This window comes from Flexivirga endophytica (genome assembly GCF_014640635.1).
GTDB classification, from domain to species: domain Bacteria; phylum Actinomycetota; class Actinomycetes; order Actinomycetales; family Dermatophilaceae; genus Flexivirga; species Flexivirga endophytica.
In genome coordinates this window covers 513,294-625,236 of sequence record NZ_BMHI01000003.1, presented here as the reverse complement: position 1 = coordinate 625,236, position 111,943 = coordinate 513,294, and the positions used below count along the sequence as shown (strand labels likewise).

General features: G+C 67.2%; 109 protein-coding genes and 3 pseudogenes (2 of these 112 only partly in view). 59 read left to right on the top strand and 53 right to left on the bottom strand.

Going from position 1 to position 111,943, the window contains the following annotated elements; translation table 11 throughout:
* Both IEX71_RS11600 and IEX71_RS11595 read right to left on the bottom strand, forming a co-directional pair.
* Positions 1–107, bottom strand: the 5' end (the start) of a protein-coding gene (locus IEX71_RS11600) for a rhodanese-like domain-containing protein (RefSeq protein ID WP_229749659.1). Its footprint begins 313 nt before the window's first position; only the first 107 of its 420 coding nucleotides appear in the window; the start codon lies at positions 105–107; its stop codon lies beyond the left edge, outside the window.
* Between the two features lie 19 nt (positions 108–126).
* Entirely contained in the window at positions 127–1,350 is a 1,224-nt protein-coding gene (locus tag IEX71_RS11595) for an MFS transporter (RefSeq protein ID WP_188837156.1), read from the bottom strand.
* An 85-nt stretch (positions 1,351–1,435) separates the two neighbouring features.
* Here IEX71_RS11595 and IEX71_RS11590 point away from each other — a divergent pair, with 85 nt between their 5' ends.
* The 3 genes from IEX71_RS11590 to IEX71_RS11580 are packed head-to-tail and all read left to right on the top strand — an operon-like array spanning position 1,436 to position 4,059.
* Positions 1,436–2,323, top strand: a complete 888-nt coding sequence (locus IEX71_RS11590; RefSeq protein WP_188837155.1) for a LysR family transcriptional regulator — start codon at positions 1,436–1,438, stop codon at positions 2,321–2,323.
* A 9-nt stretch (positions 2,324–2,332) separates the two neighbouring features.
* Positions 2,333–3,337, top strand: coding sequence for an SDR family NAD(P)-dependent oxidoreductase (locus tag IEX71_RS11585; RefSeq protein WP_188837154.1), 1,005 nt, complete (start codon positions 2,333–2,335; stop codon positions 3,335–3,337).
* A complete protein-coding gene (locus IEX71_RS11580; protein WP_188837153.1) occupies positions 3,325–4,059 on the top strand; it encodes a CPBP family intramembrane glutamic endopeptidase in 735 nt (244 codons plus the stop codon). The genes IEX71_RS11585 and IEX71_RS11580 overlap by 13 nt, the downstream gene beginning before the upstream one ends.
* Here IEX71_RS11580 and ppk2 read toward each other — a convergent pair.
* Positions 3,980–4,844 (bottom strand): annotated as a pseudogene (gene ppk2 / locus IEX71_RS11575) (polyphosphate kinase 2). The gene IEX71_RS11580 and the pseudogene ppk2 overlap by 80 nt on opposite strands.
* 233 nt (positions 4,845–5,077) lie before the next feature.
* Between ppk2 and IEX71_RS11570 the strand changes: the two are divergent.
* The 5 genes and pseudogenes from IEX71_RS11570 to IEX71_RS11550 all read left to right on the top strand — a co-directional run.
* On the top strand, positions 5,078–6,100 hold the full coding sequence (locus IEX71_RS11570; RefSeq protein WP_188837152.1) for a zinc-dependent alcohol dehydrogenase family protein: 1,023 nt from the start codon (positions 5,078–5,080) through the stop codon (positions 6,098–6,100).
* Between the two features lie 47 nt (positions 6,101–6,147).
* Positions 6,148–6,687, top strand: coding sequence for a HutD/Ves family protein (locus IEX71_RS11565; protein WP_188837151.1), 540 nt, complete (start codon positions 6,148–6,150; stop codon positions 6,685–6,687).
* Positions 6,688–6,793: 106 nt separating this feature from the next.
* Positions 6,794–7,174: a VC0807 family protein gene (locus tag IEX71_RS11560; RefSeq protein ID WP_188837150.1), complete on the top strand. Its 381-nt coding sequence runs from the start codon at positions 6,794–6,796 to the stop codon at positions 7,172–7,174.
* A gap of 43 nt (positions 7,175–7,217) precedes the next feature.
* Positions 7,218–8,423, top strand: coding sequence for an ATP-binding protein (locus tag IEX71_RS11555; protein WP_188837149.1), 1,206 nt, complete (start codon positions 7,218–7,220; stop codon positions 8,421–8,423).
* A 63-nt stretch (positions 8,424–8,486) separates the two neighbouring features.
* Positions 8,487–8,675: pseudogene (locus tag IEX71_RS11550) on the top strand (dihydrofolate reductase family protein); the annotation flags it as partial.
* 18 nt (positions 8,676–8,693) lie between these two features.
* On the opposite strand, the gene IEX71_RS11545 reads toward IEX71_RS11550, so the two are convergent.
* Complete coding sequence (locus IEX71_RS11545; protein ID WP_188837148.1) at positions 8,694–9,632, bottom strand: NADP-dependent oxidoreductase; 939 nt, start codon at positions 9,630–9,632, stop codon at positions 8,694–8,696.
* A gap of 115 nt (positions 9,633–9,747) precedes the next feature.
* Between IEX71_RS11545 and IEX71_RS11540 the strand changes: the two genes are divergently transcribed.
* A complete protein-coding gene (locus IEX71_RS11540; protein WP_188837147.1) occupies positions 9,748–10,275 on the top strand; it encodes a MarR family winged helix-turn-helix transcriptional regulator in 528 nt (175 codons plus the stop codon).
* 52 nt (positions 10,276–10,327) lie between these two features.
* On the opposite strand, the gene IEX71_RS11535 is transcribed toward IEX71_RS11540, so the two are convergent.
* A complete protein-coding gene (locus IEX71_RS11535; RefSeq protein WP_188837146.1) occupies positions 10,328–10,522 on the bottom strand; it encodes a hypothetical protein in 195 nt (64 codons plus the stop codon).
* Between the two features lie 59 nt (positions 10,523–10,581).
* Between IEX71_RS11535 and IEX71_RS11530 the strand changes: the two genes are divergently transcribed.
* Complete coding sequence (locus IEX71_RS11530; RefSeq protein ID WP_188837145.1) at positions 10,582–10,947, top strand: alpha/beta hydrolase fold domain-containing protein; 366 nt, start codon at positions 10,582–10,584, stop codon at positions 10,945–10,947.
* An 82-nt stretch (positions 10,948–11,029) separates the two neighbouring features.
* Here IEX71_RS11530 and IEX71_RS11525 read toward each other — a convergent pair whose 3' ends face one another.
* Together IEX71_RS11525 and IEX71_RS11520 are read right to left on the bottom strand one after the other, a co-directional pair.
* On the bottom strand, positions 11,030–11,488 hold the full coding sequence (locus tag IEX71_RS11525; protein WP_229749657.1) for a GNAT family N-acetyltransferase: 459 nt from the start codon (positions 11,486–11,488) through the stop codon (positions 11,030–11,032).
* Between the two features lie 7 nt (positions 11,489–11,495).
* The gene (locus IEX71_RS11520) at positions 11,496–11,864 is read right to left on the bottom strand and encodes an aldo/keto reductase (RefSeq protein ID WP_188837144.1); all 369 of its coding nucleotides are present in this window, start codon (positions 11,862–11,864) and stop codon (positions 11,496–11,498) included.
* Between the two features lie 159 nt (positions 11,865–12,023).
* Here IEX71_RS11520 and IEX71_RS11515 point away from each other — a divergent pair, with 159 nt between their 5' ends.
* Complete coding sequence (locus IEX71_RS11515) at positions 12,024–12,734, top strand: TetR/AcrR family transcriptional regulator (protein WP_188837143.1); 711 nt, start codon at positions 12,024–12,026, stop codon at positions 12,732–12,734.
* The gene (locus IEX71_RS11510) at positions 12,731–13,642 is read left to right on the top strand and encodes a cyclase family protein (protein WP_188837142.1); all 912 of its coding nucleotides are present in this window, start codon (positions 12,731–12,733) and stop codon (positions 13,640–13,642) included. The genes IEX71_RS11515 and IEX71_RS11510 overlap by 4 nt, the downstream gene beginning before the upstream one ends.
* Positions 13,643–13,693: 51 nt before the next feature.
* Here the strand turns inward: IEX71_RS11510 and IEX71_RS11505 are convergent, their stop codons facing one another.
* Positions 13,694–15,187, bottom strand: coding sequence for an MFS transporter (locus IEX71_RS11505; protein ID WP_188837141.1), 1,494 nt, complete (start codon positions 15,185–15,187; stop codon positions 13,694–13,696).
* A gap of 170 nt (positions 15,188–15,357) precedes the next feature.
* On the opposite strand from IEX71_RS11505, the gene IEX71_RS11500 reads away from it, so the two are divergent.
* From IEX71_RS11500 to IEX71_RS11480, 5 genes are all read left to right on the top strand, one after another.
* Entirely contained in the window at positions 15,358–15,738 is a 381-nt protein-coding gene (locus IEX71_RS11500) for a VOC family protein (protein WP_188837140.1), read from the top strand.
* 26 nt (positions 15,739–15,764) lie between these two features.
* Positions 15,765–16,760, top strand: coding sequence for a sigma-70 family RNA polymerase sigma factor (locus tag IEX71_RS11495; RefSeq protein WP_229749656.1), 996 nt, complete (start codon positions 15,765–15,767; stop codon positions 16,758–16,760).
* Positions 16,757–17,350, top strand: coding sequence for a TIGR03086 family metal-binding protein (locus tag IEX71_RS11490; RefSeq protein WP_188837138.1), 594 nt, complete (start codon positions 16,757–16,759; stop codon positions 17,348–17,350). The genes IEX71_RS11495 and IEX71_RS11490 overlap by 4 nt, the downstream gene beginning before the upstream one ends.
* A 45-nt stretch (positions 17,351–17,395) precedes the next feature.
* On the top strand, positions 17,396–18,118 hold the full coding sequence (locus IEX71_RS11485) for a dienelactone hydrolase family protein (protein ID WP_229749655.1): 723 nt from the start codon (positions 17,396–17,398) through the stop codon (positions 18,116–18,118).
* A 61-nt stretch (positions 18,119–18,179) separates the two neighbouring features.
* Complete coding sequence (locus IEX71_RS11480; protein ID WP_188837137.1) at positions 18,180–18,968, top strand: maleylpyruvate isomerase N-terminal domain-containing protein; 789 nt, start codon at positions 18,180–18,182, stop codon at positions 18,966–18,968.
* 15 nt (positions 18,969–18,983) lie between these two features.
* On the opposite strand, the gene IEX71_RS11475 is transcribed toward IEX71_RS11480, so the two are convergent.
* Positions 18,984–19,901 (bottom strand): aminoglycoside phosphotransferase family protein, encoded by a 918-nt coding sequence (locus IEX71_RS11475; RefSeq protein ID WP_229749654.1) that lies wholly within the window; start codon positions 19,899–19,901, stop codon positions 18,984–18,986.
* Between the two features lie 131 nt (positions 19,902–20,032).
* On the opposite strand from IEX71_RS11475, the gene IEX71_RS11470 reads away from it, so the two are divergent.
* Positions 20,033–20,950 (top strand): NAD-dependent epimerase/dehydratase family protein, encoded by a 918-nt coding sequence (locus tag IEX71_RS11470; RefSeq protein ID WP_188837135.1) that lies wholly within the window; start codon positions 20,033–20,035, stop codon positions 20,948–20,950.
* Between the two features lie 336 nt (positions 20,951–21,286).
* Here IEX71_RS11470 and IEX71_RS11465 read toward each other — a convergent pair whose 3' ends face one another.
* Positions 21,287–22,357, bottom strand: coding sequence for an alkene reductase (locus IEX71_RS11465; RefSeq protein ID WP_188837134.1), 1,071 nt, complete (start codon positions 22,355–22,357; stop codon positions 21,287–21,289).
* A 591-nt stretch (positions 22,358–22,948) separates the two neighbouring features.
* A complete protein-coding gene (locus tag IEX71_RS11460; RefSeq protein ID WP_188837133.1) occupies positions 22,949–23,260 on the bottom strand; it encodes a hypothetical protein in 312 nt (103 codons plus the stop codon).
* Between the two features lie 662 nt (positions 23,261–23,922).
* Here IEX71_RS11460 and IEX71_RS11455 point away from each other — a divergent pair.
* A complete protein-coding gene (locus tag IEX71_RS11455) occupies positions 23,923–24,327 on the top strand; it encodes a nitroreductase family deazaflavin-dependent oxidoreductase (protein WP_188837132.1) in 405 nt (134 codons plus the stop codon).
* A 71-nt stretch (positions 24,328–24,398) separates the two neighbouring features.
* On the opposite strand, the gene IEX71_RS11450 is transcribed toward IEX71_RS11455, so the two are convergent.
* Both IEX71_RS11450 and IEX71_RS11445 read right to left on the bottom strand, forming a co-directional pair.
* A complete protein-coding gene (locus IEX71_RS11450; RefSeq protein WP_229749653.1) occupies positions 24,399–24,875 on the bottom strand; it encodes a DUF1801 domain-containing protein in 477 nt (158 codons plus the stop codon).
* A gap of 151 nt (positions 24,876–25,026) precedes the next feature.
* Positions 25,027–26,838, bottom strand: a complete 1,812-nt coding sequence (locus IEX71_RS11445; RefSeq protein ID WP_188837131.1) for a hypothetical protein — start codon at positions 26,836–26,838, stop codon at positions 25,027–25,029.
* Positions 26,839–27,053: 215 nt separating this feature from the next.
* Between IEX71_RS11445 and IEX71_RS11440 the strand changes: the two genes are divergently transcribed.
* The gene (locus IEX71_RS11440; RefSeq protein WP_188837130.1) at positions 27,054–27,545 is read left to right on the top strand and encodes a DUF4365 domain-containing protein; all 492 of its coding nucleotides are present in this window, start codon (positions 27,054–27,056) and stop codon (positions 27,543–27,545) included.
* Positions 27,542–28,666: a hypothetical protein gene (locus IEX71_RS11435; protein WP_188837129.1), complete on the top strand. Its 1,125-nt coding sequence runs from the start codon at positions 27,542–27,544 to the stop codon at positions 28,664–28,666. Before IEX71_RS11440 ends, IEX71_RS11435 begins: the two co-directional genes overlap by 4 nt.
* 308 nt (positions 28,667–28,974) lie before the next feature.
* Here IEX71_RS11435 and IEX71_RS11430 read toward each other — a convergent pair whose 3' ends face one another.
* The gene (locus IEX71_RS11430; RefSeq protein WP_188837128.1) at positions 28,975–29,967 is read right to left on the bottom strand and encodes a hypothetical protein; all 993 of its coding nucleotides are present in this window, start codon (positions 29,965–29,967) and stop codon (positions 28,975–28,977) included.
* 336 nt (positions 29,968–30,303) lie between these two features.
* Here IEX71_RS11430 and IEX71_RS11425 point away from each other — a divergent pair, with 336 nt between their 5' ends.
* The 6 genes from IEX71_RS11425 to IEX71_RS11400 all read left to right on the top strand — a co-directional run bounded on the left by IEX71_RS11425 (position 30,304) and on the right by IEX71_RS11400 (position 37,423).
* Complete coding sequence (locus tag IEX71_RS11425; RefSeq protein WP_188837127.1) at positions 30,304–31,908, top strand: ATP-dependent nuclease; 1,605 nt, start codon at positions 30,304–30,306, stop codon at positions 31,906–31,908.
* Positions 31,905–32,999: a UvrD-helicase domain-containing protein gene (locus IEX71_RS11420; protein ID WP_188837126.1), complete on the top strand. Its 1,095-nt coding sequence runs from the start codon at positions 31,905–31,907 to the stop codon at positions 32,997–32,999. The genes IEX71_RS11425 and IEX71_RS11420 overlap by 4 nt, the downstream gene beginning before the upstream one ends.
* Before the next feature lie 258 nt (positions 33,000–33,257).
* Entirely contained in the window at positions 33,258–34,718 is a 1,461-nt protein-coding gene (locus tag IEX71_RS11415) for an SNIPE associated domain-containing protein (RefSeq protein WP_229749651.1), read from the top strand.
* Positions 34,719–34,907: 189 nt separating this feature from the next.
* Positions 34,908–36,131, top strand: coding sequence for a Tm-1-like ATP-binding domain-containing protein (locus IEX71_RS11410; protein WP_188837125.1), 1,224 nt, complete (start codon positions 34,908–34,910; stop codon positions 36,129–36,131).
* A gap of 31 nt (positions 36,132–36,162) precedes the next feature.
* On the top strand, positions 36,163–36,993 hold the full coding sequence (locus IEX71_RS11405; RefSeq protein WP_188837124.1) for a phosphoenolpyruvate hydrolase family protein: 831 nt from the start codon (positions 36,163–36,165) through the stop codon (positions 36,991–36,993).
* Between the two features lie 10 nt (positions 36,994–37,003).
* Positions 37,004–37,423, top strand: a complete 420-nt coding sequence (locus IEX71_RS11400; RefSeq protein ID WP_188837123.1) for a cupin domain-containing protein — start codon at positions 37,004–37,006, stop codon at positions 37,421–37,423.
* A gap of 30 nt (positions 37,424–37,453) precedes the next feature.
* On the opposite strand, the gene IEX71_RS11395 is transcribed toward IEX71_RS11400, so the two are convergent.
* The 4 genes from IEX71_RS11395 to IEX71_RS11380 form a co-directional block, all read right to left on the bottom strand.
* Positions 37,454–37,831, bottom strand: a complete 378-nt coding sequence (locus IEX71_RS11395) for a VOC family protein (RefSeq protein WP_188837122.1) — start codon at positions 37,829–37,831, stop codon at positions 37,454–37,456.
* Positions 37,832–37,858: 27 nt separating this feature from the next.
* The gene (locus IEX71_RS11390) at positions 37,859–38,653 is read right to left on the bottom strand and encodes a matrixin family metalloprotease (RefSeq protein WP_188837121.1); all 795 of its coding nucleotides are present in this window, start codon (positions 38,651–38,653) and stop codon (positions 37,859–37,861) included.
* Positions 38,654–38,935: 282 nt separating this feature from the next.
* On the bottom strand, positions 38,936–39,292 hold the full coding sequence (locus IEX71_RS11385) for a CGNR zinc finger domain-containing protein (protein ID WP_229749650.1): 357 nt from the start codon (positions 39,290–39,292) through the stop codon (positions 38,936–38,938).
* Positions 39,293–39,333: 41 nt separating this feature from the next.
* Positions 39,334–39,906, bottom strand: a complete 573-nt coding sequence (locus IEX71_RS11380; protein WP_188837120.1) for a TetR/AcrR family transcriptional regulator — start codon at positions 39,904–39,906, stop codon at positions 39,334–39,336.
* 106 nt (positions 39,907–40,012) lie between these two features.
* Here IEX71_RS11380 and IEX71_RS11375 point away from each other — a divergent pair, with 106 nt between their 5' ends.
* Positions 40,013–40,753, top strand: coding sequence for an SDR family oxidoreductase (locus IEX71_RS11375; RefSeq protein ID WP_188837119.1), 741 nt, complete (start codon positions 40,013–40,015; stop codon positions 40,751–40,753).
* 75 nt (positions 40,754–40,828) lie between these two features.
* On the opposite strand, the gene IEX71_RS11370 is transcribed toward IEX71_RS11375, so the two are convergent.
* Together IEX71_RS11370 and IEX71_RS11365 are read right to left on the bottom strand one after the other, a co-directional pair.
* The gene (locus IEX71_RS11370; RefSeq protein WP_188837118.1) at positions 40,829–41,455 is read right to left on the bottom strand and encodes a class I SAM-dependent methyltransferase; all 627 of its coding nucleotides are present in this window, start codon (positions 41,453–41,455) and stop codon (positions 40,829–40,831) included.
* 80 nt (positions 41,456–41,535) lie between these two features.
* Positions 41,536–43,536 carry a phosphocholine-specific phospholipase C gene (locus tag IEX71_RS11365; RefSeq protein WP_188837117.1) on the bottom strand — a complete coding sequence of 667 codons (2,001 nt, stop codon included), beginning with the start codon at positions 43,534–43,536 and terminating at the stop codon, positions 41,536–41,538.
* A 175-nt stretch (positions 43,537–43,711) separates the two neighbouring features.
* Between IEX71_RS11365 and IEX71_RS11360 the strand changes: the two genes are divergently transcribed.
* Positions 43,712–45,019 carry an exo-beta-N-acetylmuramidase NamZ family protein gene (locus tag IEX71_RS11360; protein WP_188837116.1) on the top strand — a complete coding sequence of 436 codons (1,308 nt, stop codon included), beginning with the start codon at positions 43,712–43,714 and terminating at the stop codon, positions 45,017–45,019.
* Here IEX71_RS11360 and IEX71_RS11355 read toward each other — a convergent pair.
* From IEX71_RS11355 to IEX71_RS11335, 5 genes are all read right to left on the bottom strand, one after another.
* Positions 45,007–45,294, bottom strand: a complete 288-nt coding sequence (locus tag IEX71_RS11355; protein ID WP_188837115.1) for a hypothetical protein — start codon at positions 45,292–45,294, stop codon at positions 45,007–45,009. The two genes, IEX71_RS11360 and IEX71_RS11355, sit on opposite strands and share 13 nt — an antisense overlap.
* Positions 45,295–45,417: 123 nt before the next feature.
* Positions 45,418–45,996 carry a TetR/AcrR family transcriptional regulator gene (locus IEX71_RS11350; RefSeq protein WP_188837114.1) on the bottom strand — a complete coding sequence of 193 codons (579 nt, stop codon included), beginning with the start codon at positions 45,994–45,996 and terminating at the stop codon, positions 45,418–45,420.
* Between the two features lie 47 nt (positions 45,997–46,043).
* Positions 46,044–47,111, bottom strand: a complete 1,068-nt coding sequence (locus tag IEX71_RS11345; RefSeq protein ID WP_188837113.1) for an FAD-binding oxidoreductase — start codon at positions 47,109–47,111, stop codon at positions 46,044–46,046.
* Positions 47,108–48,379, bottom strand: a complete 1,272-nt coding sequence (locus IEX71_RS11340) for an aromatic ring-hydroxylating oxygenase subunit alpha (RefSeq protein WP_188837112.1) — start codon at positions 48,377–48,379, stop codon at positions 47,108–47,110. Before IEX71_RS11340 ends, IEX71_RS11345 begins: the two co-directional genes overlap by 4 nt.
* Before the next feature lie 33 nt (positions 48,380–48,412).
* Positions 48,413–50,452: an oxidoreductase gene (locus IEX71_RS11335; protein WP_229749649.1), complete on the bottom strand. Its 2,040-nt coding sequence runs from the start codon at positions 50,450–50,452 to the stop codon at positions 48,413–48,415.
* A 72-nt stretch (positions 50,453–50,524) separates the two neighbouring features.
* Here IEX71_RS11335 and IEX71_RS11330 point away from each other — a divergent pair, with 72 nt between their 5' ends.
* Positions 50,525–51,463 (top strand): LysR family transcriptional regulator, encoded by a 939-nt coding sequence (locus tag IEX71_RS11330; RefSeq protein ID WP_188837110.1) that lies wholly within the window; start codon positions 50,525–50,527, stop codon positions 51,461–51,463.
* A 46-nt stretch (positions 51,464–51,509) separates the two neighbouring features.
* Here the strand turns inward: IEX71_RS11330 and IEX71_RS11325 are convergent, their stop codons facing one another.
* The 4 genes from IEX71_RS11325 to IEX71_RS11310 all read right to left on the bottom strand — a co-directional run bounded on the left by IEX71_RS11325 (position 51,510) and on the right by IEX71_RS11310 (position 54,200).
* Positions 51,510–51,989: a hypothetical protein gene (locus IEX71_RS11325; RefSeq protein ID WP_188837109.1), complete on the bottom strand. Its 480-nt coding sequence runs from the start codon at positions 51,987–51,989 to the stop codon at positions 51,510–51,512.
* An 8-nt stretch (positions 51,990–51,997) separates the two neighbouring features.
* On the bottom strand, positions 51,998–52,243 hold the full coding sequence (locus tag IEX71_RS22825) for a cupredoxin domain-containing protein (RefSeq protein WP_188837108.1): 246 nt from the start codon (positions 52,241–52,243) through the stop codon (positions 51,998–52,000).
* A 328-nt stretch (positions 52,244–52,571) separates the two neighbouring features.
* Positions 52,572–53,309 carry a class F sortase gene (locus IEX71_RS11315; protein ID WP_188837107.1) on the bottom strand — a complete coding sequence of 246 codons (738 nt, stop codon included), beginning with the start codon at positions 53,307–53,309 and terminating at the stop codon, positions 52,572–52,574.
* 21 nt (positions 53,310–53,330) lie between these two features.
* A complete protein-coding gene (locus tag IEX71_RS11310) occupies positions 53,331–54,200 on the bottom strand; it encodes a GVDTG sorting domain-containing protein (RefSeq protein WP_188837106.1) in 870 nt (289 codons plus the stop codon).
* Between the two features lie 277 nt (positions 54,201–54,477).
* Here IEX71_RS11310 and IEX71_RS11305 point away from each other — a divergent pair, with 277 nt between their 5' ends.
* Genes IEX71_RS11305 through IEX71_RS11295 form a run of 3 tightly spaced genes read left to right on the top strand, consistent with a single transcriptional unit; the run spans position 54,478 to position 56,977 of the window.
* Complete coding sequence (locus IEX71_RS11305; protein WP_188837105.1) at positions 54,478–55,677, top strand: CopD family protein; 1,200 nt, start codon at positions 54,478–54,480, stop codon at positions 55,675–55,677.
* Positions 55,678–55,688: 11 nt separating this feature from the next.
* The gene (locus IEX71_RS11300) at positions 55,689–56,420 is read left to right on the top strand and encodes a YcnI family copper-binding membrane protein (protein WP_188837104.1); all 732 of its coding nucleotides are present in this window, start codon (positions 55,689–55,691) and stop codon (positions 56,418–56,420) included.
* A complete protein-coding gene (locus tag IEX71_RS11295; RefSeq protein WP_188837103.1) occupies positions 56,417–56,977 on the top strand; it encodes a copper resistance CopC family protein in 561 nt (186 codons plus the stop codon). The genes IEX71_RS11300 and IEX71_RS11295 overlap by 4 nt, the downstream gene beginning before the upstream one ends.
* Before the next feature lie 23 nt (positions 56,978–57,000).
* On the opposite strand, the gene IEX71_RS11290 is transcribed toward IEX71_RS11295, so the two are convergent.
* The 6 genes from IEX71_RS11290 to IEX71_RS11265 form a co-directional block, all read right to left on the bottom strand.
* Entirely contained in the window at positions 57,001–57,471 is a 471-nt protein-coding gene (locus IEX71_RS11290; protein ID WP_188837102.1) for a hypothetical protein, read from the bottom strand.
* Between the two features lie 349 nt (positions 57,472–57,820).
* Entirely contained in the window at positions 57,821–58,441 is a 621-nt protein-coding gene (locus tag IEX71_RS11285; RefSeq protein ID WP_188837101.1) for a hypothetical protein, read from the bottom strand.
* A 136-nt stretch (positions 58,442–58,577) separates the two neighbouring features.
* The gene (locus tag IEX71_RS11280; RefSeq protein ID WP_229749648.1) at positions 58,578–61,847 is read right to left on the bottom strand and encodes a TIM-barrel domain-containing protein; all 3,270 of its coding nucleotides are present in this window, start codon (positions 61,845–61,847) and stop codon (positions 58,578–58,580) included.
* A 61-nt stretch (positions 61,848–61,908) separates the two neighbouring features.
* Positions 61,909–63,003, bottom strand: coding sequence for an ROK family protein (locus IEX71_RS11275; protein WP_188837100.1), 1,095 nt, complete (start codon positions 63,001–63,003; stop codon positions 61,909–61,911).
* Positions 63,004–63,285: 282 nt separating this feature from the next.
* Positions 63,286–64,497, bottom strand: a complete 1,212-nt coding sequence (gene fdhA, locus IEX71_RS11270; RefSeq protein WP_188837099.1) for a formaldehyde dehydrogenase, glutathione-independent — start codon at positions 64,495–64,497, stop codon at positions 63,286–63,288.
* Between the two features lie 197 nt (positions 64,498–64,694).
* Entirely contained in the window at positions 64,695–65,417 is a 723-nt protein-coding gene (locus IEX71_RS11265; protein WP_229749647.1) for a MerR family transcriptional regulator, read from the bottom strand.
* Positions 65,418–65,519: 102 nt separating this feature from the next.
* Between IEX71_RS11265 and IEX71_RS11260 the strand changes: the two genes are divergently transcribed.
* From IEX71_RS11260 to IEX71_RS22820, 5 genes and pseudogenes are all read left to right on the top strand, one after another.
* On the top strand, positions 65,520–66,740 hold the full coding sequence (locus IEX71_RS11260) for an acetyl-CoA C-acetyltransferase (protein ID WP_188837097.1): 1,221 nt from the start codon (positions 65,520–65,522) through the stop codon (positions 66,738–66,740).
* Between the two features lie 36 nt (positions 66,741–66,776).
* Complete coding sequence (locus IEX71_RS11255; RefSeq protein WP_188837096.1) at positions 66,777–68,972, top strand: 3-hydroxyacyl-CoA dehydrogenase NAD-binding domain-containing protein; 2,196 nt, start codon at positions 66,777–66,779, stop codon at positions 68,970–68,972.
* A 1-nt stretch (position 68,973) separates the two neighbouring features.
* Complete coding sequence (locus tag IEX71_RS11250) at positions 68,974–69,840, top strand: CoA transferase (RefSeq protein WP_188837095.1); 867 nt, start codon at positions 68,974–68,976, stop codon at positions 69,838–69,840.
* Between the two features lie 2 nt (positions 69,841–69,842).
* Positions 69,843–70,997, top strand: coding sequence for an acyl-CoA dehydrogenase family protein (locus IEX71_RS11245; RefSeq protein WP_188837094.1), 1,155 nt, complete (start codon positions 69,843–69,845; stop codon positions 70,995–70,997).
* Between the two features lie 27 nt (positions 70,998–71,024).
* A pseudogene (locus tag IEX71_RS22820) lies at positions 71,025–71,126 on the top strand (hypothetical protein); the annotation flags it as partial.
* A 120-nt stretch (positions 71,127–71,246) separates the two neighbouring features.
* Here IEX71_RS22820 and IEX71_RS11235 read toward each other — a convergent pair.
* Positions 71,247–72,143 carry a hypothetical protein gene (locus IEX71_RS11235; protein ID WP_188837092.1) on the bottom strand — a complete coding sequence of 299 codons (897 nt, stop codon included), beginning with the start codon at positions 72,141–72,143 and terminating at the stop codon, positions 71,247–71,249.
* Between the two features lie 147 nt (positions 72,144–72,290).
* On the opposite strand from IEX71_RS11235, the gene IEX71_RS11230 reads away from it, so the two are divergent.
* Positions 72,291–72,620: a nucleoside triphosphate pyrophosphohydrolase family protein gene (locus IEX71_RS11230; protein WP_188837091.1), complete on the top strand. Its 330-nt coding sequence runs from the start codon at positions 72,291–72,293 to the stop codon at positions 72,618–72,620.
* Between the two features lie 3 nt (positions 72,621–72,623).
* Here IEX71_RS11230 and IEX71_RS11225 read toward each other — a convergent pair whose 3' ends face one another.
* Both IEX71_RS11225 and IEX71_RS11220 read right to left on the bottom strand, forming a co-directional pair.
* A complete protein-coding gene (locus tag IEX71_RS11225; protein WP_188837090.1) occupies positions 72,624–73,409 on the bottom strand; it encodes a polyprenol monophosphomannose synthase in 786 nt (261 codons plus the stop codon).
* A gap of 50 nt (positions 73,410–73,459) precedes the next feature.
* On the bottom strand, positions 73,460–74,134 hold the full coding sequence (locus IEX71_RS11220; RefSeq protein ID WP_188837089.1) for a response regulator transcription factor: 675 nt from the start codon (positions 74,132–74,134) through the stop codon (positions 73,460–73,462).
* 115 nt (positions 74,135–74,249) lie between these two features.
* On the opposite strand from IEX71_RS11220, the gene IEX71_RS11215 reads away from it, so the two are divergent.
* The 3 genes from IEX71_RS11215 to IEX71_RS11205 are packed head-to-tail and all read left to right on the top strand — an operon-like array spanning position 74,250 to position 77,195.
* On the top strand, positions 74,250–75,800 hold the full coding sequence (locus IEX71_RS11215; protein WP_188837088.1) for a glycosyltransferase 87 family protein: 1,551 nt from the start codon (positions 74,250–74,252) through the stop codon (positions 75,798–75,800).
* A 52-nt stretch (positions 75,801–75,852) separates the two neighbouring features.
* A complete protein-coding gene (locus tag IEX71_RS11210; RefSeq protein WP_188837087.1) occupies positions 75,853–76,527 on the top strand; it encodes a phosphatase PAP2 family protein in 675 nt (224 codons plus the stop codon).
* Positions 76,524–77,195: a response regulator transcription factor gene (locus tag IEX71_RS11205; RefSeq protein WP_188837086.1), complete on the top strand. Its 672-nt coding sequence runs from the start codon at positions 76,524–76,526 to the stop codon at positions 77,193–77,195. Before IEX71_RS11210 ends, IEX71_RS11205 begins: the two co-directional genes overlap by 4 nt.
* Here IEX71_RS11205 and IEX71_RS11200 read toward each other — a convergent pair.
* The gene (locus IEX71_RS11200; RefSeq protein ID WP_188837085.1) at positions 77,174–78,556 is read right to left on the bottom strand and encodes a sensor histidine kinase; all 1,383 of its coding nucleotides are present in this window, start codon (positions 78,554–78,556) and stop codon (positions 77,174–77,176) included. The genes IEX71_RS11205 and IEX71_RS11200 overlap by 22 nt on opposite strands.
* Positions 78,557–78,636: 80 nt before the next feature.
* On the opposite strand from IEX71_RS11200, the gene IEX71_RS11195 reads away from it, so the two are divergent.
* Positions 78,637–79,401, top strand: coding sequence for a COG4705 family protein (locus IEX71_RS11195; RefSeq protein ID WP_188837084.1), 765 nt, complete (start codon positions 78,637–78,639; stop codon positions 79,399–79,401).
* Here IEX71_RS11195 and IEX71_RS11190 read toward each other — a convergent pair.
* From IEX71_RS11190 to IEX71_RS11180, 3 genes are read right to left on the bottom strand one after another with little or no spacing between them, the layout of a single operon-like run.
* Positions 79,390–80,448 (bottom strand): hypothetical protein, encoded by a 1,059-nt coding sequence (locus tag IEX71_RS11190; protein ID WP_188837083.1) that lies wholly within the window; start codon positions 80,446–80,448, stop codon positions 79,390–79,392. The two genes, IEX71_RS11195 and IEX71_RS11190, sit on opposite strands and share 12 nt — an antisense overlap.
* Positions 80,449–80,498: 50 nt before the next feature.
* Positions 80,499–81,770, bottom strand: coding sequence for an amidohydrolase (locus IEX71_RS11185; protein ID WP_188837082.1), 1,272 nt, complete (start codon positions 81,768–81,770; stop codon positions 80,499–80,501).
* On the bottom strand, positions 81,767–82,534 hold the full coding sequence (locus IEX71_RS11180; protein WP_188837081.1) for a trimeric intracellular cation channel family protein: 768 nt from the start codon (positions 82,532–82,534) through the stop codon (positions 81,767–81,769). The genes IEX71_RS11185 and IEX71_RS11180 overlap by 4 nt, the downstream gene beginning before the upstream one ends.
* A gap of 198 nt (positions 82,535–82,732) precedes the next feature.
* Here IEX71_RS11180 and IEX71_RS11175 point away from each other — a divergent pair, with 198 nt between their 5' ends.
* Complete coding sequence (locus IEX71_RS11175) at positions 82,733–84,451, top strand: hypothetical protein (protein ID WP_188837080.1); 1,719 nt, start codon at positions 82,733–82,735, stop codon at positions 84,449–84,451.
* Positions 84,452–84,562: 111 nt separating this feature from the next.
* Positions 84,563–85,033 carry a hypothetical protein gene (locus IEX71_RS11170; protein ID WP_188837079.1) on the top strand — a complete coding sequence of 157 codons (471 nt, stop codon included), beginning with the start codon at positions 84,563–84,565 and terminating at the stop codon, positions 85,031–85,033.
* 1 nt (position 85,034) lies between these two features.
* Here the strand turns inward: IEX71_RS11170 and IEX71_RS11165 are convergent, their stop codons facing one another.
* The 7 genes from IEX71_RS11165 to IEX71_RS11135 are packed head-to-tail and all read right to left on the bottom strand — an operon-like array spanning position 85,035 to position 93,140.
* Positions 85,035–86,135: an S-(hydroxymethyl)mycothiol dehydrogenase gene (locus IEX71_RS11165; protein ID WP_188837078.1), complete on the bottom strand. Its 1,101-nt coding sequence runs from the start codon at positions 86,133–86,135 to the stop codon at positions 85,035–85,037.
* 52 nt (positions 86,136–86,187) lie between these two features.
* Positions 86,188–87,048, bottom strand: coding sequence for a PaaX family transcriptional regulator (locus IEX71_RS11160; protein ID WP_188837077.1), 861 nt, complete (start codon positions 87,046–87,048; stop codon positions 86,188–86,190).
* Between the two features lie 6 nt (positions 87,049–87,054).
* Positions 87,055–89,436 (bottom strand): bifunctional salicylyl-CoA 5-hydroxylase/oxidoreductase, encoded by a 2,382-nt coding sequence (locus IEX71_RS11155; protein WP_188837076.1) that lies wholly within the window; start codon positions 89,434–89,436, stop codon positions 87,055–87,057.
* A complete protein-coding gene (locus IEX71_RS11150; protein ID WP_188837075.1) occupies positions 89,433–91,076 on the bottom strand; it encodes an AMP-binding protein in 1,644 nt (547 codons plus the stop codon). Before IEX71_RS11150 ends, IEX71_RS11155 begins: the two co-directional genes overlap by 4 nt.
* Positions 91,073–91,993 (bottom strand): acyl-CoA thioesterase, encoded by a 921-nt coding sequence (locus IEX71_RS11145; protein WP_188837074.1) that lies wholly within the window; start codon positions 91,991–91,993, stop codon positions 91,073–91,075. The genes IEX71_RS11150 and IEX71_RS11145 overlap by 4 nt, the downstream gene beginning before the upstream one ends.
* On the bottom strand, positions 91,990–92,478 hold the full coding sequence (locus IEX71_RS11140; RefSeq protein ID WP_188837073.1) for a cupin domain-containing protein: 489 nt from the start codon (positions 92,476–92,478) through the stop codon (positions 91,990–91,992). Before IEX71_RS11140 ends, IEX71_RS11145 begins: the two co-directional genes overlap by 4 nt.
* 11 nt (positions 92,479–92,489) lie before the next feature.
* Positions 92,490–93,140: a fumarylacetoacetate hydrolase family protein gene (locus IEX71_RS11135; RefSeq protein ID WP_308420973.1), complete on the bottom strand. Its 651-nt coding sequence runs from the start codon at positions 93,138–93,140 to the stop codon at positions 92,490–92,492.
* Between the two features lie 112 nt (positions 93,141–93,252).
* On the opposite strand from IEX71_RS11135, the gene IEX71_RS11130 reads away from it, so the two are divergent.
* From IEX71_RS11130 to IEX71_RS11095, 8 genes are all read left to right on the top strand, one after another.
* Complete coding sequence (locus IEX71_RS11130; protein ID WP_188837071.1) at positions 93,253–93,678, top strand: RidA family protein; 426 nt, start codon at positions 93,253–93,255, stop codon at positions 93,676–93,678.
* A 103-nt stretch (positions 93,679–93,781) separates the two neighbouring features.
* The gene (locus tag IEX71_RS11125) at positions 93,782–94,384 is read left to right on the top strand and encodes a helix-turn-helix domain-containing protein (protein WP_229749646.1); all 603 of its coding nucleotides are present in this window, start codon (positions 93,782–93,784) and stop codon (positions 94,382–94,384) included.
* A 24-nt stretch (positions 94,385–94,408) separates the two neighbouring features.
* Positions 94,409–95,551 (top strand): aminotransferase class V-fold PLP-dependent enzyme, encoded by a 1,143-nt coding sequence (locus IEX71_RS11120; RefSeq protein WP_188837070.1) that lies wholly within the window; start codon positions 94,409–94,411, stop codon positions 95,549–95,551.
* 10 nt (positions 95,552–95,561) lie between these two features.
* On the top strand, positions 95,562–97,040 hold the full coding sequence (locus IEX71_RS11115; protein ID WP_188837069.1) for an amino acid permease: 1,479 nt from the start codon (positions 95,562–95,564) through the stop codon (positions 97,038–97,040).
* Positions 97,037–97,471: an OsmC family peroxiredoxin gene (locus IEX71_RS11110; protein ID WP_188837068.1), complete on the top strand. Its 435-nt coding sequence runs from the start codon at positions 97,037–97,039 to the stop codon at positions 97,469–97,471. Before IEX71_RS11115 ends, IEX71_RS11110 begins: the two co-directional genes overlap by 4 nt.
* The gene (locus IEX71_RS11105) at positions 97,471–98,175 is read left to right on the top strand and encodes a cupin domain-containing protein (RefSeq protein WP_188837067.1); all 705 of its coding nucleotides are present in this window, start codon (positions 97,471–97,473) and stop codon (positions 98,173–98,175) included. The genes IEX71_RS11110 and IEX71_RS11105 overlap by 1 nt, the downstream gene beginning before the upstream one ends.
* Before the next feature lie 29 nt (positions 98,176–98,204).
* On the top strand, positions 98,205–98,981 hold the full coding sequence (locus IEX71_RS11100; RefSeq protein ID WP_188837066.1) for a cyclase family protein: 777 nt from the start codon (positions 98,205–98,207) through the stop codon (positions 98,979–98,981).
* 7 nt (positions 98,982–98,988) lie between these two features.
* Positions 98,989–100,620 (top strand): thiamine pyrophosphate-binding protein, encoded by a 1,632-nt coding sequence (locus tag IEX71_RS11095; protein WP_188837065.1) that lies wholly within the window; start codon positions 98,989–98,991, stop codon positions 100,618–100,620.
* Between the two features lie 17 nt (positions 100,621–100,637).
* Here IEX71_RS11095 and kynU read toward each other — a convergent pair whose 3' ends face one another.
* Together kynU and IEX71_RS11085 are read right to left on the bottom strand one after the other, a co-directional pair.
* Entirely contained in the window at positions 100,638–101,882 is a 1,245-nt protein-coding gene (gene kynU / locus IEX71_RS11090) for a kynureninase (RefSeq protein WP_188837064.1), read from the bottom strand.
* Between the two features lies 1 nt (position 101,883).
* A complete protein-coding gene (locus IEX71_RS11085) occupies positions 101,884–102,735 on the bottom strand; it encodes a tryptophan 2,3-dioxygenase (protein ID WP_188837063.1) in 852 nt (283 codons plus the stop codon).
* Between the two features lie 269 nt (positions 102,736–103,004).
* Between IEX71_RS11085 and IEX71_RS11080 the strand changes: the two genes are divergently transcribed.
* Entirely contained in the window at positions 103,005–103,862 is an 858-nt protein-coding gene (locus IEX71_RS11080) for a GNAT family N-acetyltransferase (protein WP_188837062.1), read from the top strand.
* On the opposite strand, the gene IEX71_RS11075 is transcribed toward IEX71_RS11080, so the two are convergent.
* Entirely contained in the window at positions 103,863–106,034 is a 2,172-nt protein-coding gene (locus tag IEX71_RS11075; protein ID WP_188837061.1) for an MMPL family transporter, read from the bottom strand. It lies immediately after the preceding gene.
* Positions 106,035–106,173: 139 nt separating this feature from the next.
* Between IEX71_RS11075 and IEX71_RS11070 the strand changes: the two genes are divergently transcribed.
* Together IEX71_RS11070 and IEX71_RS11065 are read left to right on the top strand one after the other, a co-directional pair.
* Positions 106,174–107,355 (top strand): sensor histidine kinase, encoded by a 1,182-nt coding sequence (locus IEX71_RS11070; RefSeq protein WP_188837060.1) that lies wholly within the window; start codon positions 106,174–106,176, stop codon positions 107,353–107,355.
* Positions 107,337–108,026 (top strand): response regulator, encoded by a 690-nt coding sequence (locus IEX71_RS11065; protein WP_188837059.1) that lies wholly within the window; start codon positions 107,337–107,339, stop codon positions 108,024–108,026. The genes IEX71_RS11070 and IEX71_RS11065 overlap by 19 nt, the downstream gene beginning before the upstream one ends.
* Positions 108,027–108,046: 20 nt before the next feature.
* Here IEX71_RS11065 and IEX71_RS11060 read toward each other — a convergent pair whose 3' ends face one another.
* Positions 108,047–109,174 carry a P1 family peptidase gene (locus IEX71_RS11060; RefSeq protein ID WP_188837058.1) on the bottom strand — a complete coding sequence of 376 codons (1,128 nt, stop codon included), beginning with the start codon at positions 109,172–109,174 and terminating at the stop codon, positions 108,047–108,049.
* 41 nt (positions 109,175–109,215) lie between these two features.
* Between IEX71_RS11060 and uppS the strand changes: the two genes are divergently transcribed.
* The 3 genes from uppS to IEX71_RS11045 form a co-directional block, all read left to right on the top strand.
* Positions 109,216–109,923, top strand: coding sequence for a polyprenyl diphosphate synthase (gene uppS, locus IEX71_RS11055; protein WP_188837057.1), 708 nt, complete (start codon positions 109,216–109,218; stop codon positions 109,921–109,923).
* A 118-nt stretch (positions 109,924–110,041) separates the two neighbouring features.
* Positions 110,042–111,388: a cytochrome P450 gene (locus IEX71_RS11050; RefSeq protein ID WP_188837056.1), complete on the top strand. Its 1,347-nt coding sequence runs from the start codon at positions 110,042–110,044 to the stop codon at positions 111,386–111,388.
* 22 nt (positions 111,389–111,410) lie between these two features.
* Positions 111,411–111,943, top strand: partial view of an aldo/keto reductase family protein gene (locus tag IEX71_RS11045; RefSeq protein ID WP_188837055.1) — the 5' portion only. The gene runs 472 nt beyond the window's last position; 533 of the gene's 1,005 nt are visible here — the first part of the coding sequence; the start codon lies at positions 111,411–111,413; the stop codon falls past the right edge of the window.

The following is a 111,943-nucleotide window of genomic DNA, read 5'->3' as shown; positions in this document are numbered from 1 at the left end:
CTGCGACGGATGTCCTCGAGCTGATCACCGGTCACCCGTCGCAATGCCGCCCTCGCCTCGGCGACGAAGTCGGCCACGGTCTGACGTTGGTCATCGTCCACACTCACCCGGACAGGCTAGGCCGACTCAGGGGGTGAACTTCAACATCCGCCACGTCGATGTCACGGCGACGACGATGATCAGCGCGGCGAAGCAAACCACGAGCGTGACCGTCGGCACCCAGCTCAGCAGCACCCCGCACGCGATGACCGGCACGGTGATCCCGGCGTATGCCGCCAGGAACATTCCGGCCACCGTCTCGCCTCGCCGCGCCGGATCCGCCATCCGATTGGCGGCGGCGATGCTGGAGGCGAAGATCAAGCCGATGCCGGCGCCGGCGACGATTCCGCCGGTCGACAAGACGGCCAGCGTCTTGATCAGCGTGCCGGCCGCGACCAGCACCAGGCCGGCCACGATGAGCCCTATGCCGGCCTGCAGCTTGAGCCGGGGCCGCAGCCCGTACAGGAGAACCTGCGACACCGAGGATGCGCCCATGGTCCCGAAGACAACCAGCCCGATCACCAGCCGCGAGTGCTGATGCATCACCTCACCCAGCACGCTGCCGGTCAATGAGGTGAAGAAGCCGAGCACCGCGAACGAGCCGGCCGCGGCCAATCCGGTCGCGATGAACTCGCCTCGTACTTCTGGGGATACGCTCACGCGCTGCGGCTGGTACGGCGGGCGCTGATCCGGTATGTCAACCGTTTCCGGAGCAGTCACCGCTACGACTGCCACCACGAGCAGCGCGACGAGGAAGACGACGTACGGCAGAGTGAGCGGGTGGGGCCACCACTCGGTGAGGAGACCGCCGATGATGGGCCCGAGGGCCAGGCCGCCGGTGTTGACGGCGCTCGCGACCAGACTGGCTCGCCTACCGTCCTCCGCGGGTGCGCCGACCGAGCGCAACTCACTGAGATGGGCGGTCGCGGTCGAGGTCAGTGCGCCGATGCCAGCCCCGCAGATGAAGCGGGCGATGAGCAGGCTGGCGACGTCCTTGAGGAAGACGAACATCAGGCAGGACACCAACTCGGTGATCACTGCGGCGAGGAAGATGCGGCGCCGGCCGAGGTAGTCCGATACGTGACCGACGAGGAAGAGCCCACCCATGACGCCGAAGCCGTAGGCCGCGAAGATCACCGTGATCATCAGCGTCGGGAACCCGTCGCGTGCCTGGTAAAGGCCGTAGAGCGGGGTCGGGACGGTGGTGAAGGCCATCGTCGCGGCGAACGCCGTGGCCACCAGCCAGAACGCGCGCCGGTGGCCCGCGTGGTCGATCCGCGCGGCGGCGGAGTCCGAGGTGGTTGTCGTCATACGTCAATGGTTGTCCTGCAGGCTGATCGTGTCCAACGAACAATCGTCACATGATTCATCGGTGAAGCCGATTAGTATGGATCGCGTGGACACCCGGCAGCTCGAATACTTCGTCACAGTGGCGCAGGAGCGCAGCTTCACTCAGGCCGCCGCGCGGCTGAACGCAGTGCAGTCGACGGTCAGTGCTGGCGTCGCGGCACTGGAGAAGGACCTGCGGTATGCCGTGCTCACGCGCTCCACCCGCCGGGTCGAGCTGACTCCGCAGGGCGCGGAGTTGTTGCCCATAGCCGAACGGATTCTCGCTGACGAGAGGAAGATCCGGTCGATCGGCGGCGATCAGGGTGAGACGCTGCGCGGGCGGATCAGGATCGGCACGCTGACCAGTCTTGAGTGGTTGGACCTGCCTGGACGGCTCGGCGCGTTCCACCGGCAGCACCCGGACGTGAAACTTTCGCTGGCCCAACGGCCACGCGGTTCGAGTGACATCGCGCGCGATCTGCGCGCCGGCCGCCTGGATGTCGGACTGGTCGGTTTCGACGCCGCTGAGCTGGCCGATCTTGCGCCGATTGTGTTGCAGGACACGCCGTTCGTCGCGATGCTGCCGCCGACGCATCCGTTGGCGACCGAGACCACGATTTCCTTGGCGGCTCTGGCGCGGGACGGATTCGTGGACGTTCCAACCGGATTCGGCAATCGCACCATGGTCGATCGTTACCTGGCCGCCCAGGGTGTCCGTCGTTCGGTGCTGGTGGAGGTACCGGATCTGACGACCGTCCCCGACTACGTGCGGGCCGGACTGGGCGTTGCCGTGGTGCCACGACCGTCCGGCGAAGCGCGCGGCGTCGTCATCCGAGGGCTGGCGGAGCCGCTGCGGTGGCAACTGTGTCTGGTGTCGTCCCCGAAGGCCAGGGACAACGAGGCGGTGCGGCAGCTGCTCCGTGTGCTGGGCAGGCGGGAGCTGAAAGCCGGTTAGGTTGGGTGCATGGGCGATAACAGCAAGCGCGCACTGGTAACCGGTGCAAGCGGCTACATCGGGTCGCGGCTCGCTCCGGCGCTGCTCGCGGACGGTTGGCAGGTCACGGTCCTGGCGCGCCACCCGGAGGCGATCCGCGAGCGGAGCTGGGCGCGTGATGAGACGGCGGTCCGCGTCGTGACCGGTGATGCCACGAAGCCCGCCGATCTCGCGCGCGCCCTCGAGGGTGCCGATGTCGCCTACTACCTGCTGCACTCGATGGACGGACAGGGCGATTTCCAGGAGCGCGACAAGCGGATGGCGCACGGATTCGCCCAAGCCGCAGCCGATTCCGGTGTGTCGCGCGTCGTCTACCAGTCGGGTCTGCACCCGCAGGACGAGGAGTTGAGCGATCACCTCGCGTCGCGGGCGGAGGTCGGTGAGATCTTTCTCGCCGGCGAAGTGCCGACGACGGTCCTGCAGGCGGCGGTGATCATCGGGTCGGGTTCGGCCTCGTTCGAGATGCTGCGCCACCTGACGCACCGCTTGCCCGCGATGGTCGCTCCCAGGTGGCTGCGCAGTCGCATCGAGCCGATCGCGATCCGCGACGTCGTGCGACTGCTCGTGGCGGCGGCCGCGTTGCCGGCGGACAGCAATCGCACGTTCGACATCGGATGCGGCGAGGTCCTGACCTATCAGAAGCTCATCGAACGCTTCGCCACAGCGGACGGGTTGCGGCCACGACTGATCGTGCCCGTTCCGTTCCTGAGCCCGTGGCTGGCCAGCCATTGGGTCGGACTGGTGACGCCGGTGCCCACCGGGGTGGCCAAGCCGCTGGTCGGCAGCCTCGTCCACGATGTCGTGTGCTCCGAGCGCGACATCTGGGACGCGACAGGTGTGCCGGCTCCGCTCTCGCTCGACGCCTCGATCGCTGCGGCGCTGGGCGGCAGCTCGCGTCGATCGGGCGGGTTGCCGGAGCCCGGCGAGGCCGATCCGGCCTGGTTGACCAGCGCCGATCCGGAATGGGCGGGCTGACGATGCACGTCCCGAAGCTCCGCCCCGACCCCGTGACCGGCGTCGCGGCCCTCACCCTCGCGGTCGGCACGCCGATGCTGCGCCGGGCGATCCGCAGTCCGCGCGGCGGCACGGCGTTCCGGCGGCGCGCCGTCGAGCTCGCGGCGGCCTGGACGGCGGGTGCGGTCGCCGTCCGCGCCATCGAGCCGGCGGGGTTCGAGTTACCGACCGACCTGCGCGCCGTCGTGCTGCAGCCGGCCGTCGCCGGCGCGGCGACCATCGGTGTCTTCACCGGCGGTGCCCTGGTGGGTGCCCGCCTGCCCTTCGTGCGCGACCGAATGGCCGACGTGCTGGACCACGCTCGCCGGGGTTCGTTGCCGATCGTCGCGGGACTGGCACTGCTCACCGGCGCCACCGAGGAGCTCTTCTTCCGGGGAGCGTTGTATGACGTCGCGGGGCACCTCGGGCTGCCGGAGGTGTCGAGTACGACGGTGTTGCACATGGCGGTGACCACGGCGACCGGCAACCCGATGCTGGTGCTGGCGTCCGGGTTGCTGAGCACGTTGGCCGGGCTGGAGCGCGCGCACACAGATTCGGTGATCGCACCGGTCGTGCTGCACGTGGTCTGGTCGGCCGGGATGCTCTTGGTGCTGCCGCCGATCGTCAATAGGCGGAGCGATATCCACCCTGGAAGCCATCCTCGCCCTCATCGAGGATCTGCTTCGCCGATCCGACGATCTTAGGGTCCGGGTAGCCGATGACGGCTCGGTCCTTGTCCGGGTAGGGCATCGTGTCGAGCACGTGGCGCATCGCCTCGAGCCGGCCGCGCTTCTTGTCGTTGGACTTGATGACCGTCCAGGGCGCCCACTCGGTGTCGGTGTGCTCGAACATCGCTTCCTTGGCGCGGGTAGGCGTTCCACTTGTCCAGGCTGGCGAGATCGGTCGGGCTGAGCTTCCACTGCTTGACGGGGTCGGTCGCGCGGCGTTCGAAGCGGGTGATCTGCTCGTGCCGGCCGACGGAGAACCACAGCTTGATCAGCCGGATGCCCGAGTTGACCCACATCTGCTCGATCTGCGGGCAGGACCGCATGAACTCGTCGTATTCGTCGTTGGTGCAGTAGCCCATGACGCGCTCGACCCCGGCGCGGTTGTACCAGGAGCGGTCGAAGAAGACGATCTCACCGGCCGCGGGCAGGTGAGCGACATACCGCTGGAAGTACCACTCGGATTGCTCACGTTCCGTGGGCTTTTCGAGCGCAACCACGCTCGCGCCGCGAGGATTCAGGTGCTCGGTGAACCGCTTGATCGCGCCGCCCTTGCCGGCGGCGTCCCGGCCCTCGAAAGCGATGACGACCTGCTGGCCGGTGTCCTTGACCCACGCCTGCATCTTGAGCATCTCGATCTGCAGGGTGCGCTTGATCCGGTCGTATTCCTTGCGACTCATCCGGGCGTCGTAGGGAAAGCCACTGCGCCAGGCGTCATCACGCGCGGCGGGCAGTTCGATGCTCGTGCTGGGCAGCGCGACCACGTCGTGTTCGTCGACAGTGACCTCTGCGGCCGTCTCGGTTTCGTCCACCCGCTGAGTCTGGCAAATGGAAACCCGCAGGTCGAGACGGTAGCCCGCCCGCTGAGCGAGTGCCGGGGGAGCGCAGCGGGGGAGGTGTATCGAGATCCAGGGGCGGAGCGACTCGATGTGCTCCTCTACCGCTGTCTAGGGTGAACCCCAGAAGGCGCCATACACCCCAATCCGAAGGAGAAGCGATGCGCGGAGTGATGCTGCACAGCCCGGGTGACGTCCGGGTCGAGGAGCGCGAGGACCCGAAGATCACCCGGCCGACCGACGCGATCATTCGCCTCGCCGCCACCTGCGTGTGCGGCTCCGATCTGTGGTCCTATCGCGGCGTGAACGACGTCACCGAGCCGCAGCCGATGGGCCACGAGTATGTCGGCGTCGTCGAAGAGATCGGTGACGACGTGTCCACGGTCAAGCCGGGCGACTTCGTTGTCGGGTCGTTCATGGCGTCCGACGGGACGTGCGAAATATGCCAGGCGGGCTACCAATCTCGTTGTGCCCACGTGGTTCCCGTCGGTGGATTCGGCACGCAGGCCGAGCGGGCACTCATCCCGTGGGCCGACGGCACCCTGGTCGCAACGCCGGGTATGCCGGACGACGACCTCGTCCCGTCCCTCCTCGCTGCCTCGGACGTGCTCGGCACCGGCTGGTTCGCCGCCGAAGCGGCAGCGGTCGAGCCCGGCAAAACCGTTGTGGTTGTTGGCGATGGCGCGGTCGGGCTGCTCGGCATACTCGCTGCCCGCGAACTCGGGGCCGAGCGGATCATCGCAATGAGCCGGCACGTGTCACGCCAGCAGCTGGCGAAGGAGTTCGGCGCCACCGACATCGTGGTCGAGCGCGGCGACGAGGGTGTCGAGCGCATCAAGGAGATGACCGGCGGATATGGCGCGCACTCGGTCATCGAGGCCGTCGGCACCCAGGAGTCGATGATGCAGGCGATCCGGTCCACCCGCCCGGGCGGTCATGTCGGCTTCGTCGGCGTCTCGCACGGCGTCGAGCTGCCGGGCGAGGAGCTGTTCTACTCCGCGGTCCATCTGCACGGCGGACCTGCCCCGGTCCGGCGTTACCTGCCGGATCTCATCGAGCGCATCGTCAGCCGAAAAATCAACCCCGGCAAGGTGTTCGACCTGACTCTGCCTCTCGACGAGGCGGCCGAGGGCTACCGCGCGATGGACGAACGCCGTGCCATCAAGACCCTGCTGACCGTCTGAAGCTTTCGTCCCCTGAGCCGAGCGCGCGAGACAACACGAGGAACGACATGACCAGCACGGCGATCCGCTTCGCGGACGCGAGGACGATGCCGTGGTTGGGCGGTGGTGGCATCACCCACGAGCTGGCCCGGCACCCGGCAGAGGGCGACTTCGGCTGGCGGCTGAGCGTCGCCGAGGTGCAGCAGGACGGCGCCTTCTCCCGGCTGGACGGCGTCGATCGGGTCATCGTGCTGTGCTCGACCGGTCGCATGGTCTTGCAGACGCCTGATGTGATTGAACTGCAACGTTTTTCGCCATACAGCTTCGATGGCGGCACCGAGGTGAGCTGCGCCGTGCCCGATGGGCCGACCCGGGACTTCAACGTGATGACCAGGCGCGGCCGGTATGTCGCCGACGTCGCGACCGTCGTGGGTGACGGTGCACGCATTGAGGTGCCGACCGGGGCGCAGGTCTTCGCGTTCTGCATGGACGGCGCGGTGACGTGCGGCGCAGAGCTCAGCACGTTCGACCTGGCCCAACTCGACGAGCCGACGACCGTCGACGCGAGAAAAGGTGCTGCAGCAGTCATCACGATTAGGGAATGCTGATCTATCGGCAACTTCGCGGTTCAGCGCGTGGATAACCCTTGCGGCCGTCGACGAATCGGCCTGGTGACGATGCTCGCGTGGGACGTGGGCCTACGCCCGTTGGCTGGTGGTGAAGGGCTGTGTCGTCACGGCGATCGCCGGCTTCGTCTTCCTCGGCAGTGCTGTGCTGCAGCGACCGCTGGCCCTGACCGTCGGCAAGCGACTGGCCGCGCAGGACCCGGAGTCACTGGCCGAGTTGGAGCGGGGCTGGCGCGAATCCGCCGACTTCCGAACCGGATTCATCCGGCTGGCCCTGCTGTGGGGATTCGGTCTGGTGCTCGAGTCGGTCGTGCGGCTGATCGTCATCTACACGGCATCGCTCGACTTCGCCGTCGCCGCCTCCGCCGCCATACAAATACTTGCGTATGCCGTGATGATCGCCATCACCGTCCGCAACGTGAAAGCGATGCGGGCCCTCGCCGCTGGGTACCTCGATGCGACACGCTAACGATGTATCAGCCAAACCCTAGATATACCCATACAGTCCTCGCGTGGACCCGATACGCAACCCCTACGCGCCCGGCGCCGGGCAACGCCCGCCCGAGCTGGCCGGCCGCGACGACGAGCTGCGCACTTTCGACGTAGTGCTGGAGCGCATCGCTCGCGGGCGCCCGGAACGCTCGGTGGTGCTCACCGGCCTGCGGGGAGTCGGCAAGACCGTCCTGCTGAATGCGCTGCGCTCAGCGGCTGTTCGGGCGAAGTGGGGCACCGGCAAGCTGGAAGCGCGCCCCGAGCAGCGGCTGCGTCGTCCGCTGTCGTCCGCGCTGCACCAGGCCGTTCGCGAGCTGGGCCACTCCCAGCAGGAGGATGTCGACCAGGTGCTCGGCGTCATCAAGTCCTTCGCCCAGCGCGACGCCGGCGCCAACGCCAAGCTGCGCGACCGCTGGAATCCGGGCATCGACGCACCCGCCGTCCAGGGTCGTGCCGACTCCGGCGATATCGAGATCGACCTGGTCGAGTTGCTCTCCGACGCAGGCGGATTGGCCGCCGACCTGGGCCGCGGCATCGCGATCTTCATCGACGAGATGCAGGACCTGCACCCGGACGACGTGTCGGCGCTGTGTGCGGCCTGCCACGAGATCAGCCAGGCGTCGCTGCCGATCATCGTGGTCGGCGCCGGTCTGCCGCACCTGCCCGCGGTGCTCTCGGCATCAAAGTCCTACAGCGAGAGGCTGTTTCGCTACGCACGCATTGGCCGGCTCCCCCGTGAAGCCGCCGACAAGGCGTTGCAGTCACCGGCGCAGGAGGAGGATGCGGAGTTCGACGACGCCGCACTCGAGGCGATGTATGCCGCCACTGGTGGCTATCCCTACTTCATCCAGGCCTACGGCAAGGTCGCGTGGGACGTCGCCCCGGGCTCGCCCGTCGGCGCTGCGGACATCGCGGTGTCGGCACCAGCCGCTGAGGCCGAGCTCGCGGTCGGATTCTTCGGATCCCGTTATGAGAGAGCGACTCCCGGCGAACGCGAATATCTGCGCGCCATGGCCGACGCTGCGACCGACATACCCGACGACGAACGCGACGACGTGGAGTCCGTGCCGACGTCCGCGGTCGCGACCGTCCTCGGCCGCAAGCCGCAATCGCTTTCTCCGGCCAGGGATGCACTGCTGAAGAAGGGCCTGATCTACTCCGGCGAACGCGGCCGTATCGCGTTCACCGTCCCCCACTTCGGCAGGTATCTCCGCAGCGTCAGCTAACCAACCGCGCAGCAGCAGCGGCCCGACGAGCGCGATGCCTTCCTCGATCGCGCGGGCCCCGGTGTTGCCGAAGCCCTGGCGGCGGCCGACCTGGTCGACGAGTATCAGGTGTTCGTCCACCCCGTCATCCTCGGCGGCGGCACGCCGTTCTTTCCGACGCTGCCCGCCCGCCAGTCGATGAGGCTGGTGGAGCCGCGCGTCTTCGACGGCCGCATCGCGGGACTTCGTTACGCGCGGGACCGGGCTGCTTGAGGCAGGCGAGCCGGGTCGTCAGACGGCGGGCGGGACGGCCACGACCTTGCCGTGGATCTCGCCTGCGTCGGCTTGGCGGTGGATCGACGGCAGCTCGCTCAGCGGCACCCGCTGGGCGATCTCGACATGGAGGTCACCGCTGTCGATGAGGGCGACGAGGCCGGCGAGGACGGCTGCGTCGGTATGCACGTAGATCGTGACCGCGCGCACGCCTCGCTCCTCATCACCGGGCGTCTCCACCATCGGTGTCGTGGAGACGACGACACCTCCATCCTGGACGCGTGTGACCAAGGCGGTGAATCCCTCGGGGGTGATCGGAGCCAGATTGAGCAATATGTCGACGGGTTCGGTCACCGCGTCGAGCACAGAGGTGGCCGTATGGTCGATGACCTCGTCTGCGCCGGCGGCCTCGACGATCTTGCGACTACGAGGGCTCGCCGTGGCGATGACGTACGCACCTGCGCGGTGGGCCAACTGCACGGCATACCCGCCCACGGGGCCGCCGGCGCCGTTGATCAGCACCCGCTGCCCAGCCTTGAGTTCGCCGGCCTCGAAGAGTGCCTGTGAGGCCGTGAGCCCGACCGAAGGCAACCCGGCTGCATCGGCAAGCGGAATAGCGGTGGGCGCCTTCCCGACCGCCTCCGCCGGGGCGACGACGTACTGTGCCGCCGCACCGTCTGCGTCCATGGGAATGAATCCGATGACTTCCTCGCCCAGCGTGCGGCCGACCACGCCGTCGCCGAGCGCGTCGATCGTTCCGGAGACGTCATAGCCCGGAATGTGCGGCAGCGTCACAGGGAAGGGCAGAAAGCCCCCGCGGATACCGCCGTCGGCCGGGCTGTATGCCGAGCCGGCGACCTGGATGCGCACCTGACCAGGGCCAGGGACCGGCATTTCCGCATCCTCATAGCGCAGGACTTCCGGGCCGCCTGTTTCGTGGAACCGTACTGCCTTCATGTCGTTTCACCCTTCGAACAATGTGCTTCGGATTCGAAGCAACTACGTTAACGCTAGCACTGCTTCGAATTAGAAGCAAGTAGTTGGAGTTCGAAGCACTGGTAGGTTGGCTGTCATGTCTTCCCCACCGCGGTCTCTGGACGAGACGGAGCTCGGCGCGTACTTCGCCCTCATCGAGGCGAGCAGCCTGCTGAAGCACGCCGTTGAGGAGCAGTTGCGCGAGGCCGGTGATCTGAGCTACGTGCAGTTCCAGCTTCTTGCCACCCTCGGCGACTCCCCAACGGGCAGTCGGCGGATGACCGATCTGGCCGACGGTGTCGTCTACAGTCGCAGCGGACTGACCTACCAGGCCCAGACACTGGAGAAGCGTGGCCTCGTGGAACGCACCCAGTCCAGCGACGACGAGCGCGGCATCACCGTCACCGTCACCGCGGAGGGCCGTGCCGTGCTGGCGGACGTTTTCCCGGGGCACGTCGCCATACTCGACGAGCTGTTGTTCGCTCCGCTGTCCCGATCCGACGTCGAGGCGCTCGCCGACATCCTGTCTCGCGCGCGCGATCACATGCGTCAAAATCCGCCTCGATCGGCAAAGCCGCGGCGGCGCAGGAAAGCCGCGGCCGGAACGGGCCGTGAACGAACGTGAGAGGGCCAAAGCGGATTATTGCGTCCGCTTCTAGATGGACGGCTGGTGACGATCAGTAGCCCGCGGACGCGATGCCGCGCAGAAAGACCGTGCGCTGCTCTTCGGCCGCCTCGTCCCAGCCGGAGACGGCAGTCATGGGTTGGGCAAGCATGGCGCCGAACCGGACCACCGTCGAACCAGTCACCTCTGGGCGGACGCTGCCGTCGTCGTGTCCGCTCTGGATGATGGCCGCAATCAGGTCCTTCAAGCGAGGGCGCACGTCGCCTGGCCGAGGCATCGGTCGGCGATTCCGAGACCGTCGCCGAGGTGGTCGATCGCGTCGCCGATACGACGGCCGGTGAGGTCAGGCTCCGGATCTACCGGCCCGAAGCCGCCTTGGCGAGCGAGCCGGCACCGGTCGTGGCGCTGAGAGCGCGCGACGCCGGCGCACCGCGCATCGGCTTCCAGCTACTCATCTATCCCGACCTGGACTTCCGGCGGGAGAACGACTCGATCACCCGGTTTGCCGGCCGTTTCGGCAACATCGAGCGCGAAGCGCAGTTCTGGTTCATGGACCACTACCTCGAGACTCCGGAGCAGCGACTCGATCCGCGCGTCTCGCCGCTGCTCGAACCGGACCTGAGTGGCCTGCCTCCGGCGTGGCCACCACGGTGCGGCGCTACGACGGAATGATCCACGAGTTCCTCCGCCAGCCCTTCGACGATGCCGAGCGGGCGATCGCGGAAGCCGCCGCGGCGCTGCAATCGGCACTACGTCAGTCGACTGCCGGGCGGGGCGTGCGGTACATGCCGATCCCGTCGGGAGCGGTGTCGACGAAACCGAATCTTCGATACAGATGATGAGCGTCACCGTCGGCGATGAGGGAGATCCACGCGCTGGCGGGTGCCCGGTCGTCGAGTTCATCGCAGAGTGCCTGCATGATGAGGCGCCCCAACCCCCGTCCTTGGTGTTCGGGAAGGACGCAGACGTCAACGATCTGCAAGTGGCAGGCGCCGTCGCCGACGATCCTGCCCATGCCGACAGGTCGACCTGCCCGGGTGACGACCACGCTGTGCCAGCTGTTGGCCAACCCGATCGCGGCCGCCTCCGGTTCCTTGTCGAGTAGCCCCGCGCGTGTGCGCAACATTCGGTAGTCCCGCACGGTGGGTACGCCGAACTGCGTTTGGTACCAGGCGGCGTCGCTGCCGGGCATGCCTGTGGTGTTTGTCGTCATTGGTCGATCAGGCGGGTGCCGTGGTCGCCATACCGCGCTCCGTGCGCCCCATCTTCCGGGACGGCCGCGTCGATCCGGTCGAGGTCGGTGCGTGTGAGCTGCACGTCGAGGGCGGCCAGGGCGTGCGGCGGACTCCGGTCTTGGTGGCGAGGACGACCTGGTCGCGCCGTGGCGCGAGGGTGCGACCGAGGAGTTCCTCGTTCGCTCCGTCGCCGTAGAAGTCGCCGGTGTCGAACAGGGTGATGCCCGAGTCGGCAGCCTCCAGCAAGGTGGCTGCTGCCTCCTGCGGATCGGCGTGGCCGTAGCTGCCGGTCATGCTCATACAGCCGAGCCCGAGTCGGGAGATCGGGCTGTCAGATCTCGGGGTGGGGTTCATCGCTTCTCCGTTCACGGGTGCCGAACTTGCGCGCCGGTATGCCGGACATCCACGTCCCAGCAGGCCGTCGTAACCATTATGCACGCGGTGCGTGCAACGACAAGCGCAACGGTGTGGGCTACAGTGGCTGGACGTAGATCTGACAACGAAAGGATGCAGATGACAGGCCGCAAGCGCTGGTCGACCGACGAGATCCTGGATGCGGCGCTGACCTTGCTACGAACCAGCCACACCGAGTCGTTCAGCGTCCGCCGGCTCGCCGTGACGCTCGACACCGATTCATCCAGCCTCTACCGGCATTTCCGTAACAAGACCGAGCTGCTGCGCGCGATTGCCGACCGGGTGCTGTTCGAGGCCCTGGACGGGCACCACTCCGACGGCGACTGGCAGCAGCGGATCACCGCGCTCGGGCTGCGTCTGCGTGACGCCTTCAGCGACCAACCTCAGCTCGCCGCGATCTGGGGGCGCTATGGATCCGGTGGCAGCGGATCGCGCTTGATCATGGAGGAGATCCTGCAGGCATTGAAGTCGTCCGGGCTGCCCGATGACTTGGTCCCGGTGCGCTACCACCGCATCGTGGTTCTCCTCGCGGCACTGATCACCGCTGAGGGCGCTGTCGCCACCCTCACCCCTGCGGAGCACGAGCAGAGCATGGAACAGTTCCGGGTGGCCGTCTTCGGCGCCGACGCCGAATCCTTCCCGACGCTCTTCCGCTTCGCCCGTGACGTCCGACCCCTCGCCGCAGACCGGCGTGCCGCGTTCGAAGACATCCTCGCCGCTCAGCTCGCTGCCATCGCGGCCGAAGTCCCGGGCTCGCCGGAACCACCGCGAAACCGCCGCGCTCGCGTTCACGGAGCCCGACAAGCATGAGTGGGCAGCAGTTCCGGGCCGAGTTCGATGCCCGGGTCGAGTTCTCCAACGGCGGGCACTTGGAGGTCGCCGGGTTTCGCGTCGATGTGCCACATGAGGACGTCACCGAGGCCGAGGTTGCGACCCTGTTCATCGCTTCGCTGGGGCTCTTGATGAGTGAGCGCGCTGACCTCACCGGGCTGCGCGTCTTTCCCGAGGCCCACAAGGGCACGCGGGGTGGGCCGTCCGCGGTGGATCCTGCGCCGAATGCGGCGCGAAAGTTGGTCGAACTCAGTCACCGGATCATCCCGGGCATGACCACCTATCCCGGGTTGCCAGGACCCGAGATCTCGGCATACCTCACCCGAGAGGATTCGCGGGCCGGCTATGCACCCGACACGGAATTCGCGATCGATCGCATTGCCCTGGTCGGCAATACCGGCACCTACCTGGACACGCCCTACCACCGATACGCCGATGGTCACGATCTCGCCGAGCTCCCCCTGGGCCGAATCGCCGATCTGCCGACCGTCGTCATACGCACCGAGGGCAGCAGATCTCGGGCGATCGATGTGGGCGCGCTGGCCCCGTATGACGTCGACGGCAAGGCCGTTCTGCTGCACAGCGGCGGGGACCGCGATTTCGGCACGCCCGCATATGCCGAGGAAGCGCCCTATCTGACAGCGGCGGGCGCGCAGTGGCTGGCGGACAACGACGCCGCGCTTGTGGGCATCGACTCGGTCAACATCGACGACATCGACGACCGGGGTCGGCCGGCGCACACGATTCTGCTCGCCGCCGAGATCCCGATCGTGGAGCACCTCACCGGACTCGACCAGCTACCTCCCTCCGGCGCCCGATTCACTGCAGCCCCACCGCTGTTCGCTCGCTTCGGCACCTTCCCGGTCCGCGCGTTCGCCATCGTTTGAACCGAGCGGGACCATCCTGTCGGCACCGACAGGTCGTCGCGACCAGCGGTCCTACTCGGCAGACGCGGACGCAGACGGGTCGCGGAGCAGCAGCAGCGCGATCGCGATGCCGGCGATGACCAGGCCTGCGGCGATGGTGAAGCCGCGGTGGTAGCCCGCGGTGAGGGCGCTCGCGTCTGGCACGCCGCCGTGGCTCAGTGCGCGGGTACGGGCGGTTGCCGCAGATGAAAGCACGGCCAGACCGACGGCTCCGCCGACCTGCATCGAGGTGTTGATCAGGCCCGACGCGACACCGGCGTCCTCGGCGGACGAGCCGGACATCGCGTACATCATCACCGCCGGTGCACCGGCTGCGGCGCCCAGGCCGAGCACCAGGGCGGCGGGCAGGATGTCCCTCAGGTATGACGCCTCGACCGGGACTCGGGTCCACAACGCGAGGCCGATCGTGATGGCGGTCATGCTGGCCAGCAGCATGGGGCGCGGCCCGAAGCGGGTGGTGAGCGGCTCCGCATACCGCACGGAGACGACGGCCATCAGTGCGGTGAGCGGCAGGAACGCGATGCCGGTGTGCAGCGCGTCATACCCCTGCACCTGTTGCAGATACAGCACGCCGAGGAAGAACAGGCCGAACATCCCTGCGACGATGAGGCATTGGATGAGGTTCGCGCCAACGACGTTGCGGGAGCGGAAGATTCGCAATGGCAGCAGCGGCGCTGCGGCCGTCGCTTGGCGCCATACGAACGCCCCCAGCAGGAAGACGGTGATCGCCGTGCCGGTGAGGGTGGCGCCGTCGGTCCAGCCGTGCTCGGCGGCGGGCTTGACGATGGTGTAAACACCGGTCATCAACGATCCGGTCACCAGCGCTGCCCCGAGTGTGTCCAGCCCGGCACCGAACCCGCTGCCCGGGTCCCGGGGCACGAACCGGACTGCTGCCACCAGCGTCGCGACGCCGATGGGTAGGTTCACCAGGAAGACCAGGTGCCAGCTGGTCAGCTGCGTCAGGGCACCACCTGCGAGCAGCCCGATCGCACCGCCGGCCGACGCCACGAACGCGAAAACACCTATCGCGCGGGCCTGCTCGCGCGGTTCGGGGAACATCGTGAAGATCATCCCGAGGATCACCGCGGACGTCATCGCGCCGCCGACGCCCTGCAGGAACCGCGCGGCCACCAGCATCGTGCTCGTCCAGGACAGCCCGCACAGCAGCGAGGCGACGGTGAAGACGGAGATGCCGGTCAGGAAGACGGTGCGGCGCGACACCAGGTCACCGAGGCGGCCGGCGAGCAGCAGCAGGCCGGCGAAGCTGATCAGGTAGGCGTTCACGACCCAGGCCAGGTCCCCTTGCGTGAAACCGAGATCCCGCTGGATCGCCGGCAGGGCGACGTTCACCACCGTGCCGTCCAGCACGATCATCAGCATCCCGGTGCACAGCACTGTCAGGGAGATCCACCGTCCGCGCGCCGACTGGCCCGCGGACGGCTCAACCGCCGGGGCGGGCCGCGCGGGCGGTGTGGCCGGTTCGGCTACTTCGGCGACTGCAGACATGACTTCGGCCCTCTCGTGGTCCGGCAACCGCTGGTGATCGCCGTTCACCAAAGACAGACCGTGCCCCTCAGCAAAACTCATCCACGACCGAGCGATGAGTTTCGTCGGTCACGCTGGTCAGTACCTCGTGAGACGCGCCCGCAGCGTGGCGTCATACGAAAGGAACAGGCATGAGTACCCAGGTGACGAGCGTGCTGATCGGCACGCGCGACGTCGACCGGTTGCACAGCTGGTATGCCGCGGTGCTCCCGCCGCGGCGGGAGGAGCAGATGCAGCAGTATCGGGTCCTCGACTACCGGGGGTTCTGGTTGTTCCTCGACCCGCGGGACGACGTGCGGGCGACTGCCGCGGATCCGCATCGTTTCCTCCTCAACATCGAGGTCGACGATGCCGAAGCAGTGGCACAACGTGCGGATCATATTGGTACGACGTGGGTCTCGCCGCTGGAGGATCGCGACGGCAGCCTGTTCGGGACGATGCAGGATCCGGACGGCAACGCCATACAGATCATCCAGCTGAGCGAGGCGGCCAAGAAAGAGATGGCCGGCTGATGATCGCGGCTGCCAGACTCGACGACGTGAGTGGGACCGACACGTCGACGACCGACGATTTCCCGGCGCAGAGCGAGGCATATCGCCGCGAACTCTTCGCGCACTGCTACCGGATGATGGGCTCGACCCACGACGCCGAAGACCTGGTGCAGGAGACCTACCTGCGCGCATGGCGGTCGTATGGCGCCTTCGAGCACCGCTCGTCCATGCGGACTTGGCTCTATCGCATCGCGACGAACGCCTGCCTGACGGCTCTCGACGGCCGAGCGCGCCGACCACTGCCGACCGGGCTGGGAGCGCCCAGCACCACGGCAGCGGAACCCCTCGAGGAGCGGCTCGAAGTGCCGTGGCTCGAGCCGGTGCCGGACGCACTGATCGACACCGACACCCGTGACCCGGCGGCCATCATCAGCGCGCGGGAGAGCGTGCGGCTCGCCTTCGTGGCGGCGCTGCAGAACCTGCCGCCGCTGCAACGCGCGGTGCTGGTGCTGCGTGACGTGCTCGCCTGGAGGGCGGCCGAGGTGGCGACCGCACTCGACACCTCGGTTGCGAGTGTCAATAGTGCTCTTCAGCGCGCGAGGGCGCAGATGGCGTCCGCCCATGTCTCGGAGAGCTCGGTGGTTGTCGACCTGTCGGCCGAGCAGCAGGAGCTCCTCGAGCGATGGACGAATGCGTTCTGGGAGAAGGACGTTGAGGAGCTGACGGCGCTGTTCACGGCCGACGCTGTTTGGGAGATGCCGCCGTTCGCCGGCTGGTACCAGACGCCCGCCGTCATCGCCGAACTGATCGGCACCGCCTGTCCCGGACAGCGCAACGAGATGCCGATGATCCCGACGTGGGCAAACGGGCAGCCGGCGTTCGGGCTCTACCTCAAGACCGAGGACGGCTCCTTCGAGCCGTTCCAGCTGCAGGTGTTGCAACTCGAGGGTGCCGCCGTGCGGCATACGGCCGTCTTCTTCGACGCCAGCCTGTTCCCGATCTTCGGACTGCCGGACCACCTGCCCGCGGACACAACGTCATGAACGCGGTGGCGCCGACGCTGAGCGTCGGGGTGGAGCTGTTCGACCGGGCCGTCGCGTTCACCCGCGGCGTGCTGGCGGCTCTGCCGTTCGACGCGGACTTCGACCTGGCCGCGCCGACCCCGTGTCACCGGTGGACGCTCGGGCACCTGCTGGAGCATCTGGACGACTCGCTCCTGGCGCTCGAGGCCGCCGCGGCATACGGGCACGTCGACGTCGTCGCTCGCGAGCAGCCTTCTGACACGGTCGGTCTCGGGCTGGTCGACCGCGTGCGGCACCGCACGAGTACCGCGCTGGGCGCATGGGTCACCGACACCAGCGAGCGGGTCACCATCGCGGACACCTCGTTGTGCTCGGCGACCCTGGTCGCCGTCGGCGCCCTCGAAGTGGCCGTGCACGGCAGCGATCTCGCCCGGGCCGCACATCTGGGTCTCGCACTTCCGGACGATCTGGCGGATGAACTGCTGGCGGTGGCACCGCTGGTGGTGACCAGCGCCGATCGCGGCGTGCGGTTCGCCCCCGCCGTTCCTGTGTCGTATGCCGCCCGACCGGCGGAGCGGCTGCTCGCCTACACCGGACGCGCATGTCTATGACCCCTCCCGAAAGGCACAACCATCCAGTTCCTCTCTGAAAAGCGCGTGGACGACAACCTCGTCGAGCGTGCGTTCACCCTTGGCGACATACCCGGGATCCTGTGGACACCCGAATCCTCCTCTGCGGCAGGGCAATTGCCGCTCATCCTGCTAGGACACCCGGGCGGGTTGGGACCGATGTACCCGCGGCTGGTCGCGCGGGCGAGGGCCACCGCCGAGCTCGGGTATGCCGCCGCCACGCTCGAACTCCCCAGCAATGGCGACCGCCCACGGTCTGCCGTCATCGAGCAGGCCCGTGCTGCGCTGCAGCAGACGCTCAGGGCCGGCCGGCGACCGACCGAGGAAGTGATCGATTCCTTCATCCTTCCGCTGGTCGACCAGGCGGTCCCCGAGTGGCAGGCCACCCTGGACGCCCTCCTGGGAGTGCCGGAACTCGGTGGGCCTGTTGGGTATTCGGGCGGCGTGATCGCGATTGGCACACGGCTTGCAGTCGTCGACCCGCGCATCGCCGCGGCCGGACTCTTCGCGGGAAGTTTCATCCCCCGCTCCGCCATCGACGAGGCTCGTCGCGTCACCATCCCGCTGCACGTGCTGTTGCAGTGGGACGACGAAGGCAACGACCGGGCGCGGGCGCTGGAGCTGTTCGACGCGTTCGGCTCGAAGGGGAAGACGCTGCAGGCCAATATGGGCGGACACACGGGTGTTCCGCCGTTCGCCGGCGAGGACGCGGCGCGGTTCTTCGCTCGGCATCTGGGCGGATCGCGTTAGCTGGCAATGGGATCCGTTATCAGGCGGGAACATCGAGCAGGCGCTCGCGGTTGCCACCTGCATGACCTCTCTCGCCATACGCACCATCGATGCCCTTCGCCAGGAGCACGACGCACTTGCCGGCGTCGCCGCCGCCCTGACCGACGACCAACTGTCCGGACCGTCGGGCGCGAGCGAATGGTCTGTCGCCCAGGTGCTTTCACACTTGGGCAGCGGTGCCGAGATCACGCTGGCCAGTCTGCGCGCCGCGCGGGGCGAGGGAGATGCCGCCAGCGACGACTTCAACCGTTCGGTATGGGACCGCTGGGACGCGATGGCGCCTGCTGAGCAGCGTGCCGCATTCATCGAGTGCGATGTGCGCCTCGTGGAGGCGCTGGAGGGTCTGACACCGGAGCAGCACGCGTCGCTCACGTTGCCGATCGGCTTCCTCCCCGCGCCCGCTACCGTCGCGACGTTCGGCGGCCTGCGGCTCAATGAGGTCGCACATCACAGCTGGGACGTTCGGGTCGCCGCCGACAGCGGTGCGCGTCTCTTCGAGGCCAGCACGTCCGTCCTCCTTGACCAGCTCTCGGGCGATCTCGCCGTCCTGGTGGGGTTCGCCGGCAAGGCCGACCGCATCGACCAGCGCGTCGTCCTCGCGGTGGGGGACAGCGGGTATGGCATCGCGATCGACGACAGTGTGAGCCTCGTGCCCGAGGTGGAAGGCGCGACTGCCACCTTCGCGGGTGCGTCCGAGGCTGCCCTGCGTCTGGTCTTCGGGCGCCTCGGCCCGGCATACACACCGGCCGACGTGGCGGTGACCGGGAACGTCACGCTCGACGAACTTCGTCAGGTCTTCCCGGGCTTCTGAGCCCAGCCGCGGCAGCTAGCGCAGCGGCACGCCGACCTCTTCGGCAATGACTTCGACCATCCTGGTCAACCTGGCCGTGCGATCCGGCATGGAGTGCCGATAGTCCGCAATGGTCAGCAGACCGGGTCCGACGAACGCCCAGGCACGAGCACGCAACCACGTCGCCTCGTCGGTGTCGGACTCCGAGCGGAGAACGTCACGGGCTGACGGGTCGAACATGCTCCAGGCGTAGAGCAGGTCGACCGAGCGGTCGCCGATGCCGAGACCGCCGAAGTCGACGACACCGACGAGGTCACCGTCCGGGGAGACGAGCAGGTTCTCGATCGAGAGGTCGGTGTGGATCCAACAGGGCGGCGCGGACGCGGGCGGCACGTCGCGGAGCCGCCGCCAGGCCTTCTGCACCTGACCGGGGTCGAAGATGTCCTCCAGCAGGCGGGCTGCCCTGTCGGCCCAACCGTCGATCTCGTCGGTCACCGGTTCGCCGGCGCGATATCCCCAACGTTCCGGCCCGGCGGCCGAACCGAAGGTGTCCACGTCGTGCAGGCGACGCATGAACCGGCCGAGGCCGACCGCCATACGCGCTTGTCTTGGTGGAGCCATCGCTGACGGCGTCGCGCCCGGAACCCAGGTCACCACCGTCCACGGCCGCGGGAACGCGACGGACGGCTCCGCCAAGAACCGAACGTCTGGCACCGGGACGTCCAGGTATGGCGCGAGCCGTGGCAGGAACTCCGCCTCGGTCAGCAGGTCCGCGGTGTACGAGTCCGAGCGAGGGAGACGGACGGCATACGCATCGCCCACGCGGAACACCCAGTTGCTGCTACCCGAGGCATTGCTCGGCCGCACGTAGTGACCCGCCAAGTCCGGGAACTGGTCCCTCAGCAGCCGCACCACGAAAGCCGCATCGGGTGTCGGCTCGTCTGGGTGCTCCACGCGACCATCGTTGGTCAGGTACGCCATCGCTTCAACCGGATATCTGCGCCAGGCTGATGTAGCCAAGCGAAGCCCGAGTGTCAGGAGAAGGCGGCCGGATTCTCTTCCGCGCCCTCGCGGTATGAAGAGACATGCGAATCTTCTTCACCGGCGGCAGCGGCAAGGCCGGCAAGCACGTCGCGCCATACCTCGCCGAGCAGGGCCACCACGTCACGAACGCCGACCTCGTCCCGTTGCAGGATCCGGCGGTCGCCGACCTGCGCGTCGACCTCACCGATGCCGGCGAGACCTACTCGGCGCTCGCCGGCCTCGCGACCTTCGACGAGCTCGACCTGCCCGCGAAGCCCACCTACGACGCTGTGGTGCACTTCGCCGCGATCCCGGCGATCTTGTTGAAGGCCGACGCGGCGACATACGCGACGAACGTGCTCAGCACCTACAACGTGCTGGAGGCCGCGACGCGGCTGGGCGTGCGCAAGATCGTGTTCGCGTCATCCGAGACAACCTACGGAATCTGCTTCGCCCAAGGCGAGCGGCGGCCGCTCTACGTGCCCGTCGACGAGGATCACCCGACGGTGCCCGAGGACGCCTACGCCATGTCCAAAGTGGCCAATGAGGTGACGGCGCGATCGTTCCAGGCCCGCACCGGCGCGGATGTCTACGGGTTGCGCATCAACAATGTCATCGAGCCGCACGAGTACGCCGAACTCTTCCCTGCTTTTCTCGCGGACCCGTCGCTGCGGCGGCGAAACCTGTTCGCATACATCGATGTTCGCGACCTGGGTCAGATGGTGCAACGCTGCCTGGAGACCGACGGGCTCGGCTACGAGGTCTTCAATGTCGCCAACGCCGACATGTCCATCGCTGCGACGACCCACGAGATCCGGAACCGCTTCTACGACGGCGTGGAGGTGCGTCGGGAGATGGGCCGTGACGAGACCTTCTTCGCCATCGACAAGGCGCGCAACCTCCTCGGGTTCGCCCCGCAGTATTCCTGGCGCGACGTGCTGGCCGACCCTGGGGCAGAGCACGGCGACGCCGAGGTCTGACCGGGTCGAGCTTCCGGAGGTTAGGAGCTTCGGGTCTGTCCGTTTCAGAGGGGTTTCGGGTGACCGAGGGCAGCGGTGTGACCTCGTGGCGCGGCCTCAGCCGGTCAAGGGAATCGAACTCGGTCTGGCCATTTGCGGCGGACTGACGCACCCATCGCGGCAGATGCGTGCGCCTTGGCTGGCAGCGCGCCGCCCCGGGCCGTGTGTCGTGCTTCCTCCTGGGATGCATCCAGTCGTCCTCGGGCGCTGTCTGCGAGCTCGCGGCTTATACCCGGGGGCGACTTCCTATAGCTGACATTCGCCCCCGCCGCCCCCACGGTCGGGTGGTCGGCTTCGTCAGTCGTCGAGGAACGGGTAGTCCGTGTAGCCCTCGGCGCCACCGCCGTAGAACGTGTCGGGGTTCGGTTGATTGAGCTCGGCGCTGGTCCGCCACCGAGCGGGCAGGTCCGGGTTGGCCAGGAACAGTCGACCGACGGCGACCGCGTCGGCGAGGTCCTTGTCGAGGATCTCCTGCGCTGACTCGCGCGTGGTGATCTCGCCGAAGCCGTCGTTGGCGATGACCACGCCGCCGAAGGTGCGGCGCAGGTCCTGGATCAGGTCCTGCTTCGGGTCGGCGAGGATGCTCAGGTAGGCCAGTCCGAGCGGCGCGAGGCCCTCCACCAAGAGCCGGTAGGTCGCGGCAACGTCGGCGGGGTCCTCCTCGGTGGCGCCCTGGATGTTGTGGGCGGGTGAGATGCGGATACCGACCCGGTCGGCGCCGATCGCGTCGGCTACTGCGCGGGTGACCTCCAGGGCGAAACGGACCCGGTTCTCGGGCGAGCCGCCGTACTTGTCGGTGCGGTGGTTGGAGCCGGGCGCTAGGAACTGGTGGATGAGGTAGCCGTTGGCGCCATGGACCTCGACGCCGTCGAGGCCGGCCTGGACGGCGTTGCGGGCGGCCTGGACATAGCCCTCGACGATCGAGGGAATCTCCTCGAGAGTGATCCCGCGCGGGATCGGGAACGGCTTCATTCCGTCGGCGGTGAACATCTCGTCCGGGGCCGCCACCGGGCTCGGAGCGACGATCTCCTGGCCGCCGGTGTTGTCAGGGTGGGAAATACGTCCGGCGTGCATCAGCTGAGCGACGATACGGCCGCCATTGGAGTGCACGCCGTCGGCTACCCGGCGCCACCCGGCGAGCTGCTCCTCGGAGTGGAAGCCGGGGGTGTTCAGGTAGCCCTGGCCCTCGGGGGTGGGCTGGCTGCCCTCGGTGATGATCAGGCCGGCCGAGGCGCGCTGGGAGTAGTACTCCACTGCGAGGTCGCCGGGCACGATGCCCTCGGCACGGTTGCGGGTCAACGGCGCCATCACGAGCCGGCTCGGCAGCATCCACGCGCCGACGTTCAGGGGGTCGAAAAGATCAGCCATAATTCCTGCAGCGCCGCCGCCACCTGGTCTGTTCCTGCACACACGGGTGAGGAATCTCACCGGTTGAGGTGCTAGCAAGCAGACCGTTACGTTGGCCGCAGTCGTGAAGCTGCGGACGCGAGCGGTTTGACGATGAATGCGTTGTCGTTGGACTACGCCGGCATCATGTCCGCTTTTCGCCCGCCGTCGACAGCTCGCGAGCTCGTGTCACTCGTCGTAGTGAGCCTGAGTTCGATCAACGAATGAACCTCCATGCGCAGGCGTCGTACCTCGCCACGTAGTCGGACGGCTTCGACCAGATGGGCATTCTCATTCCATCGCTTCATGTCTGCAGGCTGCAGCGAGTGCCGTGCCGCGGAATAGATGGCGTCCTCGTAGTCCGACAGCGATCGCAGCGCAGCCGTCGGTAGTTCGGTTGGTGCCGGCGGCGCCACCGATGGATCGCCAGTTATTCGACGATTGGCCCATCTACGCTCAAACCGCTTGAAGTCGCTGACGCTCGAACTCTAAGACCCGCATGTCTTCAGTTGGGCCGCTTCCGACCGTCTTCCGAGACCGATGAGGCACGCCCCTGCACGCGGGCGGAGAGACTCACTCGGCTTCGGGCGGCGCCACCGGGTACTCGATTCCGAAGTGGCTAGCGACCACCGCCGTGGTCTCGCAGCCCCAGTCAGCTATCTGCACCATTGCTTCCCCCTCGAAACCGCCGTCACACACGCCGCTGCCGGAGCCACAATCTCGATGGAGTGCCAGGACGCTTCGGGCCAGAGGGTCGTCGATCGAGTTCAGTCGGCGCATCGCGTCGACCCAACGCACCACCGGCGCCGGCCGGTCGTCGACCTCATGGACAACATCCATGTGGAGGCGTCTACTCGCTTCCTCGTCGTACTCGTAGCGCGTCATGACCCGACGCTACGGCGAACTGTCCCGTTCACGCTCGCGATTCACCAGAAGCCGCCTGCCCTGTCGCGACCGCCGACATGCGCACCTACGCGGTCCGGCCAATAGCAACTCCCTCGCGGCGGAAGGACGTGCGCTGAGCGCGGGGCTGATCGGGCTGCTGGACATCGCTACGATCCGACCATGCAATGGCACGAGTACGCTTGGAAGGAAGACCCCGAGCTGGGCCAGATGAGGGCCACCGGTTCGGACCGGACCAAGATGTGCGTGTGGTACCGGTCTAGTGACGGTCGATTCGACGTAGTGCGCGGAGGCGGTACGTCGTGGACCCAAGCCAAGTGTTACCACCTCATCGACGCCGTCAGCGGCGATCACCTCGGAGTGTTCCGCCTTCAGCGGGATGCCACAGCCGAGGCGGAGCGCCTATCGACTGGCGGCTAGTCAGGACGAAGGCTTCGGGCCTGCCGCGACCACGGCGACTTCTGCTCTGAGCAACAGGTAGTCTGCCGCCCGTTTGCGGCGGTATGACGCAGTGTGTTGCACGGAGACGCCGGTCTTGTGTCCCGGCGCCGCTCTTGATCCGGTTCTGTTTTAGCCAAAACGGTATTGGCCTACTGGGTTCACGCATTCAGGTTCTGGGCGTCGGACGGAAGTACATTCGAGACATGAGTGACTGGAACGACAACGTGATTGCTGACTTCCGTGCCAACCAGGGCAGGATCGGTGGCCCGTTCGAGGGCGCACCGCTGCTGCTGCTGCACAGCACCGGCGCCAAGAGCGGTCAGGAGCGGGTGAGCCCAGTGATGTATCAAGCGGCCGGTGAGGGGTACGCAATCTTCGCGTCTAAAGCTGGTGCAGACACCAATCCGGACTGGTACCACAACCTGAAGGCGCATCCCGAGGCGCGCATCGAGATCGGCACTGAGATTGTCGACGTGACGGCGCGTGTGCTCGACGCCGAGGAACGGGAACCGGTCTGGGAGGAGCAGAAGGCCCGGTACCCCGGCTTCGCCGACTACGAGAGCAAGACCGATCGCGTGATCCCAGTCGTCATGCTCGCGCGACGATGATCTGACCCACTCGCGCCCCCATGCGGCGAAGTGACACGGGCGTCGGGTGGAACGCCCGTCGTCTGATCAGTTCAGTTGCCTGTGGAATTTAGCCGCCGCCAACCGCCGGCGCGGTTGTTCGCCACGATGGCTCGAAGCATCTCGATCAAGGGACCTCGCTCGATCGGGTCGCCCTGGTAGATCTGGATGGCGCGAGCCGTGGCGTTGCCATGCCCTTGGTTGATGATCCCGTTCGGGTCGGGGACCGTCGGGTCGTAGAGGAACAGGTTGACGTGATCCTTGGTGGCAAGCAATGCGCAGACATTGCCACTGAGCACGAAGTACGGCTGGACCGATCGTTTGATCGTCTCGTCGATCGCCGAGTCCGCCTCGCAGATAATCCCGCGGAGCTCGGTGCAGATCTCTCGCTGCCAGTCGGGCAAGGTAGCGAGATAAGCGTCGACGCCGGGGTGGGCGCGATCCGTCATGCCCAACAACGTACGGAAGCCTTCGCCTGTGCGCCATAAGGGCGCGCTCCACACGCGGCGGAATGACGCGCGTTCGACCAAGACCCCAATTGTGCATGGAAGGTCGCCTCCGCGGATTCACGAGGTTGCGGCGGTCTACCTGGTCGCCTTCGCGCTCAACTACGGTCAGGACCCGGGACGCAGACTTCTTACCTTCGCTTCAGGCATCGAGGTGTCCCCATGGTGGCGAGGTCTACGCACTTGAGATGGGGTCGGTGGGCAGATCGAGTCCATGGATGAGTCGGGCACGCCTGTGAATCTCGGCTGCGACGGCGTGCAGTCTGAAGTAGATCTCCTTTGCGTCCTGGGACAAATCGGACATCAGGGCTCCTCCGGTACCGACCAGTTGTGCACCGGCAAGGGCGGCGACGTCGAGGGTCAGTGCCATCATTTCGCCGCTGAGCTGATTTGGGACCCATTGACCTTCGCCGCTGTCACCTTCTATATATCGCACGTTGTGAAGCATGCCTAGCGGGGTGGCATGAGTGATCTGACTCAGGAGTCCGTAGGCGGTTTCAAACCAGCCAGGATCGTTTGCCCCAGCACCGAGGTTGCGGAGCATTGAGGCGGTGCTGGGCAATGGTTCGCGGTTCTTCGCGATAGCGTCTGCGCCGGGCGGCACTAGGACGTTCGCGGGCATGCTGAATAGCCTCAGTGCGTCCTTCTTGTTGATGCCACGGCCGGCAAGCGTCCGGATGGTCTTCCGTTCCATGAACCTGTGTTCGTCAAAGTACTGCTTGGCCCGCGCCGGAGCGAGGCCTGGGTCGTTGTATCGCCAGTTCATCCGTGCGGCCTCTTCGAGTAAGGCGCGGGCTGCGAACGAGCTGATGGTTGATGCGCCCATTTGGTCGCACGTGTCGAAGACTGTCTGAACGTACGACAGAGATGCCCCGAAGTTCAGGTAGACGTGGATGGGGAGTTCGGCTGGAAGCTCCGTGTGGGGTTTCATCGAGTTCAGGACGTCACAGAAGACGTTACAGGCGTCCTCCAAGTCCTGCATCAGAGCGCCGAGGTCATAGCGCTCGGCCAGCACCTCGTCGTCCTCCATGACGACTGTGGGCATCAGAACCGTTGGCTTCCGGGCGGCAGGCGGTTTGGCCGTCTGGCTGCGGGGCTTGTTCCTCGCGGCGACGCGATGGATGACGGCAGCTGCCTCAGCAACGTCCTCAGTCAACTTGGCCGCTGTGGTGAGGAAGGACCCTTGGTCGACGTCGTGCGGCCATGCATCGGGTGCTGCGGCGGTGCCGCCGACAAGGACACAAAACGCCCCGACGGCAGCGGTGTGCATGAACAGCGCCTCATGGTCAGGCCGCAGGTCAAACCCCGGAGCGCCCTCTTCAGTGAGTGTGCTGCGTTGACCGAGGTAGTTGCCGTGGCCTGCGTGGGCCAGAATCATCGCCGCTCCACGCAGCCCTGCTAGGTCGAGCATCGCGTGGGCGCGAGCAACGAACACGCCGATACCCGTCGAGTTTTCAGAACCGGGAGACGACGGAGCACCCTCGACTGCTGAGAAAAGGTCGTCGAGGAGTGCGCCTTCGTCAGGCGTTGCTGGTGCGTCGAGCCAGGTCCGGGATGCGCCGGTGAGGTCGGCAATGGGAGGAAAAGGCATCAGCCATCTCCTGACCGCCGGGCAAGTCCCCGAGTCCAATACGCCCCCAAGACGGCTTCGCTCCTCGACAAGGTCACCAAGGAGACAGGCTCGCCGATTCTTGGGGTCCTGGGCGATCCAGAGCCAGCGGAGACCGTCGGTGAGGAGGCTGCGGGCAAGGGCGCCAATCACAGTGCCGCCGAAGCCGGAGCCAATCATCGACTCGGCGCAGTCGTATCGATTGCGGGCGAGCATGAATGCGAGACCGGTCAGGAAACGATCGGGGGGGACCTGCTCGTCATAGTCGATAGGAAGCTCATCGAGGTGTAGCCGCAAGGCACGGGTCGCCTTGCGGAGCTCCAGCGTCTCGGCGCTCGACACGCGCCCGTCGGGCCGCGTCTTGTCGCCTGTGGTCATGAAGAGAAGTGTTGCGTAGCCCGGCGATGTGCACACCTGCATTTCGGTCGAAGCGACCCCGGCAACACGCGGAGATGCGCGTCGACAGGACGATCAAGGCGGTGTGTGACGCAACTTCCTCTCTTCGCAGGCTTGCGTTGTCCGTTCTGCCTCGCGAATCGGAGTCGGTCGCATATGTTGCACGGACGCGCCCGTCTTGAAGAGAGGTCCGGCACATGTTGGCATGGGAGTCCCTCCCTCTGAGCGACCGCAAAGGTCGGCTTGGAGTCACCTATGTCCGGACGGTCCTGGCCCAGGCCGCTCTTCCCAATGAGGAGACGACCGGGGGAGAGGACCATATGGCCGTGGACCTCAACGTGCAGTTCCCGGCTGCCACCGTGCGAGTTCAGATCAAGTGCGGGATACGGAAGCCGAACAAGAGTGGATCGATTTCTGTTCCGATCAAACCCACGTGGCGAGATCGGTGGTGCGCGTCGAAGGTGCCGGTGTACCTCGTCTATGTCCGTCTGGAGAAGGGCGAGCCGCCGGACTGGCTCGAACACCCGGCACTTGCAACGACCGTACACGCACGAGCCCACTGGATCCGGGTCAACGGTATGTCGGCGGCTAGTGTCAGTGTGCCCTTGAGTAACAGGCTGAGTCTCGACACCTTTGCCACGTGGAACCAACAAGTCGAGGAGTGCTTCGGGGAGGTGGTGAGCGCGTGACGGAGATGGGAAGTAGTCTCGCGATGTACCTCTCTGCGACAGGCTGGGTGCCGCCTGCTGAGTCCGGCCCGCAAGGCGGCCTATGGCGGAACCCTGATTACCGCTATTCGGTCCCGGTCCCTGAGCCTCTGCCCGACGATGGGCCGGATTGGGAACTCGTCCTCGACCGTCTCGCGATGGTCGAGAAGTCGACGCCACAGGAGGTCGAGCACCGTATCCGTGGACGGCTCCTCGATGTAGCAAACCTGTGTGCTGCGAAGGATCTTGTTATCGAGGACGCCATCCCGCTGACAGCCGCTGTCTCGATGGTGCGTGACTCATGGATTATGCTTCGTAGTTGTGCGACCACGTCACTCGGTGCACGGCCGCACATCGCAGGCAACTATCGACGATCCGCAGACGACCTGATCGACCTCGTCCGCATGGCGCATACCCGACGCGGCTCATTCATCATCCCGATCTATATGCCCGTACGTCCCCCGGAGGAGGAACCGAACCAGATCATCGGTCTGGAAACTGCCCCTCCCGAGTCGGGGGAACGCCGCGTGATGCGGACGTTCGCACAATCCTTGGCGATCATCGGGTCTGTGGTCGAGCCGGAACCTGAACCGAGTGCCAATACTGTTCAGGACTTGATCTACGCCGGGGTCAGCCATGAGTTCGCCGCTGGACTCACACGTATCCTCAAGAATAAGTCAGTCGCAGAGTTCGCGGCCAACTTCGAGTGGGCGACCCTCGCTGGCCCCGCACCCTCGACGCCTCGTCACGTGGCTATTCCCGCCGCTGCGGCGGCACGTATCGAGCGATTGTCCCGACGGTTGAAGTCGGAGCGGCCTGCCCGTGGCATCGAGATGCTGACCGGTCCGGTCATCGGTGTCCAGCGAAGCGACGATGACACCGGCGGCGTGGTGACAATCCAGACCGTGCGAGCGGCCAGGCTGTGTCACGTCAGCGTGAACGTGTCGAGGGAGCGTCTGGACCAGGCACTTGACTGGATGAAGCAAAGGTCAACTGCGCTAGTGAGCGGGAGGATCCACCGTGTTGGCGCCAATCTGTTCTCGGATAGCCGTGACAGCATCGGGTTGTTTGCTCACGAGCAGTTGTTCCAGCCAGATGGGTGATGCAGCTCAAACCTGTGGGATGCGGGCACGAACAGCATGCAAAACCTCTCCAACTGAGGACGGTCGCTTGGCGTTGAGTGGGCGGCCGCCACGAATGTGCGGGAATCCACCTGCAGAAATCAGGACTGGCAGGTTCGCGGCGAAACGACGCAGGTTGCCCGCAGTCACTCCTGCCCACCGCACTCGTAGGAGGATGTTCGACCTCATTGATCCATCGAGGCGGCGTTGCAGATTAAGGGCCACGATGCGGTCGTCGTTGGATAGCAGGGCCACTCCCGGGCGACCGGTCAATACACGCATCTGGCTGGTTACCCGAGTGTGGCTCTACCCAGCAGGTCGGTGAGCTGATCGGGTTCGTGTATGAGGGTCGTGTCAAATCGCTTGTGCACTAGGTCTGTCTTGTCGCGCGTGAGCGCGCGCACCCATTCATGCTCGGTGAATACAACGTCGCAGTACACCACCGGCGCTGGAAGGGCGATCACGTCCACGAAGTCGGACGGCTTCCACTTCTGCTGCTGGGGCGGGTGGATGTGCTTGCTGACCCGCAACTGGTTGGCTACCCGTCGAGTGGGCAGGCCGTAGACGAACTGCAAAAGGCCCTTGTCGCCGAGTGTCTCGACTACCTCTTCGGGGCTGATGCCGGCTGCCCCCATACGGTCCTTCACAACTCCCACGAGGTCCTGGTAGTCGGTGTGAACAACTGCGGCAAGGAGGTCCTCTCGCCGTACCTTGCGATTGGCAATGTCCTGCGCAGCCCGTACCTCTTGCTGCGCGTATAAGTCTCCCCAATTAATGATGTCGATCGGTGCTCCCGATCGAGCATGTTCCTTGGGTCCGGCACGAAGCAGAGCCTCCTCAAGTGCTCGGTCAACGGGGATGCGCAGGTCGCTACTGGAACTGGTCGCCGCCGCCCCTGGGCGTGCGGTGTCTGTCACTCGTCCGTTCGACATGTGTGCGATGCCGCGTCCGAATACCCGTGGTGGACTGGGCGCGATTGGCCGCCCGAACCGCACGCTAAGCGCCAAGTCGATCTCGTAGTCGAGGATGACCTGCGGCATGGCCATGCTGTCGAAGTCGGACAGCTCGATGAGCAGGTCGACCAGTCGGTTCCTCGAGCCGTCGTTGCTGTTCTTGGCCGTTTCCCAATAGCGGTATAGGTCGAGGGGGAACGAGGCCAGGCCGATCTGGCGTGCCGCGCGGCACATCTCCAGCGCGGGTGCGTACTTGGCGCCGTCAGGTCGCTTCTGCGCGGCACGAGAGAGACCTATCCAGGCGAATTGGTCTAGGTAGATGCGAAGCATGGTCACGGGCCTAGGTGTCAGGGCGGGTAGGAGCACTGGGTGACCGATGCTGCTCGACCTGGACGCCCGCGAGCGGCTTCTGTGCGGCGAGCGAAGCTGATCGCAGACGGCGCCAGTCCCCGGTTCATCTGCTCGTCATCCAACTGCTGGGGGACCCAGGCGAACCAGGACGAGTACTCGTTTGGCGCCACTGACGCCAACGTACGACGTTGCCTTCGCGGTTCGCGCACCATTTCCGAGCAGCGCCTAGCCTCTTTCACGTCAAAGCCACCATTTCGAGTTTTGATCTGATATGCACACTGGACGCAAGGATTCCGAACCAGAAGGTATCAGGGAATGATTACGCGCATTGTCGTGAGAGGGTACCGCCTCTTTATGGATTTCGAGCTGGAGCCAAATGCGGGCACCAACATCGTCGTAGGCGACAACGAGTCGGGGAAGTCGTCGCTGCTGGAAGCGATCTCGCTGGCGCTTACCGGCCGGATCAACGGACGGTGGGCCCAGGATGAGCTCAACCCGTATTGGTTCAACGTCGCAGCTGTTGAAACCTACTTCGCGTCGTTGGACAGCGGGTCGCCGCTTCCTCCGCCTGAGATCCTGATCGAGCTGTACCTCACGAACAACGACGATTCGCTGCAGTACCTCCTCGGTGTTCACAACAGCCGCCAGGACAAGGTGCCCGGCGTAAAGATGCACGTCGCACCGAACCCCGATTATGCCGAAGAGTTTGCGGACTACATGGCCGACGCTGGACGGCCGGCGATCCTGCCCACGGAGTGGTACAGCGTGGACTGGCGACAGTTCTCGGACGAGCGGCTCACCCGGCGACCGAAGGAGCTAGGCGTCTCCGTGATCGACTCCCGAACGGTTCGGTCCACCGCGGGCATCGACTATCACACGCGAGAGATGCTGAAGGACTTCATCGAGCCCAAGGAGTCGGCGGCCGTCGCCGTGGCACACCGCAAGGCCCGTCACATCATCAGCACGGAGACGCTCAAGTCCGTCAACGAGCGGATCGCGGAGAAGGGCGATGCACTGCACGACAAACCGATCGGTCTGCACATGGACCAGTCGGCCAGCGCCTCCTGGGAGCAGAGCATCGTGCCGCAGGTCGCCGACGTCCCGTTCGCGATGGCCGGGCAGGGGCAGCAGGCGGCCATCAAGGTGGCTCTGGCGATGAACCGCTCAGCCGACACCACCGCCTACGCCCTGATCGAGGAACCGGAGAATCACCTGTCGCACACCCGGCTGACCAAGCTTGTCGATCGCATCGAGGAGCTGGCCGGTGATCGTCAGGTCTTCCTGACCACCCACAGCTCCTTCGTCCTTAACCGCCTGGGGCTCGACAAGTTAGTGTTGTTGCACCGGGGGACGAGGGTCCACCTCGGGGCGTTGCCAGCCGACACCGTCAGGTACTTCAAACGGCTCTCCGGCTACGACACTCTGCGCCTGGTGTTGGCCGAGAGGGTTGTCATGGTGGAGGGCCCGTCCGATGAGATGGTCTTCGAGCGTGCGTTCCGAGACAAGCACGGCAAAGTGCCGATGGCGCTCGGCGTCGATGTGATCTCAATGGCAGGGGTGTCTCTGAAGCGCGGCATGCAGCTCTGCTCCGCTCTGAAGCGCCACGCTGCCGCCATCCGTGACAACGACGGCAAAGAGCCCGAGCACTGGCGGATGCCGATCGGGGAGCTACTGGAGAACGGCAAACGGGAGATCTTCATCGGGGAGGTCGCAGACGGGCCAACGCTCGAGCCGCAGTTCGCGAAGGTCAACAACGATGACGACCTACGCCAGCTGTTCGACATCACCGACGGCGACAAGGCCACTGTCGACTGGATGAAGGCGCACAAGACCGACTGGGCACTGACGCTCGACGAACACCCGGAGGTGACCGTGTCGTACCCCGGGTACATCAGCGACGCCGTGGATTTCGTGTCATGACGAACACGGCGACGCTCGCGGTCGCCGGTGCACGAAAGACGCAGTCGATCGTCGATGCCTGCGCGGGAGGCGATCCCACCACCCGACGGCTGGTCGTGACCTACACGTTGTCGGGCCAACTGGACCTGGAGGAACGGTTGCGTGCTGCTTGCCCACCTGCAAGCCTCCCCGAGGTCTGCGGGTGGTACGCCTTCCTACTCAGGCACTGGGTACGGCCGTTCTTGCCCCTGATGTATTCAGGCAAGAGGCTGGGCGGTCTGAACTTCGACGGGCTCCCCCGGAGGAATAGCAAGGGGATTGTGATCGCGTCAGGGGAAGAGCGATTCCTCGATGGTGACTCTCGGGCCTACAAGCGCTTCCTGTCGAAGCTCGCCCTCGACGTGGCCGACGCCGCGGACGGAACGGTGATTACAAGGCTTCAGCGCATGTACGACGAGATCTATGTCGACGAAATCCAGGACATGACGGGGTATGACCTCGACATCCTGGAGCGTCTTCTCGGATCGACGAGCGTCATCCGCATGGTCGGCGATCTGCGACAGTCAGTCTTCAGTACTAACGCACAAGATCCGCGGCACAAGAAATACCGCGGACTCGGAATGCTCGATTGGTTCGAGGTTCAAAAGAAGGCCCAGCGACTTGAAGTTCACTACGCGTCGACCACTTGGCGCTCCGTTCAAGCCGTCGCGACGTTCTCCGACTCGATCTTCGATCCTGCGCTCAAGTTCCAAGCAACGGAGTCGGCCCAGGAGAAGTCGTCCGAGCACGACGGTGTGTTCGCCCTGGCGCCCGAGCATGCCGCCGCCTACATCGAGCATTACCAGCCATTTCGCCTGCGTCAAACGATCGCGACGGCGCTACCCCAAGGCATCACAGCGACGAACTTCGGAATCTCCAAGGGCCAGACACACGATCGGGTGCTGATCTTCACGACCAAGCCCATGCGTGACTTCCTGACAAAGGGGACCCGCTTGACCGGAGAGTCCGCCTGCGGACTGTACGTCGGGGTCACACGAGCAATCCACAGCGTGGCATTCGTGATGCCAGAACCCGATGCCAGCTACCTCACTGTGTGGACACCAACCGGCTAACGAGCCGACGAGCCGATAGGCCGCAGTGGAACCAGCGTCAATCTGGGCGGTTTGACGCACAGGAATTCCCTTGTTGATCACTCTGCTTGCAGGCAGCGAGTGGCCTTGTGCCGTCGTGAGATCCCGCGGGTGAGCGCGCCGCCTTGACCTGGTGCGTGGCCAACGCGGCCGCTCCGATGAATCTGTGAAACGACTGACACTCCATCACTTTCGCCGCTACCGTCCGGCTAGAGGATGTGTGATGGGGAGGGGTAGGCAATGGTGTGGGGTGACGGTAAGCGTGTCGCTGAGCTCGAGGCTGAGGTAGCGAATCTTCGAGGGTGGATCGACCACCTGCAGGGCACAGAAGCGATGGCGTTGGCATCGCAGGTTGGACAGATGCGAAGGGACGTCGCCGAACTGCAGGCGCAGGCGGCCGCCGCGAAACAGGCGGCCGTAGATGCACAAGCGGAGGAGCGTGCGGCTCGATTGCAATTGGTGGAAAATCTCGAGTCTGTCGAGGTGCAAGAGGCCGGCTTCTACACGTTCAACCATCCACTGCAAGATGCTGTCGCGTACAAGGACGCGCTCGCGCAGAACCAGTCCCAGATGAAGCAGTTGATCAAAGCAAAGAAGGCGGTCGAGGCAGCGACCAACTGGCAGGTCAATGGCTCATCAGCCAAGGGCACCGCGATGGTGCGGGACTTCTCCAAGCTGCGCTTGCGCGCGTACAACAGCGAAGCCGACGCTTTGGTGCGAGCGTTGCGACCTCACACTCTGGACTCCGCGAAAGGCCGTCTGGACAAAGCTGCCACAGCGATCGAACGGCTCGGCAAGACGATGAGCATCCGGATCTCACCCGCCTACCACCGACTACGGTTCCGCGAACTCGAGTTGACCGCAGACTATTTGGTCAAGAAGCAGCAAGAGAAGGAAGCTGAACGCGACCGGCGGGCGCAGTTGCGCGACGAAGCGAAGGCGCGGGCCGAGATGGAAGCTGCGCTCGTGAAGCTGCGGAAGGAACAGCAGCACTATCAGCAGCTGATTCAGCGTCTTGATCCCTCCGACGAGAGTGGTCTTGCGGTGGCCCGCGAGAAGCTCGCCGAGATCGGACAGTCGATCGAGGGCGTGGAAGCTCGTGCCGCCAACGCCCGAGCCGGCCATGTGTACGTGATCTCCAATATCGGGGCGTTCGGACCAGACATGGTCAAGATCGGTATGACGAGACGGCTTGAGCCCATGGACCGGGTGATCGAGCTCGGTGATGCCAGCGTGCCCTTCCGATTCGACGTCCACGCGCTGGTCTTCCACGAGGACGCTGTCGCGCTGGAAACGCATTTGCACCAAGCGCTCGAGCATCGCAAGGTCAACCAGATCAACACGAGGCGGGAGTTCTTCTACGCGAAGCCGAGTGAGGTCCGCACCTTGCTTGAGAAGTACGCCGGCTCCTTCTTGCTCGAATACAAAGAGGTCCCGGACGCACTGGAGTGGCACGGCTCGGGCAGCGTCCAACGCGCCACGCCACCACGGTCCGAGCAGCCCGTTCCCGTCCCTGCAGGCGAACCGATCGAGACTCCTACTGCCGAACCGGTCAAGCTGGCAGTCGCGAGCCGGTTCGACGGCCCGCCCCCAGACGGCGACCCCGAGGCCAAAGCCGCGTGGTACGTATCTCCAGATGATCAGACCCTCTGGAGGCGCTGGGACGGATCGGGATGGACTGAGGAGACAAAGGCGCGTTAAGACTGCGGGTCAGTGCCTGCAGCTCGGTTGGGCAACGAGCGTTGTCAAGCAATTTCGTGTCCGTCATTCAGCCGAAGCGAATCAGGTTGCGCGGCTCCCACGTCTGTGGGTATCCAGCGAACGGTCGTACCAGAGCCTTCAAGAGGTGCCAGACTGGCGAACGTCAACGGTGACTCGGAGGAGGCTCAGATGGCAACTGTCGTCCTGATCGGCACGATGGACACCAAGGGCGCGGAGTATGCGTGGCTGGCCGAGCAGGTGCGCGGGTATGGCGCGGACACGCTGCTGTTGGACGTCGGCACCTTCTCCGATGCGGAGTCCGACATACCGCCGGCCGAGGTGGCGCAAGCTGCCGGACACGATCTCCAACACCTGCGCGACAGCGGTGATCGCGGCGCAGCCATGGACGCAATGGCCGACGGTGCAGCAACGATGCTGTTGCGGCTCTTCGACGAGGGCAAGGTCGACGGCGTGCTGGCACTCGGCGGGTCCGGCGGGTCTTCGGTCGCCTCCCGCGCGATGCGCGCACTGCCCGTCGGAGTGCCCAAGCTCCTTGTGTCCACCATGGCGGCGGGCGACGTTGCGCCATACGTGGGCGAATCCGATGTCACGATGATGTATTCGGTGGTGGATGTCGCAGGGATCAACTCGGTGTCCGCCCAGGTCTTCGGCAACGCGGCAGCGGCGATCGCGGCGATGGCCGGCGCCGAGGAGAAGCGGCGGCGCGCGCCCGACGACGGCGAACACAAACCGCTGATCGGGCTGTCGATGTTCGGACTGACCACACCTGCGGTCGACGAGGCCCGCGCCGAGCTGGTGGAGCTGGGCTACGAGCCGCTGGTCTTCCACGCCACCGGCGCCGGCGGGCGCGCGATGGAGAAGCTCGCCGCCGACGGCCGTCTGGCCGGCGTACTCGACCTGACCACAACGGAACTCGCGGACGACCTGGTCGGTGGGGTGCTCAGCGCGGGGCCGCATCGTCTCGAGGCGGCCGGTGCCGCCGGCATACCGCAGGTCGTCTCGCTCGGCGCGCTCGACATGGTCAACTTCGGGCCGCGCGAGCACGCCCCCGAGCGCTTCGACGACCGCACCTTCGTCGTGCACAACCCGACCGTGACGCTGATGCGCACCACGCCGGAGGAGAACGCCGAGCTGGGCCGTCGCATCGGTGCCAAGCTCGCCGCCGCGAAGGGCCCGACCACACTGCTGCTGCCGCTGCGCGGACTGAGCGGGATCGATGTCGAGGATGGGCCGTTCCGCGACCCCGCAGCGGACACAGCACTTTTCGACGCAGTTCGCACCGCAGTCGGCGACGCCGTCGAGGTGGTCGAGATCGACCAGCACCTCAACGACGAAGGCTTCGGCCGCGATGCCGCCCGGCGGCTGCACGCCCTGATCACCGACGCGCACTGACTGCGCACTTCGCAGCGACAAGGAGCAGAACATGGACCGCAGCACGGCGCTGACCCGACTGCGCGAGAGCGCAGCATCCGGCCGGCCGATCATCGGCGGCGGAGCCGGCACCGGGCTCTCCGCGAAGGCCGCCGAGGCCGGCGGGATCGACCTGATCATCATCTACAACTCCGGCCGCTATCGGATGGCCGGACGCGGTTCTCTCGCAGGCCTATTGGCGTATGGCGACGCGAACGCCATCGTCATGGAGATGGCCAACGAGGTGCTGCCGGTCGTGGAAGACACACCGGTGCTCGCCGGGGTAAACGGCACCGACCCGTTCCGGGTGATGGGCCGGTTCCTCGACGACGTCAAGGCCGCCGGATTCGCCGGGGTGCAGAACTTCCCGACGGTCGGCCTCATCGACGGCACCTTCCGAGCAAACCTCGAAGAGACAGGCATGGGCTACGACCTCGAGGTGGACATGATCCGGGCCGCCCACGAGCGCGAACTACTCACCACGCCATACGTTTTCGACCCCGACCAGGCCCGTGCGATGACCGACGCCGGCGCCGACGTGCTCGTCCCGCACATGGGGCTCACCACCAAGGGCTCCATCGGCGCGAGCACCGCGCTGACCCTGGACGAGTGCGTGGACCGCGTCCAGGCCATGCGTGACGCGGCCGTCGAGGTGAACCCGGACGTCATGGTGCTCTGCCACGGCGGTCCGATCGCCGAACCTGAGGACGCCCAATACGTGCTGGAGCGCACCGACGGCGTCGTCGGCTTCTTCGGCGCCAGCTCGATCGAACGGCTGCCCACCGAAGTCGCCATACGAGCACAGACCGAGAAGTTCAAGGCCGTCACCTTCGGCCAGAAGTAGGAGCAGGCGTATGACGACAACGCACAGCAGCCAACCGGACCTGAGCACCGAGACGTTCTCCTGGGGCTCCATCAAGTGGGGCGTGACCGCGGATCGGTTCCCCGGTGCGCCGATCACCGTCGGCGAGGTCGTGATCAACCCGACCAAGGGCCACGACATACACACGCATCCCGAGTCCGACGAGGTGCTGCACGTCATCGAGGGCGAAGGTGTGCAAACCGTAGGAGATTCACGCGAATTCGCGGTCAAGGCCGGCGACAGCGTCTACATCCCGCGGGGCACCGAGCACTCCACGTTCAACACCGGATGGCGGCAGCTGCGGCTGATCGCCATCTACAGCCCCGGCGGTGCCGAGGCGGCGTTGCAGGGCGCTCCGGACTACCGGGTGATCGAGCCCGGTGCGGCGCCGGTGTGGGAGCGCGCGGACTGACCGGAGCGGTCCGGTGAGAGCACCCGCCGCCTAGGCCTGCGGCGGGTGCTCGGCCACGCAGAAGAGGTTGCCCTCGGGGTCGGCCAGCGTCGTCCACTGCACGTGCGGATGCTCGTCCAACACGTCCCAGCGCCACGTCGCACCCGCCGACACCAACCGCTCGACTTCGGCACTACGTGTTCCCCACGGCACTGTCAGGTCGAGGTGGATCGTCAGGCGGTCCGGGCGCGGCCCGGTCAAGGGCTGGAAGAACATCGCGAAACCGCCGGGTGCCGCCGGTGGCAGGTAGACGAAATCGCCTGAAGGTGCAGGCGTTCCGCCGGTGACCGCTGCCCAGAACGCTCCCAGCGCCCGCGGATCGGCAGCTTCGATGTTGATGGCTCCGAGGGTGACCTGAGGAATGTCCATGACGTCGACAGTAGGCGTCATACGCTCCTATCCGGTGAAGCAGTGGCCATCGCCGAGCTGTCGCAGGCCTTCGCGGTCGCCGCGTCCGAAGTCGGTGCGGTTGGTGCTGCTGGCATACATCAGCTGCGAGGGTTGGGGCACGTGCTGCAGCCCCACCAGGTGCCCGAACTCGTGCATGACGATGGCGCGGGCGGTCTCCCAGCCGGCCGGGCGCTGGAGGATGAGGGAGAGTTGCGGCCCGTCGAGGTTGACCGATCCGCTGACCCAGTGGCGCTGTTCGGCGGTGTAGAAGGGTGCGCCGTCCGGCCCGGCGACGCCGGCGACCGAGCCCTTCAGGTGCGGGACGGCGCTCGGGTCGGTCCACGCCACCAGGACCGGCGACCACCTGTCGCCATACCGTGCGGTGTCCCGGGGTGGGCGATCGGTGGCCGGCGCTTCGGTCGTCGGCCCGTCGACGACGAACTGCAGACCAGTGGCTTCCGTGACCTGTGCGATCGCCTCCTGGAGCAGGGGATCGCCCTGCTCGGGGGCTCGAGCGTCGTTGATCACCAGGTGGATCGGCCGACACGGGTCCCAGGCGACAGGGTGCGTGTCGGCGCCGTCGCCGACGGTCTTGATGAACGAGAACTCGGTGGACGACGATGCCTGGGCCGGAGGTGCGCCCAGCGGATTCGCGCTCGCGTCCGGCGGGACCGGAGGCCAATGCGCCCGTATGTCGCGGTCGCTGCCCTTCGACAAGGAAGTGGCTTCGGCGCCGCCCAGGATCGACGAACGCACATTGACTGCGCCGACCGCACCCACCAGCACGAACGCCACGATCATGGCCGTCCACGGTCGAGCGCCTCGGGTCCGTGTCGACCGGGAAATCGGTGACTTCCGTCCGGCCTGCAGATCGGCCAGGCACTGCACACAGCGCGGTCTGCCCCGCCCGCCGACCAGGCCGGCGCGCTCGCCCGGACGGATCGCTTCCCCACAGGAGCAGCGCATCACGTTTCGGACGCGGACGATCTTGACCGGCTCGCGCATCGGACCACCCCATTCCCCGCCCAGGACGTTCGAATCCTGAGTGTGACCGATGCAGCGCGTCCGCACCGCGAAATTGCGTCAGGTCGCTCGGGAGCCGTGCTGCTTGGCGTTGAACCGCGCCTTCTTCTGCCGGTTGCCGCAGGTGCCCATGTCGCACCACTTACGGGAGTGGCTCTGGCTGGTGTCGAAGAACGCGGCCCGGCAGGTCGGCGACGCGCACAGCGCGAGACGTCCGTCGCGTTCGCCGGCGATGACGTCGATCGCGTCGGCGGCGATCACGCCCAACGCGTCCTCGACCCGGGAGGGTGAGCTGAGGCGCCATACGCGCTCGAGGTCTGGGGTCAGGGCGGCTGCGGCCCGGCCAGCAGCACTGCAGTCATTGATGATTCGTATGGCGGATGCCGGCGGCGAGTCTCCGGTCGCTGAGAGCCACAACTCGCTCGACCCCGACCTTCGGGTCGACGTGCCCGCGGCAATCACGCAATGCGCCCGGCGGCGGCGGCGATCCTCTCCAGTGAGGCGTGGATGAGCTCGGTGAACTCCGCCTTGTTCTTCGGCTCGATCCATGTCGCGTACGCGTCCTTGAAGGCCAGGCCGGCGAGCTCGGCCGTGACGGCGGCGGTGAGTTCGTCGACGCCGCGGTCCGTCAGCGCCTGAGTCATCGCCCGTGAGATGCCCACGTGTTTCAACGCATTGCGCTGCCGGATCTCGGCGCTGGCGGTGACCGCGTCCCGCAACAACGGGCCGACCTCCCGGTTGAACGGCGTCATTGCTGCCGCGACCCGGTCCATCCCCGCGGTGACGGCCTCGAGTGGTGTGGCGTCCTCATCTGCTTCCGCGATCCCCGCCAGCAGAGGCTGTGCGAGTGCGTCCTCGCCCGCGGTGAGCACGTCGCGCTTGTCCGGGAAGTAGCGGAAGAACGTGCTCTTGGTCAGCCCCGCCCGCTCGGCGATCTCCGCGACGGTGACGTCGTCATATCCCCGCTCGGCGAAGAGACGCAGCGCCGCCATCAGCAGGCGCTCGCGCGCGTTCGGTTCCCAGCGAGGCATGGCGCCATCGTAGTCATAAGACCTTTATCTCATCAGGGTGGTACTCTGATGAGATAAAGGTCTTATCGCCGGAACACTCGGCGCATCACAACGAATGGAGCAAGGTATGACGCAACGAGCAGTGCTCATCACCGGAGGAACCAGCGGCATCGGCCGTGCGACGGCCGAACTGCTTTCGCAGCAGGGCTATTCGGTCATCGTCACCGGGCGCAACCCGGACAGCATCGCCGCCGCGGAGCGCGACTTCGGCGACCGGATCCTGGTGCTGCGCGCCGACGCGGCTTCGGTGCAAGACTCGGAGCGGGTCGCGGAGGAGATCCGCACGCGCTTCGGCTCGCTGCACGCGGTGTTCCTCAACGCCGGGATCAGTGGGTCCATGCCGGTGGGCACGGTGACGGAGGAGGACTGGGCACGCTACTTCGACATCAACGCCAAGGGTCAGTTCTTCACGCTGCAGAGCGTGCTTCCGTTGCTGGCGGACGGAGCGTCCGTCGTGTTCACCGTCGGAGTCGGCGTCCTGCGCGGTATGCCGGGCGGCAGTGTGGTCAGCGCCAGCCGTGGCGCGCTGCTGGCGATGGTTCCTTCGCTCGCGGTCGAGTTGGCTCCCAAGGGGATTCGGGTCAACGCCGTCAGCCCGGGTGCCATCGAGACGCCGATCTGGGGCAAGAGCGGGATGCCTGCCGAGGCGGTCAGCGAGGTGCTCGAGGGTATGGCGGCGCGTGTCCCACTGGGGCGGGTCGGCGCACCCGGCGACATCGCGGAGACGGTGGCGTTCCTGGTCTCGGACGGATCGTCATACATCACCGGACAGAACATCGTGGTCGGTGGCGGCGTCGAGATCGCTTGACGCACCGCTCAACCGGTGATCGCGTCCTCGTCGAGACGACCGCGGCAGTCCAGGGCGCCCGAAACAAGCCTGTTTTCAGGCCTTCCCGAGGGTCGCGGTGCAGAGGAACAGTCCGAACTCGCGGTCGTCCTTGGTGATGGTCGTGGCGTCGACGAAGCCGATGTCGGTGAAACCTGCCCCGGTCAGCTGCTCGGTGAGCCGATCCCTGTCGAACCCGTCATGCCCGTCGAAGCCGGGCTTGTCGGCGTGGAACGCGCCGTCGGGGTCGTCGTCGAGGTCGGCGATGGCCAGCCGGCCGCCGTCGACGAGGAGTCCCGCGACGGATCGCAACAGACCATCCACGTCGTGCACGTGGTGCAGGGCCAGGGAGCTCCACGCCACGTCATACGTTCCCGCGATCGGGTCGGTCACCAGGTCCGCGCGCACGGCGCTCGGCCGATCGGCGAGGCCGGCTGACGCGATGCGCTCCTGCGCGACCTGCACCATCCCGGCGGACGGATCGGTCACGACGACCGAGCCGACCTGATCGGCGAGCAGGATGCTCAACCGGCCCGTGCCGCCACCGATCTCGATCGCGCGCATCTGCGGGCCGAGGTCCACGGCCGCCCGGATGGCTCGGGCCACGGCGACCTGGCGTTTTTCGTGGGCCGGATCGTCCTCCCAGGTCGCCGCTTCGTCATCGAATCGTGAGCTTTCGTGCATGTCATCGACCCTAGTCGCGAGGCGTTCAGGATGGCCCGCGCAAGGTGACATCGCGGAGACGTCGCGTTCTTACGCATCGCTCAACCAGTGATGCTGGGCCGCCCGGTCTCGAGGTGGCCGACGACCCGTCGGGACCACGAGCTGTCCGCCGAGCAGGTGACCGTGAAGTCATACCAACCGTGCTGGTGGGCAACGACATTGAACCCTTGGCTTGCTCTGGCTCCGGCGGCAAGGCGATAGGACCAGGGCCCGTCGGTGCGGTAGTTGTTCGACGTGACGGTGATGGTGACGGCGTGAGCGGTGTCGTTCACCAGGTCGAGCCACAGCTTCTCGGGCGCACCGGCGAATCGGGTGGCCACTTCGAGGCCATGACCCTGGCCGCGGGCGTCACCGGTCATCCGGCGGAGGAAGCGGTTCGGGCCGATGACCGTGACGTCGTAGTGGCTGCCGTGCGCAACCTCGAACGTGTCGGTGGTGGTCGTGCCAGGCGCCACGGTGACCTGCGCGGGCGCCCGGCTAGCGCCCGGGTAGACCGCGAAATGTGCCGAAGACGTAGCGGTGGCACCGATGTTCGCCATACTCAACTCCATCCTGACCGTGCTGTGAGCACGATGCCAGCCGCTGACCCACGCGTTCGGTTGGTAGGGCAGCGCCCGTGCCCGTCTGGTGCCCGGCTCCTGGTGCGGCATTGTGTTGGTGGTCGGTCGGATCTTCGTGCCGCCCGCGGCCGACAGCTGTGTGGCCGGCGGTGTGGGCAGTGCCGGCATGCCGAAGATCGGCCAGGCGAAGTCGAACGCGGAGGTGAGGTCGCCGCACACCTCGCGGCGCCAGGCGCTGATGTTGCGGCACCTCGCGGGCTTGCCAATTGCGGTCGACCACGTCTCCAGGAAGCGCAGGACTGAGGTGTGGTCGAAGACTTCCGAATCGACGAAACCCCCTCGTGTCCAAGGGGAAATGATCGTCATCGGGACGCGGAAGCCGAGTCCGACGGCCTGCCCGTCGAAGAACTCGTCGGCGGTCCCAGCAGCTGGCGTCGGTGGCGGGACGTGGTCGAAGTAGCCGTCGTTCTCGTCGTAGTTGATGAAGAGCACGCTGGAGTCGAACACCTTCGGGTCGGTGTTGAGCGCGTGCATCAGGCCGTGGATCAGCCTCTCTCCGTTGGCAGTCGGTCCGTCCGGGTGCTCGGAGTTGACCTTGTCGGTCACGATCCAGGAGACCTGCGGCAGCCGGCCTGCGCTGACGTCGGACGCGACTGCGGCGACGATGCCGTCGGCGATCGAACCGTTCTTGGACGGGACGCGCTGCAGACCGCTCCGGGCGAGCGGCGAGTCCGGATGAGCGTCCTCGAAGTTGGCGAAATACTGCAGCGCGTTGTCGTCGAAGTTGTCGCTGCCCTGATAGACCCGCCAGCTGATCCCGGCGGCCTGGAGTGCCTCGGCATACGTCTGCCAGGGCAGTCGGTGGCCGATCGCGTCGGCGCCGGTGTATGGCGGGTGAGCGACATACTTCCTGGCCGGGTCGAAGGTTCCGCTGAAGAAGTAGGTGCGGTTCGGCCCGGTCGAGCTCAGCACCGACGCGTGGTAGGCGTCGCAGATCGTGTAGTGGTCTGCGAGGGCGAAGTGGAACGGGTGATCGGCCCGGGTGAGATGACCCATGCAGTCGACGCCCTTGGCGCGGACCCAGTCGTCGAGCCGGCCGTGGTCCCACGCGGCGTGCTGGCTGTCCCACTCGTGCGGCAGGCCGCGCTGGTGCTCGACCTCGTTGCTGGAGTAGCCGACGTCCTGCGCGAAGGGGTACTGGTGCGTCCGCCCATGCGGTTGCGCGAAGACCGATGCGCCACTCGGGAGCTCCAGGGTACTGCGGTCGGAGAAGCCCCGGACCCCTCGGAGCGTGCCGTAGTAGTGGTCGAAACTGCGGTTCTCCTGCATCAGCAGCACGATGTGCTTGACGTCCCGGATCGTACCGGTCCGTGCAGTGCCATCAGGGTCGTCGGCCTCGATCGCGACGGCGCCGGCGGTCAACGCCGTCAGGCCCGCCGCGCCGACCCCTGCGAGGAAGCCACGGCGATCGAGCTCGGACATGAATCCTCCCTTCGCACACTCCATGGGTAGCAACCGGGGAATGTATGGGAGATGAAGGCGTAGCAGCATCGAGATCGCCCGACCATTCGACGGCTCATTACCGTCGTCTTGCGATTTGCTGAAAATTTTTGTCGGAACCGGCCCGTGCGCGGCTCGAGTGCGGCAGGCTCGGACGATGGAGAACACCAGCGATTTCACGAACAAGCGGATCGGGCGGCGCGGCCTGCTCGGTGCGGCGGCGATCAGTGGGGTCGGCGCGCTGTCACTCGGCGGCGCCGAGCGGGCGAATGCGGCATCGAGCCGTCCTGGCCACAGGTTCCGTTGTGGTGCCGATGTGGCGGCGGCTGACGGCTGGAAGGTGTTCTCCGGTCAGCGGATCGGCGTCATCACCAACCCGACGGGCGTCATCCGTGACGGGCTGCGCAGCATCGTCGACGTGATGGCCGAGTCGGGCAAGGTCGAGATCGGTGGCGTCTTCGGACCGGAGCACGGCTTCCGTGGCACCGCCCAGGCCGGTGAGTCCGAGGAGACATATGTCGACGAGCGCACCGGAGTCACCGTCTATGACGCGTATGGCGCGAATATCGACAAATTCGCCAAGTACTACGAGACGGCGAAGGTCGACACGATCGTTTTCGACATACAGGACGTCGGCGCGCGCTTCTATACCTACATCTGGACGATGTACAACGCGATGGCCGCCGCAGCGAAGACGGGCAAGCGGTTCATCGTGCTTGACAGGCCGAATCCGGTTGGCGGAGAGGCAAAAGGCCCAGTCCTCAAGGACGGCTTCACCTCCGGTGTCGGCCTGGACAAGATTGCCCAGCAGCACGGGATGACAGTCGGTGAGCTCGCCCGCTTCTTCAACGGCGAGTTCATGCCGACCGTCGCCGGCCGATCGGTCGAGCAGCTCGACGTGGTGCAGGTCGAGGGCTGGTCGCCGAGTGAGCTGTATGCCGACACCGGCGCCCCGTGGATCATGCCGTCGCCGAACATGCCCACGACCGACACCGCGCTGCTCTATCCCGGGCTGTGCATGTTCGAGGCGACCAACCTGTCCGAGGGCCGCGGCACCACCCGGCCATTCGAGTTGATCGGTGCGCCATACGTCGATTACAAGTGGGCACAGCGCCTTTCAGGCGAAAAGTTGCCGGGTGTGGAGTTTCGCGAGGCCTACTTCAACCCGACGTTCTCCAAGAACGCCGGCAAGGTCTGCGGCGGCGTGCAGGTGCACATCACCGACGCGAGCAGGGTCGACGCGATCCGCACCGCCACCACGATGATGACCACGCTGCGGGACCTGTATGACGACTTCGACTGGCGCGGCGACGCCGGTCGCTGGATCAACCTGCTGACCGGATCGGACCGGTTCCTGAAGATGTTCACCGCAGGCGACACCGCAGCGCAGATCGTGGCTGCCTGGCAGCCGGACCTGAAGGCGTTCGACCGGACGCGGCGGCAGTACCTGCTCTACCGCCGGTGATGCGGAGGAGCTGAGAGAGTCAACGGTGACGTGCCGCCTGACCTCGGGCACCAACCGGTGCCTGTGACGCTGTGTTGCCCGGACAACGGCGGCGGTTGCGAGCCGTGCAGGTCTCCCGTCGCGGACCAGTGCAGCAGGTCTTCCTCCCAGGGGCGGTTCAGCAGGAGCAGCCGCTCCTGAAGCTCGATGCCTTCCGTGAAGAGGACCTGCAGCCACCAGCGCGCGCGATGGAGTTGGCTCGGAAGACCGACCAACTCGTCGTCGTTCATGGTCATGTCCGGCTCACCTCCGGCGCGAGCTTGCAGCTGACTGACTCGCAAGTCAATTCAACTCCGGCGCGATCTAGTCGTCAATACCCGCCTGGAGCGCTCAGCAGCGAGCGGTGGCAGACGCCCGGCTCAGCGGCGGCGCGATCGACCGAGGGCGCCCAGGGCGGCATCGCGAATGGCCTGCCGGGCAACTGGATCGACCGGACCGTCCAGTTGGGCGAGTGGTCGGATCAGGCAGCCGAGGACTGCGTAGCCGCGCACTTCGGCGGCCAGGTCGTGGTCGCTGCCCGGCGCCAGCAACCGGACGATCCGGATCACAGTGGAGGTGAACCACGCGTCCAAGTCCAATGCGTGCCGTGAGGCGATGTCACGGGCGAGCAGGTCCACGGCCGATCTGGTCTCGATCAACAGGCCGAGCACCGCGTCGATCACGGCCTCGGGCGCAGGAGGATGCGCCTCGAACTCGTCGAGCGCGTCCTCCAAACCGGTCGTGAATGGCCGCAGGAGTTCGGCGATCAGCTGTTGCTTCGACCGGAAGTGATAGAGCACCGCGCCGCGCGTGAGACCGAGCTCACCGCCGACCTCGGCGAGGGAGGTCCGGTCGTATCCGTAGCGCCGGAAGTGGGTCGCGGAGACCGCGAGGATCTGATCCTTGACCTGCTGGGCGCGCCCAGCTCTCGGGCCTGGAGCGTGCGTGCCGGGTGCCATCGGAGCACCCTAGCTGACTAGTGAGTCAGTCAGCGTATTCGCGCTGGTCACGCGTCGAGCACGACGTCACCCGTCGGCTTCGAGCAGCAGATCAGGATGCCGCCCTGATCGATGTCGCGTTGCCGGATGCCGCCCTGGTGCTGCATGTCGACCTCGCCGGCGAGCAACGTCATCCGACAGGTGCCGCACATGCCTTCGGAGCACATGCTCGGCGGGTTGAGGCCGGCGCGCTGGGCGGCGTGCAGCAGGGTCTCGTTGTCGGCGCAGTCCAGACTCCGACCGGTGCGCTGCAACTGCACGGCATACCGGGTGCTCGACAGGTCCGACTCGTCCACGGTCGAGGGAGCGGCACCGCGGGCCGCGAGGTCGTAGAGCTCCTCGTGGCAACGGGCCGGATCGATGCCCGCCTGCTCGAGGAGCTGCCTGGTCGCGGCCATGTATCCCGTTGGGCCGCAGGTGAACACCTCCCGATCATGCAGGTCCGGCACGGCGAGCAGGTTGCGCAGTCCGAGGCGGCCGGTCGGGCCCTGCCAGATCTCCGTCGGCGAGTCCGCCTCGCAGATCACCGAGACGGTGACCGAGCCGATGCCTGCCATCGCGTCGAGCTCGTCGCGGAAGATGATGTCCTGCGGGGCGCGCGCGCTGTGCACGAAGACAACATCGGCGGCTCGCGAGTCATGCAGTGTGCGCGTCATCGACATCGCCGGGGTGATGCCGCTGCCGGCGGACAGGAAGAGGTACTTTCCTGCGGGGTGCCGGGTGTGGCTGAAGTCGCCGTGCGGTCCGGTCGCCCAGATCGTGTCACCGGGACCGAAGTGGTCGTGCAGCCAGTTGGAGACGGGCCCGCCGGGCACGCGTTTGACCGTGATCGCCAGCGGCCCCGGCCGCGTCGGTGCAGCACTGATCGTGTAGCACCGTTGCAGCGTCTCGCCGCCGACTTCCATTGTGAACGTGAGATATTGGCCCGCGTCGAACCTCGGCACCGGCCCCTGCGGTGCCAGCAGGAACGTCTTGACGTCATGCGTCACGTCCAGCACGCCGACGCAGGTCAGCGCTTCGTCGAGGCTGCCGGCGGGTGCAGTGAACGCGTCCGGTCTGGTCAGGATCTCGGTCATCGGGTCAACGCCTCCGTCATACGCTCGAGGTACCAGGTCACGAACCCGGCGACCTGATATTCGTTCGGTGCATAGGGTCCTGGTTCGTATGCCGGGCTGGACACGCCGGCCTGCGCGCGGCTGACGAAGATTCCGTCCTGTGCGTTGGTCTGATGCCACACGTCGGTCAGCGTCGCCAGGTCGTAGTCGACTCCTTCGACGGCGTCCTCGTGCACCAGCCACGTGGTCCGCACCAGGGTCCGGTCCGGCGCGAGGGGCAGCACTGTGAAGGTGACTGCATGATCGGCGAGCAGGTGGAACCACGAATTCGGTTGGTGGTGCAGGGACATTCGGCCCAGTCGCGGGGTGTCGAAGTCGGCCAGGAGCTTGCGGCTCGCCGAGGAGCCATCGCGGGTGTAGGACTCACCGGCGCCGTCCAGCGGCTCCCGCTGGATGCGGAACGCCGAGACGCGACCGCTGATCTCCTCGATCTCGGCATAGGGCATGTCACGCTCCCGGCAGGCGCGCTCCAGCTCCGCCTGGGACCGCAGATACCGCGCGTGCGCGGGCAGCAGTCGCTCGGGGATCTGGTCCAGATCGCTGTATCCCCAGGTGGGGAAGAAGGTGCACACCAGCTCCGGGTGGCCGTTCTCGCAGTGGTAGCACTCCCGGTTGTTCTCCATCACCAGCTTCCAGTTGCCGGTCTCGATCAGGTCCTCCTGGGCGGCCACCTTGGTCCGCTCGAGCTGGTGCGGGGTGATGTATGGCGTCACCCGCTGCACCATGTCCTCGAAGTCCTCCGGGGGTTCCTCCGCCAAACAGACGAACACCAGCCCGCCGACCGACCGGGCATGGATCCGCTTGAGCCCGAAGCAATTCGGGTCGAAGCTGGGCGCCTGGCTGCCGGCATGCAGCAGTTTGCCGTCGGTGTCGTAGGTCCACTGGTGGTAGCCGCACACGATGTTGCCCACCGAACCGCTGGCATCGGTCAGCACTCGCGAGCCGCGATGGCGGCAGACGTTGTGCAGTGCCCGCACCTGCCCGTCGTCGCCGCGCACCACGATGACCGAATAGCGGCCGATGTCGAGGGTCACGAAGTCGCCGGGCTCTCGGATCTCCGCCTCGGTGGCAACGAAGATCCAGCAGCGGGCGAAGACCGCCGAGATGTCGGCGTCGAAGACGTCCCGGCTGGTGTAGAACGGTGCTTCGAGCGCACAGCCGTCCCGGTGCTGCGCGAGCAGACCAGCGAGATCCGATGTGGCAGCGGGTGTTTCGGCGATCGTCGTCATCAGGTCCTCCTCGGGGCGTCGGTGATGGATGGGTCAGATGGGCTGGCAGAGACGGAGTGCGTCGTAGATGGCGGCGTGGATGTTGCGGCTGGCGACGGCGTCGCCGATCCGGAAGAGTTGGAAGCTGCCGCCCGGGTTGGTCGTCACCGCCTGCGGTCGCACGTCCAGCAGCGCCTGCTGGTCGACCTCGCCGAGATTGGTGGAGGACGGCAGCAGGTCGAAATAGAGGTCGTCGTTGGGGCTGGTGCCGTGCTCGACGACGACGGCGTCCACGGTTCGTTCCAAGTCGACTTCTGCGTAATCGCTGTGCAGCACCGCGATTCGCCTGCCGTCCGGTCCCGGCCGCACGGCAGTCAGCCGATATCCCAGGGTGGTCCGGACGTCGTGCTCGGCGAACGCGGACAGGTATGCCGGGGAGTTCATGCTCCCGACCTCGATGGCCAATGTCCGCTCCGGAGTGGCGATCTCGACCGTCGCTCCGTGCACGGCGAGCAGCTCGGCGGCGTCCATGCCCGGCTCGGCGCCGTTGTCGTCATACAGGAGCACATCGCCGGTCGGCCGGTCCGCGCCGCTCATCACGTCCCAGGTGTCGAGCACGAGGTCCTGACCCTCGGGCAGGAAGGACCGGTCCGGCAAGCCGCCCGTCGCGACGAGCACCAGGTCCGGCTGCTCGGCCAGGACCTGCTCGGCTTGTGCATAGACGCCGTAACGGAATTCGACGCCGGTGTGCTTCGCCTCGGCCACCCGCCAATCGACGATGCCGGTCAGGTCGCGGCGCCGCGGGGCCGCCGCTGCCAGCAGAATCTGCCCGCCGGGACGGTCGGCCGCCTCGAACACCACGACGCGGTGGCCGCGCTCACCCAGCACCCGGGCCGCCTCCAGTCCGGCCGGGCCGGCGCCGACGACGACCGCGGTGCGTGACTTCGGGCTGGGCGCGATGACGTGCGACATGGTCAGCTCGCGCCCGGTGGCCGGGTTGTGGATGCACTTGGCGTCGCCGGATGCGTAGAGGGAGTCGAGGCAGTAGCTCGCGCCGACGCACGGCCGGATGCGGTCCTCGTCGCCGGAGCGGATCTTGGCGACGAGGTAGGGGTCGGCGAGTTGGGCCCGCGTCATACCGACCAGGTCCAGCAGGCCGTCCCGTATGGCGTGCCGGGCCGTCGCCACGTCGGAGATCCGCGCCGCGTGCATGACCGGTATGTCGACGGCCTTGCGCACCTCACCGGCGAAATCCAGGAACGGCGCCGACGGCGTGCCCATCGACGGGATGGTCTTGGCCAGATGTGCGTCGCTGTCCAGCGTGCCCTTGATGACACTGAGGAAGTCGACGCCGTCGGTGACGAGCGTGCGCAGCGCGGCCACCGTCTCCGTCAGGTGCAGTCCGTCCGGCAGATCCTCGTCCATCGCCATCCGCAGACCAACGATGAAGTCCGGCCCGACGGCCTCCCGGATCGCCTGGATCACCTTGCGGGGAAACGTCATTCGACGTTCCGGATCGCCACCGTAGTCGTCGTCCCGGTCGTTGGTCGCCGGAGACAGGAAGCTGTCGAACAGGTGCGAGTAGGACTCGATCTCGATGCCGTCCAGCCCCGCTTGCTGACAACGCTGGGCGGCCTCGGCATACGCCCTGATGATCCGGGTCAGGTCCCATTCCTCGGCGACCTTCGGGAACGCCCGGTGCTGCGCCTCCCGACTGCGCGACGGGTAGACGACCGGCAGCCAGTCGCCGGTGTAGTTGCTGGTCCGCCGGCCCAGGTGGGTGACCTGGCACATCACCGCGGCGCCCTCGGCGTGCACGTCGTCGGACAGCCGCCGCAGCCAGGGGACGATCTCGTCGCGGTAGAGCAGCAGGTTGCCGAACGACGGCGGACTGTCGGGGGCGACGACCGCGGACCCGCCGATCATCGTCAAACCGACTCCGCCACGGGCCTTTTCGACGTGGTAGGCCCGATACCGGTCGGTCGGCATACCGGCCTCACCGTATGCCGGCTCGTGGGACGTGCTCACGACCCGGTTGCGCAAGGTCAGGTGCTTCAGTTCGAACGGTTCCAGGAGGGGATCGAAGGTTCGCACACGGCCAGTCTGGGGCGGCGCACTGCTGAAGAAAAGCAAACGATCCTGCACGATGACATGCAAACTGATTGCATGATCGATCACCGGCTCCATGTGCTTCGCATGGTCGCCTCGCACGGCACGGTCACCGCCGCGGCGCGCGCTCTCAACTACACGCCCTCGGCGGTCTCGCATCAACTCCGCTCGCTGGCCCGCGAGCTCGGGGTCACGTTGCTCGTGCAGGAAGGTCGCGGGGTGCGGCTCACGCCGGCCGCCCGGACACTGCTCACCTACGCCGACGAGTTGTACGCCCGGTGGGAGGAGATCCAGGCCGAGCTCGCGGCGACCGGCGGTCGAGGGCTCGGCACGCTGCGGCTGTGCGGTTTCTCCACCGCGGCCGCCGCACTCCTTCCGCAGGTCGCCACGCATCTGCGGACCGCGCACCCGGAGACCGTGGTGCAGATCATCGAGGCAGATCCGGAGGAGTGCTTCGACCTGCTGCTGGCCGACCAGGCCGACGTCGCGGTCGTGGTGGCGACCTCGTCACTGCCGCCGAGCGTGGACCCGCGGTTCGACCAGGAGCCGCTGCTCGATGACCCGCTCGACGTGCTGTTGCCGACGAACCATCCGCTCGCGGCGGAGAAGTCGGTGCGCCTCAGCCAGACCGCCGCCGAACCCTGGATCCTGGACCGCCCCGGCCGGCCCTATCACCAGCTGGTGATGAGCGCCTGCACCGATGCAGGTTTCACACCGGCCATCGCCCATCGGGCGACCGAGTGGGAGACGGCCGCCGCTCTCGTTGCCGCCGGGCTCGGCATCGCGATGATCCCCCGGCTGTCACGGCTGCCCGCGGGGTATGCCGTGGCGCGCGTGCACCTGCACGGTGACCCCAGCCCGTCACGGCACATCCTCACCAGTGTCCGCCGCGGCAGCGCCGAGCACCCCGAGATCGCGACGACGCTGGCGGCGCTGCGTGCCGTCGCCGGCCGCAGCCAGCAGACGCTGCGCGTCCCGGCCGCCGGACAGCCGTGACGATCCCGCGATCGAGCAGGTCAGGTAGGTGGCCCGGCGAGTATCGTCACGGAGCTCGATTCGGGCGTGGGCGCGTCGGGTTCTGCCTCTGATCCCTGGCGGCGTGCCGACCCTTGTGGGCGGCGGCACAGGCATGGACGAATCCGATAGCGGAAAGCACCGCTCCCAGGCCCTCGGCAACCGCACTGACCGTCTTTTCGCCGAACCAGATCGGCTCATACATGGCCGGCACCGGTCCGAAGGCCGGGACGTCGACGTACCTGAAGAGCACAACAGCGACACAGGCGCTGCCGGCCACGATGAACGCAGCGGCGAAGGCCGCCCGGTTGCCCAGCACGAGCACCACCAACGCCACGACAAGTGCGACGATCGCTTCCGCGCGAAACAGGAGGCCTTCACTCAGATGCCCTGGTGCACTTGCCATCCCGTAGCGCCCTGCGAGGCGCAGGTGCACGATGGCATCAGCGACAAGGCAAGCGGCGACGAGGACGCGTAGTCCCCAACAGATCAGGCCGATCCCCTTCATCCGGGACCTCATGACACGACCAGGGTTCCGTGCATGTTGGCGTGGTACGTGCAGTGGAACGGGTACTTGCCCGGCATGCTGGGAGCGGTGAACGTCTTGGTGCCGCCGTTGCTGTCGACCACGGCGTCGAAGAGCCCGTCCTTGTCGGAGGTGACCGTGTGGTTGACGTTGTCGGAGTTCGTGACGGTGATCTTCTGACCGGGTTTCACCTCGGACGGCACCTGGTACTTGAAGTCTTTGATGGTGATCTTCATCGCCGCGGCTTTGGCGGTCGGCGAGGATGATGCGCCGGCTGCCGGTGCCGAACCTGCCGCCTTGGACGATGCACTTGCTGAAGGCGTCGACGCGCCTTGTCCCGAGTCACTGGACTGGCTCCCGCTGCTGCACGAAGCGAGGAGAACAACGCTGCAGGCCGCGGCGACCGCGCCCGCTGCAAGTCGAACAGTCATGGGAGTCCATCCAATCGGTTTGAAACGCACGGAAGATCCGTCTCCAGTGGTTCGGAACGCGCGGACGCAGGGATTGCTGATTTACCGAACTTCTGGTGACGGACTCCGCCTGTCGGGAGCGTGGTCCCGGACCTCAGGTGTGGTGGCTCTCGATCAGGTGTGCGTAGACCACGATGTTGTCGAGGTAGTGCCCGGTGGCCTTGTCGAATTTGCCGATGCACGAGATCAGTCGCAAGCCCGCGTGGTTGATGTTGCCGTAGACGGTCTCGGTCGGGAACTTCGCCTTGGGGTAGTGCTCGAGGCTGTCGACCCGGAAGGTCGCGACGGTGTCATCGGCCCGGGTGACCTGGATCTTGTCACCGGGGCGCAGTTCGCCGAGCCGGAAGAAGATGGATCGTCCGTCCTTGGCCGCATCGGTGTGTCCCACGATGACGGACGGGCCGAGTTGGCCAGGAGTGGGAGATCCGGTGTACCAGCCGGCCGGCACCCCGCCGGTGGCGGGCGGGACGTCGACGGCTCCTTGCGCGTCAGTGCCGTACGCGGCCAGGTGGGAGCGCTTGATGTCGATCGCCGGGATCGTCAGCCACGTCGGCTTGGAGCGGTCCAGTACCTTGCCGACGACGGAGGGCGTCGCCTCTGGTGCCGTACCGGTTCGTGTGGCCGACCCAGGCTTGGGGGTCGCCGTCCCCTTCTTGGTGGGTGCGGGCAGGTCGCCCTCGGCTGCGGTGTGTGCCGCAGAGGCGGGCGGCGTCGCCGCGTGGTCCTGGCCGCGGATGCCGATGACCACCAGCACTACGGCCGCAATGGTCAGCACGACGGCCACCACAGTCGCCCAACGGCGACCGTGGTGGCCGAACATGTTGTCACTCATACCGATTCAATCGACCCGGTCTCAGTGCTGCTTGCCGAAACGGCGACGCATCCCGAGCACGGCTCCGGCGCCGAGCACCAGCGCGCCGGCCCCGTAGAACAGACCCATGTCCTGGGTGCCGGAGGTCGAACCGCCACCGGTCTGCACACCACCGGAGGGCACCGTGTTCATCTGGGCGGCCTCCAACTTGCCGCACAGCGCCGGCGCGGTGCCGATCAGTGCGAGCTTCTTGCTCGCACCGGGCAGCGTCACACCGAGGGAGTTCGGCGTCGACAACGACGCCTTCGGCGCGTTGGCCGGGTTCAGGCCGTGCACCACGACCACTGCCGTGTTGTTCTTCAACGCCGCCAACGTGTCGGCATTGACGGTGAAGGTGCGCTTGTAGGTGAAGCTGCCACCACCGGGTGCCTTGGTCACGTCGGTGGCGGTCGAGGCGTCCGTCGCGCCCTTCGTCGAGAAGGTGGTGCCGATTTTGCCGTAGGCAGGCTGACCCTCCACGGTGCTGATCACACCGTCACCGTTGGTGTCGGCCCCGGTCGTCGGGCAGGACCCGCCACCCGCGATGTGGATGTGCTGCACGTGCGGGAACGGCGCGCCGGCGAAGGCGGTCGGGATGCCGAGTGCGTCGAGCGTCTTCTTGTCCTTGGGCAGGTTGGTCGCCAGACCCGAGACCTTCTCGTTGACGGTCAGCTGGTCGCCGTCGAGTGTCAGCCACACGCTGCCCGAGGCGGCACCGGACGGAGTGTTCAACGCCACCGGCGCCAGCTTCGCCTGGTAGGTCGTCCCGCCCGAGTCACCGGCGGCATGTGCGGCCGGAGCTCCTAGGCCAAGTGCGGTGACGCACGCCAGAGCCGGAACCGCGGACAACATCAGCTTCTTCTTCGTCTGCATGACTAGCTTCCCTTTCCTCAACTACGGCAGGGCAGTTGCTCCGCCGACTACTTCGTCACTCACCGGCCCGATCACGAATTCCTTCAGGTTGATCCGTGACCCTGAAGCCACGGACCAACCCCGAAGGAAGCCCGCCAAGCCGACGAACACTGGTGATTCGGCGCGACCCGGAGAACGGATGGGGAGGAGGAGCAAAAAGTTTTCGCGCCCGGCCGTGACGCGGGAACCAGCTCCGTCGCTGACCCATCCGGGAGTTGGCCGTCTTCGAAGTACTGAGGTGAGTTTCAGTGGAGTGCGTGACCGCCCGCGGGTGATCGTCCTGGCTGCTGCCGTGGCGGTGGGTATGGCGGTGCCTGCGGCGGTGCTGACCGGCGCGGCTGCTGCTCCGATGATCGACCTGGGGGATCCGGGGCCGGTCGTCCGGTGGGGATTGCCCCTCGTGCGCATCGTGCTCGACGTCGCGGCCGCGACGACGGTCGGGCTGCTGCTGGTGGTCACCCTGGTCGGCGTCGGCGAACGCCGTTCCGCTGTGCCGAGAGTGGCAGCGCGATACGCGTGTCTCAGCGGCACGATCTGGGCGCTGGCAGCCGGGGTGGTCACCGTGCTGGGCTTCGCGGACGTGGCGGGTGTGCGCCCCTTCTCGTCCGGTTTCGCCGGGCAGCTGCCGGCGGAGGTATGGCGCTTCGAGCCGCTCCGTGTCGAGGCGATCAGCGCAGTCGGGGCTGCCCTGGTGGCCATCGGAGCGGCGGTGACGCGGTCTCGGCGTGGCCTACGCCTACTGGGCTTCTTCGCAGTGGTTGCGGTGTTGCCGCTGGCGTGGGGCGGTCACTCCGCCGAATCGACCAACCATGCGGTCGCGGTCGGCTCGCTGGCCTTCCACCTGGCCGGCGTCGTGCTGTGGGTCGGCGGGTTGCTGGCATTGGTCGCGTTGCGGCCGGTGATCGGCCCGGCCATGGGCACCGCTGTGCAGCGCTTCTCGAGCGTGGCCGGGTGCTGCTTCGCCGTCGTCGCGATCTCCGGGGGACTCAACGCGTGGGTCCGCATCGGGCACCTGAGCGGGCTGACTTCGCCATACGGACTGCTCGTGCTGGGCAAGAGCGCAGCCTTGGTGCTGCTCGGGGTCGCCGGGTGGCGGCAGCGTCGCGCGGTGATCCCTCGATTACGCGCCCGCCCCGAGGCGCTGCGACCCTTCACTCGCCTGGCGACCGCCGAGACGATCGTGATGGGCGCGGCCATCGGGATGGCCGCCGTCCTCGCTCGCAGCGCCCCGCCCGCGCCGACGCACCACGCCGAGCCGCCCTCCACCACGCTGCTGCTGACGGTCGCACTCGGTGCCGTCATCGGCGCCGTCGCCGTCGCCGTGCGAGCAGGTATGCCGCGCCGACTCCACCAGCGGCACGCTAAGCCGCCGGCCGACGGACGCGACCACTCCACACCAGCCCGCGTCCACGCGGGATCACCTCCCCCAGCTCTGTGAAGGACTCCCACATGCACACTCTCGGCCGCACCGCTACGTCCGTCGCGCTGGGTGGCGCCATACTGCTCGGCACCGCTGCCACTGCGTCGGCCCACGTGACGGTCCATCCCGACAGCACACAGCCGGGCGGGTACGCGCAGCTGACCTTCCGGGTCCCGACCGAGTCCGCGACGGCCTCGACCACCAAGTTGGTGATCACCCTGCCGCAGGACACGCCGCTGGCCAGTGTCTCCACCAAACCCGTCAGCGGTTGGACCGCCCGCGTCACCGAGGACAAGTTGCCCGAACCCGTCAGTGCAGAAGGCGGAGCGACCCTGACGAAGGCTCCGCACGTCGTCACCTGGAAGGCGACCTCCAACGCCGCGGCGATCAAACCCGGCCAGTACCAGGACTTCTCGGTGTCCGCCGGTCCCCTGCCCAAGAGCGGCACCCTGAGTCTCCCGACTACCCAGTACTACTCCGATGGAACCGTGGTGAAGTGGAACCAGCACGCGCAGGGGTCTGCCGAGCCCGAACATCCGGCACCCTCCTTCACCATCGGCAGCGCCGGTCAAGCGGCGACTGCGGTTTCACCCTCGGCAGCGAGCACTCCGAACACCTCGGACAACACGAGTCGCTGGCTGTCCGGTGCGGCGCTGGTCGTGGCCCTGATCGCCCTCGGCCTGGCAGGGACGGCCGTCGGCCGCCGTCATCGCAGCAGGGTTCCGAGCCCGGGCTCGGTCACAGACTCGGGCACGGCATGACCTCCCGGATGCGCACGCCGCACGCAGCCGCGCTCGCGGTTGCCGCGTTCCTTGTGCTGGCGGTCTTCGGCTGCCTGGCGGCATTGCAGACCGCCACAGCGCCGGCGGCCTCGGCCCACGACTTCTTGATCAAGACGACTCCGGCCGACGGCGCCACCGTCGAGCACGTGCCGGGCATGGTGCGGCTGGTCTTCGACCAGCCGGCCCAGCAGATCGGCACCAAAATGGTCGTCACCGGTCCGCGCGGTCCGGTGCAGCAAGGTTCACCCACGCTGGTCGACAATCAGGTCCGCCAACAGATCGCTCCCGGCGCCCCTGCCGGGCACTACACCGTCAGCTGGCGGATCACCTCGGCGGACGGTCATCCCGTCTCCGGGTCGTTCTCCTTCACCGCGAAAGAAGCGGCTGCCGGCACTCTGGCACCGTCCACGAGGGCGCAAGCAGATCCCGCGAAAACCGGTGCTACAGACTCGAATTCGCTGCTCATCTGGGGTGGCGGGGCGGTTCTGGTGATCGTCCTGATCGTCATCGGGTGGCTGATCAGACGCAGGAGCTGAGCGACCGAGCGCCCTGACCAGGTTCAGTCGCCGGTCCAGCAGCCCAGAATGACCGCGGCGATCCCGTAGGCGTAGTCGGCACGCTTCGTGTGGACCCGGTCCGATCCCGAGCCGGCCCGCGTGAGGTCCACCCGGAGTGTGTCGTTGTCCTTCTGCATCACGACGACGCCGTCCGCGGTGCCGAACGCGATATCGGTGAGCCCCTTCAGGTCCTTGGCGCCGGTGAGACCGGGACGAAGTCCGGTCGTGTATGCCGCTGCGGCCGGGGCGTCGGCCGACTCGTGCACGGACAGCACGATCACGCCCGTGGGGATGCGGTAGGTGCAGGTGTAGGTCCCGCCCTTCCAGGTCGAGACCGGTTTCGGGTCCGGAACGACGGAGAGCACCGTGGCCATGTTGTCGCGCGTCTCGGCGGTGCAGATCATCTTCGCCGCCTCCGACGGGGCGGTGCCGGGCGAGCCGGGCGCCATGGTCGAGCCGTCCGGCATCGTCATACCCGGTGTCATAGCGGCTGCACCAGTGGCTGCGCCGTCCGGCTTGGCTGAGGCATGCGACGTGGCCGTGCCGGACGATGTCCCGGAGTGATGCGAAGATCCGCCTGCAGAGCTTGCAGACGCGCCGCATCCTGCGAGTGAGACCCCTGCGGCCGCGACCATGCAGACCACCAGAGCCCTGGTTCTCAAAGCCATGTTTCCTTCTCCAGCCTGCGGCCGCACGGCGTCCTGGGTTCGCCGCGTTGGCGAGGGAGGCTGCCACGGTTCGCGTCGCGTCAGATCGATCGTGTCGTTGGTGCACCAGTTGTTCGGAGCCAGAATTCAGCTGGATTGGTCGGGGGTCGAACCTTCAGCGCCCATTCCCGGAGGGGGTGGTCCGCCGCCGGTAATAGGCGAACGTCACCGCTCCAAGCAGCGGCCCCCAGGCGATGAGTGGCGCATACATCACGGCCGCCAGCAGGCCCTGCCAGGTGTGCACGTCCAGCACACCGTCATCGGGTATGGCGCCCCCGGTCAGCGTCCTTCCCAGCGCGAGCATGACCAGCATCTCGATCCACAGCACCGTGAGGATCGTCGCGCCGATCGCTCCCGGGATGACCGCGGCGAGGGTCGGCACGCGCCGCCCGCGAAGGAATGGCACCCATTGCGGGAAGACCTCACCCCAGGTCGAGACCAGCCCGACCGCGGTGAACGCCAACAGTTCCGAGACGATCGAGAGCAGGACGACATACAGCTCGACCGGGATCCACGAGGGCAGATTGCCGCTGGAGTCCGCAGGGACGTCCTTGACGATCGGCACGTGCAAGGCGACCGCGGAGATCCGCCATACGCTCGAGGGCAACACGACGAGCGGCACCAGCAGGGCCGCCCTGCGCGCCCACGCCGGCACGCCGGGGATCGGCTCGTGGGCGCGCTTCCAGGCGTCCCGGACCCGTCCTCGATCGGCAACAGTGACAACGGAATCAGTCATACCGACAACGGTGCCGCGCCGTCGACACCGCAACCTCCCCCAAAGGTCGCGGCCGCATCACTCCTGCGGACGAAATGCCGTGGCACGACAGATGCCCCGGACGCCGAAGCATCCGGGGCATCTCGCTAAGGACAGACTACTTGTAGGTGACCCGCAGCGCCTTGCCGGTGGACTGCTTCGGCGCGTGGACGGTCAGAGTCCGCGTCGAGGCATCCCAGCTCCAGGAGCTCGAGCCCACCTTGTGGCCGTTGACCGACACCGCCTTCGGCGCGGTGGCGTTGCGGAATGACACCGTCCAAACACGCTCCGCGACCTTGCCCTCGTAATCGCCGACCGCCGGGTCGACCGTCACCCGGTGGGTGTTTCCGGTGAGGCGGTAGTTGATCCGGGTGGTCGCGTGCTGCGAGGCGTCGGTCGTCGTGCCGTTGTCCTCGTAGAGGTCGAACGATCCGGCCGCTCCCTCGGCGGCCGTCACCGTGACGGCGTCCAGCGGGTGCTGCACGTCGCCCGAGACATCACTCGTGCGTGTCGTCATGATGCCGCCGGACCTGATGAAGACGGGCATGGTGTCCAGACCGGTGGTGATGTCCTGGTAGGTGCCACCTTCGTAGGTCTTGCCCGTGAAGTAGTCCGTCCAGCTGTCGCCGGCCGGGAACCAGACCCGAGTCGTCGCACTCTTGCCCGGCGTTGCCACCGGCGCAACGAGAACGTCCGGCCCGTAGAGGTATTCGCTGTCCGCGTTGGCGTAGGCGTCCTGCTGCTCCGGGTAGTTCAGATAGAGCGGCTGCACGATCGGTGCGCCCGTCGCGGTCGCCTGCTGGGCGAGCGTGTAGGTGTAGGGCACGAGGTTCTCGCGCAGGTTGAGGAACTTCTCGGCCGACGACTTCGCGGCGGCGCCATACTGCCAGGGCAACCGGTCGCTGTGGTTGGAGTGCAGCCGGTCGACCGGTTGGAAGGTGCCCATCTGCACCCAGCGCGCGTAGAGATCGTCCGGCAGCTTCGTCGAGTCCGGCTCGGTGCCCGGCTCCTGCAGACCGCCGGTGTGCCCGCCGATGTCGTGGCTGATGTTGGACAACCCGGTCGCGACGGATTCACTTCCGGTGTAACCGATCTCGTACTTCAGGGTCTCCCAGTCCGAGATGGTGTCACCGGTGAAGTGCAGCGTGGTCCGCTTGTCCGCCCACGGGCCGGTGGGAACCGCGACGGGGTTGCTGTAGCCGCCGGCCTGCAACGAGCCGTACGCCCGCGAGAACGCGAAGCCGCGACCGCCGATCCGGGGCGCTGTGCCGTCGGCATACTTCTGGTTGACCCACGAGTCGCCGGTGACGCCCGCGAGACTCGAGGTGGACTGGTCACAGCACCAGTCCATCCACCACAGGTCGTTACCCGCGTCCTCCATCGACTTGTGCAGCTCCATGTAGGCCTTGAGCTGGTCGGGGTCGCCGAAATCGAAGACGTAGCAGTCCTTTCCGCCGCCGCTGCAGGCTCCGGGCTTCAGCTTGCCCTTCGCGGTCTTCTGCGCCTGCTCGAACTTCGGGTCGGCTGCGAGGATGCTCGGGTGGATGTTGAGCGACGTGTGCAGGCCCTCGGAGTGGGCCCAGTCGAAGAACGCCGACGGATCGGGGATGCGCGACTTGTCGATCTCCCAGCCGTTCCACTTGTTCGGCGACTTGTAGTCGGTGTCGACGACCAGCACGTCGAGCGGGACGCCCTCGGACCGGAACTTCGGCACGATCGTGTTCTTGAAGTCCGACGCGGTGCGGTCGTAGTACTCGGAGTACCAGATCCCGTAGACCCAACGCGGCAGCAGCGCGGAGGGGCCGGTGAGCGTCGACAGGTCCTGCAGGCCGGCCCGGTAGTCCTGCCCGTAGGCGAAGACGTAGCCGTCCTGGTAGGTCCCGTCGGCGTGCTCCGGACGCGGGGTGACCTTCTCGGTGGCCGGGTCGTAGACCGCTGACGGTGTGTCGTTCAGCAGCGACCAACCGTCCTGGTAGAGCAGGCCCGGAGCGGTCAGCGCCGATCCGTTGACGCCGTCCAGACCGCGCCGGTAGCCGCCGAGCGGGGCGTGCGGCGCGAGCAGCGGACTGCTCGTAGGCGTGAACGCGACGGTGTCGAGGTTCACGTTGCAGCTGTCCACGTCGGGGCAGCCGAGGCTGACCGTGTTGTCGCCGGCAGCCAGCTTGACCGGGACGTTGACGGTGCGCCAGGTGTCCCAGCTGCTGGTCGGCTGCAGGGTCGCCGTGGTCGCATCTGCCGACCCGACCGTGACCGACACCTGACGTGCCTGGACGGGCTTGCTGCCGGCAGCCCAGTTCGCATAGCGCAACTGGAGGTTGTAGTCGCCCGCCGCGGGGACGTCGGTCACCGTGAACGAGTCGGCGGAGCTCGTCCGCTCGAGGCCCGCGACGAATCCGTCGCCCGAGTAACCGTTGTGGTCGGACGCCTTCTTCGCGCCACCGCTGAGGGTGCCGGTGTCCGCCTCGCAGATCGAGCCGAAGTCGCACGGGCTGGACGTCGGCGGTGTCGGCGCCGGGTAGGCCGCGTCGTGGTCCACCACGGCGAGACTGTCGACATTCACGTTGCCGCTGTCGGATGCGCCGCGCACGACCTTGACCGTGTGCGTGCCGGCGGAGAGCTTCACCGGTGCCTTCGCCAGCTCCCACGTGTCCCAGCTGCCGGTCTTCGGCAGGCTGATCGTCGTCGGACTCCCGTTGTCGACGATCACGCTGAGCGTGCGGGTGACGTTCTGCCCGTCGCCCCCGGTGCTGTTGGCGTAGCGCAGTGCGAGGTCGTATGTCGCCGCGTCCGCGGCTTTCACGTCGAAGGTCATCGAGTTGCCGGTGGCGGAGAAGCCCGCGGCGAAACCGCGTCCGGTGTATCCGCCGTGGTCGGTCGCGAGGGTCGGACCGGCCAGCTTCAGGTCCTCGGCCTCACACAACTGACCGAGCGTGCAGGACGGTGCAGCTTCCGAGGCCCACGGGGAGGACGAGACCTCCTGCTGCCCGGCGTGCACCGCGAGCTTGAGGTTCTCGGCGGTGAACGCGCCGGAGCCGACCTTGTAGCGCAGCGTCGCGCTCCCGGTCCTGATGGTGAGCCAGCCGTCGGTGGTGCTGGTCGTGAACTTGGTGTTACCGAAGTCGTTCCGGCCGATCGCGTTGAACGTCGAGGCGTTCAGGAACTTCGCGTCGCCGGCATACTCCGTGCGGATCAGCGTCGGGGACAGCACCTCGAATCGCGCGTTGCCCGACACCACTGCGTGGGACTCGGCCGACTGCGCGGCGGCAGCGGGCTGGGCTCCGGCGGGCGTGATGACCACCGCTGTCGCGGTCGTGAGGCCGGCGACTGCTCCGAATGCCGCTAGTCGTCGGCGGGCGGATCTGGTTCGTATGACGGGACGTTCGGTCACGGGGGCTCCTCAATCGGTGTGACGGTGATGGACGGGGACGTGCGGTCAGGGGAACAAGGGGTCAAGCGGTGGTGGCTTCAGCCGGGCCTTCCCGGGAGAGGTCCTCGAATCGCGTCGACTCGGACAGGACCAGTGCGAGCGCGCCGAGCAGGGACGCACGCTCGCCGAGCGCCGAGGTCGCGACCCGGACGGGCCGGCCGAACGGGATGTTCTGCAACTCGTCGCGGATCGGTCCGGCGAGCAAGTCCCCGAGCGCGGCGAGTTCGCCACCGAGCAGGATCGACGAGGGGTTGAGCACCAGCGCGACGTTCGCCAGCGCGCCCGCGAGAGCGCGTGCACCGGCTGCGACGGCTGCGAGCACCTGGGCATCACCGCGGTGGGCGAGCCGGATGAGGTCATCGACGGAGGCGATGCGCGGACGGCAGTCGGCGAGGGCGCGCAGCAGGCCGTCGCCCCCGGCATACAGCTCTAGGCAGCCACGACGACCGCACCAGCACGTCGCGCCGGCCGGGTCGACCGTCACGTGCCCGAATTCGCCTGCGTAGCCGTCGTGTCCACGGTGCAGCGTCGAACCGAGGGTGATCCCGAGGCCGATCCGGCTGGCGACCTTGACGTAGAGGATCGGCTCGTCGTCGACGCCGCAGAAGACCGACTCGCCGAGCGCGCCGAGGTTGGCGTCGTTCTCCATCGCGACAGGGATGCCCCAGCGCTGGGCGACCTGCTCGGTGAGCTCCGAGCCGTTCCAACCGGGTAGTACGCCGGGCACGAGCAGTCGGGAACTGTCCGGGGCGACCGGTGCGGCGATGCTGATTGCTGCGCCGACGAGTTGGTCCGGGTCGGCAGAGGCCTCCTCGAGTGCTTCCTCGATGGAGGCCAGCACCAGGCCCACACCCTCGGTCGCGCGGTGCCCGCGGGGGAGCGAGGTCCACCGCTCGACCAGCACGCTGCGGGACAGGTCGCCGACGGCGACCGCGACATGGCTGACGCCGATGTCGACGCCGATGGCGAGCCCGGCAGCCCGGTTGAGGGTCACGCGGGCGACGGGGCGACCGATCCCGCGTGGTGCCGGCACTCGGCGCTCCGAGATGAGACCGCGACCGGCGAGTTCGCCGATGACGCTCGACACGGTCGCGCGGGAGAGTCCCGTCCGGTCCATGATCTCGACGCGCGTCGCGGAGCCGGAATGACGCAGAACCCGAACGATGCCAGCACGATTCGCGGCTCGTATTGCTCGGCTGGTCGGCTGCACCGTTCTGCCCACGGCATCCTCTCTCGCGATCGTCGTCGACCGCCCGCGTCACCCTTTCGCCGTGTCAGGTGTTCCGTCAATAGTTCGACAGAATGCCGCACTTATAGCGACGAACTCACGACCCGAACGGTGTCGGATGGTGAGTTCGTCGCTGTGCGGTGGTGGACGGCCGTGGTCAGCCGCCGTGGGTCAGGCGACCATGCCGTGCGGATCGATGACGTACTTCTTCGCCGCGCCCTTGTCGAAGTCGGCGTAGCCCTGCGGGGCCTCGTCGAGACTGATCTTCGTGGCATTGACCGCCTTGGCGATCTGCGCCTTGTCATTGAGGATCAGGTTCATCAACTGCCGGTTGTACCTCTTCACCGGGCACTGACCGGTGGTGAAGGAGTGCGACTTGGCCCAGCCGAGTCCGAGCCGTACGCCGAGCTGACCGATCTTGGCGTTCTCGTCGACGGCTCCGGGGTCACCCGTGACGTAGAGACCCGGAATGCCGAGTGACGCGCCCGCCCTCGAGATGCTCATGATGTCGTTGAGCACCGTGGCCGGAGCCTCGCCCGCTCCGGACCCGTGACCACGGGCCTCGAAGCCGACGGCGTCGACCGCCGCATCCACCTCGGGTTCACCGACGATCTGCTCGATCTGGTCCTCGATCGAGGCATCGGTGGACAGGTCGATCGTCTCGCAGCCGAAGCTCTTCGCCTGCTTGAGCCGGTCGGCGTTCATGTCGCCGACGATCACGACGGACGCGCCGAGCACCTGCGCCGCGTGGGCGGCGGCGAGACCGACCGGGCCGGCGCCCGCGACATACACGGTGGAACCGGTGGTCACCCCGGCCGTGTAGGCGCCGTGGTAGCCGGTCGGGAAGATGTCGGACAGCATCGTCAGGTCGAGGATCTTCTCCAGCGCCTGGTCGCGGTCGGGGAACCGCAGCAGGTTGAAGTCGGCGTAGGGGATCATCACGTACTCGGCCTGACCGCCGATCCAGCCACCCATGTCGACATATCCGTATGCCGCGCCCGCGCGAGCAGGGTTGACGTTCAAGCAGATTCCTGTCTTGCCCTCGTTGCACATCCGGCACCGACCGCAGGCGATGTTGAACGGCACGGAGCAGATGTCGCCCTTGTTCACGAAGAGCACGTCATCACCGGTCTCGACGACCTCACCGGTGATCTCGTGGCCGAGGCTCTGCCCGATCGGTGCGGTGGTCCGGCCGCGGACCATGTGCTGGTCACTGCCGCAGATGTTGGTGGTCACCAGCTTCAGAATGGCCGCGTGCGGCGCCTTCTTCTTCAGCTTCAGTCCGGTCGAGACGTCCTCGGGCAATTCCAGTTTGGGGTAGTCGATCGATTCGACGGCGACCTTGCCGGCACCCTTGTAGACGACGACGCGATTTCCAGTCATGTTGCGCTCCAATCTCAATCGATCACGGCATTGAGTTCGTACCCAGACAGGTACAGGAGGCTTGAGGTGTGTCGGGGGTGCAGGGAGCTTGCGACTCGCAACACCAACACAGAACGAGCCTCAGTGTGTCGTGAGGTGGAACTTCCAAGGTAGTTCCGGGCGCTGAAAGAATCCGGCGTATCGAACTGAACGCCCGGTCAGTAGCCGGTCGTGCGACGGGCGACCGCCTCGCGCTTGGTCTCGTTCACGGCACTCTCGTATGACGTCACGAGTGCCGCGATCGTCAGCGGCTTGAAGCGCTCCACGGTCTCGCGCAACTGGTCGGCGGGCACCCCCGCTTCCTTGTATGCCGGCCAGACCAGCTCGCGGAAGACGTCGGTCAACTCCTCGGCGATGGCCTTGCCGTGTGCGGTGAAGATCGCGTGCGCGGCGGCCGCCGCGGTCGGGGGCAGTCCGAGGTCCAGGATCGAAACGCTGACCGAAAGGTGTGCCACCGCAACGCGATAGCGGCCGTGCTCTTCGGGCTGCACGGTTCCCAGCGCCTCCAGCGTGTCGAGGTCGTCGGTGCTGAGCGCGCGGCCGGCGCGCGCCTCGAGCTCGGCCCGCGACAACGTCTCGGGCAGGTCGGGCATCCACGGCGCGAGCAGCGTCCGGTGCAGCGCGATCGTCTCCGGAGTGGCGTCCGCGGGCAGCCGTGCCAGGTAGCTCTCGATGGCGGCGAGAGTGAATCCGTGGGCCTGCAGCTCGCGCACCAGCTCGAGCCGGGCGAGGTGGTCGGCGGTGTAGTAGGCCGACCGCCCGCGCTTGACCGGAGCCGGCAGCATCCCGCGGCCCGTGTAGAAGCGGATCGTGCGCGCCGCCAGCCCGGACCGCGCGACCAATTGGTCCAGCGTGAGCTCTGCGGTCGCGTCATCGGGCATGGGCAGCATCCTGGCACAGTGCCGACACCTATTAACAGTGACAGTGTCACTGTTACTGTTGAGGGCAGTCCTTCCGTCGTATGCCGCACCAGGAGTCTCCCCATGGCCAACGCACCACAGGCGATCGTCTACGACGCCATCCGCACGCCGCGCGGTCGCGGCAAGAAGACCGGATCGCTGCACGAGGTGAAGCCGATCGACCTGGTCGTCGGTCTCATCGATGAGCTGCGTAAGCGCAATCCCGAGCTCGATCCGGACCGCATCGACGACCTCGTGCTCGGTGTCGTCACGCCGATCGGGGACCAGGGTGCGGACATCGCCAAGACCGCGGCGCTCGCCGCCGGCCTGCCCGAGACCGTCGCGGGTGTGCAACTCAATCGCTTCTGCGCCTCCGGGCTGGAGGCGGTCAACCAGGCGGCCGGTCGCGTCCGGTCCGGTTTCGAGGACCTCATCGTCGCCGGTGGCGTCGAGTCGATGTCTCGGGTGCCGATGGCGTCCGACGGCGGCGCCTGGGCGATGGATCCGGCAACCGCGCTCACCACCGACTTCGTCCCGCAGGGCATCGGCGCCGACCTGATCGCGACGATCGAAGGCTTCGCGCGCACCGACGTCGATGCGTATGCCGCCGAGTCCCACGCCCGCGCAGCCGCCGCACAGAAGGCTGGGTGGTTCAAGGACTCGGTCATCCCGGTCGTCGACCGCAACGGCCTGACGGTCCTCGACCACGACGAGACGATCCGCCCCGGCACCTCGGTGGAGTCGCTCGCCGGACTCAAGCCGTCCTTCAAGGACATCGGTGACATGGGCGGCTTCGACGCCGTCGCGCTGGAGAAGTACCACTGGGTCGACGAGATCGACCATGTCCACCACGCCGGCAATTCCTCTGGCATCGTTGACGGTTCGGCGCTGGTGCTTATCGGCACGGACGCCGTCGGGCAGGAGCTCGGCCTTCGCCCGCGCGCCCGCATCACCTCGGTCGCCGTCAGCGGCGCCGATCCGACGATCATGCTCACCGGTCCTACGCCCGCGGCACTCAAGGCGCTGAAGCGCGTCGGGCTCACGCCCGCGGACATCGATCTCTACGAGATCAACGAGGCGTTCGCCGCGGTCCCGCTGCGCTTCATGAAGGACCTCGAGCTCTCGCACGACAAGGTCAACGTCAACGGCGGCGCCATCGCGATGGGCCACCCGCTTGGCGCCACCGGCGCGATGATCCTCGGCACGCTCATCGACGAGCTCGAACGCCGCGAGCTGCACCGCGGCCTGGCCACGCTCTGCGTCGGCGGCGGCATGGGTATCGCCACCATCGTCGAGCTCGTCTGAATCACCCACTACTTCAAAGATATTCAGGGACATCTCATGACCACGACTGACGTTCCCGCGACCACCGCGGTCCGCTACGACAAGGATGCCGACGGCATCGTCATACTCACTCTCGACGACCCGGAGTCGAGCGCGAACACCATGAACGACCGTTACGCAGCAGGTATGGCGACCGCGGTCGACACCCTCGAGGCCGACGTCGCCGGCGGCGGCGTCACGGGCGTCGTCATCGCCAGCGCGAAGAAGACCTTCTTCGCCGGCGGCGACCTGAAGATGCTCCAGGCGGTCCAACCCGAGGACGCGGCACAGTTCTTCGAGCAGGTCGAAGCCGTCAAGGCCCAGCTGCGACGCATCGAGCAGATCGGCAAACCGGTGGTCGCTGCACTCAACGGCACCGCACTCGGCGGCGGCCTCGAGATCGCGCTCGCCGCGCACCACCGCATCGCGGTGGACGACCCGAAGGCGAAGTTCGGCTTCCCGGAGGTCACCCTCGGCCTGTTGCCTGGCGGCGGTGGCGTCACCCGCACCGTGCGGATGCTGGGTCTGCAGTCGGCACTGATGGATTGGCTGCTGCAGGGTCAACAGCGCGGCGTCGCTGCGGCCAAGGAGAAGGGCCTCATCGACGAGGTCGTCGCGACACAGGACGAGCTGCTGCCGGCCGCGCGCACCTGGCTGCTCGAGCACAAGGACGACGCCGAGGCCGCCGCCCAGCCCTGGGACCGGCCCGGTTACCGGATGCCCGGTGGCACGCCCAGCACTCCGAAGGTCGCGCAGTTCCTGCCGGCCTTTCCGGGCAATCTGCGCAAGCAGCTGAAGGGCGCCGCCTACCCCGCGCCGCGGGCGATCCTGTCCGCGGCGGTCGAGGGGGCGCAGGTCGACGTCGACACCGCGAGCCGGATCGAGTCGCGCTACCTGACCAGCCTGGCCAGCGGGTCCGTCTCCACGAACATGATCCAGGCATTCTTCTTCGACATGCAGCGGATCACGTCAGGAGCATTGCGGCCCAAGGGGATCGAGCAGCACAAGGTCTCCCGCGTCGGTGTCCTCGGTGCCGGGATGATGGGCGCCGGGATCGCCTACGCGTGCGCCACCCGCGGCATCGAGGTCGTCCTCAAGGACGTGTCGGCCGACAACGCGGCAAAGGGCAAGGCCTACACCGGGTCACTGCTCGCCAAGAAGGTGGACAAGGGCCGGATGACGCCCGAGGCGCGCCAGGAGATCCTGGACCGCATCACCGCCACTGCCGACGCCGCCGACCTCAAGGGTGTCGACGCCGTGATCGAGGCCGTCTTCGAGGATGCCGACCTCAAGGCGAAGGTCTTCGCCGAGGTCGAAGCGGTGGTGGGCGACGAGACCTTGCTGTGCTCCAACACCTCCACGCTGCCCATCACCTCGCTCGCCGAGCACGTCACCCGCCCAACGGATTTCGTCGGGCTCCACTTCTTCTCGCCGGTCGACAAGATGAAGCTGGTCGAGATCATCAAGGGCGAGCAGACCTCCGACGAGACCCTGGCCCGGGCGATCGACGTCGTGCAGCAGATCGGCAAGCTGCCGATCGTCGTGAACGACAGCCGCGGGTTCTACACCAGCCGAGTCTTCGGCACGCTGGTCCTCGAAGGCGTCGCGTTGCTCGAGGAAGGTGTCGACCCGGCCACCATCGAGCGGGCCGCGACGATGGCCGGCTTCCCGGCGTCGCCGCTGGCGATGCTCGACGAGGTGTCGCTCACCCTGACCCAGCACATCCGGACGGAGGCCGAGAAGGACGCTGCTGCCCGGGGGATCACGCTGCCTGCTGCACCGGGGACGGCTGTCGTCGACCGCATGGTCGAGCAGTTCGGCCGCAAGGGCCGCGCGGCCGGTGCGGGCTTCTACGACTACCCGGAGGGCGCCGGCAAGACGCTGTGGCCAGGGCTGCGGGAGCACTTCACCAAGCCCGACACCGGCATCCCCCTGCGCGACATCGAGGACCGCTACCTCTTCGTCATGGCCTTGGAGACCGCGAAGTGTTTCGAGGAGGGCGTGCTTGACTCGTCGGCTGCGGCCAACATCGGCTCGATCTTCGGCATCGGCTACCCGCCGCTGACCGGCGGGACAGCGCAGTTCATGCAGGGGTATGACGGAGGCCTGCCCGGATTCGTCGCTCGCGCCAACGAACTGGCGACCGCTTATGGGCCGCGGTTCGCCCCGAGCGACTGGTTGGTCGCCAAGGCCGAGTCCGGCGAAAGTCTCTGACATGAGCGCCCTGGCCGGCATCAGCGTGCTGAGTCTGGCGGTAAACCTGCCGGGCCCGGCCGCGGCGGCCAGGCTGGTGAGCCTCGGCGCTCAGGTGACCAAGGTCGAGCCGCCGAGCGGTGACCCGCTCGCGTTCGGTGCCAAGGACTATTACGACCAACTGGTGACGGGTCAGGAGGTGGTCCAGCTCGACCTGAAGGCGCACGCGGACCGCGAGTCGCTGTGGACGATGCTTGCCGACACCGACCTGTTGCTCACCTCCAGCAGGCCGTCGGCACTGGCGCGGCTCGGCCTCGACTGGCCGGCGGTCCACGAGCGGCTGCCGCGGTTGTCGCAGGTCGCGATCGTCGGGCACCCGGGACCGGACGCGGAGATCGCCGGCCACGACCTGACCTACCAGGCGGCGGTCGGCACGCTGCAGCCGCCGCAGTTGCCGCGGGTCCTGGTCGCCGATCTGGCCGGCGCGGAGCGGGCGGTCGCCGACGGGCTGGCCGCGCTGCTGCAGGCGGCGCGGACCGGGGAGGGGGCCTGCCGCGAGGTTGCGCTCAGCGATGTTGCCGAGACCATGGCGCAACCCGCGCTGCACGGTCTCACCATGTCGGAAGGCTTCCTCGGCGGAGCGTTGCCGTCATACGGGATCTATGCGGCCGCAACGGGGTTCGTTGCGGTCGCCGCGCTGGAGGGCCACTTCTGGAAGGAGCTGCTCCGGCACTTGGACGTGACCGGGGAGCGTACAGACCTCGAAACAGCGTTCGCGCAGCGCAGCGCCGACGAATGGGAGGCGTGGGGCCGCGAGCGAGGGCTGCCGATCGCCGCCGTACGGGCTGCGGGCCAGCACGCGAAAGCCACCACTGACAGCAAGGACTGACCATGCAGCTCACCAGCACCTACCGATCCCCTTGGCTCGACGAGGAACTCGACGATCTGCGCGCCCTCGCGCGCACCTTCTTCGAGAAGGAGTCGATCCCCAACCAGGAGAGGTGGGCTCAGCAGCACCAGGTTGACCGCGAGTACTGGACCGCAGCCGGTGCTGCCGGACTGCTGTGCATCGGACTGCCCGAGGAGTATGGCGGTGGCGGTGGCACTTTCGCGCACGAGGCCGTCGTCATGGAGGAGCAGTCCGCGGCCGGGGACGACGCCTTCGGCTACAGCGTGCACAGCACCATCGTCGCGCCATACATCGCGAACTACGGGACCGAGGAGCAAAAGCGCCGCTGGCTGCCGAAGCTGGCCTCGGGCGAGTATGTCGGCGCGATCGCGATGACCGAGCCGGGCGCCGGTTCCGACCTGCAGAGCCTGCGCACCACCGCTCGCCTCGACGGCGACAACTACGTGGTCAACGGTTCGAAGACGTTCATCACCAACGGTTCGCACGCCAATCTGGTCATCATCGTGGCGCGGACCGGCGAGGACGGCGGCAAGGGGTTGTCGCTGATCGTCGCCGAGACCGACGGGCTCGAGGGGTTCGAGCGCGGCCGGGTGCTGGAGAAGATCGGTATGCCGGGCCAGGACACCCGCGAGCTGTTCTTCTCCGACATGCGGGTGCCGCGGGAGAACCTGCTCGGCGGCGCGGAGGGCCAGGCGTTCATCCAGTTGATGGAGCAGCTGCCCCAGGAGCGGCTGATCATCGCTGTCGCGGCGGCGAAGGGCATAGAGGTCGCGGTGCAGCAGACCGTCGAATATGCCAAGGAACGCAAGGCCTTCGGGCGTGAGCTGCTGAAATTCCAGAACACCCGCTTCGTCCTCGCCGAGTGCGCGACCGAGGCCCGCGCGGTGCGTACGCTCGTCGATCACTGCATCCAGCAGCACCTGGCCGGCGAGCTCGATGCCTCGACGGCCTCGATGGCCAAGTGGTACGCCACCGACAAGCAGTGCGAGGTCATCGACCGCTGCTTGCAGATCTTCGGCGGCTACGGCTACATGCTCGAATACCCGATCGCCCGTGCGTATGCCGCGGCGCGTGTGCAGAAGATCTACGGCGGCACCAACGAGATCATGAAGGAACTCATCGCGCGCACCCTGTGAAGGCTTCTCGTCTTCAAGCCTCGTTACATGGGAATGAGCTGGCTGGGCTATCGACTGGATCCTGCGACCGCGGCGCACGTGCTGGCCGACGACGCACGGTTCGACGAACTGTTGGAATCCGACGATGAGCGGGTTCTCGATCTCGACCAGACCTGGCACTGCATCCATTGGCTGCTGGCCCGAACCTGGAGACGCTGCGCAGTTTCTACGACGCCGCCGACACCGCGGGTGAGGTCGTCGTACAGCTGATCACGTGAAGTCGGCGACCGGCTCGGTGACCGCGTCGTCGGCGGTGGCCAGCCACACGGTGCCACCGACGATCGTCATGTCGACCGGCCCGGACCAATCCTTCGTACCGGCAACGCAATTCGTGTTGTCACCGCCGGGCACGGCCGCCACCGAGATCCCGCACTTCGCCCGGCTTGCGGTGAAGATGGTGTTCGTTCCGGTGGCGATGGCGAGCACCTTCGAGCCGCCGCGTTCCTGTTGCCACGAGTCTCCGGCGGTCGTGCTGTGCTCGATCGAGTGATCACCGCACAGGGCCACGACGTCCGATTTCGAGTTGGCGGCGATGTCGAGGAGCCCGCTCGAACACGGTTGCTTCGCAACGGATCCGCCCGAGGACATGAGTTTGGTGGGGTCCGCCGGGTCGATCACCCAGGTGGGTTCCTTCGTCGTCACGCTCGGTGCGTCGCTCGAGGAGAGTGCGTATGCCGCCGGCTGGCACGACGCGTCCATGCCGGTGGCGATGACACGCCCTCCGGCATACGACAGCCCGGAGACGGTGTTGAGCGGGACCTTCACGGTGGTCCAGTCCTTGCCGCCGTTCTGTGAGCGACCGATGTCGGCGGCCTCGCTGTCCGGGCTGCAGATCACCGACGACGACACGGCGCGCCAGGCCCGCTTGTCCGACAGTGCCGCGACGATGACCTTCCCCGACCCGCTCTTGGTCTCGGACTGTGCCGTGGCGGTCGCGGCGGAGCCCTTCGGGGAGGGGGCGGCAGAGGTCGGCGCCGTCGCCGAGTCCATCGCCCGTGCCATCTGCGCGGTGTCGACGTGCGTGGAGCGGATGGCGCCGGTCACCAGCACGACGTCCGCGGCGACCAACCCGACGAGCAGCAGCATCGCAGCATTGGGACGTGGCATCGCTCTCCCATCCGGCCGATGACAGATGGCCGACTCCGGCCGGCTGAGGCTCACTATGCCGCATCGTGGCGCGGACCAACCAGGTGTCCAGGAAAATTGCCGCACGGGTGGGACGGGCGCTTCTACCCGGGTCGCTACGGTGGCGCGATGGACTTCGACGACTACCAGCAGGCAGCGCTGCGCACCGCACGTGACAAGGACGCCAAGGACGAATTCATGCACCTGGTGCTGGGCCTGGTCGGTGAGGCCGGCGAGATCGCCGAGAAGGTCAAGAAATTGGTCCGCGACAAGGACAGCGACCTCGCGCAGCTGGATCGCGACGACATGGCGTCCGAGCTCGGCGATGTGCTCTGGTACGCCGCAGTCCTTGCGAACTTCCTCGGCCTCTCACTGGACGACGTCGCACAGCGGAATGTCGACAAGCTGGCCGACCGGCAGCGTCGCGGCGTCCTCGGCGGGTCCGGCGACAGGCGCTGACCCTCACCGCAGCGCAGCGGCCGCGACGTCGACCACCACGGTCGGCCGCCAGCGGGTCCGCCGCAATCGCCACGGCATCAGGAACGACTCGGCCTGCACACCGAGCGACATCTTGGACCTGCCCTCGGTGCGATCGACGAAGTGGATGGGCACCTCCACACTCCGCAGGCCCGCGACGGTGGCACGGTGCGCCAGCTCCACCTGGAAGCTGTAGCCGTTGCTCATGACCGTGTCCGGCTCGAGCGAACGCAGTGCGTGCGCATCCCAGGCCTTGAAACCTGCGGTCGCATCCTGGACGGAGAGGCCGAGCACCCCGCGCACATACGCATTCGCGCCGGAGGACAGCACGCGCCGGTGCCACGGCCAGTCGGCATCGACGCTGCCGCCGGCGACATACCTCGAACCGACCGCAACCGCAGCGGAACTCGCACGCAGCGCGGTCAACATACGCTCGATCGCCTCGACGGGGTGCGAACCGTCGGCGTCCATCTGCACCACCACGGCGGCGCCGGCCGCCAACGCCTCGGTCATGCCTGCGGCATACGCCCGGCCGAGACCCTCTTTGCCCGCCCGGTGCAGCACACGCACTCGCCCACCCGACGCGCGCGAGAACTCCTCGGCCAGCTCGCCGGTGCCGTCGGGTGAGTTGTCGTCGACCACGAGCACCTCGAGCCGGTCGGTCGGCAGTGCGAGCAGATCCGCAAGGAGCCAGGGCAGCGACTCCCGCTCGTTGTATGTCGGCACGACGACCAACACGCGCTCGTCAGCACGACAGGAAGAGAACCTCATTTCGCCATCCTGCCGTTGCCACCGTGTAGCGCCGATGTAGGGAGCAGCGCTCAATCCGCAGCAACCATGCGGTATCCCACGCCCCGCACGGTCACGATCTCGGCGGTCGAGCTCACCTCGTCGAGCTTGCGTCGCGCACTGGCGATGTGTTGCTCGATGACATTGCTGGCCGGCAGGCTGGCGAAGTCCCACGCATGCTCGAGCATCTGGTCACGGCTCAACACCTGCCCGGGGCTGCGGGCGAAGAGCTCCACCAGGGCGAACTCGCGCGCCGTCAGGTCAGCCCGGCCGAAAGGCGTTGTCGCTTCGCGGGATGCGGGGTCGATCACCAGATTGCCCACGGTCAGCGAGGTGGGTCGTTCGGTCGAGCCACGGCGCAGGAGCGCTCGCAGGCGCGCCGTCAGTTCGTCGAACGCGAAAGGCTTCATCAGGTAGTCGTCGGCACCTGCGTCGAGCCCGTCCACCCGATCCTCGATCCGACCGCGTGCGGTCAGCAGCAGCACCGGGCTCCAGATCGACTCGGCGCGCATCTGCCGGCAGACCTCCAGGCCGTTCATCCCGGGCAGCATCACGTCGAGCACCACCACATCGAAGGATGTCTCCTGGGCGTGCCACAGTCCGTCAATCCCGTTGTGCGCCACCGTGACTGCGTAATTCTCCCGCATCAGGCCGCGCTGCAGCAGCGCTGCCAGACGCTCTTCGTCCTCGACGATCAATACATGCATGACCCTGCACAGTCTCGGCCTGTCCGCTGAGGAGTCGCTGAGAGAACACTGGGGCGCTCGGCGCCGGCCATCGGCGTACACCGTTGCTTCATCATTGGCCGCGCACCGTGTTGTCATGCAACAGGCAGGACAACTCCTCGGGCCGACCGCTGTTGACGTCTCCCGTCCGGCAGCCGATCGGCACGATGCCCGCCGGCGACGTCGATTCGTCGTCGCCACGTCGCTGGTCTTCGTTGTCGGGCTGGTCGCGCGGTTGGGCGTGCTCCTACGCAAGGGCGGCATACACGGCCTGATGGGCTACGACTGCGGCGTCTACTTCGCCGGCGCGGACGCGTTGCTGCACGGCAGGCTGCCCTACCGGGACTTCACGATGGTGCATCCGCCCGGAATCACCCTCGCACTGACGCCTTTCGCGGCACTGACCAAGGTCATGAGTGACTGGCACGCCTTCGTCCTCGCGACGCTGGCGTTCTGCTTGATGGGCGCCGTCAATGCCGTTCTCGTCGTGCTGGTCTGCCGGCGGCTCGGCGTCGCCCGACGCGGTGCCGTCGTCGCGGGACTCTTCTACGCGGCGTGGTTCGGATCGATCAGCGCCGAGTTCCAGGTGAAGCTGGAGCCGCTGGCCAACCTGTTCCTGCTCCTCGGCCTGCTCGCGCTGTTGCGTGACCACGACCGCCCGACGCGGTGGTCCTCGCTGTTGGCCGGCGCGGTTGTCGGGCTGCCGATGGCGGTCAAGATCTGGTGGGTCGTCCCTGTGGTGCTGATCCTCGGCTGGCACGGCGTGTGCCGACGCAGTGTTCGGGCCACGGTGCACGCATTCCTCGGCGCCGCGGCAAGTGTGAGCGTCGTCTGCGCACCGTTCTTCCTCGCCGATCCGTCCGGTATGTGGCACTCCGTGATTACCGGGCAGCTCGGGCGCCCGCGGCACATCACGCTCGCTGCGAGGCTCGCCGGGATGAGCACCCTCCCCGACCTGGTCAAGCACCTCACCGCACGCCAACAGACTTTGTCCGCAATGGTTTTCGTGGTTTTCCTGATCGCGGTCGTCGCCTTCGCCTGGCGGGGTGCACGGCAGGCGCGTTTCCTCGCCCTGGTGACCGTCGCCCAGCTCACCGTGCTGCTGGCTGCGCCTTCGTGGTTCGAGTACTACTGCGACTATCTCGTCGTCGGACTGGCGGTGACGGTCGGAGCGGCCGCGGTCGCCGTGCGGCGCGAGCATCTGGTGCGGACCCCTGCAGTGGCGCTCACCGGTGTCGTGCTCGCAGTCACCTCACTGGTGACGGTCGCCGGCACCCATGCGGTCCTGCCGTATGGCGGGGCGCACGAGCTGACACGGGCGGTGCGTGGCGAGAAGTGCGTCATGTCCAACAACCCCACCGTCCTGATCCGGCTCGACGCACTGAGCAGGGGTCTCGCCGCCGGTTGTCCGAACTGGATCGACGTCACCGGTCGCCGGATGGGACCGGACCGGGCCGCCACCCTGCACGCGGAACACCGAACGTGGCACGGGATCCTGCTGCAATACCTGCGGTCCGGTAACGCGGTCGCGCTCTGGCAGCCGCACGGCAGGAGCTATTTGAAGGTCATCCGCAACCAGCTCGCCAAGGACGGGGTGGTCGCGCGGGCCGGTGGGCACGTGATCTACGCCGCGCGTTCGACGCCATGAGCCCGCACAACTCTCAGCGTTGTCTCAGGTTCCCGGTGGCATGGTGACGATCATGCTGCAACGTGACCCGAAGCGGGACCTCCGTCCGACGCTGCGCCCCGCCGCCCTGGTCGCGGCAGCCGTGCTCTACGCGCTGGGGACCGGCATCGGGATCTGGGCGGTGTCGACCGGAGCCCGGCATACCGGCGAATACGCGCTGGATCGCACCATCGCGGGCGATCGGGGCACGATCGTTGCCGACATCAGCAAGGTGATCAACGTCGTATTCGGCCCGGCCGTCGGTCCGGTCTGGTTGCTGCTGCTGTGCCTCGTCCTGTGGCGCACGCTGGGCCGCACTGTCGCGCTGCGAGCGGGGCTGCTGACGCTCGTCGGTTGGTTCTCCATCGAGGTCTTCAAGATGCTCTTCCACCGGCACCGGCCCCCGACGGCCGCCGTGCACGCGCTGGTGGTCGAGACGCAGCCGGACAGCTTTCCCAGCGGTCACACCGCATTCACCGCAGCGCTGGTGGCGGCGTTCTTCGTCGCGCTGGCCGGTCACCGCACGCTGCGTCGGGTCGTCCTGCTGGCAGGTATCCCGCTGATCGTGGTGGTCGCCGCGAGCCGACTGGTCGTCGGTGCCCACTACCTGGCTGATGTCGTCGCGGCGCCGTTGCTCGCCACTGCCACCATCGCGGCGGTCGTCGGACTCGGCCTGACCGGCCGGAGAGGTGATAGACCTCAGGTATGAGGGTCTTGCTGGTCGAGGACGAGGTGCCGCTCGCTCGGCTGGTCGAGCGTGGCCTGCGTAAAGAGGGCTATGTCGTCGAGGTCGAGCACAACGGCACGGATGGACTCTGGCATGCGACCGAGGAGTCCTTCGATGTGATCGTGCTCGACATCATGCTGCCCGGCATACATGGGTATGACGTCCTCCGTCGCCTGCGGGAGCGGAAGATCTGGACACCGGTGCTGATGCTCACCGCCAAGGACGGTGAGTTCGACCAGGTCGACGCGCTGGATCTCGGCGCGGACGACTACCTGACCAAGCCGTTCAGTTTCCCGGTGCTGGTCGCCCGACTGCGCGCGCTGGTCCGCCGCACGCCGGTGTCCCGGCCGGTCAGTCTCGAAGCCGGCGGGCTACGCCTCGATCCCGCGTCGGCGCGAGTCTTCCGTGGCGACACCGAGATCGACCTGACGCCGAGGGAATTCAACCTCTTGCAATTCCTGATGCGGCGCAGTGACACCACGGTCGCGAAGTCCGAGATCCTGCAGCACGTGTGGGACCCGGCCTTCGAAGGCGACGACAACGTCGTCGAGGTTTATGTCGGCTACCTGCGGCGGAAGGTCGACCGGCCGTTCGGCACCGACACGATCACCACGGTCCGCGGCGTCGGCTACCGGCTCGACGCCTCCTGAGCACCCGGCAGGGTCACCACGAAGCGGGCGCCACCCAGCGGCGCGGACTCGACCCGCACGTCACCTTCGGTGCTGCGGGCCAGCTCGCGGACGATCGCCAGGCCGAGCCCGAAACCGCCCTCGCCCCGGCTCCGGCCCTCGTCGAGCCGGACGAAGCGGTCGAAGACGCGTTCCCGGTCCCCGGGATCGATGCCCGCACCGTCGTCGTCGACGGTCAGGACCGCACTGCCGTCCGAGTCCCTGGACGTCGTCACCAACACCTGCCCGTCTGCGTGTCGGATGCCGTTGTCGACGAGATTCCGCACGATCCGCTCCACCGAGCTTTCGAGCACCCGTGCCCGGGCAGGGGTTCCGGCATACCGCACGACGACGTTCGTGTCGCTGCGCCAGCGCGATACCTCGGCCTGCGCGATGTCGTCGAGATCGACGTCGGTCGTGGGCGAAGACGCGCGGTCCTCTTCGATCCTGGCCAGCAGGAGCAGGTCACCGATCAGGGCGTTCATCCGACCCAGTTCGGCGCGCACCGTCGACTCGACGGCCGGCCACTCCCCGCCAGGGTCGGCGGAGGTCAGATCGGTCGCCGCCTGCAGTGTGGCGAGCGGCGACCGCAACTCGTGGCTGGCGTCGGCGACGAAACGTTGTTGCCGCTCCTGGGAGGACTCCAGTCGATCCAGCATCCGGTTCAAAGTCCTTGCCAGAGCTGAGATCTCGTCGTCCTGGCCCGGCACCACCACGCGCGCGTCGAGATGGCCCGCCTCGATCGCGTCGACCTCCGAGCGCATCCGATCGACCGGCGCAAGACTCCGCCCCGCGACCAACCACGCCAGGGCGGCGGCCAGCAACGCCAGCAGCGGGGTCCCGAGCAGTAGGATCTTGACCACCGTGCTGATCGCCTCGTGCTGCGGTTGCTGCGAGGACGACACCTGCACGACGTAGCGCCCCGAACGGGTCTGCACGCTGCGACTCACGACGAGCGGGGCCTCCACGTCACCCGGTCGCCACCAGTACTGCGCGTTCTGCACCCGCTTGTGACTGGTCTCGGGCCGGTCGCCGCTCAGCGGCAGTGTCACGTCCCGCGGTTGCGCGGCCACGATCTTCCCGTTTGCACTGAGTACCACCGCCTTCATCGGCCGGTCGGTGTCGGCCAGCCGGATCGACTGGGGACCGTTGTCGCGCACTGTGATCGCGACGATGTCGGTCTGCTGCTTCACCCGCGAGGTCAGGCTGCCGGTCAGCGACCGCTGCAGCAACGTGGCGAGCACGAAGATGCCGATCAGCAGCGGCACGATCACCGCGACGGCCGTGAGCGCCACAAGGCGTGCCCGCAGGCTGCGGGAACGGGTCGGGGTCAGCGGGGCCACCCCGCCATACTGCGCCAGAAAACCGCTGTGGCGCGGGACATCTCAGCGTTTCCTCAGCCGTGCGTGAGCACCCTACGCTCGTGACTACTGTTTCCTCGCGCGCCGAACGTGCGGCGACCACCACTTCCTGGGTCGCGCCGGTCGGGCTGCTCTTCTGGATCCTCAAGCTGACGACCACCGCGTTCGGGGAAGCGGCATCCGATGGGCTGGCGGGCATCAGCCCCGCGCTCGCCGTCGTCGTCGGGGTGGTCGGCCTCGTGGCGGCATACCGCTGGCAGACCCGCACGCACGGCTACGTCGCCGAACGCTATTGGTCGATGGTTGCCGCTGTCGCGGTCTTCGGCACGATGCTCGCGGACGGCGTCCACGTGGCGCTCGGACTGCCCTATCCGTTCACCAGCACCTTGTATGCCGCCGCGACCGCCGCCGTCTTCGTGACGTGGCGCCGGGTGGAGGGGACGATCTCGATCCACGACATCGACAACCCTCGGCGTGAGCGGTTCTACTGGGGCGCGGTCATGTGCACTTTCGCGCTCGGCACCGCCGTCGGTGATCTGACCGCGGCGACGCTGGGACTCGGATTCTGGCCGTCCGCAGCCCTTTTCGCGATCCTGATCGCCATACCGGCGGTGGCGTGGCGCACCACCGGACGCCACGAGATCGGTTGGTTCTGGTGTGCCTACGTGCTGACCCGACCGCTCGGTGCGTCGATGGCGGACGGTTTCGCCAAGCCGGCGTCGTTCGGACACGGGCTGGGGGTCGGCGACATACCTGTCGCGCTCGTCCTCGCCGCACTGCTCTGCGGTCTGGTGCTGACGGCAGTCGGGCGTCGGTCAGTTGCTTGAAGTCTTCTTCGGCTGTTTGCACATCGCCCACGGCGCATCCTGGTTCTGCAGCATCTGCGTGACGACGCGCGGCTCTGCGTCGATCGTGTAGCGGATCGTCGAGTCCCGCCGCTTCAGGGTGAAACGTGCGAGCCTGTTGTAGGGCTCACGTGTCCTCAGGGACAAGCCCTTGACGAAGGCCTTCCGGTGAGGGAGGTCCTTCGCTGCCGCGTCGGATGATGAATATGCCACTGTCGCAGTGCTTTTCGAGTCGCTGACAACTGCGGTGGCACTGGCAGTGAACCGGTCGATCGAGTCGAGTTGCTTCAGCGTCCGTGCCGAGGCTCGCAGCGGCATGATGCAGGCGTCCGCGCCGGCGCTGATGCGCACGTAGTCGGCCGTGGTGATCGGTGCGACGACAGCGCGGATGCCGGCTGCGGCACCCAGCGACTTCGAAGCGTCGGGGAGCTCGGGCAATGTGTCCATGGTGCTGCCGGCCATCAGGTGCTTGTCGGAGTAGAAGCGCACAGTGTGTCCCAGCGAGGCGACGATCTGCGCGGTGAGGGGGTCGGCGACGCTGCCGAGTGACGGGCCGACGAGCTTGTCACCGTGCTCCTTGTAGCCGTGGCTGATCAACGACTTCTTCACCACACCGATGTCGGTGCTGTCGCGGAAACGCACATAGTGCAGGAGCGGGCCCCTGCCGGCGGCCGCAGTTGCCGACCACGCGATGTCGGCTGCCGACCAGCCCCAGTCCTTCATCACCCGCGAGAAGTTCCAGAGGTCGCTCTCGGGGAAGGCGGCGTTCGGCAGCTGCCGAAAGAACTTCTCGTCCTTGAGGAGTTCGGCCGGACGCTTCTTCGCGAAGCCGTGCTCCTTCAGCCACGGCGTGGAGTCACCGAACTGCACCCTTGTCGCATCCGCAGGTAGATAGCCCAGAGCAGTCGCGAGGGTCTTGTTCTCCGTCGTGGACGACGAGGAGTCGCTTCCCCCGCCGCCACATCCGGCAAGGACGACTGCGCACCCAGCCACGACGACGAGACCACCGGCTGCAGCGCTTTTCATCATGGCGCAGGACAGTAGCAACCCGGTTGCCGGCAGTGGCGCGTTCCTGCCGATCAGTCGCCGGCGGAGCGACCCAGGTGCGCCAGCGCGGCCACCACCAGGGCTTGCGTGCCGACGTCCAGCGTGGGCTGCAGGACCGGCGCGAAGTATGGCGAGTGGTTGACCGGGATGTCGGAGCTGACCCGGCCGGCACGCTCGGCCGCGGCATACGTGTCGGGATCAGCACCGCCGATTCCCCAGTAGGAGTAGGGGATCCCCAGCGCCGTCGGTATGTCGCTGAAGTCCTCGCTCGCGCTCTGCAACGGCAGCTCCCCGGCGTCGTCCCCGAAGAAGTCGCTGAACGCAGCGGCCAACAGATCGGTCGAACTTTCGTCGTTGACCGTCGGCGGGAACTCGTCATACAGCTCGAACCCCGGCTCCTTGGGCGAGTCGGAGGCCGCGCACTCCGCGGTGACGATGCGCCGGATCGCATCGAGCACGTGCTCACGGGTGGCGTCGTTGTAGGTGCGCACGTTGAGCTCGATCACGGCACTGTCGCCGATCACGTTGCTCTTGGACCCGGAGCGGATGCTCCCGACCGTCAGCACCGCCGGCTCGGTCGGCGCGATCTCGCGAGAAACGATGGTTTGCAGGCGAATCACGATCATCGCGGCCAGCACAACCGGGTCGATCGCGGCCTGTGGCATCGATCCGTGCGCGCCGCGGCCGTGGACGGTCACGCGCATGCTGTTGGCGGCCGCGAAGACGGAGCCGACCCGTGTGCCGACGCTGCCCGCCGGTATCGCGAGCACGTGCTGGGCGTGTGCGACCTCGACCGGTCCGACGACCTTGCGCAGGTCGTCGTCGAGCATCCCGCGAGCGCCGTCGCCCACTTCCTCGGCGGGCTGGAAGAGCGCGACCAACGTGCCGGACCACTGGTCCTTCGCGGCCGCCAGCAACGCTGCCGCCGTTGCGAGGCAGGCGACGTGAACGTCGTGTCCGCAGGCATGCATGACCGGCACCGATTCACCGGAGTCGTCGGTCACCGTGACAGTGCTTGCGTAGTCCAGACCCGTCGCCTCGCGCACCGGGAGTGCGTCCATGTCCGCGCGCAGCAACACCCGTGGTCCGTCGCCGTTCTCCAGGACGCCGACGACACCGGTCCCGCCGACGCCGGTCGTGACGGCATACCCGGCAGTGCGCAGGCGACCGGCGACCTTCGCGGCCGTCTCGGTCTCCTGGTGCGACAGCTCGGGATGCTGGTGCAGGTCCCGGTAGAAGTCCTCGAGGTCGTCGCGAGCTCCGTCGAGTCCGGCCAGGACCTTCCGTGCAGCAGCCGTGCTCATCGTTCCTCCTCAGGATCGGTCGGTTCGCCTTCCACCTTGCGCCGGTCTCCTGAGCGCCGCCTGGTCTGCAGGGCGCGGGCGATCTTCTCCCGGCGCGCCCGGTCGAGTCCCGCTTTGGCAGCGACTTTCCGGGGTGCGGACCACGCGTCGGCGTCCGGCAGCATCCAGCCGCGCCAGCGCGCGACCAGGCACAGGCCCGCTCCGGTGACGGTGGACGCCGCCAATCCCACTGTCGGGTGGCCGGTTTCGGTGCAGGTCACCAGGACGGCGCTCGCGACGATCGCGCACGACGCGTAGAGCGTGTTGCCGCCGAGCACGGACGGGACCCGTCGCGTCACGATGTCGCGTATGGCGCCACCGCCGACCGCGGTGATCGTGCCGAGCAGGATGGCCGGCAACCAGCCGATGCCGACCGAGAGGCTCTTCTGCGCGCCCGCCGCCGCCCAGGTCCCGAGCGCGATGGCGTCGATCACCGGCCAGACCCGATCCCACAACGGGCCGCTGACGTTGGCGACATACGTGATCCCGGCGCCGGCCAGGGCCGTCAGCAGGTAGGCGTAATCGGTCAGCGCGACAGGTGGTCCGTGCTGCAGCAGAACATCCCGGATGATGCCGCCGCCGAGTCCGGACAGCACCGCGAAGGTGAGGAAGCCGATCGGGTCGAGACGTTCCTGCCGCGCCACCAGGCCGCCGAGGATGGCGTTGGCGAAGACCCCGGTCAGGTCGAGGACCCGGAACAACTCCGACAGGTCACCGCTCTGCATCGGTGCACCTCCTGTCGCCGGGTCGTTCGAGCCATAACGCTAGCGGTGCGTGCAAAGTTGTTGGACAGTCGCTTCGCGCCTGACCAACAACTTGCCCGCATCCGCACAGACTGTTTTTGATTCGCTGCGCGAGCGGCTCGACTCGCCGAGCCCGGGCAATCGTTCGTGGTGTGGCTGTTGCAGGGGCACCATGTGGTCATGGGGCAGGGTAGGGGATCCCGCGACGCGACGTTGTTGACCGTCCTGATCGTGCTCGCCTGCCTCCAGATCGCCTGGGGCGTGGGCCGGCTGCTCGGCGGTGACTGGTTTCCGCAGGGTGACGAGGCGATCGTCGCGTTGCACACGCACGACGTCTTCTCGGCGCACCCGCCGTTGCTCGGGATGCGTTCGACGAGCGATCTGTCCAACCCGGGCGTCTGGGCGCATCACCCCGGCCCGATGCAGTTCTACCTGCTCGCCGTCCCATATGCCGCGACCGGTTTCGCGCCCTGGGGTCTGGTCGTCGGATCTGCGCTGATCGCAATCGCTTTGGTGGCGATCGCGGTGGTCGCCGGGTTCCGGGCCGGCGGCTGGCCGGGTGCGGGTTGCGCGGCGGGTGTTGCCGCCATACTCGAATACTTCTACGGCGCGAACCTCGCACGCCCACTGAACGCGTGGCCGCCGGTCCTCGGCCTCCTCGCGGTGCTCATGCTCGCCTGGCGGCTGCAACGAGGAGACCGCCGCGCACTGCCGCTGTATGTCGTCTGCGCGTCGTTCACCGCGCAGTGCCACATCGGTTTCGTGCCCGTGGTGCTCGTGCTGTCAGTGTTCCTCGCGGTCGTCGCGCTGATCCGGTGGTGGCCGGCACGCGGGTGGTCCGGTCCGCGGCATCATCCGCGTCCGTGGTTGGTGGCCGGTGGCCTGCTGGTGTTGTGCTGGGTGCCGCCGATCATCGACGTGTTCGTGACCGCCCCGAACAACGTCGGCGAACTCGCTCGACTGGTCGCCGGATCCGCCGCCGAGAGCCCGCTCGGCTGGGGTGGTGGTGCCAAACACGTGTTCCTCATGCTCGTGCCGGTATCGGTCTTTCCCACAAACCTCTCGCAGGCAACGCTGCTCGCGAAGGGCGACAGCATCTTCACCGCACCCGCAGCGAACGTGGCGGTGTTCGTCGCGTGCGCACTGGTGGCGATCGCCGTCCTGCCGGCGCTGTGGTCGGCTCGCCGCACGCTGCTGCGCCCCCGCCGCAGGTCCGACCCGGCGCTGCCGGATCTCGTGGTGATCACTCTGGTCAGCTGTGTCGCGCTCGTCTGGGCGACGGCGACCCTGACACGGTCGCGGATCATCTACAGCGACCTGCTGATCGCGGCACCGTTGTGTCTGACCGCGGCCGCGGTGTGGCAGGTCGCGCGCTTCGTCGGGGAGCGCGTGCCGGCGATCCGGCCGCGTGTGCCGCACGCGGTTCCGGCTCTGGTCGTCAGCGCGGTTTGTGTGGTGGCCGCCGTCGCCATACTGCCTGACTCGCAGTTGCTGCACCTGCTCGGCGGTCGCCGATCCGATTGGCGCACAGCGCGATCCGTCAGCACGCCGGTCGCAGAGGCGATCGCGCAGCGGGCGCCGCACGCACCGGTCAGGGTCGAGTGTCACGGCCTTGCCTGTATGGCGAGCATCGCTCCTGCGATCAGCACCCAACTCGCCGCCGACGGCCATCAGGTCTACTTCGACAAGGCCTGGCCCAAGCCGGAGGACGACGACTTCCGACGCCTGCGGCACGCACCGCGCGACGCCGTCACCGTCGTCATCCGGGAGAAGGCAGAGGGTACGGCGTGGCCGTCCGGCGCGGGCCCGGCCGCCGGGGTCCTGTGGAGCAAGGAGTGGAGGTTCTCCTACTACGGACACCGTGAGGACATGGCAGTCTCGATCCTGCCCCCACGCTAGGAGGCTCGGCCGTCGGTGGCTCATCAGTCCCGGCGCGGACGCGGAATAAGCCGGCATCGGAGCAGACGCGTCACTAGTTTTGGGTGTGGTGTGCTTGGAGAGGAGCGCCACATGTCCCAGGTCATCACCCGTCGCACGCTCGCCCGAGGAGCTGCCTGGTCGGTGCCGGTCGTTGCCCTCGCCAGTGCCGCTCCGGCGAGCGCCGTAAGCGGCAACTGCTCGACCGACAGCCTCTCCGTCGACGTATTTTCGGTCGACATTGCTGAGAAAAGTGTCCACGTGGGCATGGATCTCATGAGCGGAAATTACAGCTGCACGGGCGGTCAGCGCGGGGTCACGGTGTCCTTCACCGCCGAACTTTCGGCGCCATACACACGCTGGGATGCCTCGACCCTTACTCCGACGTCCGGTACCGCGCCTGGGACGGTCATGGCGACGGTCAACCACCTCTTCATAAATCCAGTGGACATGGCCACGGTGGATTTCGTCGCCTGCTTCCCTGCCGGGGCCACCCCGGCGCCGATCACCTTCACCGTTTCTGCCGATGGTGCGCCGTCCGCGTCGGTGGTTGTCCTCGACTGATTCAGAACACGACGACCGACCGCAGCACGTTGCCGTCGTGCATCTTGGCGAACGCCTGCTCCACCTCGTCGAGCCCGATCTCCTCGCTGACGAACGCGTCGAGGTCGAGTCGGCCGCGCTGGTAGAGGTCGATCAGCATCGGGAAGTCACGGCTGGGCAGGCAGTCGCCATACCAACTGGACTTCAGGGCGCCGCCGCGGCCGAAGACGTCGATGAGCGGCAGCTCGGGCAGCTTCATGTCGGGTGTCGGGACGCCGACGAGCACCACGGTGCCAGCCAGGTCGCGGGCGTAGAACGCCTGCTTCCAGGTCTCCGGGCGGCCGACGGCCTCGACGACGATGTCCGCACCTTCGGCGCCGGGGTAGACCTCTGCGCAGATCTGCTTGATCTGCTCGACCGGGTCGGCCTGCGAGGAGTCGACGGTGTGGGTCGCGCCGGCGTTCTTGGCGGCGTCCAGCTTGCGCGGGTCGATATCGACAGCGATGACCGGTGAGGCACCGGAGAGGACAGCGCCGGCGACAGCCGCGACGCCGACACCACCGCAGCCGATGACCGCGACGGAACGACCGCGGGTCGCGCCGCCGGTGTTGATCGCCGCACCGAGGCCGGCCATCACGCCACAGCCGAGCAGGCCGGCGGCGGCCGGGCGGGCCTTCGGGTCAACCTTGGTGCACTGGCCGGCGGCGACGAGGGTCTTCTCCGCGAATGCGCCGATGCCGAGCGCCGGGCTCAGCTCGGTGCCGTCCTCCAACGTCATCTTCTGCTTCGCATTGTGGGTGGCGAAGCAGTACTGCGGCTCGCCGCGCTTGCACGCACGGCACTCACCGCAGACCGCACGCCAGTTGAGGATGACGAAGTCGCCGGGCTCCACATCGGTGACGCCGTCACCGACCGCCTCGACGATGCCGGAGGCCTCGTGACCGAGCAGGAACGGGAACTCGTCGTTGATGCCGCCCTCCCGGTAGTGCAGGTCGGTGTGGCAGACCCCGCACGCCTGGATCTTGACCACGGCCTCACCCGGTCCGGGCTCGGGCACGTTGATGGTCTCGATGCTGACCGGCTCGCCCATCGCCTTGGCGACAACGGCTTTCACCTGCTGCATGTTTTCTCCTCCTCGTGGCTCCTGCGGGGAACGTTACCTCCCCTATGGTTGGTCAGCTGTTGGTGCTGGAGGAGTTCCAGAATTGCGCCGCATGTGCCAGCGCCCGATCCTCCAACAACTCCACCAGACGCTCGAACACGGCAACCGCCTCGGGAGCGCTCCAACCCTCGGCGAGCACCTCGTGGGGAAGCCCCGGATCGCGGAAGGGAAGCCGGCGCCAGGCATCGATGATGGAGAGGTATGTCGTGAACGCTTCCTCCGGCTCGATCGCCGTGGGTGACTCCAGCCGGGCGATCATCGGCCGATGGTGCTCGGTGAAATCCCGGTAGCTCTGGTCGATCCCGGCCAGGTCCCAACTGTCGTAGAGCAGCGCGGTCAGGTCCTGGGTACCCATGTAGTTGCCGACGAAAACCGCGGCGTACTTGTCCAGCCCGAGATCCGCGATCGCCTCCTCCGCGGCACTGCGCATGCGCGCCGGGGCGAGCCACATGGCGGTGCCCACGTTGCCGAAACCGAGATGACTCAGATGGGTGCGCAGCTTGTAGCGCCTGCTCCGATCCGACTCCGGCACACTGAAATTGACGATGCACCACCCGTCAGCGAGGTCGGCCGGCCGGCGGGCATGCCAGATCACCTCGTCGCCCTGCGCCAGGACCGAGACCGCGTGCTCGGTGAGCGTGTAACCCCGTGCGCCGTTGCGGGCCTCGGCCTCCAACCAGCCGCGCTGCTTGAGCCGGAACACCGCCGTCCGCACGCTGGGGGCGTCGACGCCGAGTTGACCCATCAGATCGATGGTGCCGGCGATCGGCAGCCAACCACCCTGTTGGCGCACCACCGACCCGAGGAACGTCACGATCAGGGTGCGGGTCCGGCGGGTGCGTTGTGTCGCATTGGAGCCGTCAGCAGCAGTCATCGTCGATCAGTATCCACCCGGATGCCCACCCCGTCCCGGCGTCCAGCGCACGTGCACGTCCTCGGACTCGCCGTCGCGCAGCAGCTGCAACCGTGGCGGGATCTTGTCGGTGCGCGAGGTCGGCGGGCGACGCTTGCCGGCGGCGAACTGGTCGGGCCACGGAGCGCCGGCGCCGGCATACTCCTGTTCCGCGGCGGCGTGCAGCGTCCACTGCGGGTCGTAGAGGTGTGGACGGGCGAGCGCGCACAGGTCGGCACGACCGGCGAGCAGGATCGAGTTGACGTCGTCGTAGCTCGAGATGGCCCCGACCGCAATGACTTTGGTGTCGGTGCCGCCGGCCACCTGGTGACGGATCTTGTCCGCGAACGGCGTCTGGTAGGACCGGCCGAACGCCGGCTTCTCGTCCTTGCTGATCTGGCCGGACGACACGTCGATCGCGGCGGCCCCGTGCTCCACGAAGGCCCGCGCGATCTCGACCGCGTCGTCGTCGGTGTTGCCGTCGGGCAGCCAGTCGGTGGCGGAGATGCGGACCGTGACCGGGATCCGATCGGGTACGGCGGCGCGGACCGCGTCGAAGACCTCCAGCGGGTAGTGCAACCGGCCCGCCATCGATCCGCCGAGTTTGTCGGTGCGCTGGTTGGACACCGGCGACAGGAAGGAGCTGAGCAGGTAGCCGTGCGCGGCGTGCACCTCGATCAGGTCGAAGCCCGCATCGATCGCCCGCTTCGCAGAGGACACGAAATCGTCTCGTATCCGGTCGAGTTCGGCCCGGGTGGCCTCGCGTGGCAGGTGGCATCCGGCGCCATACGGCAACGGTGAGGGGGCGACGACCTCCCAGTTGTCCTGCTCCAGCGGCTCGTCGATGCCTTCCCACATCAGCTTGGTCGAGCCCTTGCGGCCCGAGTGACCGATCTGCGCGCCGATCTTCGCGGCCGACCTCGCGTGCACGAAGTCGGTGACTCGCTGCCAGGCGTTCCGCTGCTCGTCGGTCCACAGGCCGGTGCAGCCCGGCGTGATCCGGCCCTCGGGGGAGGTGCAGATCATCTCCGTCATCACCAGCCCGGCACCACCGAGCGCCTTGGAGCCGAGGTGCACCAGGTGGAAGTCGTTCGGCAGGCCGTCGGTGGCGGAGTACATGTCCATCGACGAGACGATGACGCGGTTGCGCAGCCGGAGGTCGCCGATCGCCACCGGCTGGAACATCGCCGGTGTGACCTCGGAACTGCCCTGGTGGCGGGCGAATTCGGTCTCCATCCGGTCGGCGAACTCGTGGTCGCGTTCCTTGAGGTTGTCGAACGTGATGCGGCGTGAGCGCGTCAGCAGGTTGAAGACGAACTGGGCCGGCTCCTGATCGGCATACATGCCGATGTTCTCGAACCACTCCAGCGACGCCTGCGCGGCGCGCTGGGTCGACTCCACGACCGGCTTGCGCTCCTCCTGGTATGCCGCCAGCGCCTCCTCGATGCCGGGGTGTTCGTGCAGGCATGCGGTGAGCGCAAGGGCGTCCTCCATGGCCAGCTTGGTGCCGGACCCGATCGAGAAGTGTGCAGTGTGAGCGGCGTCCCCGAGCAGTACGACATTGCCGGTATGCCACGAATCATTGCGAACCGTAGTGAAATTCAGCCATTTCGAGTTGTTGGTCAGGATCCGATGTCCCTGCAGCTCGTCCGCGAAGATCTCACCGACCCGGGCGACCGCGTAGTCGTCGGAGACGCCGGCTGGCAACTCATCGTGCTCGGTGCGGTCGAGGCCCGCGCGGCGCCATACGTCCTCGTGCATCTCGACGATGAAAGTCGACCCGGCGTCGGAGTAGGGGTAGCCATGGATCTGGATGGTGCCCCACTCGGTCTGCTTGACGAAGAACTGGAACGCCTCGAAGACGAGGTCGGTGCCGAACCAGATGTATTTGTTGTGGCGGCGATCCAGGTTGGGTTTGAAGACGTCGGCGTACTTGGTGCGCACCGCGGAGTTGACTCCGTCCGCGGCCACCACCAGGTCGTGGTCACGGCGCAGCTCGTCGACGTCCGGTGCGACGGTCCGGTAGTGCACGGTCACGTCCAGCTCGGCCACGCGCCGCTGCAGGATCTGCAACAGCTCCTTACGGGACATCGCCGCGAATCCTTGCCCCCCGACGGTGAACTCGTGACCGTCAAAGCTCACATCGATGTCCGTCCAGCGGGCGAAGCGTTCCTCCATGGTGGCGTGCACCACCGGGTCCGCCCCCTCGATGCTGCCGAGGGTCTCGTCTGAGAAGACCACCCCGAAGCCGAAGGTGTCGTCCGGGGCGTTGCGCTCCCAGACGGTGACCTCGTGGCCGGGGTCCAGGCTCTTCATCAACGTTGCGAGGTAGAGGCCACCCGGGCCCCCACCGACGATCGCGATCTTCATCGGGTTGCTTCCTGGTTGACGACGTCGCGCAGCCGGAAGTGCTGCAGCTTGCCACTGGCGTTGCGCGGCAGCGCGTCGACGAAACGCACCTCGCGCGGATACTTGTAGGGAGCGATGTGCCCCTTGACGAAGTCCTGGATCTCCTTCACCTTCACCGTATTCCGCGGCACGCCGTCGCGCAGCACCACGAACGCGCACACGATCGAGCCGCGCTCGGTGTCGGGCTTGGCGACGACCGCGGACTCGACCACGTCCGGGTGCTCCTCAAGGGCAGCCTCGACCTCGGGGCCGCCGATGTTGTAGCCGGAGGACACGATCATGTTGTCCGTCCTCGCCTGGTACCAGAAGTAGCCGTCCTCGTCGCGACTGAAGGTGTCGCCGGTGAGGTTCCAGCCGTTCATGACGTAGCCGCGCTGCCGGTCGTCGGCGAGGTAGCGACAACCCACCGGACCGATCACCCCGAGCCGGCCGGCAACGCCCGGAGCGGCCTCGTTGCCATCCGCGTCCAGGATGATCGCGCGATAGCCGGGCACCGGTTTGCCGGTCGACCCCTCCCGGATGTCGTCGCCCGCGGCGGTGATGAAGATGTGCAGCATCTCGGTCGCGCCGATGCCGTCGATGATCTTCAACCCGAGCTGTTCGTGCACTTCGTGCCAGGTCTCGAGCTGGATGTGCTCGCCGGCGCTGACCGCGGTCCGCAGGGTGCGCAGTTTGGCCGCGTTGCCGGACTTCAGGATCTGTTTGTATGCCGTGGGAGCTGTCGCGAGCGACGTGATCGCATGTGCCTCAACCATTTCCGCGAGCTCAGCAGGCGTCGCGCTCTCGGTCAGGAACGCGCATGCTCCGGCCCGTAGGGGAAACACGACGAGCATGCCGAGGCCGAAGGTGAACGCGAACGGCGCGGTGCACGCGACCAGGTCGTCCGGCTCCAGGCACAACGTCGTCCGGCCGAAGGTGTTGTCGATCGACATGATGTCCCGGTGGAAGTGCATGGTGATCTTCGGGACACCGGTGCTGCCGGAGGTGGGTCCGAGGAGTGCGACGTCGTCCGCCGCCGTGTCGACCGCGGTGAAATCGGTGGGCTTGTCGGCGATGAGGCGCGCGAGGTCGTCGGTGCCGCCCCCGCCATAGGTGGCGATCTTGAGGTCCGGGGCGACGGTGGCGCGCAACTCGTGGATGGCGTCGGCGAACCGGTGGTCGACCAATGCGATGGCGGGAGAAGTCTTTTCGACGATCGGCGCGATCTCCCTCGCCCGCAGGGCAGCCATCGTGGTCACCACGACGCCACCGGCCTTCAGCACTGCGAGCCAGGCGGCCATCGTCCAGGGGTTGTTGGGGGAGCGGAGCAGCACCCGGTTGCCGGTGACCAGTCCGAGCTCGTCGGTCAGGTAACCGGCGAGCTGGTTGGTGCGCTGCCGCAGCTCGCCATACGTCCAGACCTCGCCGTCCGGTGTCTTGATCGCGGGCCGGTCGGCGCCGAACTTCTCCGTTGGTATGTCGAGGAGTTCGACCGCTGCGTTGAGCCGCGCGGGGTAGCGCAGGAGATCGGTGGTGAACTCCAGTGTCGGCCATTGCTCCCGCGGGGGAAGGTGGTCCCGGGCGAAGCTGTCCCGATAGCCCGAAGGCGAGAGGTCTGTCATCGTGCTGCTCCAGTGCTGGTGCGGATCATGCCCTCTTGGACGACAGTCGCCAGGTGGGTCCCCTCGGGGGTGAAGAAGCGCCCGAGGTTGAGGCCCCGGCCATCGCCGGCCGAGACCGCTTCTTGGGCGTAGAGCAGCCAGCCGTCGACCGGCGTGCTGCGGTGGATCCACATCGAGTGGTCGAGGCTGGCAGTGACCAGGCCGTCGTCGGCCCAAGCGAGCCCGAGCGCGCGAAGCGTCGGCTCCAGGATGGTGTAGTCACACACGTAGCTGAGTGCCGCGGCGTCCCGCTGGCGGTCGTCGAGCCCCGGCACGTCACGCAGGGCGTCGAACGGCCGGACCCAAACCGCTTGGTGCGCAACGTGATCGCCCTCCACCGTCAGGTAGACCGGGCCGGGCACGTGGCGCATGTCGAAGCTGCGACCGTGCGACCAGTAGTCCTGTGAGGTCTCGGTCATGGTGCCGCCGGACTTCCCGGTCAGATAGTCGGCGGAACTCGGCAGCGACTCCGGATCCGCAATATTCGCAGGCATCTTCGACTGCACGTCGCCACCGGGGCCACCCGCCGCGAAGTTGGCCAGGCAGACGAAGATCGGCTTGCCACCCTGGTAACCGCGGACCTGTCGGGTGCTGTAACCGCGGCCGTCGCGCAGGATCTCCACCTCGTAGCGAACCTCGGCACCGATCTCGGCCGGTCGCATGAAGTAGGAGTGTGTCGAGTGCAGGTGCTTGCCGTCGACCGTGCGCATCGCCGCGACCACTGCCTGGGCCACCAGGTCCCCGCCATACGCCTTGGGCCACGGGCACGGCTGAGTGACAGCGGTGAACGCGCGGTCGAAGTGCTCGGCGTCGACCTCGGTGAGCGTGACCGCGTCGGTGAACATCGCGGAGGACGCGCTCGAAACCTGTTGAATCATGGTCGGTTCATCCAGTCGCGCAGCTCGCTGTCCGGGACCTGCGGCAGGTTGACGACGATGTTGTCCGGCGTGCGGGTCGTCATCCAGGTCAGCGGGTTGTTGCGGTCCAGGTTGCACTCGACGTGCGGCATGTGCGGCGGCACGAACACCCAGTCGCCCTCGGACATGTCGATGTAGTCCTCGAACTTCTGGCCGAAATAGATCCGCGCCCGTCCGGACAGCACGTAACCGCCCGTCTCGGCATCGCCGTGGTGATGTGGCACCGACCGATAACCAGCGAGGTTGTGCACCTTGCCGAACCAGATTCGCGTCGCAGGTGTGTGTTGCGGGCTGACACCGGAAACCCGTGTCGCGCCTTCGGATTGGCCTGCCGCACCGGCATCGGGCTCGAGTCCGCCGCGGGTCACGAACGGCACCACCAGCCCGGCCTCGTTCTGATACATAGACATGTCGAGTCGCTCGTAGTTGTCGGCATTGGGATCCATGCCAGGTCCTTTCAGTCGTGGAATCGAATGACGTTGCGCAGGCAGCCGATGCCCGGGATCTCGGTCTCGACGACGTCGCCGTCGTCGAGGAAGGTCGGCGGATCCATCCCCTGGCCGACCCCGCCCGGGGTGCCGGTGAGGATCAGGTCACCGGGGCGCAGCACGGTGAACGTAGACGCGTAGGCGATCAGCGCCGCACAGTCGAAGACGAGCAGACGTGTGTTGCCGCGCTGTCGCTCGACTCCGTTGACGCGGCAGGTGACCTCGACGCCGGCAACCGGATCGAGTTCGTCCGGAGTCACCAGCACCGGACCCACCGGAGTGGTGGCGTCCCAAGCCTTGCCCTGGAACCACTGCAGGGTGCGCTGCTGCCAGTCGCGCACCGAGATGTCGTTGGCCACCGTGTAGCCGGCGATCGCGTCCCGGGCCTGCTCTGCTGTTGCCGAGCGCAGTTCTTTTCCGACCACGACCGCCAGCTCGGCCTCCCAATCGATGCGGCGGCCGCGCGGGAGGACGATGTCGTCATACGGGCCGATGAGTGTGTCGGGGTACTTCGCGAAAAGCGTTGGATAACTGGGTAGTTCGCGGCCCATCTCCTGAATGTGGTCGCTGAAGTTGAGGCCGCAGCAGATCACCTTCTGCGGGGTGGGAATCGGCAGCATCCTGGTGCCGTCCTCTCTTGACATCGTCCGTATTTCATTTTTCCCATGATCGTTGCAGTGATGTCAATAGCCGATTAGCCTGAAGAGGCAGACCAATCACGAAGGAGACCCGATGTCGATCGATCTGACCCCCGTGCCGGTGAACCCGGCGGAGTTGCCGACGCCGCACGGCTACTCCCACGGCACGCTGAGCGGGAACACGCTGCATCTCGGCGGGCAGACCGCGCTGGACGCAGACATGCAGATCGTCCCGGGCGGGATCGTGGAGCAGTTCCGCCAGGCCTTCGGCAACGTGCTCGCCACCCTGCGCGAGGCAGGCGGCATGCCCGAGGACCTGGTGAGCATCACCATCTACCTGACCGACATCCCCGACTACCAGGCGCACGGCCGGGAGATCGGGAAGGTATGGCGCGAGCTCGCCGGCTCCGTCTATCCCGCCATGGCCGGAATCGGCACCACCGGCTTGTGGCAGCCGGAGGCGCTGATCGAGATCGTCGGCGTCGCGGTCATCCCGGACGAACGCCTCGTCCGCCGGTAACGATATTCCGAGTTTCCAACGATCGTTGACACTACGTCATAGAGCGCTCTACGCTGGCGGCCATCAGTTCCACTGAACGCATGTTCACGCGAGGTGTTCGCTTGTGACAGATCAACACTCCGATGGGGATCCCGTCCGGCCCAGTTCGGACGGTGGCGGGGTTCCGCCCGGCATCGGCGACCGGATCCGAGCCATCCGCCTGTCGCGCGACCTGTCGATCCGCGATCTCGCCGCACGCGCCGGTGTCTCCACGGGACTCATCAGCCAGGTCGAGCGAGGGATCAACGACCCGAGCCTGCAGACGGCACGGGCGATCGCGAAGGCCCTGCAGACGCCACTCTTCGACTTCTTCCAGGATCCCGACCGGTCGGAGGTCGCCGTCGTGCGCGCCGACCGCCGCATGTCGCTGAAGTCGCCCCACGGCGACATCACCTATCAGCGCATCTCACCGGGATCGGGGAGCCTCGAGATGCTTGAGGGGCGGCTCGAGCCCCACAGCGCCTCCTCCGAGGATGCGTGGAGCCACCCGTCAGAGGAGTGCGTCGTCGTCACAGCCGGATCGCTCACTGTCGAGGTCGACGGCGCGGTCCAGCGCTTGGCGATCGGCGACTCCTGCTACTTCAACTCGCGGTACCCGCACCGATACGTCAACGGGACCGACGAACCTGTCCGGTTCGTGCTCGCCATCACCCCGCCCAGCTACTGACCGACACGTCCCAGAAGGAGTCCGATGACTGACCAGCCCACCCCCGCCGAGTTCCGCGCGAGGTTCCCCGGACTGCACGACACGGTGCACCTCGCCAGCTGCAGCCAGGGAGCGCTGTCCGACCGGGTTGCCGCGGCCATGCTGGATTTCCAGCACAGCATCCTGCAACACGGCGCCCCCTGGGACCTCTGGATGGCGAAGGTCGCGCAGGCGCGCGCAGCGTTCGCCCGCCTGATCGGTGCCGACGTGGACGAGATCGCCGTCGTCTCGTCGGCATCGGAGGCGGCCTACCAGGTTGCGTCAACCCAGGACTGGTCTCGATGCCCGCGCATCGTGACGACAGACATGGAGTTCCCCTCCGTTGCGCACGTCTGGCTCGCGCAGCGCAGCCGTGGCGGCGAGGTCGAATATGTCGCCGACCATGACGGCGTCGTCGACGCCGATGACTACATCGCCGAGATCGACGAGCGCAGTGGGCTGGTGTCCGTCCCGTTGATCTCGTATCGCAACGGGCTGCGGCTGCCGGTCAGAGAGGTGGCCGCCCATGCGCACGCCCAGGGGGCGAAGGTATTCGTGGACGCCTATCAGGGGCTCGGCGTCGAGCCGGTCAATGTCGACGAGCTCGGCTGCGACTACCTCGCCTGCGGCTCCCTCAAGTATCTGCTGGGGATTCCGGGCATCGCGTTCCTGTATGTGCGGGCGGGCACCCGTGACGACGTCGCTCCGTCCATGACGGGCTGGTTCGGCCGTGCGAACCCGTTCGCGTTCGACCCTCGGACGATCGACTACCCCGACCACGCCCGGCGATTCGAGACGGGCACGCCATCGATCCCCTCGGCATACGGTGCGGTCGCCGGCCTGGAGATGCTCGAACTGGTCGACCCGCACGTCATCCGCGACCACCTGGGGCAGCTGACTCGAAGTCTCCATGGCCGGCTGGCCGAGGCAGGGGAGACGCTGTGGTCACCCGCCGACGACTCGATGCGCGGTCCCCAGGTCGCACTGCGGTGCACCGACCCGGACGATCTGAACGCATACCTCAAGGAGCGGCGGATCTTCGCGAGCCCCAGAGGGGACGTCATCCGTATGTCGTTCCACTACTACAACGACGAATCCGATGTCACCGCAGTCGTGCGTGCGATCGCCGCCTACCGGGCCGTGGCATGAGGAGCTTCAGATGACCACCTCGACCGCATCCACCGATGGGCTGCAGCGTCGCCTGACATCGCGCCAACTGACCATGATCGGCATTGGCGGCGCCATCGGCACGGGACTGTTCCTCGGGTCGAGTCTGGCCATCTCCCAGGCAGGCCCAGCGGTCGTGCTCGCCTACATTCTCTGCGGACTCGTCGCCCTGGTCATCGCCTGGGCGCTCGCCGAGATGGTGGTCGTGCACCCGACCGCGGGTGCTTTCGGGACCATCGCCCACCACTATCTCGGCGCGGGCACCGGGTTCGTGCTGCGGTGGACCTACTGGGCGATGCAGGTCATCGCCATCGGCGGGGAGGTCATCGCGGCCGGGGTCTACGTGCAGTACTGGTGGCCGCAGATCACGTTGTGGATCCCCGTCACCGTCTTCGCGGCCTTCGTGTTGGTCGTCAACGCCGCGGCGGTGAGCTTCTTCGGCGAGTTCGAGTACTGGTTCGCCATGATCAAGGTCACCGCCATCCTGATCTTCGTGCTGCTCGGAGTCGTCATGATCGTCTTCGGGCTCCCGGACCATCCGGCTACCGGCACCCATCTACTGACCTCCGAAGGCGGTTTCATGCCGCACGGCCTGCGTGGGCTGATGCTCGCGATGGTTTTCGTGCTCTTCAGTTACATCGGCACCGAGGTCGTGTCGGTCACCGCAGCCGAGTCCGAGGACCCGGTGCGCGACATACCTCGGGCCGCCCGCGCGATGATCCTGCGACTCGCGCTCTTCTACGTCGCGGCGATCCTGATCGTCGTGATCATCGTGCCGTGGACCGTCACGGCACAGGGTGGCGCGATCGAGGCCAGCCCCTTCGTGAAGGTCTTCTCCTCGGCAGGCATCCCCGCTGCGGCCACCGTCATGAACTTCGTCGTGCTGACCGCGGCCCTGTCCAGTGCCAACACCAATCTCTACCTGACCACCCGCATGCTGCACTCGTTGTCGGCCCACCGGTTGGCGCCGAGCTGGGTCGGACGGCTCAGCGGCTCAGGCGTACCACGCAACGCGCTGGTGCTCTCCGGTCTCGGCCTGGTGCTCGCGGCGATCTTTTCCAAGAACTCGGATTCGAATGCCTACCTGATGCTCTTCGGCGTGTCCGTCTTCGCCGCCCTCGTGGTCTGGATCCTCATCCTCGCCACCCACACCGCATTCCGTTTCAAGCGTCGCCAGCAGGGCTTGCCGGACTCACCGGTCCGGCTTTGGAGCGCGCCCGTCACCTCCGGGATCGTTGCGGTGTTCCTGGCGTCGGTGCTGGTCTCCACAGCCTGGGTCGAAGGACTGGACCCGGCATGGAAGTTCGGCCTGCCCTTCTTCGTCATCCTCATCGTGATCTACATCGTCATGAAGCGCACCGGACACTGCGACCACCTGATGGCGAGCACGCTGGCCGACTACAAGCCGGATGGCGCTGAGACCGATTCACCACCCGTGGCCCTCAAGGCCTTCGAACTGGAGGAAGAATGACCACCATCAAGCGCACTTCGTCGGCCACCTGGAACGGTGGGATCGAGTCGGGCTCCGGGCGCATCAACGTCGGGCGCTCGGAGGTCGTCCTTCCGTTCAGCCTCAAGACCCGGATCGGCGCCGACCCGTCGACCAATCCCGAGGAACTGCTCGGCTCGGCACTTGCCGGCTGCTACTCGATGTCCCTGGCTGGCGAGCTTGACTCAGTCGGCACGCCTGCGGACCTGATCACCTCCACTGCGACGGTATATCTGGTGGGTGGCGACGGCGGATTCTCAATTCCCACAGTAGATCTCGCGGTCACGGCCCAGGTCGCTGGCATCACGGAGTCGGATTTCCAGGGCGTCGCACAGAAGGCTCACGAGGGATGCCCCGTCTCGCGACTGTTCAACGCCGACGTCCGACTCACGGCGAATCTGGAGCTCCGGTGATGAGCGCCCCGCTTCACTTCCGCGAGGCTCGGTCGGTGGCGGCAGCCGGCCGAGAGGAGTACGTCCCGCACTCTGACCTGGACGGCTCGGGCCTCGAATTGAGAGTGGTTGTGCTTGAGACCGGGTCCGCCGGGGCCTCCCGTGACGTCGCCGACGGTCGCGACGAGGTGCTCTACGTGCTGGCCGGTGCCGCCGAGTTGCAGATCGACGATGCGACATACGCACTCGGCCAGGACGGTGCCGCGCGAGTCCCGGGCGGCACGGCCTACGTCCTGCGCAGCCGGGGTGCAGATCGCTGCGAGATTGTTGTGGTCTCCGGGCGGGCCGGTGCGGAGACTGCAACGCCGGGCCCGGTGTGCCTCGACCTGGCGGACCAGTCGAGACACCCAGCGGTCAGTGAACGCGAGTTCCAACTTCTGTTCCACCCCGACACCGGATGCACCGGTATGACGCAGTTCGTGGGATATGTCCCGACCGTGCGCACACCGCGGCACTTCCACCCCTACTCGGAGATGCTGTGCATCGTGCGTGGGCACGGACTCGTCGAGATCGATGGTCAGGAGACCGAGGTCGGTCCTGGCTCCTGTTACTACTTGCCTGCGGGCACACCGCATCTCGTGCAGAATTCGGGAGACGAGATCCTCATCGAGCTCGGCGTCTTCACCCCTGCGGGAAGTCCCACGCAGAACACCCCGGTCGCGTGACCAACCCGCCCCTCGAAAGGCAGCAGATCATGTCAGTCCTCGCCGGGTTCGCCTCAGCACTCGCCAACGGATCCGTTCAGGTCGTCGACCTCACCAACAGGCTCTCCGCTGACACGCCGACGCTCCGCCTGCCGGAACCGTTCGCCAACCTCATCGACTTCAGCCTGGAGGAGGTGAGCGCCTACAACGAGCCGGGCCCTTTCTGGAAGCACCACAACATCCACACCGGCGAGCACATCGGCACTCACCTCGATGCACCGGTGCACTGGATCAGCGGCAAGGACGGCCACGACGTCTCGACGATCCCGCCCGCTCGGCTGGTCGGGCCGGCGGTCGTGATCGACGTCTGTGATGAGGTCGCCGAGGACCCCGACTTCCTGCTGGACGTCTCGCACATCGAAGCCTGGGAGGACGAGCACGGCACGCTTCCGGACAACGGATGGCTGCTGCTGCGCACCGGGTGGGACAGGTTCGCCGACGACAAGGAGGCCTGCCTCAACGCTGACGAGACCGGCTCGCACACCCCGGGTGTGACCGCGGAGGCAGCGGAGTGGCTCGCCACCCAGCGTCCGATCTCCGGCTTCGGCGTCGAGACCGTCGGCATCGATGCCGGACGCGGCGCCGAGTTGGACCCGCCGTTCGCTGCGCACTACCACTTGCTCGGCAACGACAAATACGGCCTGACCTCGCTGCAGAACCTCGCGCTGCTGCCGCCGACCGGGGCGGTGATCGTGGTCGCTCCGCTGCCGATCGTGGGCGGCACCGGCAGCCCAGCGCGGGTCTTCGCGCTCATCGAGAAGGTATGACGAATTCATGAAGACGGCGGAGCTGATCGGACGGACCCTGGTCGAGTCCGGGGTGGACCACGTCTTCGGCGTGGTCGGGTCGGGCAACTTCGACGTCACCGATGCGATGGCCAAAGCCGGTGCGAGGTATGTCGCGGCACGGCACGAGGGTGGTGCCGCCACGATGGCCGACGCCTACGCCCGGATGACCGGCGGCGTCGCGGCGCTGACGGTGCACCAGGGGTGCGGCCTCACCAACGCGATGACCGGCATCACCGAAGCGGCCAAGAGCCGCACCCCGATGGTCGTGCTGGCTGCGGAGGCGACTCAGCCGCTGTCGAACTTCTATGTCGACCAAACCGCACTGGCCGAGTCGGTCGACGCCGTGGCGATGCGCGTGGATGACTCGGCGACAGCACGGCATACGACTCGGCTTGCAGTGCAGACCGCGCTCGCGGACCGGCGGGTCGTGCTGCTCAACCTGCCACTGGAGGTGCAGGAAGCGAATGCACCCGATCAAGTAGAGCCCGCCACATCCGTTGTGACAGCTCAGGATTCACAGGCTACGGCTGAGACCGACGTGCGACGACTCGCGGACGTTGTGCGGACAGCAGAGCGACCGATCTTCGTCGCGGGACGAGGCAGTCGCGGTCCCGGCTGCGGAGAAGCGCTCGAGGCGCTCGCCGACCAGTGCGGTGCCCTGCTCGCGACCTCGGCCGTGGCCAAGGGTCTCTTCAACGGCAACCCGTGGTCGCTGGACGTCTCCGGCGGATTCGCGTCGCCGCTGACGGCCGACCTGATCAAGGGGGCCGACCTCATCGTGGGCTGGGGCTGCGCCCTCAACATGTGGACGATGCGACACGGCCGGCTGATCGCCGACGAAGCCACGGTCGTGCAGGTCGACCTCGATGCCGATGCGCTCGGTGCTCACCGCGACATCGCGTTCGGTGTGGTCGGTGATGTCCGGCGCACCGCCGAAGCTGTGTCGGACGAGCTGTGCGGCGACACGTTCCCCGGCTACCGCACGGATCAGCTCGGCGACGACATCGCGGCACACAATGCCTGGCGCGACGTGCCGTATGACGATGCCGGGACGGGTGAGCGCATTGATCCGCGCACGCTGTGCCTCGCACTCGACGAGCTGCTGCCCATCGAGCGGGTCCTGGGCGTCGATTCCGGCAATTTCATGGGCTATCCGAGCATGTTCCTGCGGGTGCCGGACGAGTTCGGCTTCTGCTTCACCCAGGCGTTCCAGTCGATCGGACTGGGGCTGGCCACCACCATCGGGGCAGCTCTCGCTCGCCCGGACCGACTCCCGATCGCCGCGCTCGGCGACGGCGGAGCGCTGATGTCGGCCGCGGAGCTCGAGACGGTGGCGCGGCTCGGCATACCGATGGTGGTGCTGATCTTCAACGATCAGGCGTATGGCGCAGAGGTGCACCACTTCCACGGACGATCGCTCGACAGCGTGACCTTCCCGGACACCGACTTCGCAGCGATCGGAAGGGGATACGGGTATGACGCGATCACGGTGCGCAATCGTGACGACCTCGCGCCGGTGGCCGACTGGTTGGCCGAGCGCTCCCGGCCACTGCTGATCGACGCCAAGGTGGTCGCGGACGAGCCATCGTGGTGGCTGGCGGAGGCCTTCGGTCACTGAGACCGGCGCGCCGGGCGTCAGTCGGTCAGGATCTCGTGCAGGTGCGCCAGCGCGGTCGCTACCTCGACGAAACTCGTTGACAGTGGTGACATTCCGGCCCTCAGGCCGCGCGGCCGTCGGAAGTCGGGTATGACGCCCCGCTGCCACAGCTGAGCGATGGCGTCCTGCATCGCGTCGTGCTCGAGCGTCACGTGCCCGCCGCGGACCGCAGGGTCGCGCGGGGAAGCGACGGTCACTCCCAGTGGGGCGAAGACCTCGTCCGCGACGTCGACGACGAACTCGGTCAACCGGATCGACTTCTCCCGGATCGTCTCGACACCCGCCTGCTCGACCAGGTCGAGCATGTCCTGCATCGGCAGCATTCCCAGGATCGGCGGGGTGCCGCTGATGAAGCGCCGCATCCCGTCCGCCGGTGTGTATGACGGCCCCATCGTGAATGGCTCCGCGTGGCCCATCCAGCCATTGATCGGCTGAACGAGCTTGTCCTGCAAGGACTTTGCGACATACCCGAAGGCTGGCGCGCCTGGGCCGCCGTTGAGGTATTTGTAGGTGCAGCCGACGGCCAGGTCGACGCCGGCAGCGTCGAGGTCGATCGGCGTGAGGCCGACCGAGTGGCACAGGTCCCACAGCACCAGCGCTCCGGCATCGTGCACCACTTCGGTGATCGCCGGCAGATCCGCGATGAATGCCGACTTGTAGGCGATGTGACTCAGCAGCACCAATGCCGTGTCGTCCGAGACCGTTTCGCGAACCTCGTCGACCGTCACGCCGGTCGCGGGGTCCGGCTCGATCCAGTCGATCGTCAGGTCGAGCTCGGCGGCAACGCCCTGCACGATGTAGCGATCGGTCGGGAAGTTCTCGGTGTCGGCGACGATCCGGGTCCGGCCGGGGCGTGCACCGACGGCCGCGCGCACCAGCTTGTAGAGCAACACGGTCGTGGAGTCGGCGACGGTCGTCTGGCCCTCGGCCGCGCCGAGCGCGATCCGGCCGATGCGATCGCCCAGTTGCAGCGGCTGGTCCATCCAGGTCTCGTCCCAGGCGCGGATCAGCCGCTCGCCCCAGTCGTCCTCGACGAACCGGCCGAGCCGGTCGCGGGTGACCGACAGGGGCCGGCCGAGGGAGTTGCCGTCGAGGTAGGCCACCACGCCGTCGGGGAGCACGAACTGCTCCCGGTATGCCGCCAGTGGATCGGCCGCATCCAGCGACTTCGCCTCTGCGACAACGTGATCGGGCAAGTGGATGAGGACGTCGTGGGGTGTCATGTCAGCCGATCTCCGTGCGCACCGAGTAGAGCTCGGGGAAGAAGGTCAGGTCCAGTGCGCGTTTGAGGAAGTCGACGCCGGAGCTGCCGCCGGTGCCCTTCTTGTAACCGATGGTGCGTTGGACCGTGCGCAGGTGCCGGAACCGCCAGAACTGGAAGGCGTCCTCGAGGTCGACCAGGTCCTCGCACATCGCGTATTCGGCCCAATGCGCGTCCGGGTCGGCATAGATGCGCTCGAAGACCGGGATCAGCTCGGGTTGCTCAACCCACGCCTGCGTCAGGTCGCGGTCCAGGATCTGTTGCGGGACCTGGTGGCCGTGCGCGACGAGGAAACGGAGGAAGGCGTCATACACGGTAGGTGACTCGAGCAGCTGTCGCAGTGACTCCTGATGCTCCGGCTTGGCCGCGAAGACCGGCAGCATGCCGGCGTTCTTGTTGCCGAGGATGAACTCGACCGACCGGTACTGGTGCGACTGGAAGCCCGAGGCCGAGCCGAGAAAGCTTCGGAACTCTGCGTATTCGCTCGGCGTCAAGGTGGCCAGCACCGACCACTGCTCGGCCAGGGTGCGGAAGATGTGCTTGACCCGGGCCAGCGCCTTGCGCGCCCTGCTGACCTCGTCGTGCTGCAGGTAGGTGCGGACCGAGGTCAGCTCGTGCAGGACGAGCTTGAACCACAGCTCGGTCGTCTGGTGCTGGATGATGAAGAGCAGCTCGTCGGGGTGTACCGGCTCGCTGACCGGATGCTGTGCGTCCAGCAGCTTGTCCAGGTCGAGGTAGCCGCCGTAGTCCATCCGGGACCGGAAGTCCGTGCGGACGCCGTCCTCGATCGCTCGTTGCCCGTCTTCGATCGACACTGTCCTCAGAGCCCTTCCCTCGATGATCTGCCCAGTCTCGCAGTGTCGGCTCCGGCGTGTGGCGCGGGTCGCTCATCTCGAACGAAGACGCACGCCGTCCCCCCTGCGGACGGCGTACGCCTCGTTCAGTCGCCCCCTCCGGCGCTTTGCAACGGGACCAGCTTGCTGGTCCCGGGAAGGGGTGGCAACGATTCGACGGGGGCCGAATTCACGGCGGTCAGGCGGGAACTCGGTGGCCGTCGGCCCGTCCGCCTGGGAGGATCAGCGGTATGGCGCAGAGCGGGCAGTGGCAGGTGCGGACCGTGACGGACCCACAGGATGCGATCGGCTGCGCCAAGCCGCTGGTGGCGGCGGATCCCGTTGCGTACTCGGTGTTTTCGACAGTCGCCGGCTCGCTCCTCAGTGAACCCAGCAGATTCGCCGATCCGCGCTGGTATGTCGTCGAGGACGCGGACGGCGCGGTCGTGCTCGTCGCGATGCACACGCCACCGCACCCACTGCACCTCCCGACGGACGTCCCAGGCGCGATGCCGTCCTTGGCGCAGCACGTCGTGGCCGCCGGCGATCTCCTGCCCGGAGTCAACGGGCCGAAGAACGCGGCACAGGACTTCGCGGACGCCTACCTGCCACTGACCGGCCGGCGAATCATCGGCCGGGAGGGGATCGGCGTCTACGACCTGCCGGTGCCTGCGGCGTTGCCGTGGCCGGTCGGCGGCGAGCACGTCACCGCGGACGACTCACACACCCCGCTCGTGGCCTCCTGGGTCAATGCGTTCCTGACCGAGACCGGCGACCACGCGTCGGACGCGCAAGCCACCGCCCGCCGGCAGATCCGCGCCGGCAACGTCAGCCTGTGGGTCGTCGACGGCCGGCCGGTCGCGATGTGCTGGGCGAGTGCGCCATACGGCGGGGTGGTGCGGGTCTCCGGCGTCTACACGCCCCGCGCCGAGCGTGGCCACGGATATGCCAGTGCCGTCGTGGCCGCGGCCAGCCGGCGCGAGCAGGAGCGGGGGCACAGCTGCATGCTCTACACGCAGCTGGCCAACCCGACCTCCAACAAGATCTACCGAGCGATCGGCTACCGGCACCGCGGCGACGACCTGCGCCTGACGTTCGGTCCACGCTGATCAGGACGGCACCGCCACCTCCTCGTCGTCGACGGCACGCAGCGGCCGCTCCAGTGACTGACCCTCGATGTCGACACGTGGAAGCAGCCGATCCAACCAGCGCGGTAGCCACCACGCCCGCTCCCCGACCAGGGCCATGACGGCCGGGATGAGCGTCATCCGCACCACGAACGCATCCACGAGGATCCCGAAGGCGAGCGTGAACCCGACCGACTTGATGATTGCGTCGTGCTCCAGGATGAACCCGGCGAACACCGCGCCCATGATCAACGCAGCCGCGGTGACGACCCGTGCGCCGTAACGGAATCCGTCGACGACCGCCTTGGTGGGCGGCGCGCCGTGCACGTGCTCCTCACGCATTCGGGACACGAGGAAGACCTGATAGTCCATCGCCAGGCCGAAGAGGATCGCGATGATGATGATCGGCAGCAGCGAGATGATCGGTGCCGGCTGCGACACCCCGAAAAGGTCTGCGGCGAAACCGTTCTGGAAGATCGCCACGACACCCCCGAAGGCTGCGCCGATCGTCAGCAGGAATCCACCGATCGCGGTGAGCGGCACGATGATCGACCGGAACGCGACCATCAGCAGGAGCATCGCCAGACCGACGACCACCGCCAGGAACGGGATGAGCGCCCCGCCGAGCTTGTCCGCGATGTCGATGTTGACCGCGGTCTGACCGGTGACGAGCACCTCGGCGCCGAGTTCCTTTTCCAGCGTAGGCGCCCGCTCGCGGACGGCCTCGACCAGTTGCTTGGTCTGCTCGCTCGAAGGTCCGCTGTCCGGGATCACCGAGACGATGGCGGTGTCGCCGGACGGACTGAGTGCCGGTTCGCCGACATTCGCCACGTCGTCCATGCCCCGCAGTTGCGTCGCCACCCGCTGGGCGGCAGGCCCGATCGGCTGACCGTCGTTGCTGACCACGACCGTGAGCGGACCATTGAAACCGGGGCCGAAGCCGTCGGCCAGCAGATCGTACGCCTGCCGGTTCGTGCTGCCGGTCGCAGCAGTCGAGTCGTCGGGCATCCCGAGACGCAGACCGAGGGCTGGGACAGCGCAGCCGAGCAACGCCACGACGGCGATCAGCAATGCAGCGACCCGGTGACGGGTGACCAGGCCGACCCACCGCGCGCCGTGCGTCGGTCGTTCCGGCTCGCCGACCTCCGGATGCTTGCCCTTGGCCAGTCGGGCACCGGCGAAGCCCATCAGCGCAGGCACGAGGGTGATGGCGACCAGCACCGCCACCGCCACCGTGAACGCAGCGGCGAGACCCATAGCGGTGATGAACGGTATGCCGACCACACTGAGCGCACCGATGGCGATGATCACCGTCGCACCGGCAAAAACCACTGCGCTTCCTGCGGTTCCGATGGCGTGAGCCGCCGAGTCCTCGGGCGTCATACCCGTGGCCAGTTGGCTGCGGTGCCTCGACAGGATGAAGACGGCGTAGTCGATCCCGACAGCGAGTCCGAGCATCAGGGCGATCGTCGGGACGCTGGAGCTCAGGTCGAGGAACGCGGTGGACAGGAAGATCCCGCCCAGCCCGGTGCCGACGCTGAGGACTGCGGTCAGCAACGGCAGGCCCGCGGCGACCAGTGAACCGAACGTCAGGAAGAGGATGAGCGCCGCGAAGGGTATGCCAATCACCTCGCCGAGCGAGGACTCCGACGGCTCGACCACTGCGTCGCCACCGAACTCGACCTGCACGCCCGCCGGACCGGCTCGCGACGCGACCTCCTGCACGGCCTTGCGTGAGGAGTCCTCCAGCTGATCCGACGTCGCGCGGAAAGTCACCTGGGACAAGGCGATTCGGCCGTCTTTGGAGACAAGCCCGCCGTCATACGGATTGCTGGCGTCCTGGATGCCGGGAAGCTTGTCGACCTGCGTGATGACCTTCTGCACGGTGGCCTTCTGGGACGGCGACAACGACTGACCCTCAGGGGCCGCGAAGACGATCCGGCCCGAGGCGCCGTTGGCCTGGGGAAGACGTTGCTCGAGCAGATTGATCGCCCGCTGCGACTCGGTGCCGGGGATCGAGAACGTGTCGTTGGTCGATCCGCCGAGGGTGACGGCGCCGATCCCGACGACACCGAGAACCGCTATCCAGACGGCGAGCACGACGCGGCGCCTGCGGAATGCGAGGCGGCCGAGCCGGGCCAGTAGACGTGCCATGGGTGTGCCCCTCGTGGGAAGTGATGAATGCCCCTTCAGCGTCCGGCGCGGGGACAGCACGCCACCAGCGCCGCAGGGAGGGACCGATGCAGTCCTTTAGGAGCAGGTGCGGATGGCGTCCGCTGCTTACGCTGGTCGCATGTCCGCCCGGCGCTTCACGACGCTTGTCCCGATCACCGGGTTCGATGTGTTCCGCGCACTGGTCGTCACCACGCTCTGTCTCGTGGCGACGCTGGTCGGCAATGAACGGCTGGCGACCAGCCCACGGGATCCGGATCCGGCGTGGCTGTTGCTCACCGCCGGAGCGTGTATGTCGGTGCTCCTGCTGCGTCCTGCCCCAAGGGTGGCCACGGTGTGGGCGCTGGTGGGGTCGACAGCCGGGCTCGTCGGCGGCTACCCGATGACCGGGCCTGCCCTGCTCGCGCTGGCGCTGGTGGGCATCACGGCCAGCCGGGCCGATGTGCGGCTCACCGGCACCATCGGCGTGCTGTCCGGACTCGCCCTGGCTGCTACCGCGGTGTCGCGAGCCGACCGCGACTGGCCACTGGCGGCGATCGGGGGATTCGCGGTGGGCATGTTCCCCGCCCTCGTGGGAGAGAAGTTCCGCGCCGAACGCGCCCGAGCCCGGCAAGCACGGGAACTCGCGCACCGGGTCGAGCAGTTACGAGATCAGGACGTGCAGCGTGCGGTCGCGGAGGAGCGATTGCGCATTGCCCGGGACGTGCACGACATCACCGGTCACCACCTCAGCGGGATCTCGCTGCTCGCCGCCGGCGCGAGCAGGGAGACCAACGATCCCGAAGCGAGACAGATGCTCCTACAGATCCACGACCTGACCCGGGAGGCACTCGGGCAGACCAAGCGGACGCTCGGCGTGCTGCGAGAACAATCCGACGAGGCGGAGGTTGCTCCGCTGCCGCGCCTCGCCGATCTCGAAGGCCTCCTGCAGCCGTTGCGGTCGAGCGGAGTGGCGGCGGAGCTGACGGTCGGCGGCGTCTCGCGACAGCTGCCCGAAGAGGTCGAGTTGTGCGCCTATCGGGTCGTCCAGGAGTCCCTCACCAATGTCGCTCGGCACGCGCGCGCCCGTGCGGTGCAGGTCGTCGTCGACTACCGCCCGCACGAGCTCGCCCTCGAGGTGACGGACGACGGTCGGGGCGCCCCCTCGACTTCGGTTGCGCGGACCGGGACCGGCATCGAAGGGATGCGCGAGCGTCTCCGTTTGGTCGAAGGTGTGCTCGCCGCCGGCCCTGCTGCGGCCGGCGGCTGGGTCGTGCGCGCGGTGCTGCCGCTGGAGGACATCTCATGTCCACCCGTGTGCTGATCGCCGACGATCAGGCGATCTCCCGGCAGGGCCTGCGGATGATCCTGGAGAGCGAGCCGGACATCGAGGTCATCGGCGAGGCCGTCGACGGGCACGATGCGGTCAGCCTGGCGCGACGGCGAGAACCTGACGTCGTCCTCATGGACATCCGGATGCCCAAGATCGACGGGCTGGAGGCGACACGGCGACTGCGCGACGACACCGCCGAAGTCATCGTGATCACCACCTTCGACCTCGACGAGTATGTCGTCGAGGCATTGCGTGCCGGCGCGGTCGGCTTCCTGGTCAAGGACTCCCCACCGGGACGGATCATCGAAGCCGTCCGGGCTGTCGCCCGCGGTGATGCACTGATCGCCCCCGAGGTCACCCGCAGGCTGCTGGAGCGCTTCGTCGCGGGCGCCCCTGCCCGTGCAGGCGATCCGCGCCTCGCCACGCTCACGCCGCGCGAGTTGGAGGTCTTGCACGAGATGGCCGGAGGGCACAGCAACGCGGTCATCGCGCGCCGGCTCTTCCTCGAAGCCACGACGGTCAAGGGTCACGTCGGCCGCATCCTGGCCAAGCTCGGACTGGACAGCAGGGTGCAGGCAGTGATCTTCGCCTACGAGTGCGGCCTGGTCGCGCCAGGTGACGCCACCACCCGGCCACCCGGGTCGAGTGCCGGAGGAACCTAGCGGGGGGTGTGTCGAGACCGTCAGCGGTCGAGAGCCCCTGCAGCTGAACACTTCTCGAGCACGAAGTCCAGCGGCACGGCGTGCTTGGTGTGCCCGTGGAAGCCCTCGGTCGTCGTGGCCAGGAAGAGCGAGTCCAGGACGGCTTCGGCGACCGCCTCCTGGACGGCGAAGAAGATCGGATTGAGGTGCTGGTCCGGTATGCCGCGGCGCTGCCCGGTGTCGAAGGCGATCCCGTAGTCGCCGCTGCCCTGTGCGAAGTCGGAGCCGGCGCGCGCCAGACCGAAGACCGCCCGGGTGGCGACCCTGGTCAATTGCCGGGCGTCCAGGCCGGCATCGACCGCGACGATCAGCATGCACGAATTCCCCTGCGGCTCGTCATCATTGGCTGGTCGAGTGCCGGGGGAGCGCAGCGGAGGAGGTGTATCGAGACCAGGTGTATCGAGACCAGGTGCATCGAGACCGAGCGCCTCCTGCGGCGTGATCGGCACACCACGCACGGTGAGCGTTCCGGAGAAGTTGGTCTGCGCCAGCACGCCGACGGTGCAGGTGCCGTGGTCGCCGAGGTCGACGACGCGTGACGAACTGCCGATGCCGCCCTTGAAACCGAGTGCGGCTGTCCCGGTGCCCGCGCCGACGCAGCCCTGCTCGACCGGGTCCGATGTGGCCGAGCGAAGTGCGGTCAGCACGTGTTCCTCGGTGATCGGCCGGCTGCGTATGTCGGACAGGTGACCGTCGTTGGTCTCGCCGACCACCGGGTTGAGCGACTCGACGGCTTCGTTGCGGGGCTTGTCGAGCACGTAGGTGACGAGCGCGTCCGCGGCACGGAACGCGGACAGCGTGCCGGTCAGCACGATGGGCGTCTCGATCTCGCCCAACTCGGCCAATTGCGTTGCGCCGACGAGTTTTCCGTATCCGTTGCCGACGAAGAGCCCTGCCGGCACACGGCCACCGGCGACGTCCACGGCATCCGGCACGACGGCGGTCACCCCGGTGTGCAGCCGGGTGCCCTCATGGATGGTCACGTGTCCGACGCGGACGCCCGTGACGTCGGTGATCGAGTTGGTGGGGCCTGGTGTGCCGGCGCCCGGCGCCAGTCCGAGTGCGCGAGCCCGTTTCGCCGAAGTGTCAGGTTGTTCGTCCCGTGGCATGACTGCAACCGTAGACGGGTCGGCGCTGCGAGAATCAGGGCATGAGGAGTTCAGCGTCGACCGTCGTCGAGATGCCCAGGCACGTCGGACTGATCATGGACGGAAACCGCCGGTGGGCACGCGCGGCAGGCCTGGCCCGGGTGAGCGAGGGGCATCGAGCCGGCGCGGATCATCTGGAGGACGTGCTCGAGTGGTTGAGCGCGCGCGGCATACGACACGTGAGCGTCTATGTGCTCTCGGCGGACAACATCCGCAAACGGGACGCCGACGAGATCGGCTATCTCTTCCAGCTCATCGAGTCCGTCCTGCCGGTCAAGGTCCGCCAGTGGAGCGACTGGCAGCTGCACGTCGCCGGCGACGTCACGTTGCTGCCGGAGTCGTGCGCGACAGTCCTGCGTGATGCGGTCGAGGCGACACGTGGCCGTCCGGCGCACCTGACACTCGCGATCGGCTACGACCCGCAGTCGGAGGTGTGTGACGCCGTGCGCCGGATGCTCGCCGATGGCCAGCAGGCCGAGGGCGATGCGCTGGTCGCCGCCATCTCCGAACGCCTTCCCGGCGGACCGATCAAGGACATCGACCTGGTGATCCGCACCAGTGGCGAACACCGCATCTCCGGGTTCTTCCCGTGGCAGAGCCAGCACGCCGAGATCGTCTTCAGCGACAAGATGTGGCCGGCCTTCGGAGAGCGCGAATTGGACAGCGCACTGGGCGAATACGCGCGGCGACGGTCCGCCGCGCACACCTGAGCCCACTCCGGATCTCATGTCTGAGCCGTAGCCCGATCTGTGCCGATGGGTGGCGCTGACGCGCATTCGCGCCTACTGTGAAATGAATCACTACACCTGTCGTAAACGCGGAGGCGCGATGAAAACAGCAGACGCACTCAAGCGCGGCGTGCGCTGGGGTCTCGGTCACGGACTGCCCGGCAACCTGATGCGCGTGGCTGCGCGCAAGGGCGACTTCCAGGGGCGGATGACAACCGAGGCCGAGCGCGTCAGCACGCAGGAGTTGCTGCCGCTCATCGAAGAGATCCGGGCCGAGGGAACCATGGCGAAGTGGCGGCTCGGACACATCACAGTCGATCACGAGGCTGTGCGAGAGACGTTGAGCAGCAACGATGTTCACGCGGGGTTCGTCTTCGAGGACGGCACCGTGCTCGGACGGCTGGGTCGATGGGCCAAGCGCGAGGGTCTCAACCCCGTCGAGGCGCCGTCGCTGCTCGCGGTCGAGCCGCCGGACCACACCAGATATCGCAAGCTGGTGACCCGTGTCTTCACTGCGCGCGCCGTCGAGAAGCTGCGGGTGCGCACCGAGGAGATCGCCGCGAGCCTGCTCGACGAGATCCCGGCGGGTCGTCCCGTCGACCTGGTCGAGTCCTACTGCGCGAAGCTGCCGGTCGAGGTGATCTCGGAGATCCTCGGCGTGCCCGAGAAGGACCGCGCGCTGGTCCTCAAGCTGGGCACCCTGGCTGCACCCAGTCTCGACATGGGTCTCAGCTGGCACGACTTCCGTGAAGTCGAGGACTCCCTGGACGAGTTCGACGCCTGGCTCGGCGAGCACCTCGCCGAACTCCGGCGGCACCCCGGTGACGATCTGTTCAGCCAGTTGGTGCGAGCCAGCGACGACGGCGCGCACCTGACCGAGCGGGAGCTGAAGGCGACGGCCGGCCTGGTGCTCGCGGCCGGCTTCGAGACCACGGTCAACTTGCTGGGCAACGGGATCCGGCTGCTCGACGAGCACCCTGATCAGTTGCAGTTGTTGCGTGACGAGCCCGACCGTTGGGCGAATGCCGTGGAGGAGGTGCTGCGCTTCGACCCGCCGGTGCTGCTCACCGGACGGCAGGTCAGCCGCGACACCGAGATCGTGGGGCAGCGCCTGAAGGAGGCCGAGTTGGTCATCACGGTGCTCGCGGGCGCGAACCGCGACCCCGAGGTCTTCGACGACCCCAACCGGTTCGACGTACGCCGACCGAACGCTCGTGATCATGTGTCGTTCTCGGCCGGGCGGCACTACTGCCTAGGCTCGTCACTGGCCCGGATGGAGGGCGAGGTCGCGCTGCGCGCGTTCTACGACCGCTTCGGCACGGTGCGGTTGCTGCCGGGCGCGGAGCGACGCGGCACGCGCATCCTGCGCGGCTGGGAGAACCTCCCGGCCGAGCTGTCGCTGAGCGATCGCGCCGAGGCACCGGAGGTCGTGCGCACCGCGTCCTGACAGCGGTCGTACGGTGGGAGTCATGGACTTTCGCTACCTCGGCAACTCAGGCCTGAAGATCTCCGAGATCACCTACGGCAACTGGCTCACCCACGGCTCACAGGTCGAGAACGACGCGGCCATCGCGTGCGTCCGCGCCGCGCTCGACGCCGGCATCACGACCTTCGACACCGCTGACGTCTATGCCAACACCGCCGCAGAGACGGTGCTCGGCGAGGCGCTCAAGGGGCAGCGTCGCGAGAGCCTGGAGATCTTCACCAAGGTCTACTTCCCGACCGGCCCGAAGGGTCACAACGACACCGGCCTGTCGCGCAAGCACATCACCGAGTCGATCAACGGCTCGTTGCAGCGGCTCGGCACCGATCACGTCGACCTCTACCAGGCGCACCGCTATGACTACGAGACGCCGCTGGAAGAGACGATGCAGGCGTTCGGTGACCTCGTCCGTCAGGGCAAGGTGCTGTATGTTGGCGTCAGCGAGTGGACCGCGGATCAGCTGCGTGCCGGGCACGCGCTCGCCAAAGAGCTTGGTTTCCAACTGATTTCGAATCAGCC

Bases quoted from the DNA above. Each gene is read 5' to 3' on its own strand.
- IEX71_RS11595 (WP_188837156.1), bottom strand. From the start codon at position 1,350: ATGACGACAACCACCTCGGACTCCGCCGCCGCGCGGATCGACCACGCG.
- IEX71_RS11585 (WP_188837154.1), top strand. From the start codon at position 2,333: ATGGGCGATAACAGCAAGCGCGCACTGGTAACCGGTGCAAGCGGCTAC.
- IEX71_RS11580 (WP_188837153.1), top strand. From the start codon at position 3,325: ATGGGCGGGCTGACGATGCACGTCCCGAAGCTCCGCCCCGACCCCGTG.
- IEX71_RS11570 (WP_188837152.1), top strand. From the start codon at position 5,078: ATGCGCGGAGTGATGCTGCACAGCCCGGGTGACGTCCGGGTCGAGGAG.
- IEX71_RS11565 (WP_188837151.1), top strand. From the start codon at position 6,148: ATGACCAGCACGGCGATCCGCTTCGCGGACGCGAGGACGATGCCGTGG.
- IEX71_RS11545 (WP_188837148.1), bottom strand. From the start codon at position 9,632: ATGAAGGCAGTACGGTTCCACGAAACAGGCGGCCCGGAAGTCCTGCGC.
- IEX71_RS11540 (WP_188837147.1), top strand. From the start codon at position 9,748: ATGTCTTCCCCACCGCGGTCTCTGGACGAGACGGAGCTCGGCGCGTAC.
- IEX71_RS11525 (WP_229749657.1), bottom strand. From the start codon at position 11,488: ATGACGACAAACACCACAGGCATGCCCGGCAGCGACGCCGCCTGGTAC.
- IEX71_RS11520 (WP_188837144.1), bottom strand. From the start codon at position 11,864: ATGAACCCCACCCCGAGATCTGACAGCCCGATCTCCCGACTCGGGCTC.
- IEX71_RS11515 (WP_188837143.1), top strand. From the start codon at position 12,024: ATGACAGGCCGCAAGCGCTGGTCGACCGACGAGATCCTGGATGCGGCG.
- IEX71_RS11510 (WP_188837142.1), top strand. From the start codon at position 12,731: ATGAGTGGGCAGCAGTTCCGGGCCGAGTTCGATGCCCGGGTCGAGTTC.
- IEX71_RS11505 (WP_188837141.1), bottom strand. From the start codon at position 15,187: ATGTCTGCAGTCGCCGAAGTAGCCGAACCGGCCACACCGCCCGCGCGG.
- IEX71_RS11500 (WP_188837140.1), top strand. From the start codon at position 15,358: ATGAGTACCCAGGTGACGAGCGTGCTGATCGGCACGCGCGACGTCGAC.
- IEX71_RS11490 (WP_188837138.1), top strand. From the start codon at position 16,757: ATGAACGCGGTGGCGCCGACGCTGAGCGTCGGGGTGGAGCTGTTCGAC.
- IEX71_RS11480 (WP_188837137.1), top strand. From the start codon at position 18,180: ATGACCTCTCTCGCCATACGCACCATCGATGCCCTTCGCCAGGAGCAC.
- IEX71_RS11470 (WP_188837135.1), top strand. From the start codon at position 20,033: ATGCGAATCTTCTTCACCGGCGGCAGCGGCAAGGCCGGCAAGCACGTC.
- IEX71_RS11465 (WP_188837134.1), bottom strand. From the start codon at position 22,357: ATGGCTGATCTTTTCGACCCCCTGAACGTCGGCGCGTGGATGCTGCCG.
- IEX71_RS11460 (WP_188837133.1), bottom strand. From the start codon at position 23,260: ATGACGCGCTACGAGTACGACGAGGAAGCGAGTAGACGCCTCCACATG.
- IEX71_RS11455 (WP_188837132.1), top strand. From the start codon at position 23,923: ATGAGTGACTGGAACGACAACGTGATTGCTGACTTCCGTGCCAACCAG.
- IEX71_RS11445 (WP_188837131.1), bottom strand. From the start codon at position 26,838: ATGACCACAGGCGACAAGACGCGGCCCGACGGGCGCGTGTCGAGCGCC.
- IEX71_RS11440 (WP_188837130.1), top strand. From the start codon at position 27,054: ATGTTGGCATGGGAGTCCCTCCCTCTGAGCGACCGCAAAGGTCGGCTT.
- IEX71_RS11430 (WP_188837128.1), bottom strand. From the start codon at position 29,967: ATGCTTCGCATCTACCTAGACCAATTCGCCTGGATAGGTCTCTCTCGT.
- IEX71_RS11425 (WP_188837127.1), top strand. From the start codon at position 30,304: ATGATTACGCGCATTGTCGTGAGAGGGTACCGCCTCTTTATGGATTTC.
- IEX71_RS11420 (WP_188837126.1), top strand. From the start codon at position 31,905: ATGACGAACACGGCGACGCTCGCGGTCGCCGGTGCACGAAAGACGCAG.
- IEX71_RS11415 (WP_229749651.1), top strand. From the start codon at position 33,258: ATGGTGTGGGGTGACGGTAAGCGTGTCGCTGAGCTCGAGGCTGAGGTA.
- IEX71_RS11410 (WP_188837125.1), top strand. From the start codon at position 34,908: ATGGCAACTGTCGTCCTGATCGGCACGATGGACACCAAGGGCGCGGAG.
- IEX71_RS11405 (WP_188837124.1), top strand. From the start codon at position 36,163: ATGGACCGCAGCACGGCGCTGACCCGACTGCGCGAGAGCGCAGCATCC.
- IEX71_RS11400 (WP_188837123.1), top strand. From the start codon at position 37,004: ATGACGACAACGCACAGCAGCCAACCGGACCTGAGCACCGAGACGTTC.
- IEX71_RS11395 (WP_188837122.1), bottom strand. From the start codon at position 37,831: ATGGACATTCCTCAGGTCACCCTCGGAGCCATCAACATCGAAGCTGCC.
- IEX71_RS11390 (WP_188837121.1), bottom strand. From the start codon at position 38,653: ATGATCGTGGCGTTCGTGCTGGTGGGTGCGGTCGGCGCAGTCAATGTG.
- IEX71_RS11380 (WP_188837120.1), bottom strand. From the start codon at position 39,906: ATGCCTCGCTGGGAACCGAACGCGCGCGAGCGCCTGCTGATGGCGGCG.
- IEX71_RS11375 (WP_188837119.1), top strand. From the start codon at position 40,013: ATGACGCAACGAGCAGTGCTCATCACCGGAGGAACCAGCGGCATCGGC.
- IEX71_RS11370 (WP_188837118.1), bottom strand. From the start codon at position 41,455: ATGCACGAAAGCTCACGATTCGATGACGAAGCGGCGACCTGGGAGGAC.
- IEX71_RS11365 (WP_188837117.1), bottom strand. From the start codon at position 43,536: ATGTCCGAGCTCGATCGCCGTGGCTTCCTCGCAGGGGTCGGCGCGGCG.
- IEX71_RS11360 (WP_188837116.1), top strand. From the start codon at position 43,712: ATGGAGAACACCAGCGATTTCACGAACAAGCGGATCGGGCGGCGCGGC.
- IEX71_RS11355 (WP_188837115.1), bottom strand. From the start codon at position 45,294: ATGACCATGAACGACGACGAGTTGGTCGGTCTTCCGAGCCAACTCCAT.
- IEX71_RS11350 (WP_188837114.1), bottom strand. From the start codon at position 45,996: ATGGCACCCGGCACGCACGCTCCAGGCCCGAGAGCTGGGCGCGCCCAG.
- IEX71_RS11345 (WP_188837113.1), bottom strand. From the start codon at position 47,111: ATGACCGAGATCCTGACCAGACCGGACGCGTTCACTGCACCCGCCGGC.
- IEX71_RS11340 (WP_188837112.1), bottom strand. From the start codon at position 48,379: ATGACGACGATCGCCGAAACACCCGCTGCCACATCGGATCTCGCTGGT.
- IEX71_RS11330 (WP_188837110.1), top strand. From the start codon at position 50,525: ATGATCGATCACCGGCTCCATGTGCTTCGCATGGTCGCCTCGCACGGC.
- IEX71_RS11325 (WP_188837109.1), bottom strand. From the start codon at position 51,989: ATGAAGGGGATCGGCCTGATCTGTTGGGGACTACGCGTCCTCGTCGCC.
- IEX71_RS22825 (WP_188837108.1), bottom strand. From the start codon at position 52,243: ATGAAGATCACCATCAAAGACTTCAAGTACCAGGTGCCGTCCGAGGTG.
- IEX71_RS11315 (WP_188837107.1), bottom strand. From the start codon at position 53,309: ATGAGTGACAACATGTTCGGCCACCACGGTCGCCGTTGGGCGACTGTG.
- IEX71_RS11310 (WP_188837106.1), bottom strand. From the start codon at position 54,200: ATGCAGACGAAGAAGAAGCTGATGTTGTCCGCGGTTCCGGCTCTGGCG.
- IEX71_RS11300 (WP_188837104.1), top strand. From the start codon at position 55,689: ATGCACACTCTCGGCCGCACCGCTACGTCCGTCGCGCTGGGTGGCGCC.
- IEX71_RS11295 (WP_188837103.1), top strand. From the start codon at position 56,417: ATGACCTCCCGGATGCGCACGCCGCACGCAGCCGCGCTCGCGGTTGCC.
- IEX71_RS11290 (WP_188837102.1), bottom strand. From the start codon at position 57,471: ATGACGATGCCGGACGGCTCGACCATGGCGCCCGGCTCGCCCGGCACC.
- IEX71_RS11285 (WP_188837101.1), bottom strand. From the start codon at position 58,441: ATGACTGATTCCGTTGTCACTGTTGCCGATCGAGGACGGGTCCGGGAC.
- IEX71_RS11275 (WP_188837100.1), bottom strand. From the start codon at position 63,003: ATGGACCGGACGGGACTCTCCCGCGCGACCGTGTCGAGCGTCATCGGC.
- fdhA (WP_188837099.1), bottom strand. From the start codon at position 64,497: ATGACTGGAAATCGCGTCGTCGTCTACAAGGGTGCCGGCAAGGTCGCC.
- IEX71_RS11265 (WP_229749647.1), bottom strand. From the start codon at position 65,417: ATGCCCGATGACGCGACCGCAGAGCTCACGCTGGACCAATTGGTCGCG.
- IEX71_RS11260 (WP_188837097.1), top strand. From the start codon at position 65,520: ATGGCCAACGCACCACAGGCGATCGTCTACGACGCCATCCGCACGCCG.
- IEX71_RS11255 (WP_188837096.1), top strand. From the start codon at position 66,777: ATGACCACGACTGACGTTCCCGCGACCACCGCGGTCCGCTACGACAAG.
- IEX71_RS11250 (WP_188837095.1), top strand. From the start codon at position 68,974: ATGAGCGCCCTGGCCGGCATCAGCGTGCTGAGTCTGGCGGTAAACCTG.
- IEX71_RS11245 (WP_188837094.1), top strand. From the start codon at position 69,843: ATGCAGCTCACCAGCACCTACCGATCCCCTTGGCTCGACGAGGAACTC.
- IEX71_RS11235 (WP_188837092.1), bottom strand. From the start codon at position 72,143: ATGCCACGTCCCAATGCTGCGATGCTGCTGCTCGTCGGGTTGGTCGCC.
- IEX71_RS11230 (WP_188837091.1), top strand. From the start codon at position 72,291: ATGGACTTCGACGACTACCAGCAGGCAGCGCTGCGCACCGCACGTGAC.
- IEX71_RS11225 (WP_188837090.1), bottom strand. From the start codon at position 73,409: ATGAGGTTCTCTTCCTGTCGTGCTGACGAGCGCGTGTTGGTCGTCGTG.
- IEX71_RS11220 (WP_188837089.1), bottom strand. From the start codon at position 74,134: ATGCATGTATTGATCGTCGAGGACGAAGAGCGTCTGGCAGCGCTGCTG.
- IEX71_RS11215 (WP_188837088.1), top strand. From the start codon at position 74,250: ATGCAACAGGCAGGACAACTCCTCGGGCCGACCGCTGTTGACGTCTCC.
- IEX71_RS11210 (WP_188837087.1), top strand. From the start codon at position 75,853: ATGCTGCAACGTGACCCGAAGCGGGACCTCCGTCCGACGCTGCGCCCC.
- IEX71_RS11205 (WP_188837086.1), top strand. From the start codon at position 76,524: ATGAGGGTCTTGCTGGTCGAGGACGAGGTGCCGCTCGCTCGGCTGGTC.
- IEX71_RS11190 (WP_188837083.1), bottom strand. From the start codon at position 80,448: ATGATGAAAAGCGCTGCAGCCGGTGGTCTCGTCGTCGTGGCTGGGTGC.
- IEX71_RS11185 (WP_188837082.1), bottom strand. From the start codon at position 81,770: ATGAGCACGGCTGCTGCACGGAAGGTCCTGGCCGGACTCGACGGAGCT.
- IEX71_RS11180 (WP_188837081.1), bottom strand. From the start codon at position 82,534: ATGCAGAGCGGTGACCTGTCGGAGTTGTTCCGGGTCCTCGACCTGACC.
- IEX71_RS11175 (WP_188837080.1), top strand. From the start codon at position 82,733: ATGGGGCAGGGTAGGGGATCCCGCGACGCGACGTTGTTGACCGTCCTG.
- IEX71_RS11170 (WP_188837079.1), top strand. From the start codon at position 84,563: ATGTCCCAGGTCATCACCCGTCGCACGCTCGCCCGAGGAGCTGCCTGG.
- IEX71_RS11165 (WP_188837078.1), bottom strand. From the start codon at position 86,135: ATGCAGCAGGTGAAAGCCGTTGTCGCCAAGGCGATGGGCGAGCCGGTC.
- IEX71_RS11160 (WP_188837077.1), bottom strand. From the start codon at position 87,048: ATGACTGCTGCTGACGGCTCCAATGCGACACAACGCACCCGCCGGACC.
- IEX71_RS11155 (WP_188837076.1), bottom strand. From the start codon at position 89,436: ATGAAGATCGCGATCGTCGGTGGGGGCCCGGGTGGCCTCTACCTCGCA.
- IEX71_RS11150 (WP_188837075.1), bottom strand. From the start codon at position 91,076: ATGACAGACCTCTCGCCTTCGGGCTATCGGGACAGCTTCGCCCGGGAC.
- IEX71_RS11145 (WP_188837074.1), bottom strand. From the start codon at position 91,993: ATGATTCAACAGGTTTCGAGCGCGTCCTCCGCGATGTTCACCGACGCG.
- IEX71_RS11140 (WP_188837073.1), bottom strand. From the start codon at position 92,478: ATGGATCCCAATGCCGACAACTACGAGCGACTCGACATGTCTATGTAT.
- IEX71_RS11135 (WP_308420973.1), bottom strand. From the start codon at position 93,140: ATGCTGCCGATTCCCACCCCGCAGAAGGTGATCTGCTGCGGCCTCAAC.
- IEX71_RS11130 (WP_188837071.1), top strand. From the start codon at position 93,253: ATGTCGATCGATCTGACCCCCGTGCCGGTGAACCCGGCGGAGTTGCCG.
- IEX71_RS11120 (WP_188837070.1), top strand. From the start codon at position 94,409: ATGACTGACCAGCCCACCCCCGCCGAGTTCCGCGCGAGGTTCCCCGGA.
- IEX71_RS11115 (WP_188837069.1), top strand. From the start codon at position 95,562: ATGACCACCTCGACCGCATCCACCGATGGGCTGCAGCGTCGCCTGACA.
- IEX71_RS11110 (WP_188837068.1), top strand. From the start codon at position 97,037: ATGACCACCATCAAGCGCACTTCGTCGGCCACCTGGAACGGTGGGATC.
- IEX71_RS11105 (WP_188837067.1), top strand. From the start codon at position 97,471: ATGAGCGCCCCGCTTCACTTCCGCGAGGCTCGGTCGGTGGCGGCAGCC.
- IEX71_RS11100 (WP_188837066.1), top strand. From the start codon at position 98,205: ATGTCAGTCCTCGCCGGGTTCGCCTCAGCACTCGCCAACGGATCCGTT.
- IEX71_RS11095 (WP_188837065.1), top strand. From the start codon at position 98,989: ATGAAGACGGCGGAGCTGATCGGACGGACCCTGGTCGAGTCCGGGGTG.
- kynU (WP_188837064.1), bottom strand. From the start codon at position 101,882: ATGACACCCCACGACGTCCTCATCCACTTGCCCGATCACGTTGTCGCA.
- IEX71_RS11080 (WP_188837062.1), top strand. From the start codon at position 103,005: ATGGCGCAGAGCGGGCAGTGGCAGGTGCGGACCGTGACGGACCCACAG.
- IEX71_RS11075 (WP_188837061.1), bottom strand. From the start codon at position 106,034: ATGGCACGTCTACTGGCCCGGCTCGGCCGCCTCGCATTCCGCAGGCGC.
- IEX71_RS11070 (WP_188837060.1), top strand. From the start codon at position 106,174: ATGTCCGCCCGGCGCTTCACGACGCTTGTCCCGATCACCGGGTTCGAT.
- IEX71_RS11065 (WP_188837059.1), top strand. From the start codon at position 107,337: ATGTCCACCCGTGTGCTGATCGCCGACGATCAGGCGATCTCCCGGCAG.
- IEX71_RS11060 (WP_188837058.1), bottom strand. From the start codon at position 109,174: ATGCCACGGGACGAACAACCTGACACTTCGGCGAAACGGGCTCGCGCA.
- uppS (WP_188837057.1), top strand. From the start codon at position 109,216: ATGAGGAGTTCAGCGTCGACCGTCGTCGAGATGCCCAGGCACGTCGGA.
- IEX71_RS11050 (WP_188837056.1), top strand. From the start codon at position 110,042: ATGAAAACAGCAGACGCACTCAAGCGCGGCGTGCGCTGGGGTCTCGGT.